Origin of the sequence: Pseudomonas sp. L13 (assembly GCF_009935965.1) — a bacterium.
In the GTDB taxonomy this organism is placed as follows: Bacteria; Pseudomonadota; Gammaproteobacteria; order Pseudomonadales; family Pseudomonadaceae; genus Aquipseudomonas; species Aquipseudomonas lactis.
Map to the genome: position 1 here is coordinate 1 of NZ_QODJ01000019.1, position 86,435 is coordinate 86,435.

At 59.4% G+C, this 86,435-nt stretch carries 72 protein-coding genes and 1 tRNA gene; 11 read left to right on the plus strand and 62 right to left on the minus strand.

The features are described from left to right. Positions 1-99: 99 nt before the first annotated feature. From DK871_RS11825 to dibA, 6 genes are all read right to left on the minus strand, one after another. Complete coding sequence (locus DK871_RS11825) at positions 100-1,080, minus strand: sulfate/molybdate ABC transporter ATP-binding protein (RefSeq protein ID WP_056782568.1); 981 nt, start codon at positions 1,078-1,080, stop codon at positions 100-102. A gap of 3 nt (positions 1,081-1,083) precedes the next feature. After that, positions 1,084-1,956, minus strand: coding sequence for a sulfate ABC transporter permease subunit CysW (gene cysW, locus DK871_RS11830; RefSeq protein ID WP_161905162.1), 873 nt, complete (start codon positions 1,954-1,956; stop codon positions 1,084-1,086). A 13-nt stretch (positions 1,957-1,969) separates the two neighbouring features. Next, positions 1,970-2,788 (minus strand): sulfate ABC transporter permease subunit CysT, encoded by an 819-nt coding sequence (cysT, locus tag DK871_RS11835; RefSeq protein ID WP_161905163.1) that lies wholly within the window; start codon positions 2,786-2,788, stop codon positions 1,970-1,972. A 199-nt stretch (positions 2,789-2,987) separates the two neighbouring features. After that, the gene (locus DK871_RS11840; RefSeq protein ID WP_003187562.1) at positions 2,988-3,998 is read right to left on the minus strand and encodes a sulfate ABC transporter substrate-binding protein; all 1,011 of its coding nucleotides are present in this window, start codon (positions 3,996-3,998) and stop codon (positions 2,988-2,990) included. A 64-nt stretch (positions 3,999-4,062) separates the two neighbouring features. Next, a complete protein-coding gene (oscA, locus tag DK871_RS11845; RefSeq protein ID WP_003170956.1) occupies positions 4,063-4,245 on the minus strand; it encodes a sulfur starvation response protein OscA in 183 nt (60 codons plus the stop codon). A gap of 296 nt (positions 4,246-4,541) precedes the next feature. Beyond that, a complete protein-coding gene (gene dibA / locus DK871_RS11850; RefSeq protein WP_161905164.1) occupies positions 4,542-6,458 on the minus strand; it encodes a phosphodiesterase DibA in 1,917 nt (638 codons plus the stop codon). Between the two features lie 166 nt (positions 6,459-6,624). Here dibA and desA point away from each other — a divergent pair, with 166 nt between their 5' ends. Further along, positions 6,625-7,809 (plus strand): delta-9 fatty acid desaturase DesA, encoded by a 1,185-nt coding sequence (desA, locus tag DK871_RS11855; protein WP_003187559.1) that lies wholly within the window; start codon positions 6,625-6,627, stop codon positions 7,807-7,809. 187 nt (positions 7,810-7,996) lie between these two features. Then, positions 7,997-8,998, plus strand: a complete 1,002-nt coding sequence (locus tag DK871_RS11860) for a sensor domain-containing diguanylate cyclase (RefSeq protein ID WP_161905165.1) — start codon at positions 7,997-7,999, stop codon at positions 8,996-8,998. Positions 8,999-9,125: 127 nt separating this feature from the next. Here the strand turns inward: DK871_RS11860 and DK871_RS11865 are convergent, their stop codons facing one another. The 11 genes from DK871_RS11865 to DK871_RS11915 all read right to left on the minus strand — a co-directional run bounded on the left by DK871_RS11865 (position 9,126) and on the right by DK871_RS11915 (position 17,755). After that, on the minus strand, positions 9,126-10,328 hold the full coding sequence (locus DK871_RS11865) for an HDOD domain-containing protein (protein WP_161905166.1): 1,203 nt from the start codon (positions 10,326-10,328) through the stop codon (positions 9,126-9,128). A 165-nt stretch (positions 10,329-10,493) separates the two neighbouring features. Further along, on the minus strand, positions 10,494-11,771 hold the full coding sequence (gene gabT, locus DK871_RS11870; protein WP_161905167.1) for a 4-aminobutyrate--2-oxoglutarate transaminase: 1,278 nt from the start codon (positions 11,769-11,771) through the stop codon (positions 10,494-10,496). Positions 11,772-11,948: 177 nt separating this feature from the next. Beyond that, complete coding sequence (gene gabD, locus DK871_RS11875; RefSeq protein ID WP_003187552.1) at positions 11,949-13,391, minus strand: NADP-dependent succinate-semialdehyde dehydrogenase; 1,443 nt, start codon at positions 13,389-13,391, stop codon at positions 11,949-11,951. A 296-nt stretch (positions 13,392-13,687) separates the two neighbouring features. Beyond that, positions 13,688-14,002, minus strand: a complete 315-nt coding sequence (locus DK871_RS11880) for a RebB family R body protein (protein WP_003187551.1) — start codon at positions 14,000-14,002, stop codon at positions 13,688-13,690. A gap of 50 nt (positions 14,003-14,052) precedes the next feature. Continuing rightward, a complete protein-coding gene (locus DK871_RS11885; protein WP_003187550.1) occupies positions 14,053-14,367 on the minus strand; it encodes a RebB family R body protein in 315 nt (104 codons plus the stop codon). 79 nt (positions 14,368-14,446) lie between these two features. Beyond that, entirely contained in the window at positions 14,447-14,758 is a 312-nt protein-coding gene (locus DK871_RS11890; protein ID WP_161905168.1) for a hypothetical protein, read from the minus strand. Positions 14,759-14,798: 40 nt separating this feature from the next. Next, positions 14,799-15,425 (minus strand): hypothetical protein, encoded by a 627-nt coding sequence (locus tag DK871_RS11895; RefSeq protein WP_003187547.1) that lies wholly within the window; start codon positions 15,423-15,425, stop codon positions 14,799-14,801. Positions 15,426-15,507: 82 nt separating this feature from the next. After that, positions 15,508-16,080, minus strand: a complete 573-nt coding sequence (locus tag DK871_RS11900) for a hypothetical protein (RefSeq protein WP_161905169.1) — start codon at positions 16,078-16,080, stop codon at positions 15,508-15,510. A gap of 18 nt (positions 16,081-16,098) precedes the next feature. Continuing rightward, positions 16,099-16,326 carry a RebB family R body protein gene (locus DK871_RS11905; RefSeq protein ID WP_003187543.1) on the minus strand — a complete coding sequence of 76 codons (228 nt, stop codon included), beginning with the start codon at positions 16,324-16,326 and terminating at the stop codon, positions 16,099-16,101. Between the two features lie 103 nt (positions 16,327-16,429). Then, positions 16,430-16,972 (minus strand): RNA polymerase sigma factor, encoded by a 543-nt coding sequence (locus DK871_RS11910; RefSeq protein ID WP_178116043.1) that lies wholly within the window; start codon positions 16,970-16,972, stop codon positions 16,430-16,432. An 87-nt stretch (positions 16,973-17,059) separates the two neighbouring features. Further along, positions 17,060-17,755 carry a Crp/Fnr family transcriptional regulator gene (locus DK871_RS11915; RefSeq protein WP_161905171.1) on the minus strand — a complete coding sequence of 232 codons (696 nt, stop codon included), beginning with the start codon at positions 17,753-17,755 and terminating at the stop codon, positions 17,060-17,062. A gap of 216 nt (positions 17,756-17,971) precedes the next feature. On the opposite strand from DK871_RS11915, the gene DK871_RS11920 reads away from it, so the two are divergent. Together DK871_RS11920 and DK871_RS11925 are read left to right on the plus strand one after the other, a co-directional pair. Next, positions 17,972-18,048: transfer RNA gene (locus DK871_RS11920), tRNA-Arg, on the plus strand. 246 nt (positions 18,049-18,294) lie between these two features. Then, complete coding sequence (locus DK871_RS11925) at positions 18,295-19,344, plus strand: DNA cytosine methyltransferase (protein ID WP_161905172.1); 1,050 nt, start codon at positions 18,295-18,297, stop codon at positions 19,342-19,344. Here DK871_RS11925 and DK871_RS11930 read toward each other — a convergent pair. From DK871_RS11930 to DK871_RS11945, 4 genes are all read right to left on the minus strand, one after another. Continuing rightward, positions 19,247-20,605: a hypothetical protein gene (locus DK871_RS11930; RefSeq protein ID WP_161905173.1), complete on the minus strand. Its 1,359-nt coding sequence runs from the start codon at positions 20,603-20,605 to the stop codon at positions 19,247-19,249. The genes DK871_RS11925 and DK871_RS11930 overlap by 98 nt on opposite strands. Then, positions 20,602-22,716 carry an ATP-binding protein gene (locus DK871_RS11935; RefSeq protein WP_161905174.1) on the minus strand — a complete coding sequence of 705 codons (2,115 nt, stop codon included), beginning with the start codon at positions 22,714-22,716 and terminating at the stop codon, positions 20,602-20,604. The genes DK871_RS11930 and DK871_RS11935 overlap by 4 nt, the downstream gene beginning before the upstream one ends. 411 nt (positions 22,717-23,127) lie before the next feature. Beyond that, entirely contained in the window at positions 23,128-23,424 is a 297-nt protein-coding gene (locus tag DK871_RS11940) for a hypothetical protein (RefSeq protein WP_161905175.1), read from the minus strand. 1,048 nt (positions 23,425-24,472) lie between these two features. Next, entirely contained in the window at positions 24,473-25,357 is an 885-nt protein-coding gene (locus DK871_RS11945; protein ID WP_161905176.1) for a LysR family transcriptional regulator, read from the minus strand. A 116-nt stretch (positions 25,358-25,473) separates the two neighbouring features. Between DK871_RS11945 and DK871_RS11950 the strand changes: the two genes are divergently transcribed. Continuing rightward, entirely contained in the window at positions 25,474-26,505 is a 1,032-nt protein-coding gene (locus DK871_RS11950; RefSeq protein WP_103452395.1) for an SDR family oxidoreductase, read from the plus strand. Positions 26,506-26,554: 49 nt separating this feature from the next. Here DK871_RS11950 and DK871_RS11955 read toward each other — a convergent pair whose 3' ends face one another. The 8 genes from DK871_RS11955 to DK871_RS11990 all read right to left on the minus strand — a co-directional run bounded on the left by DK871_RS11955 (position 26,555) and on the right by DK871_RS11990 (position 33,026). Beyond that, complete coding sequence (locus tag DK871_RS11955) at positions 26,555-27,142, minus strand: hypothetical protein (protein WP_161905177.1); 588 nt, start codon at positions 27,140-27,142, stop codon at positions 26,555-26,557. Next, on the minus strand, positions 27,139-27,711 hold the full coding sequence (locus tag DK871_RS11960) for an RNA polymerase sigma factor (RefSeq protein ID WP_054896831.1): 573 nt from the start codon (positions 27,709-27,711) through the stop codon (positions 27,139-27,141). Before DK871_RS11960 ends, DK871_RS11955 begins: the two co-directional genes overlap by 4 nt. Positions 27,712-27,859: 148 nt before the next feature. Then, positions 27,860-29,500, minus strand: a complete 1,641-nt coding sequence (locus tag DK871_RS11965; protein ID WP_161905178.1) for a VWA domain-containing protein — start codon at positions 29,498-29,500, stop codon at positions 27,860-27,862. A 195-nt stretch (positions 29,501-29,695) separates the two neighbouring features. After that, the gene (locus DK871_RS11970) at positions 29,696-30,346 is read right to left on the minus strand and encodes a DUF799 domain-containing protein (protein ID WP_005783625.1); all 651 of its coding nucleotides are present in this window, start codon (positions 30,344-30,346) and stop codon (positions 29,696-29,698) included. After that, complete coding sequence (locus DK871_RS11975; RefSeq protein WP_005783622.1) at positions 30,343-30,705, minus strand: DUF4810 domain-containing protein; 363 nt, start codon at positions 30,703-30,705, stop codon at positions 30,343-30,345. Before DK871_RS11975 ends, DK871_RS11970 begins: the two co-directional genes overlap by 4 nt. Positions 30,706-30,734: 29 nt before the next feature. Beyond that, positions 30,735-31,415 (minus strand): CsgG/HfaB family protein, encoded by a 681-nt coding sequence (locus DK871_RS11980; protein WP_005783620.1) that lies wholly within the window; start codon positions 31,413-31,415, stop codon positions 30,735-30,737. 451 nt (positions 31,416-31,866) lie between these two features. Next, positions 31,867-32,559, minus strand: coding sequence for a hypothetical protein (locus DK871_RS11985; protein WP_003187502.1), 693 nt, complete (start codon positions 32,557-32,559; stop codon positions 31,867-31,869). Between the two features lie 74 nt (positions 32,560-32,633). Then, the gene (locus DK871_RS11990; RefSeq protein WP_169913177.1) at positions 32,634-33,026 is read right to left on the minus strand and encodes a DUF2846 domain-containing protein; all 393 of its coding nucleotides are present in this window, start codon (positions 33,024-33,026) and stop codon (positions 32,634-32,636) included. A 343-nt stretch (positions 33,027-33,369) separates the two neighbouring features. On the opposite strand from DK871_RS11990, the gene DK871_RS11995 reads away from it, so the two are divergent. Continuing rightward, complete coding sequence (locus tag DK871_RS11995; RefSeq protein ID WP_005783616.1) at positions 33,370-33,627, plus strand: hypothetical protein; 258 nt, start codon at positions 33,370-33,372, stop codon at positions 33,625-33,627. A gap of 78 nt (positions 33,628-33,705) precedes the next feature. On the opposite strand, the gene DK871_RS12000 is transcribed toward DK871_RS11995, so the two are convergent. The 24 genes from DK871_RS12000 to DK871_RS12115 all read right to left on the minus strand — a co-directional run bounded on the left by DK871_RS12000 (position 33,706) and on the right by DK871_RS12115 (position 66,107). Further along, entirely contained in the window at positions 33,706-34,149 is a 444-nt protein-coding gene (locus tag DK871_RS12000) for a hypothetical protein (RefSeq protein ID WP_161905179.1), read from the minus strand. 123 nt (positions 34,150-34,272) lie between these two features. After that, positions 34,273-34,602, minus strand: coding sequence for a hypothetical protein (locus DK871_RS12005; RefSeq protein WP_161905180.1), 330 nt, complete (start codon positions 34,600-34,602; stop codon positions 34,273-34,275). Positions 34,603-34,606: 4 nt separating this feature from the next. Further along, on the minus strand, positions 34,607-34,753 hold the full coding sequence (locus tag DK871_RS12010) for a ParB N-terminal domain-containing protein (RefSeq protein ID WP_161905208.1): 147 nt from the start codon (positions 34,751-34,753) through the stop codon (positions 34,607-34,609). 60 nt (positions 34,754-34,813) lie between these two features. Continuing rightward, a complete protein-coding gene (locus tag DK871_RS12015) occupies positions 34,814-35,245 on the minus strand; it encodes a hypothetical protein (RefSeq protein WP_161905181.1) in 432 nt (143 codons plus the stop codon). 122 nt (positions 35,246-35,367) lie between these two features. Next, on the minus strand, positions 35,368-35,964 hold the full coding sequence (locus DK871_RS12020; protein WP_161905182.1) for an HNH endonuclease: 597 nt from the start codon (positions 35,962-35,964) through the stop codon (positions 35,368-35,370). A gap of 109 nt (positions 35,965-36,073) precedes the next feature. Further along, positions 36,074-36,670: an imm11 family protein gene (locus DK871_RS12025; RefSeq protein WP_161905183.1), complete on the minus strand. Its 597-nt coding sequence runs from the start codon at positions 36,668-36,670 to the stop codon at positions 36,074-36,076. A 220-nt stretch (positions 36,671-36,890) separates the two neighbouring features. Further along, on the minus strand, positions 36,891-37,247 hold the full coding sequence (locus DK871_RS12030) for a hypothetical protein (RefSeq protein ID WP_003187492.1): 357 nt from the start codon (positions 37,245-37,247) through the stop codon (positions 36,891-36,893). Next, on the minus strand, positions 37,244-45,529 hold the full coding sequence (locus DK871_RS12035; protein ID WP_161905184.1) for a DUF637 domain-containing protein: 8,286 nt from the start codon (positions 45,527-45,529) through the stop codon (positions 37,244-37,246). Before DK871_RS12035 ends, DK871_RS12030 begins: the two co-directional genes overlap by 4 nt. A gap of 30 nt (positions 45,530-45,559) precedes the next feature. Next, on the minus strand, positions 45,560-47,281 hold the full coding sequence (locus DK871_RS12040; protein WP_161905185.1) for a ShlB/FhaC/HecB family hemolysin secretion/activation protein: 1,722 nt from the start codon (positions 47,279-47,281) through the stop codon (positions 45,560-45,562). Positions 47,282-47,773: 492 nt separating this feature from the next. Next, positions 47,774-48,250, minus strand: coding sequence for a poly-beta-1,6-N-acetyl-D-glucosamine biosynthesis protein PgaD (gene pgaD / locus DK871_RS12045; protein WP_161905186.1), 477 nt, complete (start codon positions 48,248-48,250; stop codon positions 47,774-47,776). Positions 48,251-48,252: 2 nt separating this feature from the next. Next, positions 48,253-49,593: a poly-beta-1,6-N-acetyl-D-glucosamine synthase gene (gene pgaC, locus DK871_RS12050; RefSeq protein ID WP_014716391.1), complete on the minus strand. Its 1,341-nt coding sequence runs from the start codon at positions 49,591-49,593 to the stop codon at positions 48,253-48,255. Positions 49,594-49,595: 2 nt separating this feature from the next. After that, the gene (gene pgaB, locus DK871_RS12055) at positions 49,596-51,593 is read right to left on the minus strand and encodes a poly-beta-1,6-N-acetyl-D-glucosamine N-deacetylase PgaB (RefSeq protein ID WP_161905187.1); all 1,998 of its coding nucleotides are present in this window, start codon (positions 51,591-51,593) and stop codon (positions 49,596-49,598) included. Positions 51,594-51,605: 12 nt separating this feature from the next. After that, complete coding sequence (gene pgaA / locus DK871_RS12060) at positions 51,606-54,086, minus strand: poly-beta-1,6 N-acetyl-D-glucosamine export porin PgaA (RefSeq protein WP_161905188.1); 2,481 nt, start codon at positions 54,084-54,086, stop codon at positions 51,606-51,608. 338 nt (positions 54,087-54,424) lie between these two features. Beyond that, entirely contained in the window at positions 54,425-55,921 is a 1,497-nt protein-coding gene (locus DK871_RS12065; protein ID WP_161905189.1) for a YdgA family protein, read from the minus strand. A gap of 252 nt (positions 55,922-56,173) precedes the next feature. Continuing rightward, positions 56,174-56,806: an NADH:ubiquinone oxidoreductase subunit N gene (locus tag DK871_RS12070; protein WP_161905190.1), complete on the minus strand. Its 633-nt coding sequence runs from the start codon at positions 56,804-56,806 to the stop codon at positions 56,174-56,176. Between the two features lie 81 nt (positions 56,807-56,887). Further along, positions 56,888-58,330, minus strand: coding sequence for an efflux transporter outer membrane subunit (locus DK871_RS12075; protein ID WP_161905191.1), 1,443 nt, complete (start codon positions 58,328-58,330; stop codon positions 56,888-56,890). Next, positions 58,327-59,217 (minus strand): HlyD family secretion protein, encoded by an 891-nt coding sequence (locus tag DK871_RS12080; protein WP_032894228.1) that lies wholly within the window; start codon positions 59,215-59,217, stop codon positions 58,327-58,329. Before DK871_RS12080 ends, DK871_RS12075 begins: the two co-directional genes overlap by 4 nt. After that, positions 59,214-59,423 carry a DUF1656 domain-containing protein gene (locus DK871_RS12085; RefSeq protein ID WP_003187469.1) on the minus strand — a complete coding sequence of 70 codons (210 nt, stop codon included), beginning with the start codon at positions 59,421-59,423 and terminating at the stop codon, positions 59,214-59,216. The genes DK871_RS12080 and DK871_RS12085 overlap by 4 nt, the downstream gene beginning before the upstream one ends. Next, positions 59,420-61,498, minus strand: a complete 2,079-nt coding sequence (locus DK871_RS12090; RefSeq protein ID WP_161905192.1) for an FUSC family protein — start codon at positions 61,496-61,498, stop codon at positions 59,420-59,422. Before DK871_RS12090 ends, DK871_RS12085 begins: the two co-directional genes overlap by 4 nt. Next, a complete protein-coding gene (locus DK871_RS12095) occupies positions 61,495-61,914 on the minus strand; it encodes a MarR family winged helix-turn-helix transcriptional regulator (protein WP_161905193.1) in 420 nt (139 codons plus the stop codon). Before DK871_RS12095 ends, DK871_RS12090 begins: the two co-directional genes overlap by 4 nt. Before the next feature lie 295 nt (positions 61,915-62,209). Continuing rightward, complete coding sequence (locus DK871_RS12100; protein WP_161905194.1) at positions 62,210-62,626, minus strand: hypothetical protein; 417 nt, start codon at positions 62,624-62,626, stop codon at positions 62,210-62,212. Positions 62,627-62,678: 52 nt separating this feature from the next. Then, complete coding sequence (locus DK871_RS12105) at positions 62,679-64,151, minus strand: Fic family protein (RefSeq protein ID WP_161905195.1); 1,473 nt, start codon at positions 64,149-64,151, stop codon at positions 62,679-62,681. A gap of 97 nt (positions 64,152-64,248) precedes the next feature. After that, the gene (locus tag DK871_RS12110; protein WP_161905196.1) at positions 64,249-64,494 is read right to left on the minus strand and encodes a DUF2789 domain-containing protein; all 246 of its coding nucleotides are present in this window, start codon (positions 64,492-64,494) and stop codon (positions 64,249-64,251) included. 32 nt (positions 64,495-64,526) lie between these two features. Continuing rightward, a complete protein-coding gene (locus tag DK871_RS12115; RefSeq protein WP_161905197.1) occupies positions 64,527-66,107 on the minus strand; it encodes a glycosyltransferase family 39 protein in 1,581 nt (526 codons plus the stop codon). A 193-nt stretch (positions 66,108-66,300) separates the two neighbouring features. On the opposite strand from DK871_RS12115, the gene DK871_RS12120 reads away from it, so the two are divergent. From DK871_RS12120 to DK871_RS12135, 4 genes are all read left to right on the plus strand, one after another. After that, positions 66,301-68,463 (plus strand): outer membrane assembly lipoprotein YfiO, encoded by a 2,163-nt coding sequence (locus DK871_RS12120; protein ID WP_161905198.1) that lies wholly within the window; start codon positions 66,301-66,303, stop codon positions 68,461-68,463. Continuing rightward, positions 68,460-69,164 (plus strand): DUF3142 domain-containing protein, encoded by a 705-nt coding sequence (locus tag DK871_RS12125; RefSeq protein ID WP_161905199.1) that lies wholly within the window; start codon positions 68,460-68,462, stop codon positions 69,162-69,164. Before DK871_RS12120 ends, DK871_RS12125 begins: the two co-directional genes overlap by 4 nt. A gap of 207 nt (positions 69,165-69,371) precedes the next feature. Further along, the gene (locus DK871_RS12130) at positions 69,372-69,731 is read left to right on the plus strand and encodes a helix-turn-helix transcriptional regulator (protein WP_161905200.1); all 360 of its coding nucleotides are present in this window, start codon (positions 69,372-69,374) and stop codon (positions 69,729-69,731) included. Beyond that, positions 69,709-69,966, plus strand: coding sequence for a HipA N-terminal domain-containing protein (locus DK871_RS12135; protein WP_256677449.1), 258 nt, complete (start codon positions 69,709-69,711; stop codon positions 69,964-69,966). The genes DK871_RS12130 and DK871_RS12135 overlap by 23 nt, the downstream gene beginning before the upstream one ends. A gap of 28 nt (positions 69,967-69,994) precedes the next feature. Here DK871_RS12135 and DK871_RS12140 read toward each other — a convergent pair whose 3' ends face one another. From DK871_RS12140 to DK871_RS12180, 9 genes are all read right to left on the minus strand, one after another. After that, a complete protein-coding gene (locus tag DK871_RS12140) occupies positions 69,995-70,579 on the minus strand; it encodes a hypothetical protein (RefSeq protein WP_161905201.1) in 585 nt (194 codons plus the stop codon). A 102-nt stretch (positions 70,580-70,681) separates the two neighbouring features. After that, the gene (locus DK871_RS12145) at positions 70,682-72,127 is read right to left on the minus strand and encodes an efflux transporter outer membrane subunit (RefSeq protein ID WP_161905202.1); all 1,446 of its coding nucleotides are present in this window, start codon (positions 72,125-72,127) and stop codon (positions 70,682-70,684) included. Continuing rightward, the gene (locus DK871_RS12150; protein ID WP_161905203.1) at positions 72,124-73,182 is read right to left on the minus strand and encodes an HlyD family secretion protein; all 1,059 of its coding nucleotides are present in this window, start codon (positions 73,180-73,182) and stop codon (positions 72,124-72,126) included. The genes DK871_RS12145 and DK871_RS12150 overlap by 4 nt, the downstream gene beginning before the upstream one ends. A gap of 15 nt (positions 73,183-73,197) precedes the next feature. Further along, positions 73,198-74,733, minus strand: a complete 1,536-nt coding sequence (locus DK871_RS12155; RefSeq protein WP_161905204.1) for an MFS transporter — start codon at positions 74,731-74,733, stop codon at positions 73,198-73,200. Between the two features lie 249 nt (positions 74,734-74,982). Beyond that, positions 74,983-75,903, minus strand: a complete 921-nt coding sequence (locus DK871_RS12160) for a LysR family transcriptional regulator (protein WP_056782528.1) — start codon at positions 75,901-75,903, stop codon at positions 74,983-74,985. A gap of 60 nt (positions 75,904-75,963) precedes the next feature. Beyond that, complete coding sequence (locus DK871_RS12165) at positions 75,964-76,836, minus strand: TauD/TfdA family dioxygenase (protein WP_161905205.1); 873 nt, start codon at positions 76,834-76,836, stop codon at positions 75,964-75,966. A gap of 215 nt (positions 76,837-77,051) precedes the next feature. Then, on the minus strand, positions 77,052-78,416 hold the full coding sequence (locus tag DK871_RS12170) for an HlyD family type I secretion periplasmic adaptor subunit (RefSeq protein ID WP_161905206.1): 1,365 nt from the start codon (positions 78,414-78,416) through the stop codon (positions 77,052-77,054). Continuing rightward, positions 78,406-80,562, minus strand: coding sequence for a type I secretion system permease/ATPase (locus DK871_RS12175; protein ID WP_003187441.1), 2,157 nt, complete (start codon positions 80,560-80,562; stop codon positions 78,406-78,408). The genes DK871_RS12170 and DK871_RS12175 overlap by 11 nt, the downstream gene beginning before the upstream one ends. Positions 80,563-80,603: 41 nt before the next feature. Then, the gene (locus DK871_RS12180) at positions 80,604-81,959 is read right to left on the minus strand and encodes a TolC family outer membrane protein (RefSeq protein ID WP_032894249.1); all 1,356 of its coding nucleotides are present in this window, start codon (positions 81,957-81,959) and stop codon (positions 80,604-80,606) included. Positions 81,960-82,296: 337 nt separating this feature from the next. Here DK871_RS12180 and DK871_RS12185 point away from each other — a divergent pair. Continuing rightward, on the plus strand, positions 82,297-86,435 hold a 4,139-nt coding region (locus DK871_RS12185), incomplete at its 3' end, for a retention module-containing protein (protein ID WP_161905207.1).

An 86,435-nucleotide genomic window follows, 5' to 3' on the forward strand; every position in this document is an offset into this window, starting at 1 on the left:
GGGCTTGCCCGCGATGGCGGTGGATCAGTTGGCATAACTGTCGACTGACACACCGCCATCGCGGGCAAGCCCGGCTCCCACAAGGGTTTTGCAGTGTTATTAGGCTTTTTGCCAGACCTTGGGTTTGAAGAACAGGGTCTCGCCCCGCGCCAGGCCGGTGAGGCTGTCATGGTCTTTCACCACTTCGGCCTCGATCAGTTCGCTTTGGCCTTCAACCTTGAGCGTAACCCGCGTCGTGGCACCCAACGGCCGAATATCCCGCACTTGCGCCGCATGGTGATCTTCGAGTTCATGGCGTGACAACGACACTTCGTGGGGGCGGAACAGCAGGTGCTTGTCTTCGCCCAAATGCAGGCGGTTGGAGTCACCCAAAAAGTGGTACACAAAGTCGCTGGCCGGGTTTTCGTAGACGTCGCCCGGTGAGCCGATCTGCTCGATCACGCCCTTGTTCATCACCACAATACGGTCGGCGACTTCCATGGCCTCTTCCTGGTCGTGGGTCACGAAGACCGAGGTCAGGTTGATGTCTTCGTGCAGGCGCGCCAGCCAGCGGCGCAGTTCTTTACGCACCTTGGCGTCGAGGGCGCCGAAGGGCTCGTCGAGCAGCAACACCTTGGGCTCCACCGCCAGGGCGCGAGCCAGGGCGATACGCTGGCGCTGGCCACCAGAGAGTTGTTCCGGGTAACGGTCCGACAACCAATCCAGCTGCACCATGTTCAGCAGCTCATGCACCTTGCTCGCAATCTGGCTTTCGCTGGGGCGTTGGTTTTTCGGCTTCATGCGCAGGCCGAAGGCGACGTTGTCGAACACGGTCATGTGGCGAAACAGCGCGTAGTGCTGGAACACAAAGCCCACGTTGCGATCACGCACATCGTGGCCGGAAACGTCTTCGCCATGGAACACAATGCTGCCGGCATCCGGGGTTTCGAGGCCGGCAATGATGCGCAGCAAGGTGGTCTTGCCGCAGCCGGACGGGCCCAGCAACGCCACCAGCTCGCCACTCTGGATATCCAGGTTGATGCTGTCCAGGGCCTTGAAGGCGTTGAAGTTCTTGCTGACATTACGGACTTCGATCGACATGACTTATTCCTCACCCGCGCTGTTGCGCAGGCGGTTGATTCGGTTCTCGCTCCACTGCTTGAGCAGCAGGATGAAGAGCGCCAGTATCAGCAACAGGCTGGCCACCGCAAACGCGGCAACGTGGTTGTATTCGTTGTAAAGAATCTCGACATGCAGCGGCAGGGTGTTGGTGACGCCGCGAATGTGGCCGGACACCACCGACACCGCGCCGAACTCACCCATGGCCCGCGCCATACACAGCACCACGCCGTAGATCAGGCCCCATTTGATGTTCGGCACGGTGACATGCCAGAACATCTGCCAGCCATTGGCGCCCAGCAGGCGTGCGGCTTCTTCTTCCTGGGTGCCCTGCTCCTGCATCAGCGGGATCAGCTCACGGGCCACGAACGGCACGGTGACGAAGATGGTCGCCAGCACGATGCCCGGCAGGGCGAACACGATCTGGATGTCATGGTCTTGCAGCCACGGCCCGAAGAAGCCCTGGGCGCCGAACATCAACACGTACACCAGGCCTGCGATCACCGGCGAGACCGAGAACGGCAGGTCGATCAGCGTGACCAAAATGCTCTTGCCACGGAACGAGTACTTGCTCACGCACCAGGCGGCGCTGACGCCGAATACCAGGTTGAGCGGCACCGAAATCAGCACGGCGATCACCGTGAGTTTCAGCGCCGACAACGCGTCTGGTTCAAGGATTGCGGTGAAGAAAGTGCCGAGGCCGTTCTTCAAGCCCTGGGACACCACCACCAGCAACGGCAGCAGCAGGAACAGCACGAACACCAGCCAGCCAAGGCCGATCAGGATGCGTCGCGAGGTCGCGCTGCCACGCCGGGCGGCGTTGGCCGAGGACGCCGCGGAAATAGACGATTGGGACATGTTCCGCGCCTCCTTATGGACGTTCGATGCGCCGCTGCAACAAGTTGATCAGCAGCAGCAAGACAAAGGACACCACCAGCATCAGCACACCAATGGAGGTAGCGCCGCGGTAGTCGTATTGGTCGAGCTTGACCATGATCAGCAAGGGCAGGATCTCGGTTTTCATCGGCATGTTGCCAGCGATGAAGATCACCGAACCGTACTCACCCACGCCTCGGGCAAACGCCAGGGCGAAGCCGGTCAGCCAGGCGGGCAACAATGCCGGCACGAGGATGTAGCGAAACACTTGCAACGGCTTGGCGCCGAGGCAGGCGGCGGCCTCTTCGATTTCCCGGGGGATATCGGCCAGTACCGGCTGCACCGTGCGCACCACGAAGGGCAACGTGACGAAGGTCAGCGCCAGGGTGATACCCAGGGGGGTGTAGGCGATCTTGAAACCCAGGTAGGCGGCAAACTGGCCAACCAGGCCGTTGGGCGCGTACAGCGCCGTCAGCGCGATACCGGCAACGGCAGTGGGCAAGGCGAACGGCAGGTCTATCATCGCATCAATGACCTTGCGCCCGGGGAAGGTGTAGCGCACCAGCACCCAGGCCAGCAGCGTGCCGATCACACCGTTGATGAGTGCGGCGTACAGCGCGGTACTGAAGCTCAGTTTCAAGGCCGCCAGTACGCGAGGCGCGGAAATGATGTTCCAGAACTGATCCCAGGTGAGTTGAGCGGCGTGTACAAACATCGCCGCCAGGGGGATGAGTACGATCAGGCTGAGGTACACCACGGTGTAGCCCAGCGTCAGCCCGAAGCCGGGTATGACGGGGGAGATACGACGCGACATAAGAGTCCTTGGTTAAAGGGTAGAAACCACTGCAGGAGCGCGCTTTTTGTGGCAGCTGGCTTTTCTGTGGGAGCCGGGCTTGCCCGCGATGCAGGCACCTCGGTGTATCAGCCACACCCCGGTGATGCTATCGCAGGCAAGCCAGCTCCCACACCAGCCCAGTTCCTACAGAAAGTCAGGCCCCTACAGGTACTTTGGCTTATTGCGCCGTGTAGATCTGGTCGAACACGCCACCGTCATTGAAGAATTTCGGTTGGGCAGTTTTCCAGCCGCCGAAGTCTTTGTCGATAGTCACCAGGTCCAGTTTCGGGAACTGCTGGGCGTATTTGGCGGCGACTTTTTCATCCCGTGGACGGTAGAAATTCTTCGCCGCAATCTCCTGGCCCGCCGGGCTGTACAGGTGGTTGAGGTACGCGGTGGCGATCTCGGTGTTGCCCTTTTTCTCGGCGTTCTTGTCCACCACGGCCACAGGCGGTTCCGCCAGGATCGACAGGGACGGCACGACGATGTCGAACTTGTCGGCGCCGCCGTCTTCCTTCAAGGCCAGGAACGCCTCGTTTTCCCATGCCAGCAGCACGTCACCCTGGCCGTTGTTGACGAAGGTAATGGTAGAACCGCGCGCGCCGGTGTCCAGTATCGGCACGTGCTTGAACAGCTCTTTGACGTATTCCTGGGCCTTGGCTTCACTGCCGCCGGCCTTGAGGCCGTAGGCCCAGGCGGCGAGGAAGTTCCAGCGTGCACCGCCGGAGGTTTTCGGGTTGGGCGTGATCACCGACACGTCTTTCTTGATCAGGTCGCCCCAGTCCTTGATGCCCTTGGGGTTGCCCTTGCGCACCAGGAACACAATGGTGGAGGTGTAGGGCGTGCTGGCGTCCGGCAGGCGGGTCTGCCAGTTCTCCGGCAGGGTTTTGCCCAGCTTGGCGATCTCGTCGATGTCACCGGCCAGGGCCAGGGTGACGACGTCGGCGCGCAGGCCATCGATCACCGCCCGGCCTTGCTTGCCCGAGCCACCGTGGGACTGCTGGATCTTGACGTTGTCGCCGGGGTGGGACTGTTTCCAGAAGCTGGTGAATTCAGCGTTGTAATCCTGGTAGAGCTCACGGGTGGGGTCGTACGAGACGTTGAGCAACTCGTAGTCCTTGGCAACGGCGGAACCGGCAAACACGGCACTGGCCAATGCGGCCAAGGCATAACGGCGAATCGACGACATAGAAGCTCCTGAAATTCTTGAGTGTTGGCTTTTCTTGTAATTGCGGGTCTATCGCCGTTCTTGCTCAGCTCGGTTTGTTACCGGGGTTCTGCAGACGGAATTTTTCCTTGCGTTCGATCTGTACCACTTGGGCGTTGTGTACGGTGATTTCCACCGCGCCAAACCGCAGGTCGCGCAGGGCGCTCTGGATTTCACGCAAAATGGCTGCTTCGTCCTGGCCGTCAACGCTACGTAGAGATGCGCTCATGGTCTCGCTCCTGAAATGAGTAGTGCCTGGCAGTGGCGGCACTGCTTGCGGCGTGAGGGCGATAGTAGATAAGCGCGGATATTCTTAAAAATACTATTTAAGAATGTTTATATAACCAGAAAGAATTTTCTGATAGGGCATGGGGTTGCAAAGGTTTCGACAACAAAAACGCTCACACACAAGCGCCGCAGAACCCCTGTGGGAGCTGGCTTGCCTGCGAAAGCGGTGGTGCAGTTACAGATGCGCTGACTGACACACCGCCTTCGCGGGCAAGCCCGGCTCCCACATTGACCGAGTCAGTCCTCGCGGATCAGAGGGGCCCGCGTCCAATCAATCTCCTGAGCCGGCATGGGCCGTCCAAACCAATACCCCTGGCCCATGTCGCATTCCTGGTCCAGCAGGAACCGCGCCTGTTCCACCTGCTCGATCCCTTCGGCGTGCACCTGCATGCCCATGCTTTTGGCCAGGGCGATCACCACGCGCACAATCGCCGCGTCGTCTTCGTCCCACGGCAAGCCCGCCACAAAGCCCTGGTCGATCTTGAGCTTCTGCACCGGCAGGCGTTTGAGGCGCAGCAATGAAGAATAGCCGGTGCCAAAGTCGTCGATGGCCAGGCGCAGGCCCAGTTCGCGCAGGCGGTGCAGTTGCTCCAGCGCGACTTCCGGGTCGTCCATCACGGCGCTCTCGGTGACTTCCAGCTCCAGGAAGGCCGGATCCAGCCCAGTGGCGTGCAGCACTTGGGCCACTTGCTCATACAGCTCGCGCCGGGCAAACAGGCGGCTGGAGACATTGATTGCGATAAAGCTCAGCGGCGCGCCGTCGGCCAGCCACTGGCACATCTGGCGGCAGGCCTGGTCCATCACCCACGCATCGATGTCGGCAATCAGCCCGGTGCGCTCGGCGATAGGGATGAACTCACCCGGCGGGACCAGGCCGCGTTCCGGGTGCTGCCAGCGCACCAGTGCTTCAACGCCGACCAAACGGCTGTCGTGCAGGTCGTGCACCGGCTGGTAATACACGCGCAGTTCATGTTGATCGAGGGCGCGGCGCAGCTCGCCGGCGATTTCCACTCGGTGTTGGGCGTGGGCGGTCAGCTCTTCGGTATACAACGCGTAGCCTTCGCGCCCGGCGTTCTTGGCCTTGAACAACGCAGAATCGGCGTTGCGCAGCAGTTGCTCGGCGCTCAGGGCATCACTAGGGAACAGGCTGATACCGATACTGGCGCTGATAAACAGCTGGTTGCCGTCAAAAATGAACGGATCCTTCATGGCGTTGAGCATGCGCTGCGCCAAGGCCGCGGCTTGCACCACCTGCGGGCAGCTTTCTGCCAGCACGGCAAATTCGTCGCCCCCCAGGCGCGCCAGGGTAACCCCCGGCCCAAACAGGCCGCTCAGGCGTTCGGCCACCAATTTGAGTAATTGATCGCCGACGTTATGGCCCAGGCTGTCGTTGATGATCTTGAAGTGGTCCAGGTCCATCAACAGCAGGGCGCAGCCACGCTTATGCACCTGCGCAGAGGCCAGGGCCTGCTCGGCGCGATCGGTAAACAACAGGCGGTTGGGCAGGTCGGTGAGCGGGTCGTGATGGGCCAGGTGCGCCAATTCGTGCTCTGAGTTCTTCATGGCGCTGATGTCCGAAAACACCGCAACGTAGTGACTGACCTGGCCCTGGTCATCGTGAATCACGCGGATGGTTTGCCACTGGGGGTACACCTCGCCGCTTTTACGACGGTTCCAGATTTCGCCGCTCCATTCGCCGGTGCTTTCCAGGGCCTGGAACATTTGCTGGTAGAAATGCGCCGAGTGGCGCCCGGACTTGAACAGGCTTGGCCGTTGGCCCATGACGTCTTCGCATTGGTAGCCGGTGATCTCCATGAACGCGCGGTTGACGTGCACGATCAGCCCCTGGGTATCGGTGACAAGCACCCCTTCACGGGTGCAGTCGAACACCGCAGCGGCCTGGCGCAGGCGCTCGCGGTTCTCTTTCAGGGGTTGTTGCAACGCGTGGGCACGGGCAAAACGCCGGCCTATCCAGTAAATGAGCAAGGCGCTGAGGCTGACCCCCACGTATCCACGCGCCTGCAGCCAGTGCCCCAGCTCCATGGGTTCATCGATAAAGTTGATTAATAGGTAATTGCTGAGCTGGAGCCAAACGATAGAAACCAGCAGGTATACCAACCCCGCACGTAGGGCACCTCGGTATGAAAACAGCATATGCTTAGTAATCCTTACTAAATAACCAGAATCGCCCTACAAAGAATCCGGATTATAGAGTAGGAAACACTTTGTAAGTCTTATCTGAAACGGTGACTGGTTTTATCTGCAAAGGAAGTGATAATGCGGGTGCTGTTTTTTACTTTATCTGAGGGCCATACAGCCTATGTGGTACAACGGTTTTCTTGATCTGTCCGCCTGGCAACTGGTGGCAGTCACGCTGTTGATGACCCACGTGACCATTATTGGGGTCACTGTCTATCTGCACCGTTATTCGGCCCATCGCTCGCTCGAGCTCAATGCCGGCCTGAAACACTTCTTCCGCTTCTGGCTGTGGCTGACCACGGCGCAGAACACCCGCGAGTGGACCGCCATCCACCGCAAACACCACGCCAAATGCGAAACCGTCGATGACCCGCACAGCCCGGTGATCAAGGGCTTGTCCACCGTGCTGCGCAAAGGTGCCGAGCTGTACCGCGCCGAGGCGGAAAACCCCGAGACCCTGCGCATCTACGGCAAGAACTGCCCGGACGACTGGATCGAGCGCAATCTCTACACGCGCTACCCGCTGTTGGGCGTGGCGCTCATGGGCGTGATCGACCTGCTGCTGTTCGGCACCATCGGTATCACCATCTGGGCGATCCAGATGATGTGGATCCCGTTCTGGGCCGCCGGCGTGATCAATGGCCTGGGGCATGCCGTGGGCTATCGCAACTTCGAATGCCGTGACGCCGCCACCAACCTGGTGCCGTGGGGCATCATCGTCGGCGGCGAAGAGCTGCACAATAACCACCACACCTACCCCAATTCGGCCAAGCTGTCGGTGAAGAAGTGGGAATTCGACCTGGGTTGGGCCTGGATCAAAGTGTTCAGCTTCCTGCGCCTGGCCAAGGTGCAGCGTGTAGCGCCCATCGCCCACCGCGTGGAAGGCAAGGGCAGCCTGGACATGGACACCGCCATGGCGATCCTCAACAACCGCTTCCAGATCATGGCCCAATACCGCAAGTTGGTGATTGGCCCGCTGGTCAAGCAGGAGCTGGAGAAGGTCGATCATTCGGTGCGCCACCAGTTCCACCGCGCCAAGCGCCTGCTGTCGCGGGAAACCAGCTTGCTGGAAGACCGCCATCACCTGCGCATCCAGAGCATGCTGGAACACAGCCATGCCCTGACCGTGATCTACGAAAAGCGCCTGGCGCTGCAGCAGATCTGGCTCAAGACCAGTTCCAACGGCCACGACATGCTGGCCGCGATCAAGGAATGGGTGCATGAGGCCGAGGCCAGCGGCATCCAATCCCTGCGCGATTTTGCCCACCAGTTGAAGACTTACTCGCTGCGTCCTACAGCGGCGTAAGAGCGCCGTGGGAGGGTTCGCCCTCCCACGCACTGGCTTTTTGGCGTCATTTTCCGGGCACCGTCAATCCACGCCGTTCACGGAACTTCACCGCAATTCCCCTCTCTCAAAGAACACTTCGCCATCATGGTGACCCCTTGTAGTGACCGCTTTTGCACCTGCGGCGCGCCCAGAGAGAGTTGTACCGATGGTTCACGAAAAGCCCAGCCTGCCCGATGTGCCCACCGCAGAGCCGCCGCGCCCGGCCGCGGCGGCGACCCTGTTGGCGCTTATGCATGCTCAAGGTGAAGTCGAGCGGCTGAGTGAACGCGAGCAACTGCTCAGCTCCCTGCTGGTCAGCGTGAACGCCGTGCTCTGGGCCATCGACTGGGAAACACGCCGCGTGCTGTATGTGAGCCCGGCCTACGAGCGCCTGTTTGGCCGCTCCGCCGGCCTGCTGCTGGCCGACCACCGTGAATGGCGCAACAGCGTGCACCCCGAAGACCTCGACTACGCCGAACACAGCCTGGCCCGTGTGCTGGAACAAGGCGCCGTGGAGGACCGCGAGTACCGCATCATCACCGCTGACGGGCAGATCCGCTGGTTGAGCGACAAGTGCTACATCAATCAGCAGGTGGTGCCCGGTGAAGCGCTGATCGTGGTGGGCATCGCCGAAGACGTCACCGAAAAGAAGCAACTTGAGCTGGAACTGCATCGCCTCGCCACCACCGACGTACTGACCCAAAGCAGCAACCGCCGACACTTCTTCGAACTCGCCAACCAGGCGTTCGACAACGCCTGCGTGCAGGGCACGCCGCTGGCGTTCCTGTTGCTGGACATCGATGATTTCAAAGACATCAACGACACCTACGGCCACTTGGAGGGCGACCAGGTGCTGCGGCGCATCGCCGAGTGCGGTCGCGGGGTATTGCGCCGTGGCGACCTGTTCGGGCGCGTTGGCGGCGAAGAGTTTGCTGCGGTCTTGCCGGGTTGCCCACCGGAGATGGCCCTACAGGTGGCCGAACGGTTGGGCAAGGAAATCCAGGCGTTGGTGTTCAGCTACGAGGGGCACGAATTCAATGTGACCGTCAGCCAGGGCCTGGCCGGCCTGCGTGAAGATGACTCCACCCTCGACAGCCTGTTTGCCCGGGCGGATGCGGCGATGTACGAGGCCAAGCGCCAAGGCAAGAACCGCGTTATAGCCGGTTAACACATCCTTTTGTAGGCGCGAGCTTGCTCGCGAAAAACTCACAGGCGCCGCGTTTATTCAGGAAACCCGTGTCATCGTTGACGTTTTTCGCGAGCAAGCTCGCTCCTACAGGTGTTCGGTGTGTGTTTCAGGTTTTGCGTACTCGGGTGAGTTCCGGCAGGCCTACCTTGAGCAGCCGTGCGGTCTTGCTGCCTGCCAGTTCTTCGAGCCCTTCGTGCTCGGTCAGCCGCGCCATTTGCACCGCCAAGTTCACCACCAGGGCTTCGCGCGAATACACCCCGCCTTCAAGTGAATAGATCCCCGCGATCAACTGCCGCAACTCCAGCGGCAAGCGCCAACGTGTGCGCAATGCCGAACCGTAGGCGGCGCCAAAGGCGTCGAGGGATTCGCCGATGGTTTGGTCATCCAGTGCACCGCCGCCCTGGCGCCAGTCTTCCAGGCAGCGCAACAAGGCCAGGTCGCCCAAGCGATGCAGGATGCAGGCGCTGTAGCAGCGCTCGTGATCGAGCTCCAGCATGCGCGCCAGGCGCCGGGCGTAGTCGGCGCTGTCCTGGGACAATTGCCAGTGCCGTTCGGCGTAGGCCACCAGCCCAGGGTCGCCCAACACCACGTTGTGCTTGAGCGCCAGACCCAGGATGAGGTTCATGCTCTGGCCGGGCACCAACTTATGCAGGGCCTCTGACAGGGTCTGCACCGGCGTGCCGTGGTAGCCGGCGCTGTTGGCGGCGGCGATCAGTACGGCGGTAATTTGCGGGTCGCTGTGTACCTGATCTTCCAACTGCTTGAGGTCCAGGCCTTCGGGGCCGAGGCTGTGTTGCACGGCGGCTTTCACATCCACGCGCAGTGGCGCCCCATCGCAAACCTCGCGGCGCCGCTCCAGGAAGGCGGGCAAGGTCATGCCCGGCGCCAGCGGTGGGATTTCGCAGTACACGCTTTCGCCTTCGTTGAGCAGCAGGTCTTGCAGGCGCTGGGTCAGGCTCTCCATGTTCAGCGGGCGGGTGAGGTAGGCGGTGGGCGCCAGGGGCAAGGCTTCGCGCACGCTGGCGCTGTCGTTGCGACTGCTCAGCAAGATAAACGGCAGCGTACGGCGCTTCTGGCGCACGCTGCGCAGCAGGCTCAAGCCATCCACGCCCGGCAGCTCCCAATCTGCCAAGATCAGGTCATAGGTTTTTTCGCCCAACAGCGTGGCGGCGTGTTGCCCATCGGCGCACACATCCAGCCGTGCGTCACAGCGCACATTCAACAGCACTTGCTTGAGCAGGTCCCGCGACCAAGGGTCTGCTTCGGCGATTAACACTCGGGGTACAGCGGGTAAATCAACAGCAGTCATCCAGCACGCTCCATCGGCAATGCTTGCACCTTAGACAAAGAAGCCGCCCGTGAGCAAAAAAAAACCGCCTAAGCGGTTTTTTTGTTCACGGGCGGCTTCTTTGAGCAGCAAGTTTTAAGCTGCAAGCTGCAAGCGGTGCATCACTTGCAGCTTGTAGCTTGCCGCTTAAAGCTCTGCGAAGCAGTCTTCAATGATCGCCAGGCCTTTGTCCAACTGCTCGTCCGGCGAGGTCAGCGGCACCAGCACGCGCAATACGTTGCCGTAGGTACCGCAGGACAGCAGGATCAGGCCCTTGTCACGTGCCTTGGCTACCACGGAGGCAACGGCGGCAGCGTTTGGCTTGTGGGTGTCGCCGTCTTCGAACAGCTCGACCGCGATCATCGCGCCCAGGGCACGCACTTCGCCGATCACCGGGTACTTGGCCTGGATGGCCTTGAGACCAGTCACCAGGCGCTCGCCCACGGCCTTGCAGCGGTCCAGCAGGTGCTCTTCTTCGAACACTTCCATCACGGCCAGGGCCGCGGCGCAGGCGATCGGGCTACCGGCATAGGTGCCGCCGAGGCCACCTGGGGCGATGGCGTCCATGTACTCGGCCTTGCCGCACACACCGGCCAGCGGGAAGCCGCCCGCGATGGATTTGGCGAAGGTGGTCAGGTCGGCGGCAACGCCCATCTGTTCCATGGCGAAGAAGGTACCGGTACGGCCGGCACCGGTTTGCACTTCGTCGGCGATCAGCAGGATGCCGTGCTTGTCGCACAGTTCGCGCAGGCGCTTCATGAAGGCTTTTGGCGCGACGTAGAAGCCGCCCTCGCCCTGCACCGGCTCGATGATGATGGCGGCGATATCACGCGGCTCGGCATCGTTTTTGAAGATACGCTCGATGCTGGCGATGGAGTCGTCGACGCTCACACCGTGCAGTTCGTTGGGGTACAGCGCACGGAACACGCCGCCTGGCATCAGGCCCATGCCGGCCGAGTAAGGCACGACCTTACCGGTGAGGCCCAGGGTCATCATGGTGCGGCCGTGGTAAGCGCCGGTGAAGGCGATCACGCCGGCACGGCCTGTGGCGGCGCGGGCGATTTTCACGGCGTTTTCTACCGCTTCGGAACCGGTGGTGACCAGCAGGGTTTTCTTGGCGAAATCACCTGGCACTTTGGCAGCGACTTTTTCGCACACTTCTACGTAGGGCTCGTAGGCCAATACCTGGAAGCAGGTGTGGGTCAGCTTGTTGAGTTGCTCGGTCACGGCCGCGATGATTTTCGGGTGCACGTGGCCGGTGTTCAGCACGGCGATACCGCCGGCGAAGTCGATGAACTCGCGACCTTCAACGTCGGTCACGGTGGCGTTCTTCGCAGAGTCGGCGAAGATCGGGTGAATCTGGCCAACACCGCGCGGTACAGCGGCTTCGCGGCGTTTCATCAGGGATGCGTTGGTCTTGCTCATAAAGTCCTCATTCGCCGCTCATCGGGCGGCGTGGCTCAAGGATAGGTGGCGGGGAGGCAACTACGGCAGCATGCGATGATCGACTGCCACAGCTTTCCCGGCCACTGCGAATAACCATGTGAAACACGCAAAGGGGCAGCGCTCTCGTGCCCTCTGCGTTTACTGCAATCCCGTGCCTTAGATACCCAGGCAGAGGTATTTGATTTCCAGGTAATCCTCGATCCCGTACTTGGAGCCTTCACGACCCAGGCCGGAGGCCTTGATGCCGCCGAACGGCGCCACTTCGTTGGAGATCAACCCGGTGTTGACGCCGACCATACCGTATTCCAGGGCCTCGGCCACACGGAACACACGGCCCAGGTCGCGGGCATAGAAGTAGGAAGCCAGGCCGAACTCAGTGTCGTTGGACATGGCGATCACTTCGGCTTCGTCTTTGAAGCGGAACAGTGGCGCCAGCGGGCCGAAGGTTTCTTCCTTGGCGACGGCGGCGTTTTTCGGCACGTCGACCAGGATGGTCGGTTCGAAGAAGTTGCCTTCCATCACCTTGCCACCGGCCAACAGCTTGGCGCCTTTGCTCAGAGCATCAGCGATATGTTCCTGCACCTTGGCCACCGCTTTTTCGTCGATCAGCGGGCCGGTGGTGGTGCCGTCTTCCAGACCGTTACCGATCTTCAATTTGGTCACCGCCACCTTGAGCTTTTCAGCGAAGGCGTCGTACACCGAATCCTGGATGTACAGGCGGTTGGCGCAGACGCAGGTCTGGCCGTTGTTGCGGTACTTGGAGATGATCGCGCCTTCGACGGCCTTATCCAGGTCAGCGTCGTCGAACACGATGAACGGTGCGTTACCGCCCAGCTCCAGGGAGACTTTCTTGATGTCCTTGGCGCATTCGGCCATCAGTTGGCGACCAATTTCGGTCGAGCCGGTGAAGGACAATTTACGCACGATCGGGTTGCTGGTCAGCTCGCCGCCGATGTCGCCAGCGCTGCCGGTGACCACGCTGAGCACGCCTTTGGGGATACCGGCGCGGTGCGCCAGCTCAACCAGGGCCAGGGCCGAGAACGGGGTTTGCGAGGCTGGCTTGATCACCATGGTGCAACCAGCGGCCAAGGCCGGGCCGGCTTTGCGGGTGATCATCGCCGCGGGGAAGTTCCACGGGGTGATGGCTGCGGTCACGCCGATGGGCTGCTTGATCACGATCAGGCGCTTGTCGGGCTGGTGGCCGGGGATCACGTCGCCATAGATGCGCTTAGCTTCTTCGGCGAACCACTCGATAAAGGAGGCAGCGTAGACGATTTCGCCCTTGGCTTCGGCCAGCGGCTTGCCTTGTTCGAGGGTCATCAGGCGGCCGAGGTCGTCCTGGTTTTCGATCAGCAGTTCGAACCAGCGGCGCAGCTTGTTGGCGCGCTCCTTGGCGGTGAGTGCACGCCAGGCTGGCAGGGCCTTGTCGGCGGCTTCGATGGCGCGGCGGGTTTCCGCGGCGCCCATCTTCGGCACGGTGCCGAGAATCTCGCCCGTGGCCGGGTTGTTGACCTTGATGGTTTGACCATTGTCCGCATCGACCCAAGCGCCATCGATAAAGGCTTGCTGGCGGAACAACTGGGTGTCTTTAAGCTGCATGTCGGCTTTCCTTAACAGCACCGCGCGCACGCGGAGCGAATTAGAGTTGTTGAAAGGCGCCTTGTGGGCTGCCGTCAGGGAAATCAGCCCCAGCGCGCAGAAGAAATGAAAGAGCGCACGGGAGACAGAGCGTTTGAAATCTCAAACGAATCCTAGGATCAATGGGGGTACAGGGCAATAGTCTGTTCGAAAAAAAGAACGATTATGGCGCATCGGGCTCATCTTTCGGATCAAACGCACACACAGCAACAGCCCCGGGGCCTTGTGGGCGCCGGGGCTGTTGGGGACCTTGCAGCTTAAGGTTGGAACGACTTGAGCACGGCCAGCAGGCTGGTCAAGTTGTCGGCCACGCCGCCCTGGGCAACTTTTTCGGTGGCGGCGGCGCCAGCGGTGGTGTCGACGCTGTAGATCTGCATCACGCCCTGGTTGGTGGCCGCCTGAGCCAGGGTGTTTTGTTGCTGTTGGGCCGAGACCGAGTTCTGGAACAGGATCGCCGTGGCCTGGCCCATGGACTGGTAAATGGTGCTCATGGCCATCGCGGGTGATTCGGCAACCACCTTGACATTGGTCTGGGTGACGGCATCTGTGATTTGCGGGCTGACTGTACTCATGGTTGAAACTCCTGGGTTGAGAAAGAACAACATCCGTTATTGCTCAGTGCTTAAGGCTGGAACGACTTGAGCACGGTCAACAGGCTGGTGAGGTTATCCGACACGCCGCCCTGGGCGACTTTCTCGGTGGCCGCCGCACCTGCGGTGGTATCGACGCTGTAGATCTGCATCACGCCCTGGTTGGTGGCCGCCTGGGCCAGGGTGTTTTGCTGCTGCTGGGCCGACACCGCGTTCTGGAACAGAATCGCCGTGGCCTGCGCCATGGATTGATAGATAGTGCTCATCGCCATCGCAGGCGATTCGGCCACCACTTTGACGTTGGTCTGGGTGACCGCGTCGGTAATTTGCTCGTTGACTAATGGCATGATCAATTTCCTTATTTAGTACACGGTGCATTCCGTGTTCATCAATGAACGTTGCGAAACAGGCGCTGTGAAACCTGGTTCAACGTTTCGCCGCAGGGTCCAACGCCGCTTCAATCTGCGCGATCAACCCTTGGATCAGTGCCTGTACTTCCTTACGTTGTGCGTCCTGGTCGGGAGCTGCGCCGTCCAGCACCTGGCGCAGGGCCGCTTCACGCTGCTGGGCAGCGGTCTTGAGCGCCTGTTCGTTGGCCTTCGATTGCTCAAGCACCTGGGTGGCGCGCTTGAGGGTTTCGTCGACAATGGCCTGGGGCGTTCCGGCGAAAATCTGCGGGTTGCGCAGCATTGCTTCGAGCCGTTGGCGGTCGTCGGTGGACAGGACTGAGGGTTGCATATCGACCTCCCTAGGGGCTGCCTTGGCGGCGACACGCCCGCTAAAGCCGCACCTCAACGTTGTCCTGCCAGAAACCGGCAAAGTAAAAGTGCGGCGACGAATCACAGAAGGTCGCCAACTCCGCAGGCGTAATGGCGCTGGGCTGGTTGGGAAAAATGGCAGGTGGAGGCGGTAGCAGGTTGGCCTCGTTGTAGAGGTTGCCGACTTCATAGCAGTTGGCCGCGAATTGCGAACAAAAGGACCCGCTGCCGATGTCGATGGACTCGTTGATCCGCGTCACCAGGCTGGTATCGGAAGTCCAGCGCCGGAAGGCTGAGATCATCGCGTTCCACACGCTGTAGCGGCCCCGGATATCACCACCGATCTTGTCGAAATAGAACTGCTTGGCAGCCACCGTCGCCGCCTCGCCCAGCTCGGTGTCCACGCAGGAAAACACCATCGCCGAGCGCGGCGGCTTTTCCAGGCTCAGGTCGGTCAGGGCCAGGCCACTGCCGACACTTTCGATCACCATCGTGTCGCTCACCGCAATAGCCGGGTGAACCACATTCAGGTAGGTCGTGTCCTGCGAGAACACCTTGGCCTTGACCAGTTGACCGGCTTTGATGAAGGCCCGCGTTGCGCTGTCATCATCTTGTTTGACAGAAAAAATAATATCTCCAGGCTGCATGATGTCGCTCCTCACTCAAGAAAAGTTGCTTTCAAGTTGCTGTTGCACCGCCCCAGCAGAACGCTGGAGCGCTGTGCTCGGTTCAAGCCGCTGGCGCGGCCCGGTTGGCCAGGGTGCTCGCGTACTTGGCGATGCTCTGGTCGATCTTGTCGATGGCCACGCTGGCGGCTTCGGCTTCCATCGCACCGGCAGCGGCAGCCACGGCGGCAGCGGCGCCTACCAGCAGGTCGGTGGCCAAGGCGCCCAAGGCGTCTTCGGCAGCGGCCGGCAGGTTGTCCTTGACGATGTTCTCGGTCATTTGCTGGAGCAGCACGGCCTGGGCCGCCAGGGCGATCTTGCTGACCCCGTCGAAGTACCCCGCTGCCGCTTGCGCCACCAGCCCGGCCGCCTGGCTGATCATCATGTCGGCCGGCACCGCGATCTGCGCCGGCGCATAGGCAAAGTTCTGCGCGTTGGTGAACTGCACCGCCTGCACGATCTGGCTATTGAGCGCCGCCGTGCTGTCGGATGACGGCGCGCTCACCTGGTTGAGCAGGTGCTCGTTCATTCGCGCCATGATCGAGCGCGAGGCCGGTGCAGGGGGCGCTGGCGCCGGAGGGTCGGCGGCGGGCGTTGCTTGGGAGGCGGCGGGTTTCTTTCTGCTGAACCACGACATAATCGATCTCCCGAGGGCTCAGCCCTTCTCGCCAATCTGCATGATCAGCGCCACGGCCTTGGAGATCACCGCGTTGGAAATCTGATTCATCGCCTGCTGGCTGTTGACCGCGTTCTGCAACGACAGGCCCGCCGCGCTGCTGGCCACCTGGTACAGCGACGCGATGGCCTGGGCCGGCGCCTCTGCCACCACCTTGACGTTGGTTTGAGTGACCGCGTCGGTGATCTGGCTGTTGACCTCTGTCATACATCTCTCCTTGATGGCATTCACCCAGGTTTGGGTGTGGATAGCGGCGGCGTGCTGCGCTCATACCACTAGAACGCCCCACGCCAACATGTGTGAATCACCTTCAGCGCAACGCATCGCGCAGCAGTTGCACACGCTTGCGCACCAGCGGCAGCTTCACGTGCAGCTCGGCGGCGATTTGCGGGTAAGGCAGGTCATCGACAAAACGCATCTCAAACAATCGCTGCTGCAACAGCGGTAACCGTGCGACGTGCGCCTCGAGCTGCTCCAGGCGCTCATAACACTCCACCCGCTCCAGCACCGAGGCGCAGGGCGCGGCGAGCGCGGCCAGGTGATCGAGCTCAAGGTCTACCGAATCATCGAACAGCCGCCCCTCACGCTTGCTGCGTCGCAAGCTGTCGAGAAACACATGGTCGAGCACCAGAAACAGAAACCCCTCAGGGTCACGAATACGCTCCGGCGAGCGCCGAAAAAACAACAGAGCCTTGATCGCCGTGGCCGCCAACCACTCCTGGCCCTGATCCAGATTGCCCTTGGCCCGCCGCAACGCCCGGCGCCTGAGCTCGCCGTGCACAGCGCGCCAACTCGCTTCGAACAAACGGTCATCGGCGGCCCATTGATCCTTGAACTGAACAGTCATCCCCATCGCCAGCACTCCTGTGCATCCTTGATGAAGGGCCAGTCTGCGAGGGCTCGACGGGGGTACGCTGTTACCTGGGGAACACCACCACAACTAATTCAGCGCAAAAGCCTTGCGCCGCAACTGCTCAACATCGTTGATCACCATGCGCTCCAGATCGCCGCTGATCACCCCACTGCGCCGCCACACTTGCAGCTGTACATTCAGCTTGGGCCGACTGGTGTTCAGCATCGACGCCAACACCCCCTGGCTTGCGGGCAACGACACACTGGGCAAGGCCAACGCCAGGTCAATCTCACCCAGGTTGGCCAACAAAAACCGCGCCAACCGCGACTCCAGCCGATGCAGGCACACCAACTCCAGCAACTCGATGGCCTGCAGCAACCGCAGCATCATCAGCATCAACAAACGCCGCAGAAACACCGGCTCCTCAAACAACACAGCAAAATGCCGGCTACCCAACTGCAACAACCGCGTAGGCCCGCTGGCAAAGGTAGAAGACTCGCGCCCATGATCCTTGATCAACGCCGTCTCCCCCACCACCTGCCCAGCCCCGGTACTGCCGATAATCTGCTCGCGCCCATCCGGCCCATGCACCACCGAATAAATCCGCCCCTCCACTACCAGCGCAATAAATTCGAGGGTGTCGTCCTTGAAATACAACAGCTCACGATCATCCAGCGTGCGCTCCACCATATGGGTGGCCACGTAGCGCAAGAGATGCTCCGGCATACCTCGAAACAAGTCGGAGCGAGCCAGCAGGGTTTGTCTGAGCGGGAGATCGAGCATCACGGTTCCTTTGGAATGCATGCGTTCACCTGGGGAATTGCGGCGTGGAAGCGGTGTAAAGCCACAAGAGCAAAGCAAACAAAGGGACGTGCGGCGCGGGGAGTTGTGAATGAGGGTGGCGATTAGCCATTTTTTGTCGGAAATGGACGACAGGGGGCGGAGGAAATGCCGGAATGGACGCATTAGGTCGACATGGGTATGATGTCGCCCGCACAAGCATCCGTAGCTCAGCTGGATAGAGTACTGCCCTCCGAAGGCAGGGGTCGTGGGTTCGAATCCCGCCGGGTGCACCAGATTTGGAATGAAAAAGCCTCAGGTCGGGAGATCTGGGGCTTTTTTGTTTTTGGGGTTGGTGGGGGCGAGGTGAAGGTGTTGAATTGCGCTGGGATAGTAGAAGATGGTGTCAGGGTCACTCGCTCGGCCTTCGGTTTGAGCTGTGTTGTATTTCCCTCCTCTTTTCGCCGTGAAAATAAATCTGTCCCCTTTTCCTCTGGTGACTTGGTAACGTGGCAACTAATCAATAGAGAGCAGTTCAGCTAATGGAACGCATCAAGGTTTTCGACATGTTTTGCGGCGGTGGCGGCAGCAGTCTAGGCGCACGATTAGCAGGCGCTGAAGTGGTAGGCGGCGTAGATATGTGGCCTATAGCCACTGAGGCTTTTGGCCTCAATTTCCCTCGCGCAAAGGTGTTTACAGGAGACTTAAGGCTAATCGAACCGTCCGATGTCGTAAAACAGACAGGCTCAATCGATCTTCTATTGTCTTCCCCCGAGTGCACACATCACACCTGCGCTAGAGGCAGCAAGCCACGCTCTGAAGAAAGCAAAGAGACAGCTCTACAGGTTATACGCTATGCCAAAGTGATGAAGCCGCGCTGGGTTGTGCTTGAAAACGTCACCCAAATGAAACCCTGGGAGCGCTACCCCGAGCTAAAAGCGGAGCTCCAAGAGCTTGGATACCACTTGCATGAGCAAGTTTTGGACTCTGCTGACTTTGGAGTGCCGCAGCGCCGCAAGCGGTTATTCTTGATCGCAGACATGCATAAAGAACCCACTGGTACTGTGGGTAATGCAGATAGGGAGATGACGGCTAGGGAGATACTCGATCCTGATGGAACGTGGCCCATGACCCCGCTCCGTAAGCCCGGTCGAGCTCAAAAGACCTTAGCCCGGGCAGATCGCGGAATAGCTGCGTTCGGCGAGAACAAAGCTTTCCTATTGGTGTACTACGGAAATGATGGTGCTGGCGGCTATCAGTCGTTAGACGTACCCTTGAGAACTATCACTACCGTCGATCGGTTTGCACTGGTTGTACCGACCGAAAACGGTCACATGATGCGGATGTTGCAAGCGATTGAACTCCGTCGAGCTATGGGCTTTCCGGAGAACTACGTATTCCCAGAAACCAATAAGAGAAACCGCATTCGTTTACTCGGCAATGCGGTTTGCTCACCAGTGATGGCTGCTATTGTCAGAGGTTTGACTACTAATCCTATTCAGGAAAAAACCTCATCACACCCGGACGTCGCGCGTGAGTCGTGTAGTGATGACTCAGCTCCTCAAGAGTTGCACGCCGCAATCTTAGTTTAGGCTGAACGTGCAATAGGTCTTTAACAGGTTTTGCAAAAAACCTGTTGCATGAAACCAGCAGACAGTAATCCTTGACACCGTCTCCAAGATCTAACGAGAGCACACCCACATCAAAAATCGAAAGATTGGAGTACTTCCTTTGTTTTCTCGAAAAATAACGAGCCTTATCTACATCGGCGACAGGGATAAAAACACCTAACAAGTATCTATAGCTATAGACCTTACCCTGGACGTCGTCGCACTCGGGAGTAAGCGTTACAACACATGGAGTCAAAGAATTGAGAAAATCGTCATCTCTCACATATTCCCCAGGCATTAGAAACTCACGACCTAGCACTTCATTGCAACTAGCGCCCCAAAGTTCAGGACATGCCTGATCCCAGCCCGCCCTATCAACTATTGAGACCATCCCCCGACTGGAGGGCTGAAATCCAACAGGGTCAGTCAAAACGGAAACGAGATAATGAGTATTCAAACTAGACTGCGAAACTCCGTCTGGGGCGTTCCCAAATTGCTCCGCAAGCAATGCGTTTAATCCTGCAACATATTCAGCTGACACATCGAGCCGATCTTCTAAAACGGGTAATAAGGCAGCATCCATCGCAGCCACAGGTGCAATTTGTGCCTGAGCCGAACCAACCGCTTCTGTAGATAAAAATGCTAGAAGCTTGTGCCAGCGGGGCAAAGCGCCTTCTTCCCCGGCCGCCTTAGTCAAATCGAAAAGGCGATGTGTTGAGCGTACTGCAGCTTGGAACACACGCTCTTCCCAAGAGATAGATAGCAGCAAAGCACCACAATTCAAAATTGCTTCATTTACTTGGTCTATCAAATCAGCAAGCAGCTCCGGCTGCTGTTCAAGACCTAGTACTAACTTTTTATCTATACATCCAAAACCTACTGGCACAACCAAGTCAAAGTCTTTCGCCCTCTTAATTATCTCACCAAACACACGTTCAGCATCTTCCGGAAATTTGGTCCAAAAAATGACAACATAAGGGCCATCACAGACAATCTTTTTCAGGCTAGACATTATGGCTAACGTTTGCTGAGCCATATTATTCATACCTCCATCACCCAAATGTATGTCAGAAAAAATTATCCTGACACCATTGAAAGGCTGTGGGGGCGTAGGGTTTATCGTTCCTAGATCATACAAGAATGGCATAACCCAATACCCAGCCGAGACCAAGGCCGAATATATTTTATCCAGATGTTCCTGTTCGTTATCAATAGCAGCAACACGTACAAATTGAGGAATCATTTTTCTTCCTTGAACTGAAATATAATTGCAGCACCGTCGTATGCATCTGGGATTTGAAAGTCATCTCTGATTTCGTCAGCTGAGCACAAAACTAAACTACCATCAATTGACTCCATAACCATCCGGGAATAGTAAAGACCAAGCCCCATCCCCTCCGCCCTGTTAGATACAAAGGGGGTACCCAGCTGGTCTAACGGCAATTCAAAACCGGGGCCATTGTCAATAATCGCAAGAGAACCACTGCGTTTATCACTATCCCACTGCGTCATAATCAGGACGGCACCCTGCTTGTCTTCTTTCTGCGCCTGATAACGCGACCAATAAATAGCGTTATCGATGATATTGTTTATCGCACCCATTAACAGGTTGAGGGGGCCGCTCACCGGAAATGAAACACCTCCGTCAGACAAGTGATTAGACAGGACAAGATCATGGCGCTTGAACCGCCCAGAGTTCATATCCAGCGCTCGCGCAACAAGCTCCCTGATGGTTGTCTTGCGCGCGCGCTCTTTGTTTAGAAGAGGCTTAAATGTGTCTAACAGCTTTCGCAAATGTACAATTGTTTGCTGAAGCGTCGTTTTACTGGTATTCCCCTCAAGTTGCCTAGTCAGAGTATCCACGCCATGAACCATCTCATGGAAAGCCAAAGACAAATTGAGACCAGCCATGCCGGAGTTGAGCATAACAGTGCGGTAGCTATTCAGTTGAGATTGCAGGGACTCAACAACTGGTTTGATTTCTGACTCTAAATTATTTTTCTTTGCAATCTCATTAAGTGCGTCAAAAGCCTCCTCTACGGGGATAATTTTCGATTCCCCCTTGATCGCCTTATCAATTTGTTTTCTGTGAGGCCCATGCAAGCGTTCAAACTTATCGAAAACGCTGAGTACGACTCTCTGAAAATTTCGATAAACATCATTTTCGTCAAACCCTTCACGGTTTGTTTTCTCTTTTAAACCTGGGCTCTTCGCGAGGTTAAGGTCAATGTAACCTATCAAACTATCAGTACCCAATTTCCCTGCCGGTCGGTTAATTCTTCGGACGTTAAGTCCAAGCCAGTCATCACCTGGCTCACCGTAGTTGAAAACACGCACTTGGTCTCGATATACGCGCACACCTGACTGAGATCGAATCCAGTCAGTGATCAATTTGGCCGATCCACTTTCCTTGAGAATTTCAGTTCTGCGGTGGTAGGCGTAGATTTTTCCTTTGATAGGTCCAATGCCAGCCAACATAGCAGGATCAAGGAAGATAGCCGGTGGCTTACCATCATCGTCCTCATCGACCACCTTCACTAACTCTAACTTGTCGGCTGGATTAGCATCTCCGTCATGTTTCAGCCCCTTATAGGCTGGCGGCTTGAATTTATATTCCCATGAAAACCTCCCTGACTCAGAGACAGCAAAGTCAAAACTCCAGATAGCCGCATTAAGCATATCTTGGGCAGAAGGCAGATCCTCAATATCTTCCTCCCTCCCAGGCAAGTGTAATTCGACATCAAAGGATCCAATTTTATTAATTGGATTACTTAGGGAAGTAATAAGCCGATAAAGGTCGCGCACCTCTCTCTTGCTCCATTCAGGCCTAGAGAGATCAGTAATTTTCAGGAGTGTACCGCCACCTGTTTTGAAAACCTTCGGGACCATATTCCTTTTAACTGAAATAGATAGGCCTTGATCTAGGTATTTACCCCCACCAATTAAGTCATCCCAGACAATCTTAAACTCTAGCTCTGGTGCGTTAGCTATTCGTGTTACAAGCTGAACAGAATCTCCTAGCTTTTGTATCGCAAGACGCCCCACCCCTTTTTCGCCCAGAGGTAGGCGCTTGAATTTCTTAGAAGGAATTTTTCCTTTTAGACCTCGTTTAGAGTCCGTCCCGATCTCTAGCCATTTAGACTCTATATCGTCCATGCTCATGCCACAGCCATCATCTTTGATAGAGATATAAGGCTCATCGCACTCGAGGTCTAGAGTAACGTCAACTCGCTCCGCATCTGCGTCGTATGAGTTTTTAACCAACTCAAAAACGGCCAACCTATCGTGGCCAATCAGTTGGTCACCCAAGAGTTTGAGTACATGAGACTGCACCCGCATTTTGAGATCAGCCAATTTGCTTCTCCTTACATGCGCTAACGAGCACACATGAATAAAACTGTAGTAAGAATCCGAAAGACCCGAAATCCTTTTCGAATTTAGATCTGGTTTTTTGCCATCGCGGCCAGGGCGGTCACCACCTTGTACACATCTCACCAATTCGGCACTTCTACGTCCTCGGCCCCACGTTTAACGGCGGGGCTTTGAGTGTACAGGTCGATTTCCGTCAACTGTTTGAACGCTTAGCGCAAGCCTCACGGATCTGCCCTGCCAGCTCCGGCTCAAGTCCCGTTAGGTCGCTGAACGTAAAAAGCGTTTTCGCTCGTCCCTCGGCGATCAACCCTGCAAGTGAACGATCCAGCAGTCGTTCAACTGTTTCGGCGCGGACGAAATTTTCCTATGCGTTCAGAGTTGACCGACGACCACTCAAATCTGCACTTTGGCGGTACGAAGCACGTGAGCATGCAACTGGTTGTGCTCGATGATCGTGATTTCTTCGCGGGCCAATGCCGCTCCGCAGCTGGTAAGCGCCATGGCCAACAAAGCGCCGTCATGCAACCCGATTGAGTAATCGCCCTGACCACGAATGGCATGTAGGTTATAAATGTCACAAGCGATCAATTGCCCCCCTCTTCCCAACGACGCAACGATCGAGCGGAGATCCGTCGGCAGAGCGGCCAAGGCTAGGTGAGGATCAACTTCGGTAGGCAGTTTGATAGCCATGAATGAAACTCCTTGTGATAGAGCTGAAGTACGGCGTAATTGGAATGCTGTCCCTAGGCACTAAACCCGCACCCCGGCACCGCCAAAGCCCGCGACTAAGACCGGCTTGAGGGTACAGCGATTTTTCCATATCAATATTGACTAGTGGAAAGAGTTACCGACATCACTATGCCAGTGCAAGCTCGAAAGCGCGACGGATAACCTCGATGTCAAAAGTTAGATACGACTTGCCATGATCGAGGTCGCCATGACAGAGGATGGTCTATATCGTCTCCACGTCGCCGGTCGCAGCCAGCATCTTTGCCGCTAGAGATCGCCTGCCACAGTGTGACAACCCCTGCTTGATATCGGCCTGACGGCAGAGCCGACTGATCGTCTGCTGGAGCGAATCAAAGGCACGGTAAACCTCCAGACCGCTGTCCGATTGGCGATTGTTAAGCTCAAGTTCAAACGCTGACCCCTCGCTTGGGGTAACCAACTTTAAAACTGGGCGCAGTCCTCGATATTCATTAGCGCCGGAAAGGACCCACCGGCGTCGAGCTAACCGCGATTCAGCAGTCCAAGGCGGCAAGGCCTCGAGCATGTGTCAGGTACACGTTGCGGGATCGACAGCCCTTGGTGATGTCTGCTCATAGATACGCCTCGGACTTAATAGATCCGCTGGAGTACAGTACGTCTACGACCTCCAATAAGGCCACTTCTGTAACGCGAATCGCAGTGGTGTATGAGCCATAAAAGCATCAAGTCGCGCTCTGGCAGACCGCCAGTAACAGATGCAACGTGGATCAAGTGCTTGAATTAGCGTGGACGAAGGGATGTTGCACGGCGAATGGGGTTAGTCATGGGGTTCACTGTCAGAGTTGATGACGAGTCGCGGAAGATCCTGAGGGAGCATGCAGCGGGCATCCTGAATAGCTTAAAGACCCGCATGCCGTGGCGTTCACGGAAAACGAGAAAGGGCATATAGGGATATTGACGCGCGACTCGATATTGCTACAAGCGGCAGAGCCTCTACATCCCGATGGGTTGGGCCTTACGCAGGACTCGATTAATTCCTGAAATGCTGCTTATCCAGGCTAGAAATTTCATCCCGCAACACCCCCTCCAACACCCCAAAAAACCCCTGAATATGCCCCTGCTTCAACGCCTGCGGCCGCGTAACCAAATAAACCTCCATCCCCGGCAGTTCTATCTCTTGAAAAACCTCACTCAACCCCGTCGCCAAAATACGCGGCAACACCGCCACCCCCATCCCGCGCCTCACCGATTCAAGCTGCACCGCAAACGAACTCACCCTGATCGGCGCATGGTCCAGTCCGGCAGCTTTCGCCGCACGCATTTGCGGGAGCAGGTCCAGCGGTGGCAGCAAGGCAATACTGGCGGCAGTGGCTGGGGTTAGCGCAGGGAATCGTTGCAGATATTCGGCGGTGGCGAATACCCCGTAGTCCAGTTTGCCGAGCCCTCGGTAGATCAGGGAGGGCTCACCCAGGTGTGCGGTGCGTATGGCTATATCGGCCACGCCTCGTACGATTTTGTGGAAGTCGGTGGTGACCTGGAGTTCTACGGAGCAGCCTGGGTGCTGCGCTGTGAAGCGGCTGGCGGCTTCGAGCACGCTGGCAGAAAAGCCTTCGCCGGCGCTGACCAGTACGGTGCCGCTGAGAATTGCTGGCGCGCCGTCGACGGGGGCCTGGCGTCGCAGGCCGGATTCGGCTGCCAGGGCGACGTCTACGAGGGCTTGGCCTCGGGAGGTGAGCCGGCAGCCTTCCACGCCGCGTTCTACCAGTGGTTCGCCCAGGGCGGTTTCCAGTTGGGTGAGGCGGCGGGAGACGGTAGAGGCCGCGATACCGAGTAACTGGCCTGCCTGTAAAAAGCTGCCGCGCCGTGAGACTGCCAGCAGCAGTCGAAGATCGTCCCAATTTGCCTGCAATGCCATATCTCCGCGCTTCCCTGGTGTGCAGATGTGCAAAGCCATTATGCCGTAGGCGCTGTTTTTACGGCGCGGGCTCGCGGGTATATCTACTGGCCTTCTCAATAAATGGAATGGCCTGTATGAACACGAACCCCAATCGCTTGCGCAGCACCTTTGTGACCGGCGCCACCGGCTTGCTGGGCAACAACCTGGTGCGGGAGCTGGTCGCACGGGGTTATGCGGTGAAGGCGCTGGTGCGCTCGGCGGTCAAGGGTGCGCAGCAGTTCGGCGATGTGCCGGGCGTGGAGCAGGTGGTGGGGGACATGGCGGATGTGGATGCCTTCGCGGCGGCGTTGCAAGGCTGCGATACGGTGTTTCACTGCGCGGCGTTTTTTCGCGATAACTACAAGGGCGGCAGCCATTGGGAGGCACTGGAAAAGATCAATGTCGTCGGTACGCGGGCCCTGCTGCAACAGGCGTATGACGCCGGGGTGCGACGGTTTGTACATACTTCGTCGATTGCCGTGCTCGACGGTGCCCCCGGTACGCCGATCGACGAGACGTGCCTGCGGGACGAAGCCGATGCGGATGACTACTACCGCAGCAAGATCCTGGCTGAGCGGGAGGTGTTGAGGTTTCTTGAAAGCCATCCGCAGATGCACGCCTGCATGGTCTTGCCCGGTTGGATGTGGGGGCCGGGCGACCGTGGGCCGACGTCTTCGGGGCAGTTGGTGAGGGACGTGATCAACGGCAAGTTGCCGGGGCTGATTCCTGGCACCTTTTCGCTGGTCGATGCCCGCGATGTGGCCTGGGCGCACATTGCTGCCGCCCAGAGCGGGCGTCGGGGCGAGCGTTATCTCGCGGCCGGTCGCAACTTTACCATGCGCCAGCTGATGCCTGTGCTGGGGCGTATTGCCGAGGTCAAGGTGCCCTCCCGCCAGCTGCCGCTGCCCGCGCTGTACCTGTTGGCAGCGGTGCAAGAGGCCTACGCGTACCTGACCGGCAAGCCCATTTTGCTGAGCATGGCGACGTTGCGGCTGTTGATACGCGAGGAGCACCGTACCCGCTTTGACCACCGTAAAAGTGAAGAGGAACTGGGGCTGAGCTTTCGCGGGTTGGAGCAGACCCTAGCGGACACGGTGGGCTGGTACCGAGCCTACGGCGGGTTGTAATAAAAAGCCCCAGGTCGACAGGCCAGGGGCTTTTTTCGTGGCGGCAGATTTAACGCGTTTGCAGTGCTTCTAACCGTGCCGGCAAATCCTCCTGCGGGAAGCGTTGGTAAAGCGCCAGCAGTTTCTCGTCCGCCGCCTTGGTTTCCCCCGCTCGACGCAGGTTCACAATCTCCTGCAGGCCTTCTTCCAACGTAGGCAGTGTCCGTTTGCTGAGTTTTGCCGCTGGCTGATCCGCCAATGCGCTTTCGGCTTGAGCAGGAGCGCTTTCAACCCTAGGCGCTACGGCCATGCGGGCCATTGGCGCGGGTGCGGAAAACGCTTGCGGCGCCGGGTGAGCCGCTTCTTCGTGGCGCAGTGCGGAGAATGTCGCGGTGGAGATTTCAGGTTGCGGCACGGGGGAGCGCGTGACCACGCCGATCATCAGTGCCAACCCGGCGACGGTGGCAAATGCCATTTGCCAGCGCGGGCGTTGGCAGGCTTGTAGCCAGCGTTGCCACAGGCTGGGTTGCGGCTGCGGGGCTTCGCGGCGGGCGGCGTTGAGGATGAAGGCGTCGAGGGACGCGGGCGGTTCGCCCGTGCTGTGTTGACGGTAGTGCTGGAGCAGCGCGTCGTCTGGGGTGTGTCGGGAGTCAGTCATACGGGTACCTCCTCGGCCAGCAGGCGCCGCAATTTTTGCAGGGCGTAGCGCAGGCGGCTTTTTACGGTTTCCAGCGGGGCGCCGGTGAGGGTAGCGATTTGCGGTACTTCGAGCTCGCCGTGCAGGCGCAGCAGAAACACTTCGCGCTGGTCTTCGGGCAACGCTTGCAGGGCCGCGTCGAGGCGCGCCTGGTCGCGGCTGAGGGTCAGTTGCTGCTCGGGGCCGTCGCTGTCGTCGGCCTGGGCGTGCAGCTGTTCATCGTAGCTGTCATGCAGGGGGTTGTGGATGCCGTGCTTGCGCCAATGGTCGATCAGGCGGTTGCGGGCGATCTGGAACAACCAGGTGCGAAAACTCGCCCGGCCTTGTGGCTGGGTGGTGCTGCGGATGAGGCTGAGCCAGGTGTCCTGGTAGATTTCTTCGGCCAGTTCGGCTTTGTTGCACAGGGACACGAGGAAGCGGTACAGGCCCTGGCGATGGCGCGTGTACAAGGTTTCGAAGGCGCCCGCGTCACCGGTTCGGTAGCGGGCCAGCAGCGATTCGTCGCTGGGTGAGTCGTCTGGAACGGCCATGTAGTGGGCGAACTCCTTTTGGTCAGCCGAAGCAGGGTTAGTGTGGGAGCTGGCTTGTCGAATCGTCGCAACGCTGCGATGGCATCCACTCGGTGTGCCTGGTGAACCGAGTTGTCTGCATCGCAGGCAAGCCAGCTCCCACATTGGTTCATTGTTGTGTTCGGGATTCTGGTTTGAGGCTTTGGGCCAACTCCACCAGTTGCACGAATTCGTTGCGCAGCCCGAACGGGTCATCGCCGCGGGCCGAGCGCGCCAGTTTGGCGGTGTCTTGCAAGCTCATGGTGCCAGTGTAGCGGCCATCGCCCTTGAGCTGTTGGGCGAAGGCGGCCACGGCAGACGAGAAACGCAGGTCGTCGCTGGCCGGGGCAGCCTGGTTGGCGATGGGACGTTCGATCAACTGGCTGCTACCGCCCGCAGCGGGCTTGTAGCGCACCCGCAGCATCGCCAGCTCATCGGATTGGCCTTCGGTCGCAGGTGCGGCGGCGTAACGCAGAGGCTCCAACCAGCCCTTCTCGCCCTTGGGCACGATTTCATACAGCGCGGTCACCGTATGCCCTGCGCCAATCTCGCCGGCATCGACCTTGTCGTTGTTGAAATCCTCACGCTTCAGGGCGCGGTTTTCATAGCCCAGCAGGCGGTATTCGCTGACCTGGGCCGGGTTGAATTCCACCTGCAGCTTCACATCCCGCGCCACCACGGCCAGGGTGGAACTGAGTTGCTCCACCAGCACTTTGCGGGCTTCGCGCAGGTTGTCGATGTAGGCGTAGTTGCCGTCGCCCGCGTCGGCCAGTTGTTCCATCAGGTGTTCGTTGTAGTTGTCCACACCAAAGCCGAGGGTGGTCAGCGATACGCCGCTTTTGCGCTGGGCCACGGCCATTTGCTTGAGGCTGTCAAAATCGCTGATGCCCACGTTGAAGTCGCCGTCGGTGGCCAGCAGGATGCGGTTGATGCCGTTGTCGATAAAGCCTTCGCGGGCCATCTGGTAGGCCAGTTCGATGCCGGACGCGCCCGCCGTGGAACCGCCGGCGGTGAGTTGGTCGATGGCGTTGCGGATCTTGGCTTTTTCACTGCCCGAGGTGGGCTTGAGCACCACGCGGGATTCACCGGCGTAGACCACCAGTGACACGCGGTCCTGATCACGCAGTTGATCCACCAGTAATTTCAGCGTGCTTTTGAGCAGCGGCAAGCCTTCGCGACGGTCCATGGAGCCGGACACGTCCACCAGGAACACCAGGTTGGCGGGCGCCAGTTCGGCCACGGGTTTATCGGAGGCCTTGATGCCAATGCGCAGCAGTTTTGTGCTCGGGTTCCACGGCGTGGTGGCGACTTCGGTGGTGACGCCAAAGGGTGAGCCGTCGGTGGGCAGGGCGTAGTGGTAGGGAAAGTAGTTGACCATTTCCTCCAACCGCACCGCGCCTTCGGGCGGTAGACGGCCTTGGTTGAGGAAGCGCCGTACGTTGGCATAGCTGCCCGTGTCGACATCCACGCTGAAGGTGGAGACCGGGGCTTCGGCGACGCGGTGCACGGGGTTGTCGGGCAGGTTGGCGTATTGCTCGCGGGGTTCGCTGCGGTCATTCATCATCGCCATTTCACGCAACGCCATCGGTGCCGGCATGGCCATGCGTTTGACCATCGCGCCCTCAACCGGCGCGCTGTGCAACTCGGCGATGGGTGGTGCGGGTTTGGCCACCTCGGGTGAGGAAGACAGCCCACACCCGGCCAGCGCTACCAGCAGGGTAACGGTAAAGCCTTGGGCAGCGGGACGCAGGTAAAGCAGAGGGCGGGACATGGGGCTGAACCTCGTGAATGAATGAGCCGTTCACAAGGTCAGACGCGAGGTGCGCGAGGTTCGGGTTAACCCCTTGAAATTCACCTTGTAGGAGCGAGCTTGCTCGCGAAAAACTCACAGACGCCGCGTTCATTCAGGAGGCACGCGTTATCGTTGACGTTTTTCGCGAGCAAGCTCGCTCCTACAGTTGATCTTTTAGTCTGTGCCGTACTTGGGGTTACGCGGGCCGTACAAGATGCCGGTGCGTTGCCCTGCCGACAGCAAGCGCGCGCTGGTGATACCGGCAATCGGGTGCGCCGCATCAGTAGAGCTGTTGATCACCTGCTTGACCGCCGCCGTGATCAGCATGCCCACCAGGCCGCCACCGTTGTTGTTGCCCTCCTCGCTCGACGCCCGCGCCGAACCTGTCCACAAGGTGGTGCCAGTGCGCAGGTCCACCAGTTTGGCCGAGGCCGTCACCGAGGTGTCGCTGGAGATCAGCATGTACTGGGTGCCGTACTCGCTGATGGTGATGTACAGCGCCGCGTCCGCACCAAAGATGTCATGCAGCTTGGCCGGTTGTACGGCCTGGATATCGTTGGCGGTGGTCAGGCCGTTCTGACGGAAGGTTTCGTCCACCAGGGCAATCGGCAACACGTAGTAGCCGGCTTCGGCCAGCGGGTAGGTGACTTGCGACACCAGGCTGTAGGACGCCTGCACTTCCGGCGATTCATTGATCGGCGGCAGTACCAGGATCGACTTGGGCCGCGCCTGTTTGTACGCCGAATAATCAACCGTCTTGGGTGCGGCGCAACCGCCGAGCAACGCCAGGGCCAGCAAGGCGCCGGTGAGTTTTAACAGGCTCATTTGGTGGCGACTCCGGCTTTGGCGTTTTTCAACAGAAAGTCCATGTACGCAGCAGACTCAGGGAACAACGCCTTCTCGGTGCGAAACTCCTGCACCATCTGGTCATCCTTGCCCATGTTCATGTACAGCATGCCCAAGTGCGCGTGGTAACCCGGCGGTGCCTTGCGGCCACTGGCGTTGATCTTCTGCAGATCGCGCTCCAGTGCTTCCACCTGCGCTTCCTTGGGCTCGCCCTTGAAGTACTCGTAAACCTGCGGCTGGTAGCTTTCCCATTGATACAGGGGCTGGGGCGCCGTTTGGCACCCGGCTACCGTCGCGATTGCTGCCAGCGTCAGCGCTAACTTCACTGCCTTGCTCATCCGTGTACTGCTCCTTGTGGTGTGGCTGATCAGTTACGCGGGTTCCAGGCGCCGGCATTGATGCCGTCGACCAGGCGATTGATCGCTTCGCGCATGGCCAGGTCCAGCACCTTGCCATTGAGGGTGGAGTCATAGCTGGCGGTGCCGCCAAAGCCGATCACTTCACGGTTGGACAGCGCGTACTCACCAGCGCCCTGGGTGGAATACACCACTTCAGAGGTGTTGATGTTGACGATATTCAACGCGACTTTGGCGTAGGCCACTTGGGTCTTGCCACGGCCGAGAATGCCGAACAGCTGGCGGTCGCCGGTTTCTTTGCGGCCGAACTCGGTTACATCGCCAGTCACCACATAGTCAGCGCCCTTGAGCTTCTGCACGGTGCCTTTGATTTTGGCTTCCTGGGAGATTTCGCCCATGTTGTCGCGGTCCAGCACGCTGAAGCGGTTGGTCTGCTGCAAGTGGGTGATAAGGATGGTCTTGGCCTGGCCGCCGAGACGGTCAACGCCATCGGAGAAGATGCCGCGCATGTAGCTGGAGCGGTTATCGAACTTGCCCACGGCAATCGGCACACGCACGCCGGAATAGGCCACGTGGGCGCTGGCGACTTGCTCCACCGGCATCGCGCGGTTGCTCTCGGTGGCGCAACCGGCCACGGTCAACAGCGCCGCGGCGGTGAGGCCCGACAGCAGGATTTTGGACAGTGTCTTCACAGGGTGCTCCTTGGGTGAGGAAATCAGCGTTGCTGGGTTTTCCAAGGAGTTAGGCAGCCTGAAAACGCACTGGCCTGGATTCTTCCCTGAAAGACGGTGATGCAACGGCTGCGGCATTTTACGGGGTTGAGAGCGGTTCTCAAGTTGTTTCGGCCATAGGTGGTGGGGCTTAGCCTACTGCCGACCGCAATACTCAAAGCAACGAAGCTCAAATGTGGGAGCTGGCTTGCCTGCGAAAGCGCCAGTACAGCAACAGACACACGGCCTTCATAAGCACACGTCTACTGTAGGAGCGAGCTTGCTCGCGAAAAACGTCAACGATAACGCGTGCTTTCTGAATGAACGCAGCGCCTGTAGGTTTTTCGCGAGCAAGCTCGCTCCTACAAAAAAACTCAACTGACTGGCATTAGTCCAAGCCCGCCCACCGACAGCAGCCAGCCTTCGCACAAACCTACTTGAGCTCCTTCACTAGATACTGCGCAGAAATCTGCGTAATCCCAGTCAACGCCCGGCGCAAGGCTTCAGGGTCGGTGCGGTAAGTGAGCGGCGTGTAGCCATAAACGTTCTGACCATTAAACGGCGTGACCGCTTCAAAGGTGCGCCAGATCATCTCATCGCCGCGATCCATCTGCGCTAACACGTTAAGGGTCGGATAAATCACACTGCTGAAACCCTGGGTCAGGCGAAAGCCCCACTCGGACACGGTCAACTGAATCTGCGCATCAGCGGGCTCATCGTCGCCGACCACCTTGAGCGTCGAAGTCTTACCCAACTCATCGACAAAGCCCTGCTTGAGCAACACGCCTACATCGAGTTTTTCCGCCTCCATCACCGTCAGAATAGCCACCGGCGTCGGCATCTCGGCCAACTGCCCGAGCTTCATGCCACCGGCAAACCCGGCACCGCTCAACGCTGCAGTACCCAGCTTGGACGCCCCGCTGGCCATGCCAACACCGGCGCCAACCCCGGCACCCAGGGCCGCGCCCCAGGCCTGTTCGCGGCCGAAGTACACCATGTTCTTTTCCCACTTCACGGGCAGGACTTTGACGGTCTTGATCTGCGCGCGGTTTTCGGGGGTGAGGGGGTGGCTGACGCAGCCGCCGAGGATGAGGGTGGTGAGGAGAATGAGGAGGAGGTTTTTCACATCAGTCCTTTAATGTTTGCAGTGAATACGAGAAGTCGGCAGAGCCTGGGACCCTGCCGACATACTGGCTCAACTCATTTGCTTTCTTTGGCAATGGTGCCCAAGGACGCATCCTTGACCAGATAACGGCCTTCAACTTCGCTCAGCGCTTTGAGGCTGTTACGCGCCACGGCGAAGCCCATTTCGACTTCCTGCTTGAGGTAAACCACCTCACCCGCCTTTACATCAATCGGCATATCCGCCCAGTTTTCAGCCTTGGAGCTGATCACGTGTTTGCCCGGCGTCACGAAAAAATAGATGTACTGGTTACCACGGTTGTAACCCATCTCCGAGTCGGCTTCCTTGTCATCCAGGAACACGTTGAACCGCACCAACATCCCGACGTTGCTCGGGCGCACGACGTACACCAAACCTTTATCGGCCACGGCAGCCTTGGGCAGCGAATAGTTCGCCACGTCAGCCTGCATCTTCTCCACCGACGGCGTCGAGGAACAGCCAAACAGCGTGGCAAGGGACAGAACGACAGCGGCTTTGCAGAACAACTTGATCATGTATTTCTTCCTTGTGGGTAACGGTGGAGCGGTTTTGAGAGTGCCGATGATGGCGGAATCTCATTTTTTGATGCGTTGGTCATCGCCGTTGTGTCGGCAATGGATGGCGTGACATGAGCAATGTGTGCCATCAGTGTGACGCCTTGCGCGGTTTTAGCTGAGGCGCTTATAGTCCGGTCGTCGCTCAAAAGGTGACCGGGTTTGGCGACCCGAAGAACGAGCCCTCAATAATCCAGAGAGCTTAATGATGAATCGATACATTCCCCTAACCGGCCACGACTGCACCGTCCCAGCCCTGATCATCGACACCCAGGCACCTCTCGACGTCCTCCACGACGCCGCCGTGCACCGCATTCGGGCCGTCACCCAACTGCTGGAAAACCTGGCCTTTCGCGAACAACTCAGCAGCGATGCCGTCGTGCTTTCAGACTTCGCCCATTTGCTGGCCATTCCGCTGCGCGATGGGTGTGATTTGCTGGATGTCATCAGTCGCAGGCTTAATGCCGATCCGTCCTGAGTGAAAATCGGGCGGCCTTTGTGTCGCCCGCTTTGTGCGTGAGCAATCCAACTAAATAAACCAGTCCACTTTTTTTCGTCATTTCAAGCAGCAAACTTGATCATCCGAAAGATAATAAAGTCCCTCCAGCTTTCCGCAAATGGAAGGAAGACCGAAAACCGGTGCTGAGGCATAAGAAATAGGCAGCTCGGATCTAATCGAACCGGCAAACTCCGAACTATCCCACGCTGGAGTGACTATGCCGCTCCAAAAACTTACGGCGTCTCCCTTATCAGACAATACAACAGGCTTTAAGTATTCAATTGCGGCATTGGAGTCCCAATACAAATAACCGCGATACACAGCGCCACTTTCACCAAAAAAATCAGCTCTAACGACAATCTGAAAGTCTGAGCACGTTTCCTGTTCGGCGAGGGGGCGTACAGTTGATTCATCCTCCACGGTGTCGTCCATCGGAAAAAACCAAACGCTATAGCTAACAAGATCATCAATCGTTAGCTCATATACTTGTTTGTTCGACACAAATCGCCCCCTATGTAATTAAATACAACAAAAGGGGACAGAATTAATTAATAGGCTCTCAACTCTAATTTAAATAAATCTGTCCCTTTTCTGCCTTGATTTACATACATCTAATTCGAACATTCAACCCGGAATAAATAGCTCTGCCTTAGAGGAAACTTTTTTGTCTAGGCATGCCTCTAACAAGACGTTCAATCCTTCAGGAAAGACTTGAAAGAAAATATTTTCAATATCCTTTTCATCATCAGAAATTATTAACATTTTAAACCGCGCACCTACGTACTCTTTAATACCTGAGTACTCTTTTACAAAATCAAGCTCCAACGTTTTGGCAAAATACGCTTCGAGATCTTTAGAAATACGCTCAGAGCTCTCAAACTCCCAGCCATCTTCACCCAAGGTCTTATTTGCTCCAACAGGTATAACAAAAGCTGCTTGATATTTATTACTCATAACATCACTCCCCAATATTAACTGGAATCTTATCCAAGCTAGCTTTTTTGCCGGCTTCAGCTCTATGATGGCCATCCTGAAGCTCGAGTCGACCTGTATTGGGGTTTCGCCATGCATCGACTGGGTAATTTGAATGAAAAAGGGGACAGATTTATTTTAGTGCGCCTTTAAACTCTAATTTAAATAAATTTGTCCCCTTTTCGTTTCCAGCTCAACTTTTTCCTTTGATATGATTTCGCCACGGGACGAGCAGTCCTTCCAGCAAGATTCGATCAATAACACCATCATCAATGGCGCCAACATAAGTTGTATCCAGTTGAAATTCAAAAGAAATATTTTGTTTTTCAGATAACTTTTTTACAGTGCAGATTATTTCTTCTACTTCATCTAGATTTTTCGAATCCATATCAACGGAGAGTATGCTTGGTTGCAGCGCTGAATAAATCTCCAACATTCCACCCACTACTTCCGCGCCCCCTTCGTCTATCGCGTCAATAAAGGTTGGCGGGGCAACGCTCCATTTTCTTGACGCGGCGAACTCATTCACAAGCTGCTGCACATGAGATCTAATAGACTGATCTAAGTCCTGAGCCACATAGAAAATCAATTTTTGCTTCTCATGTTCTAGCGGTACGGAATGCACTATTCAGCTCCCTTTCTCCTAATTTAAATAAATTTTTTCCTTTTTTTTCAGTCTCCTTTTTTCATTTCCACATTATTGCTAACACACCCTCATCTCTACCCCAAAAAAATCTATCCTACCTTTTAAAATACAGCACTTGGAAATACTTTACGAAACATATGCTGTATCGCTGGCAACCGGGCTAGTTCGTCCAACATTTCGGCAGCCGAAAGCGGCATATCGTAGGGTACCGTGCCACGGAGCAGTGCTATTCCATATAAAGCATATTCCTCGTTTTTAGAGTGACTCCAATTTGGAACATAGCCAATTACTTTGTAGATCTTGAAAATAGGCTCATCAAATTCAATCAAATCATATAAAAAATCTGGAGCTCCCTCCGCCCCTAAAAATCCTGCGCACCACGATTGTAACTCTGATCTATCAATAGCCTCGCAGAACAGACAGGTAATTACAAACCCTAAAAGTTCATCACTGTAACGCTCAGTTTTTTCTATAATCACTTTCCGCCCCATAGCTTCACCACCTATGTGTCCAGTTTTGCAGTGAATCAGCTCCGGAACGAGCTGCATCCGTCCGCTATCTTGGTGATGATGCCACGTGTATCCATCAATTTTACTTTTCCCCGCTTCTATTTGTTGCATTTGTTTAGCTGTAAACCCAGAACTACTCACCTGCCCTTTATGTATAGCATTCGATAGATCTTGGGTTGCGAGACCCATTTGTTGTCTATAGCTAGCAGTGGAACAAAAGGGGGCAGATTTACTCAATAGCCTTTGTACTACCACCACGAAATTAAGTAAATTCGCCGCCCCACAACTACCTGACTAACTAGGCAACGGTTTCTTGATCACCACTAACAGAATCAAACAGTACGCCGACAACACCAGCTGCCATAAGTCGCCGTTTCACTTCTTCACTTACTATGACCGCACCCAAATATTTTTTAAGTCTAAATATATGACTTGATCCGACCCTACCCGGGTCAACCACCAAATTGTAGAAAGCACGATAGATGCCGGCCATATCTGGCCTAACGGGATCATCTACCTCAAACTTTTTATAGCGAGAGCGCTTTTCATCCACGCAATCGATTTGCGTTTCTATAATCATCAAAAAATAGCTCTGGCAAACCACTTTATTATTTATATTAACCGGCTCAAAAACGACATATTGATAAGGTTCGTCTATCTCTGGCAAACCGGCGAGCGAATTTTTTGCCTTCTCGCTTAAAACAGGAACACTGGCGTATCCAGCGAGGGAATAGTCAACTTCTTTACCGTCGAATCTTACATCGAGAGTATATGTGCCTGACTCCATAAAATTAACTGGAGGATCACTGAAATGCCAGTTATCTACATGATGTACATCTCCGAGCATCCACCTATCGCAGACAGTTACATCTTGTCGCATTAAGTAATATCTCATTTCAGTCCTTCGCAAGCCATTTATTAACTTCACTACCTACGATTACTGCTTCTGACTTAATCCCTTCAAATGTTTTTGTCACGAATCCACGAAAAAAGGGGACTATCTAGTCCTGAAATAGGTTTACACCTGTTTCAGGACTAGACAGCCTTTAAACTCTAACCTAGATAAATCTACCCTCTTTTCTTGTCCCTTTTCTTCAGCCCCCCTTTTCTTCAACTTATTCATCATCCCAAAACTGCCCCGGCGGCGCATAGTTGCCATCTTCCAAGATGCTGCACCATCCAAAAAGCCTATAAAACATTTCAAGATCCAATATTTGGTAGATATCAATATCAACTTTTTTTAACGACACCCGACCGTGTGCATAGTGAGAGTATTGCCCACCTACCCCACCTATCGCTCTTTTTTCAAGTTCTGCACGATCCCACTCCAGAACGGTTCCTGCAGCTTCTGGCAAAGGGTCCAAAAATTCAATTTCAAACTCCGTTGCAATTTTGCAAATGCAAGGAATCAGCCTTTGCTCGAGCAGGCTGTGGGTTAACAAATTCTCGGGAAACTTAATGCTTAATTTCATTTCAGAGCATCCTTTGGAACAACAACATAACCTGAAAAATTCTTTTCAAAAGTAGTCGCGGGGCTAAAATACTGCTTACCATGAGGATCACGAATTGCTACGACAGAAATGCCATTTCTGGTCGTAATGCCGTCGACCACAACAAAATGGGAAAATCCGGTACCCGCTGCTTTATCCACCACTTGGACAATAACAGGCGTTCCATTTGCTGTGTATCTTGCCAAATCAGCAACGTTACGGCTTGCATAAACTGCCGTGTTGACGCCCTCAGACTTCATCAAATTCGCAACGTCCTGAGGGAAAATCCCGTCTTTTCCGGGTGGAAGCTTTTCGATCAGATTTCCTATGTCTACTTTATGTCCCATGGTATCCAAAACCATGCCACATGAGTTGTGACCACATGTAGGTACGGGCCCTTGATTCACAACTAAACGATCACCGCTTCGGGGTAGCGAATCACCAAGAAGTGGATTTTTAGGACCTGCTCCTGAAGGTAAGCTCTTTGCTAGCTCTTCTACCAAATCCGCAGACTCAGCAACCTTTCCTTCCAAATACAGCTTTTTAGCCTTACCTAAAACTTTTTGTGCCGCATCCCCAGCGCCCGGGATGAGTCCAATACTCGCCATGGCATAGTCAAACGGATCCTCAGCCTCATAGAAGCCCTTTGCATCGCCGTAAACCGGAATGAAGTCTGAACCAAATTCAGCGAGCTGCTCAGCCAGGCGCTTTGTCTGAGCAAGCGCAATCGGGCTATCTACTTGCTTAATGCTTCGAAGCTCCGCCTCAATGGAATACGCCGCAAGCTCTTTATTCTGCTCAACTTGCTTAGCCTGCTCTCTAGCCTCAGGGCCAAATCTCGCAACCACAAGGCTTCGAGCAGCCTCCGAAGCTTCTCGCCGTAAAGAACGACAGGTAGCACCTGCACCATTCGCACTGCAGGCTGTGGTTAGCGCCAAATCTCGACTTTTATCTAGAGCATCCAGAGCGTCAGCACGCCCACACGCAGCACTATCTCCTCCCTGGCATTTCTTCTTGGCAGCCCAGCGCTCTTGGTTTTCTTCATGGTTGAGGTAGTTGTACTGTGTCGAACTGCCCGCCACCCATGCTCCGGTCTGCAAACTCTCACCGTCAGCATCACTGTCCACCGACGCCGCAAGCACACCAATCAACTGCGAGCTCATCACCAGCAAGCTCTTTCTCTTATCCTCCGGCATGCTGGCGTACTGTTTGGCGAGGCTGTCTACCAGGGCTTCGTTCACACCTGCTGCCAACGCACCAGTACGGAAATCGCCGCCAGCGGCTTCAGCTGCCAGCCCGCCCATCAACGCATGCAGCCCAATCTTGGTGATACCGCCGTCGGCAAACCGATTCTTGGAGACATCACCAATCATGTTGAAGCCATAGGCAGCAAATGCATTGGCAAGGCTGCTTTGCAATGCATCCCCGAAGCTGGCTTCTCCTCCCAGCGCTTTAGTCAGGATGGCCGATGTGCCGTTTTGCAGAACCTGATTCGCAGTAAATTGACCAACACCTTGCCAGGTACTCAATGGGCTCGCAGATGTCACTGCGCCCGAGTTAGGCAGCGCAGTAGTAGTGCCTGTCTGCGTGCTGGTCCAATCGTCATAGAACCCTGCGGTCAGCCCCGCGGTAACACCCGAGACAACATAGCCCCGCATCGCATCGCTGGAGGTTACGTCCTTGACCACTGCGCCTAAATTGCCACGGTTATTGATCGTGCTGATAGCACCATTGCTGGCCATGCCGGCAAGCACAACGCTGCCCGCAGCATTGGCCCAGCCTGCGGCAGATGTGGCTGTGGCAGCAGCCGTCGCCCCAGCCATCGAGGTACCCGTCCCAGCGGCGGCGATTGCGCCGCTTGCTGCCCCCATCGTGAAGTAGGTAACAATGATCGCTATGACAATTTGCGCGCCGGCGCCCAGGCCGGAATTACTGTATTTGAAGCTGTCGTGCAGCTCTTTGACCTCGCGCCAGTCAACATCGCCACGCTGCTCCATTTGCTTGATCCAGGCGAGGCTTGGGTCCGCCTGGACCATCGCGTCGATGGTCTGGCTTACCGTATTCTGGTTAACCTGCCTTACATCAATCTTCAAGCCGTCCACGGCCTTGATTGCCAGCTCGCCCTGCGCCACCAACTCACTCTGACGCAACGTCTCGTCGGTATTCCCCTTGCCCTTGGCGCTGGTCCAAGCCAGGTCACCCTTGCTTTTCTCGTGGCTCTCCTGGTGCAGGTCCTTGACCGCCTCGAACGTCACCGCACCGCCACTGGTGATGGCTAGGTCGTTACCACTCTCAAGCTTGGCCCGCTGATACAACTGATCACCGCCACTGACCAGTGACAGATCACCACCAGTCTTGATCTCAGTCCCCACATTTGTAACGTGGGTCACCTCATCACGCTTGGTCTTCTTCGCGCCCCAGCCCCCCTTCTCCTTCATGTCGTAAAGGCTGTAAGTGCTGTTCTGCGCCGCCAGCAGGTTCAACTTATCCCCGCTATACAGATAAGCCTCATTCCCCGCACTGATCCTGCTCGCCACGATCGTGGTATCACGCCCGGCCTGGCTGACAAAATCCCCACCCGCCGTCAGTACGCTCGCCACTTGAGTGGTCTGGTCGTCCGAGGTCTTGATGCGTTTTTTGCCGTCCTTTTCCTTGCCCTCGACGTTGTGCATGTCGCTGACCGAGGCGACGTTGAGGTCGCGGCCGGCGGCGATGTTGAGGTCTTTGCCGGCGGTGGCATTGCTGCCGATGATGTTGACGTCTTGCCCGGCCTGCATGTTGAGGTTGCCGCCCGCCGTGACGCTGGCGGCGAGGTTTTTGACGTCGGTGGTGATGCTGGATTTCTCGCCGCCGTCGCGGGTCTCGTGTTTGACGCTGGTGTCGCTGGCGGCGATGAGGTTGAGGTCGCGGCCGGCGGTTAAGTTAGCGTCGTTGCCCGCTACCAGTGCGCCTCGGTTGGTGAGGTCGCGGCCGGCGTCGATGGCGAGGTTTTCGCGGGCGACGATGGTGCCGGCGCTGGTGTCGGTGAGGGTGCGCATGCCGGCGCCGTCACGTACCTGGATGGCGGTGGTTTCGTTGGTGATGTCGCCTTTGAGCGCCGTGAGGCTGACTTGTTTGCCGCGGATTTCGCCGGCCATGGCGTTGCGGATGCTGTCTTGGGCCAGCAGGTTAAGGTTGTTGCCGGCTTCGACCAGGCCGCCGGTGTAGATACTGCCGCTGCTGATGGCGGAGAGGTTGTTGCTGGCGCGCAGGGTGCCGACGTTGATCAGGTCGCCGCCGGTGACCAGGTTGAGGTCGCGGCCTTGGATGAGGCTGTTGCCGCGCACGTTGCGCGAGTCGGCCTGGGCCAGGTACAGCACCGGTACGAGCACGGTCTGGCCGTCGATGACGCGGTTTTCCATCCACACGATGTCGTGGGTCAGGGCGCCGACTTGCTGGTCGGTGAGGGCCACGCCCAGGCTCAGGCGCAGGGCGTCTTTGCTGGCGAGGCCGTTGTCCATCAGGTAGCGGAACTGGTCGGCGTCGCTGTACAGGCCGCCGGCGAGGAAGCGTTGGCCGGTTTGCGCGAGGACGGCGTCGCGGATCAGGCGGGTTTCGTACTGGCCGTCACCGAGGCGGCGCCAGGCGTTGTCGGCAGTGAAACCGAGTTTGCCGAGCATGTAGTCGGAGCTGAAGAAGCCCGACACCGAGGTGAACTCGGGGTTGGTCTCGATCAGGTAGTGGCTGGTAGGGTCGGCGTTCTTGACGAACAGGCCGTACTCGCCCTTGGGCAGTTGGAAGGTGGGCGAGGTGGTGGGGTCGACCGGGGCAAACGCGGTGCCGGTGTAGTCCACGGGCACGAAGCCGCCACCTGGGGCCACGCCTACCACGGGCAATACGCTGCCGGGCGCCTGGGCGCTTGGGTCGTTGGCGTGTTTGCTCAGGTTGATGTTGATGCCGCCGACGGGGATGCCGGTCTGGTCGTCGCCGAGGGTGCCGGTCAACTGGGCCAGGGTGTTGTTGTGCAGTGTGCCGTTTTGCAGGGTGCGGGCAACGTTGAGGTTGACCGTGCCGCCCGCTTGCAGGGTGGCGTCGTAGCCGGGGCCGCTGTTGTTGGTCCAGGTGGTGACGTCACTTGCGTAGGCGAACGGCAGGCTATTGGGTGAGCGGCTTTTGAGTTCTTCGAAGCGTGCCTTATCAAAATTCCCAGCCGCCGTGGCCGCATTGAACGCGGGCACGTCGACGTATTGCATGCGTTCAAACAAATCGTCGGAGACGTGACCTGGCGTGCCGATGACAAGCTTGCGCTGGCCCGTGCGCGTGGCAGCGCCCTGGTTGAGCAGGTCACCGGCGGTGATGCTCAAGTCGCCATTGGCGGCCATCAGGCTGTAGCGGTTCTGCACATTGTCGCCTTGCAGCAACATGTTTTTGCCAGCCACCAGGCGCGCCGCTACCGAGTCCTTGGTCGCCGCCTCAAGGTACGTCTCGTAGATGGTGATCTCGCCACGCTCCCAGTTGTCGCTCTCGCCGCAGTGCTGGCCACAGATCCAACTCAAGCTACCGGTGGTCAGCGTTTGCCCGAGTTCGAATGCGTCTTTGGCGTTTTCGATAAAGCCCGCATTGATGCCGATGGAGCCTTCGCTTTCCACGGTGCCGGAGCGGTTGCTGAACAGCACGGCACGCCCGCCATCGCGGGCGGCGAAGCTCAGGTTGCCTTTGCTGTAGACATCGCCATAGCTGTTGCTGAAGCCATTACTGCGCAAGGTCATGTCGCCGCCGCTGAACAGCAGCGTGTCGGCGGCATTGGTGATGCCGTTGACTGCGGTGAGGTTCACTGCACCCTGGGCACCGAGGGTGCCGCGGTTGTTGATTTGCGCGGCGGCGATATCCAGTTGCTGGCGGGCGGTGAGGAAACCAAGGTTGTCCAGGGTGCCGCCCAGGGTCAGGCGCGCATTGGTTGCGGCCAGGCGGCCGCCGTTCTGGTTGAGGTTGTTGGCGGCGACGGTGAGTGTTTGCAGGGCCGAGACGCGGCCGCTGTTGGTGATATCGCCGGTGGTGATGCTGATGTCGCCGTCGCTGAGCAGTTCGCCGCCGTTGTCCAGGCTGGCCACGTTGAGGATCAAGCCCTTGGCGCTGGCCATGCGGTCGCCGGCCTTGAGGGCCAGCCCTTGGTCGCTCTTGTAGGTGAGCACATCGTTGAGTTGCACGCGGCCCAGGCCGTCGACCTTGCCGAATGCCCAGTCGGCGCTGCCCATGCCCTGGATATTGCCCTGGCTGCCGGCGAGGCTTGCGGTGTTGAGGTGGAACAGGCCGGTGCCGGCGTGTTGCAGCATGCCGTTCTGGTTGTTGAGGCTGGCGGCGTCAAGGCTGAAGGCCTGGCTGGCGAATTCGAGAGTGCCGTTCTGGTTGTTCAGCGCGCCGCTGAGGTTGAGCTTGCTGCTGGCGCCGCCCAGGGCACGCAGTTGGCCGTTGGCGCTGTTGTCCAGGTTGCCGCCGGTGAGGGTCAGGCCCTGGTTGGCTTCGATCAGGCCGCCCTGGTTGGTGAGCGTGTCGCGTGAGGTCAGGTTGAGCTGGTTGCCGCTGATCTGGCCGCCCGCGCTGTTGTCGAGGCTGGCGCCGCTGACGGTCACTTGTTCTTTGCCGAACAGTTTGCCGCCACGGTTGGCCAGGGCTTCTACGGTCAGTTGCAGGTTGCCGACCAGGCTGGCCATCAGGCCGCCGCTGGCGTTGTCGACGCTGTTGGCGGTGACGCTCAGGCTGTCGCCCTGCACGGTGCCGCCCTGGTTATCCAGGCGGGTGGTGTTCAGTTCAGTGAGGGCGCCGCCGCTGAGGATCAGGCCCTTGCGGTTGCTCACATCCTGGCCGCTGTAGCTCAGGCCTTCGGCGCCGGCCAGCAGTTGGCCGTTGTCGTTGTTCAGGTGCTGGGCGGCGATGTCCAGGCGCTTGCCGCGCAGGGTGCCGCCGCCGTTGTTGAGGGTGGTGAGCTGCTTGACCAACACGCTGCGTTCGCCCGCGTCGATCTGGCCGCCGACGTTGGTGAGCAGGTCGCTGACCTTGAGCACCACGTCGCCGCCATCGCTGACCAGCGCGCCTTTGTTGCTGTTGGTGAAGGTTTGCGCGGTGACGTCGACGGTCTGGCCCAGCAGGATGCCGGCGCTGTTGTCCAAGCGCTCGCCTTGCAGTTGCAGCAGGCCCTCGCTCTGGATGCGGCCCTGGGCGTTGAGCAACTGGCCCGGGCCTTTGAGCAACAGGCTTACGCCCTGGGCGCCACCGACCAGCAGGCCGGCGTTGCGGTTGTCGAGGCCCGAGGCACGCACGTCGAGGTGGTCGCCCAACACGCGCCCGGCGCGGTTGTCGATGTCGCCGCCGGCCACGTCGAGCAGCAGTTGCTTGCCGACGATCGTGCCGCCCTGGTTATCCAGGTTGGCGGCGTGCAGTTCGATATCGCCCTGCCCGGCCTGCAAACGGCCCTGGGCGTTGTTGAGCTGTTGCGCAGCGGTGAGGGTGAGCTTGCCGGTGTCGGCGCTCAGTACGCCGCCTGCGTTGCTGCTGAGGGTGCCGGCCGTGACGTTCAGATCGGTGTTGGCCTGGGCGAAACCCTGATTGTTATTGAAGGTGTTGGACACGGCGAGGTTGAGCGCGCCACCGTCAGCCTGGATCAAGCCCTTGAGGCTGTTGTCGAGGTTGCTGGCAGTGACGGTGGCGGTCTTGGCCACCAGCACGCCGTTCTGGTTGTTCAGGTTGCCGGCGTTGACGGTCAGCTCGTTAGCGATGACTTGCCCGCCGCTGTTGTTCAGGTCGGCGCTGGTGAGCACCAGGCTACCACCGGCCATTTCGATACGGCCCTGGCGGTTGTCCAGCGAGGCGCTGTTGAGCGTGGCGGCCTGGCCTTCGCCGAAGCGGATCAGCCCGCCAAGGTTAACGATGGCCGGCGAGTTGATCGCCAGGCTCTGCTCACCGAACAGGCGCGCAGTGGCGCCCTGGTTAGTGAGTTTGGCGCTGCTGACCTCGACGGTCTTGGCCTGGATGATCGCGCCCTGGTTGGTCAGCGCTTGCGCGGCGGTAATCGCCAGTGCGCGGCTGGCCAACAGGTTGCCGCTGGTGGTGACGGTTTGCGCGTTCACCACCAGATCGCCGGTGGTGTTGCGGCTATTGTCGGCGGCGACACCGGCTTCGATGATGCCGGGGTTGTTCACGCTGGCCGCGTTGATCTCGATGCGCTGGCCGGCGGCGATGCTCTTGCGGTTGACCAAGGCCTGGGCGCTGGTGACTTGCACGTTGCCGTTGGCGTAGACCTTGTCGGTGAGGTCGACGTTTTGCGCGGTGACCTTGACGTTACCGGTGGCCGCCGCCTGCGCCATGCTCAGGCGCCCGTTGGCGTCGAGCTGAATATCGCCACCACTGGCCGCCAGGGTGCCGTCGAGCTTCACGCCCACACCGGCCTCGGTGCCCACCAGTTTGATTGCGCCGGCATACATGCCACCCAGGGCCGAGGAGTCGATTGCCAGCTCGGGCTTGGCGCTGCCGTCGTCGGCACGGGCGGTGGTTTTCAGGCTTTGCGCGTCGACGTCGTTACGGCCGGCGATCACGTTGAGTTCGCGGGCGTTGATCTGTGCGTTGATCTTGGCCGAGCGGGTGATGATGTCGAAGCGTTCGACGTTACTGGCGTTCAAACCTTCGCCGTCGATGGTCACGGCGCCGCCATCCACTTCATAACGCTGCAACTGGCCGCTGGCGTCGAGTACCGGTTTGCCGGTGGTGAGGGTGACGTTGGGGGTGTTGATAAAGCCGCAACCGCTGCACGTCACGCCGTACGGGTTGGCGACGATGACCTTGGCCGACTGCCCCGCCACTTCGGTATAGCCGCGCAACTGGCTGGGGCTGCCGCCGTTGACTTCGTTGAGGATGACGTTCGCCGCGCCGCCCTTGAGGTTGGGGTTGCCGACAATGATCCCGCCCAGTTGGGTGTTGACCATGGCGCCGTTGCCATTGTTGAGGATCACGCCGTTAGGGCCGACGTTGTAGTCCTTGAACTGGTTATGGGACAAGCCCGCGCCATTGGGGGTGGCGATGTTTACCACCGGCACGCCATTGCCCGCCGCGCCCACGGTGGTGCCCGGCGCACTGACCACGATGCCCTCGGCCTGGGCCAGCAGCGGCTGCCAGAACAGTGCGTTGGCAAGGATCAACGCCAGCCCGCGCTTGGGCAGGCCGAAGAACGCGTCCCGGCGCTTCAGGGCGGCAGAGGGTTGGCGGGCCAGGAAGGCGAATTGGCGAACATCCATTGTCAGGCTCTCATGCAGCGGGGCGTTGAATTACAGGAAGAAATCCATGCGGAAATAAATCGGCGCTTCGCGCTCGGTCACCACACCGGGTCTTTCTAAAGAATGGGCAAAGGTCACGCTGGTGCTGACGTGTTTGCCACGGGCGAACAGCTCCAGGGAGTTGCTGGACACCCGGCCATGAACGTTATCGTTGTAGCGGTCGTTGCGGATCACGCCCTGGTCGTAGCCGACGCTGGCGCCGTATTCGAAGAAGGCTGGGCGCATCCAGTCGAGGGTCACCGGGCGCGCCCAGCGCACTTCGTTGCGCCAGTAGCCGCCGCTGTCGCCGGTCAGCAACTGGTCCTTGAAGCCACGCACCGAGGCCGAGCCGCCGAGGCTCATGCGCTGCGGCGAAAACAGCGGGTCTTCGCTGCGTTGGCCGGTGGCCAAACTGCTGAAACTGAACGACTCGCCCCACAGGCTGAACGGTTGCAGGTAGCTGACGGTGGCGGTGTATTTGCGGTAGCGCGAGTTCGGCTGGCGACGGCCTGCTGGGTCACGCTCGTCTTGGGCCTGGGCGTCGAGCAGGCCGATGCCGCTTTGCATGCCCAGGTCCAGGTTGACGAAGGCACTGCCGATGCGCCGACCGTGGTTGACGCCCAGTTGCAGTTCGCTGAGGCGGTTGCTGCTGGGCGCGGTGCGCACGTCGAGGATGTAGTTGTTGGTGCGCAGGTGCGCCAGGCCGACGTTGACCGAGGTCTTGCTGACGTCGTCACGGTGGACCACCCGCTCGGCGCGCAGTTGGTGGTTCTGGTTGTCGCCGTCCTGCTTGTATTTGAAGCCGTCGGTGACGCCGTAGGTGCGGTAGTCACTTTCGCTGTAGGTGTAGCTGAAGTTCCACCAGCCCCAGGGCACGTTGTAGTAGAGCATGGTGTTTTTCGAGGTTTTCTGGTGGTCGCTGATGGCGTCGTGGCCGCCGCGCAGCATCAGTTGGTCGCCCAGGCCGAGTGGGCTGTCCCACTCCAGGCCCGCGCCCCATTGCTGTTCGCCGGTGCTTTTCTGCCCGTCGTTGTTGCGCGAGAGGCTGGCGCGCCAGGGCTTTTGCGCGGTGTTCTTGACCACCACGTCGCTGCCGCCCACTTGCTGGCCGGGGGTGAGCTCCATCTGCGCCTGTTTGGACGGCAGGCGGTTGAGCTGGTCCACCAGTTGCTCGATTTCGCGCAGGTTCAGCGCTTCACCGACCTTGCCAGGAAAGGCCATGGCCAGTTCGCGCTCGGTCACCGTGCTGCCTTCGGCGCTGCGCAGGGCTTCGAGCTTGCCTTCCACCACCAACACCTGCAGATGGCCGGTGGAGAGGTCTTGCTGCGGCAGGTAGGCACGGCTGGTGACGCGGCCTTTGCCAAGGTAGTAGTCGGTGATGGTTTTGAGCAGGTCGTTTAGCTGGGACACGCCTAGGCATTGGCCAATGTAGGGCTTGAGCAAACGCTCGCGGTCGGGCGCCGGCAGGCTGTCGGCGCCTTTGAGTTCGATGGTTTTGATCGGGAAGCAACGGGTGCCAGCCGGGGTGGCCGGGGCTTGGGGCTTGTCCGCTTTGCCGGGCAGGTCCTGGAGTTCCTGCAGGCGCCGCTGTTGCTCTTCAAGCAAACGGTTCTGCCGGTCGCGGATCAAGTCCTGATCGCCAGGCGTGGGGGCGGCGGATGCACTGTTCAGGCCCATGCAGCTGAGCAGGAAGGTGCAGAGCAGTAACCGGGTCCATGGCAATAACGAAGACATGTTCGATCCATCGAAAATCAAGGGCCGCGAAACTAACATCGAACTTCCAGCTCGCCTAGAAACGAGCGAAGTGGGGCCGTTCGACTGATTAGATTTCTAACCTGTTGATTACTAATAATAATTTTTCATCAAAAGAGTTTAAGTCGGGCACTTACGGTGATTATTCCGACAAGCGGCAACTGTTTTGATGGCGATTCGACGAATGACTTTCTGACTGCCATTACTTAGCCATCAGGTGTTCGTCGAGTTAGGTTAGTACCGGAGAAGGGGGAAAAGTTCGCGGGGGTTTTGTGAATTGGATCCCATTTATCGGAATTCCAACAAGAGGAGTGAACCACTGCAAGCGATGGGTGGAAATACTACCTGTGGGAGCGGGCTTGCCCGCGAAGGCGGTGTGTCAGTCACTGCAACTCTTACTGCACTACCGCTTTCGCAGGCAAGCCAGCTCCCACATTGGATCTTCATTGCTTTGGGCATTGCGTTCGCTTAGGTCTAGCCAATGCCCTTGTCTTTGTCGGGCACCAGGGTCAGGCCAGGGCGTTCGACGTCGCGGGAGACGTGGGATTTCACTTCTTCGACGCCGCCTTCTTCGTCGTTGTGGATGACCAGCACGCCGGGGCGGCGCAGTTGTTCGAGGTCGCCATCGCCCAAGTTGAAACTTTCACTCAGGTGCTGGTCGCTCAGTGCATTGGCCTCGGCGCGGCGCTGGGCGAATTTGCGCCCGCGATGCTGCTGATAGCGCGCCCAACTGATCAGGATCACCGCGTTGAACAGCGCGATCCACAGGTAAACCTGCAAGGTGTTGAGCGCGGCAAAGATCGGCGCCTCGATGCGGGGGCCGCCATGGGTTTCAAGCATGGCGCTGATGCCTCGCGCCAGCAGCCAAACCAGCCCACCCCAGGCCAGCAGGGTCAGCAGCACATCGACGATCCACATCAGTGTGTTTTGGCGAGTTCTGACCAGTTTCATAGTCACGCCTCCTCTTGTGCAGGTTTGATACCGCGGTCCGGGCTGACCCAGCGGGCGCGTTTCTGATGCTGGTTGAACAACACCTTGGGAAAGCTGACCAGGGTGGTGAGCAGGCTGACCAGCCAGAACACCATCGGGTACCACACGGTCCAGAACAGGGTTTTCCACAGGTCTTTTTCGTAGCGCCGGTCGATCAGGATGCTCACCGCAAACTGCAGCAGGCACACCATCGCCAGCACCAGGCCGGTGAACGCGGGCGGCACCAACGAGCTCACGGTGATCGCCGCCGGCAGCGTGACGAATTTACCCACGGCCCAGAAGATCACCGACAGCAGGAAGGTGAAGGCCCAACCGGTGGACAGGCAGTATTCGAACAGCAGCGGCCACAGGTAGCGGTGGCGCCATTGCCAGATGCCACGGATGTTCTTGAACAGCACTTCGGCGCCGCCCTGGGCCCAACGCAGGCGTTGCTTCCACAGGCCGCCGACGGTTTCGGGCATGAGGATCCAGCACAGCGCGCGCGGCTCGTAGAAGATCGCCCAGTGATCGAGTTGCAGCTTCCAACTGACATCGATGTCCTCGGTGATCATGTCGGTGCTCCAGTAGTCGATGCGGTCCAGGGCTTTCTTGCGAAACGCCACCACCACACCGGAGACCGTGAAGATCCGGCCAAACACCCGCTGGGTACGCTTGATCAAACCGATGATCGAGGAGAACTCGCCCACCTGCACCCGGCCGATCAGGGTCGAGCGGGTACGAATGCGCGGGTTGCCGGTGACGGCACCCAGGCGCGGGTTGTCGAGCATCGGCGCAACCATATAGGCCGCCGCGTTTTTATCCAGCAAGGCATCGCCGTCGATGCACACCAGGTATTCGCTGCGGGCGGCCACGGCGCCCATGCGCAGGGCCACGGCCTTGCCCTGGTTCTGCGCCAGGTGCAGCACGCGCAGGCGCGGGTGTTGCAACGCCAGGGCGTCGAGTACCGCGGCAGTGTTGTCGCTGGAGCCATCGTTGACCGCGATCACTTCGATGTTCGGGTACACCTGGCCGAGGGCCGCATCAATGGTGTCGGCGACGTTATCGCCCTCGTTGTAGCAAGGGATGATGATCGAGATCAGCGGCTCGCCGGCCAGGGTCGGCGCCGGCGTGTCTTCTTCCCAGGGCCAGTGGCGTTCCCAGTGCAGCCAGAAGTACAGGCCACCGGCGATCCACAGCGCCGACATGAACAACGGATAGAAGAACACGAAGTCCATCAGGAACTGCCCGGTCACCAGGAAGATCAGGCCCAGGGGCAAGCCCAGTACCAGTGCCAACACGAATAGAGCCAGGATTCTGTCAACCATGATCAAGGGTTCCATTGGTTGGAGAGGGCCGGACGGATGGTCTTCAAGTCCGGGGAGTTTTCCAGGAAGTTGTCCGGGTAGTAGCCGAAACTGGTGACGCCCTGGCGTTTGAGTACACCCATCCACTCTGCCAATTGCTCAGCGCTGATATCCGGTGCGGCCTGGGTGCGCCAGTCTTTGGCTTGCAATTCGAAGATGGTTTTTTCCATTGCGCCAGGGCGCGTCTTGACCGTGGCGATGAGTTTTTCCAGCCAGGCGTTGGAGGTTTTCGCTTCCTGGCCTTCCATCAACGGCATGGCCATCGGCGCGGTCCAGTCGTAGGCCTGGAGGAAGTCATCGAGGTTCTGCGCGAACCAGGTTTCGCTGCCAGGGTTGAGCATGGGCTCGGCGAAGATATTGCGCGCCGTCAGCACCTGCGGGCCACGGATGGCGCGGACCTTGGCCGTGAGCTCATGGGTGAAGTCGATCAAGTAGCGGCTTTTGAAGCGGGTCCAGCGCTGCATCACGGCCGGGTCGGCCCGCAGGGCGGCGATGTTGTTCGGCAAACCTTGGGCCGCATAGGCCTTGAGCGCGGCGGGGCTGGCGTCTTCGAAGTCATTGAACACCGCATCGTCGTGGTAAAGGATGCCGTCAATCGGCCCTACCCGCGCCAGGTCTTGGTAGATTTCACCGATGATCTGCCGCACCTTGGGATCAAATGGCGACAGGCGTTTGTATTGATCCGGGTCGGGGCCGACCTGGCCGGTTTTCGGGTCCCAGCGGGTGACACGCGGCAGCTTGGGGTCCAGGGCAAAACTCAGCACCGGCATCCAGGCATACACACTGGCATGGGCACGGGTGTGCAATTGCCAGGCGACCCGGTTGAACAGGTCGGCACGCATCGGCAGGTGGCGGTTGGGGAAGTACAGCGAATGCACCAGGCCGTCACCCTTGGGGTCGGCAAAGGCTTGCAGGAAGACGGTGCCGGCGCCCATGTCCACCACGCGCTGAACCAGCACGTCGAGGTTGCGCGCCTGTTGGGCCGGGTCGGGGTCGTACACGTTGTCCAGGTCTACATGCAACACGCGCATCGGCGCCTTGGCCTGCACAGCCACCATGCTGTTGGCAAAATGCTCGCCGTCCGGGTCGGAGGCCACTAGAAAGCGCGGGCTGTTCATCAGGTTGCCGAGGTCGTCGAGCCCGTCCTCCAGGGTCAACGCCATTTCATAGCCGTGCTCGCCGACCACCGCCAACGAGGTGCCATCGGCTGCCCCGTACGGCCATACCCATACACGCGGCGCCTTGCCGGTGACGGTCCGGATTTTGTTCGAAATCGCGGCGACGTCAGCCCGCATACGCGCCTGGAACTGCGCTTCGCTTTCGTAACCGTTGGTCTTGGGGTCAAAGCTTCGCGTGGTGGCGGCCGGTTCCAGGTTGCCCTGGGGGTTGGCCAGGATGCCCTTGTGATTGGCGTCGGTGTGGGCGGCGATTTCCACCAGGCCGGACTGGGACACTTCGCGAATCTGCTGCCACGTCAGGAATTCTCCGCGTGGCCGTGGTGTACCAGCAAAGTCCACCGGTTGGTTCAACGGCGTGTCGATCCAGGAGCCCACCGGGGCCAACAGAGCTGGCCAGTGATAAGCACGCAGAATCGGCATCACGCGGGTATAGAAGCTGGAATAACCGTCATCGAAGCTGAGCATCACCGCCTTGGGCGGCAATGCCGGGCCGCCGCGCCGGGCCGCAAGAATCTGATCGACGCTGACCGCCTGGTAGCCATTCTCCCGCAGCCACGCCAGTTGCTCGATCAAACGCTCTGTGCGCACCGCCACCACGGCTTGATCGGGGTCGCGGTCTTCCACGTCGTGATAGGCAATGCCCAAAAAGTGATTCTTCGGCCACGGCGCTTCGTTGGGCGCTATCGGCCGTTCGGCGGGTGGGGTGTAGGGCGCGGGTTGTTGGGCGCAGGCGGCGGCCAGCATTACACCCAGGACCAACAAGCAACGGCTGAGGACGGTCATGGTCAGGCTCTTTTAGAAACGGTAAGTGAGGTCGACGAGCAGGCGCAGATCGCGTTCGCGATCACCGTCATAAGGTCGGCTGATCAGGCTGAGGTTGGCGCCCATTTCCAGTACGTCATTCCAGCGATAGCGTTGGCCGTAGCCAATCAGGCCAATACCGCCGGTGGAGTAGTCACGCTGGCTGTAGGTACCCGCGCCGATTTGGAACTGCTGACTCCACTGGGTTTCGTAGCGGTGATAGAGCACGTGATTGACGTTGATCATGGGCAACACCGTGAAATCCGACTTCGGGTTGAAGTACACGGTGTCTTCCTTGCTGTTGCGGCTGGCGCCCACTTCCAGGCCCAGGTCCACTTGCACATGGGGCGAGCTGTAGAGGCCCTCGCGGCCGGTGAGCAAGGCTTCGAAGCGGTCGTTGCCGTCGCTGAAATGGGACGGGCTGAGGGTCAGTTTCCACTCGCGGCTTTCGTTGGCGCGCCAGCGGATAAAACCGCTGCCGCCGTTGGCTGTGACACCGTCATTCAGGGCCCGCAACGGCGTGGTGCTGAGCAAATAGCCAAGGCTGCCGCCGTATTGCCAGTGGTCGTTGATGTCGCGGGCAATCGACACGCTGGCGCCTTGCTTGGAGCCGTCGCCATAGGAATGGTTGGACACTTCGGCTTCGATGGTCATGTCACGGGTGCGACGCTCCACGCCCACGCGCTGCCAGCGATGTTGGCCAGTGCCTTCCTCGAAGTCGGCGGTGGCATAGCCGGCGCCGGCGAACAGGCGCCAGTCTTCGTCGATGGGCGGCGTGTAGATCACGCTTTCGATGCCCCAGTCTCGGCTGCCGGAGACGACGCCGGCGTCGTTGTTATTGCCGCCACCGTAGCTTTTGCCGGTGTAGGCCTCGACACGCAGCTCGGCCATGTCGTGCACATCGCGCAGGCGGCTCAGGCGCTGCACCTGACGGTTGTCCGGGTTGCGGGCGAGCACGTCGTCGGTGAGCGTGTCCATCTGCCGCCACTCTTGCAAGTCCATGGCGGTATAGGCTTGGGAGACTTCCAGGCCGATGTCGCGGGGGGCCTGGGTTTCGGTTTCCTTGAGCGTGCCTTCGGCGCGGCGCGGCCAGTCGCGGGCACGGTACATGTCGGCCTGAGCCAGGCGCAGACCCACGTTGCCGGGTGCTTTGGCCACCAGGGCTTCCAGGCTGGCTTCGCTGCCGGGCAGGTCACCACCATAGGTGCCGGCCTGGGCGGATAATTGTTGGGCGTCCATCCAGTTGTCATTGGGGTTGCCAATGGGCAAGCCCTTGAGTTCGACGCGGGGGTTTTGCTCCTTGGCCAGGTTGTTGGCGACCTGGCGAGCCTCGTCGACCTTGTCGCTTTCCAACAAGGCGTAGAACAGCGCCGTGCTGTCATCGACCCGATAGCTGGCGTCGGTGTCGGGGGCGGTGAGTACCTGGCGATACAACGGCTCGGCCTTTTCCGGCTGGCGTTGTTCCAGGTAAGAGCCGGCGACCCAACGCAACGCGTAGGTGGGCAGTTGCACGCCTTCGCTGGTGAGGGTTTGGTAATCGCGGATCACCTCGGCATGCCGTGCTCGCGCCTTGAGCGCGCCCAGGCGGTCGATGCGCCAGCGGATGACGTCGTCCTTGGCTGTGGCGTCGGGGGCCCAGCGGCTGATCAGTTTGTCGTAGTCCTGCAGGGCACGGTCAGCGATGACGTAGCGTTCCTTTTCGCTGCGCGTGGCGAACTCGGCCATACGCACACGCTCGGCGGCAAGGTCGCCTTCGAGGCGGCGCTGGGTGACGGCGTCCACCAACCCCGGGCGCTGGGCTGAGAGGCGCAGTGCCGGCTCCGGCAGGCGGGCCTTTTGCAGGGCGACGATGTATTCGCGGGCCACTTCGGGCTTGTCACCGGCGCGGATAAAGGCTTGGTCGAATTCGAACAGTGCGTCGTAGTTCAAACCGGCGCGTGTCAGCGCATACCCCAGGGCCATGCGGCGGTTGGGGTCATTGGGTTGGGCGGCCACCAGCGTGCGCAGGCGTTGCACCGCTTCGTTGGCTTTGCCGCCATCGGCTTGGGTGAGGGCCTGGCCCAGTTGCAGGTCGACGTTATTGGGTTCACGCAGCAGCGCCTGGCGATAGACCGCTTCGGCCTGAGCCCACTGCTTTTGATTGCGATAAGTGCGCGCCACCGTGGCGAGTGCCTGGGTGGTGAGGTTGCGATGTTTGCCTTGCGCCTCGTACACCTTGAGCACTTCGGCGTCTTGCCCGGCCCAGCCGGCGATCACCAGGTGGTCGCTGACCTGGCCTGGGGTCTGGCGTTCGGCGGAGAGTTGGCGCAGTTGGGTCAGCGCCGGCGTGAAGTGGCCGTTGCGGGCCTGGATGATCAGGGCGTCGTAGGCTGGGTCGGCAAACGCAAGGCCTGGGACCAGCAATTGGCTGCACAGGGCGGCCCCGATAAGCAGACGCAACCGGCCGGAGGCACTGTAGGGGTGGTTTCGCAGCATATCGTGAGCTTCCTTACACACGGAAAGCCTTAACGATAGGTGATCCTGAGCGAAACGCATCAGGGTGTCGGCGTCTCGTGACCCGACCTAGCTTTCCTGGATGCACTATCACCGAGCGCGGTTCAGAAAAGCTCAAATCAAAACATTTATTCAGAATTGTGCGAGCGCGGTGTTTTGCCCCTCACACAAAACAAATGTGGGAGCAAGATTTGGGTGGGAGCCGGGCTTGCCCGCGATGCAGGCACCTCGGTTATTCAGCCAGACCGAGGTGATGCTATCGCAGGCAAGCCAGCTCCCACACAAGCCCGCTCCCACATTTTTTTTACTGCATTTCAGGTTTATTGGGCGCTGCTGACCGCACCGGCTTTGGACATCACAAAGCTGAGGAACTGCTCAACGGTCATCTTCTGGCCGTTGAAGGTCACTTCGTTGTTGGCGTAGTGCAGTTTGGAAACCACATCGGTGCCCACCAGGGTCGCCATTTGGGTGCCAACCGCCATGCTGCTGACCATCTCGGCCGCCATCTGCGATTGCTGTTCGATGGCTTTCGGGTCGGTCACGCCGCCCACCTGGGCTTGCAGGGCCGCCACGTCGCTGATCATCGGCTTGGACAGGGTGAGGTTGGCATCCAGCAGCGAGACCATTTGCTTGCCCAGTTCAACCGGTGGCAGTTCCATGGACGTTGGCTTGGTCAGGTCCACCACCAGGTTGAACTTGCTTTCGCCACGGGTGGTTTTGAGCGACAGGTTTTCGACGGCCAGTTGCGGCTTGGCGGCCAGCACCTGGTTGACGTTGGCTTCGGCCATGGCCTGCTCGGCTTCGGTCATTTGCAGCTCCGGCACCGGTTGACCGGCAGCGGCGGCGGCTTGCACCGGTTGCATCTTGTCTTGGTAGAGCTTGGTCAGCACCAGCATCGCCGGAATGTCGACGTTCTTCATGCTCACGGCCATGGCGGCCGAACCTACCGCTTTACCCTGGTAGCCGATCTCGTCGATCTTGTAGTCGACGCGGCCAGCCAGGTTGTTGTCTTTGGTTTCGCTGGAGTCTTTCTGCTCGAAACCCTTGAGGGTCAGCACGGCTTTCTGCGGGCCGAAGGTGACCTTGGTGTCGGTCAGCTCCACGGTGTTCTGGCCGGTGTAGAAACCGAAGGTGGTTTTTTCCAGGTTGCTGGCCACGGTCAGGCCGGCCAGTTCTGCTTCGAACGGTGCGCCTTCGGCGTCCACTGCGGCAACCTTGAGGCTGTTCATGAAGCCTTCGGCCTTGACCTTCTGGCCTTCGGCACTGCTGTCGAAGTTGAGGTTGGCGCCGGAGAAGCTCACCGAGGAGGTGGCCTCTTTGAATTCCAGGGGCAGCAGTTCGATGTTGCCGCTGACCGAACGGCTATAGCCGATATTCGCCACGCCTTTGAGCGGCGACACGTCTTTGCTGGCGGCAAACCATTTTTCGGTGGTGGGGTTCTTTTCCAGTTCGTAGTGACTGGTGGCCATGACCGGCAACCACTTGAGGGTCACCAGGCGCGAGAACGGCAGCGGGCCGTGTTCGATATGGTCGACGAACAGCAATTCAGGGTTCGGGTTGTCTTCGCCGAACACGCTGCCTTGGCCCTTGAGGCGATAGTGCGCGGTGCTGCTGAACACGCCACGGTCCAGGGACACCAGCTCCAGGGTCACGCTGCCATCGACGCCGGCCATGGAGGTCTGCAGTTCTTTATTGGCGCTCTGGATAGCGGTTTGCAGGACCGGCTCCAGTTGTTTACCGGTGTACCAGGCACCGCCCGCACTGACGGCGCCGACGGCGACAACAAAACCCAAGAAAACAACGGCTGGCTTATTCATGAAGTGACCTGATCAAATCCTGTGAGAAGTGGGCTGTCTTCCTTGAACCCTATAGGGGTCCCTGTAGGAGCGAGCTTGCTCGCGAAGACCGCATAGGCACCGCGCTCATTCAGAATGCACGCGTTATCAATGGCGTCTTTCGCGAGCAAGCTCGCTCCTACAGTCGTGGCCCGAGAGGCCAAAGGCTGGGGAAGATTAGCACTGGCGGGCGTAAACGGCCCAGCCTTTCAGAGGGATCAGTTCAGCAGGAGTTCAGGAGTACTCTTGTTCGACTTCATCCAGTTGGTGATCAAAACTCTTCAAGCGCGCGGTCCAGGTGTACACCAACACCTCGAATTCGCGGTGTATCACGGCATTGCCGGGGGTGTCGGCCTTGGGGTCGCAAAAATCCAGCTGGTAGCGCTCGCGGGCCATTTGCGTGGCCACGTCGGACAATTCCCGCGCGTTATCCAGCCAATGCCTACCGTCGGCAACCTGTCGGTCCAGCAGCACGCATTGTTTTTTCAGGACTTCGAGGCTTTTTTCCAGCGGCGTGCCGGTGAGGTCGCCCATGACTTCCTGGAACGTGCGCCCCGGCTGCCAGTAGCTGCCCCAGAAATAGCGGTCGAATACGGTTTCGACGCGGCGCAGGGCAACCTTGGTGTCCCAGATCGCCACGCGGGTCTTGCCCTGTTCGAGGAGTTTTTTCTTCACCCGCAGGTTTTGATACGACGCCCAGGCCACCACGCCGATGGACAAGGTGCCGATCACCAGGCAGGCGCTGTCGAGGAACACCATGGCCTTGTCGAGTTGATGGGCGAGCATGACGCCATAAAAATACGCGGCCGATAACAACACCAGTGCAAAGAGCACGCACCAGAAAGCGGGAGCATAAGGGTTTTTCATTCTTGGAATCCCCATGAGCAAACGCGAGCTTTGTCGGGCGAGGCGTCAGCGGGCCTCACCCAAGAAAGCATAGCAATCACCTCACGGTTTGCCGGGTTTTTGCCCTTGCGTTCGTCCGCTTTCCCAACCGCCGCCCAGGGCCAGGAACAGGTCGATCTGGCTCATCGCAACCTGGGTGTTGGCGGCCGCCAATTGCGCACGCATATCGGTGTAGGTGCGCGTGGCTTGCAGATCGGCCAGGAAGGATTCGCGGCCGGCCTGGAAGAAGCGGTGGGTCTGGCCTGCCGCTTCTCGCGCCGACTGTTCGGCGTCGGCTAGGGCGTCGCGGCGTTGCAACACGGCGGTGTATTGGGCCAGGCCGGTCTGGGTTTCGCGGATGGCATTGAGCACCACGCCGTCGAAGTGGGCCAGGGCGCCCTGGGTCGCAGCTTCGGCTTCATGCACACGGGCGCGGGCGCCGTTGGTCGGCACGGTCCAGCTGATCATCGGGCCAAAGCCCCAGCGGTTGGTGGCCGGTGTACCGAGGTTTTCCAGCAGGCCCACGGTGCCTACCGTGGCGCCGATGCTGATATCCGGATACAGCGCGCCGGTGGCCACGCCGATACGTGCGGTCGCGGCAGCCAGTTGCCGTTCGGCCTGGCGCACGTCCGGGCGGCGCTTGAGCAGCGTGGCGCCGTCGCCCACCGGCAGCAATTGGGCGATATGTGGCAGCTCGGCGCAGGTGCCGGTGCCCGCGGGCAGTTGGTCGACCGGTTTGGCCAGCAACATCGACAGCCGGAACAACGCCGCCTGACGCGAGGCTTCATAGCGCGGTATGTCGGCGCGCAAGGATTTGTATTGGGTTTGCGAGCGAGTCACCTGGGTCTCATCGCCACGCCCGGCATCGCGCAGGCGCTGGGTCAGTTTGGTGCTCTGGGCTTGCAGGTCGAGGGACTCGTTGGCAATCGCCAGTTCTTCGTTGGCCGCGCACACCTGGGTATAGGAGCGCACCACATCGGCCACCAGGGTAATACGGGCGATATCCGCCGCGGCTTGGGTGGCATCGGCGCTGGCCTTGGCGCTTTCGATGCCGCGCTGCAAGGTGCCGAACAGGTCGAATTGATAGGACGTGGTAATCCCGACGCTACCGATATTGCCTACCGGGACTTTGTCCGGCAGCAAGAAGGCCTCGCCAGACTCCTGCAAGCGCTGGGCCTCGGCCTTGACGCCGGCACTCCAGCCGCCAGCGGATTCAGCCTGCTGCACCTGGTAACGCGAGCGCTGCAGGTTGGCGGCGGCCACGCGCAGGTCGGTGTTGGAGGCCATGGCCTGGCGCACCAGCTCGTCCAGGCGCGGGTCTTTGTACAGCCTCCACCAATCGGCCGGCACCGGTGCCGAGACGACGTGGCTGCCCTCGCCCATGATCGGCCCTTGCAGGTCGCCACGGTTGACCGCAGCCTGTTCCGGCAATTTGTAATCGGGCCCCACCACTTGGCAGGCCGACAGTAACAACCCCAGGGAAGCGGTTGCCAGAAGCCGCTTCATGGTTTGTCCCCGTCTTTGACCTTGTCGTCGATGATCGACACCGTCGCGGTGCGCCCGGCGATCATGCGAAAGTCCGCCGGCACGTCATCAAAGGCAATCCGCACCGGGATCCGCTGGGCCAGACGCACCCAACTGAACGCCGGGTTGACGTTGGGCAACAGGTTGGAGCCGCTGCTGCGGTCGCGGTCTTCGATACCGGCGACGATGCTCTGCACGTGGCCATGCAGGCGCGCATTGTCGCCGATCACACGGATGTCCACGCCCATGCCGACGTGGATACCGTCGAGCTTGGTCTCTTCGAAGTAACCGTCGATATGGAACGAGTTGCTGTCCACCACCGACAGCACCGGGCGCCCGGCGGTGACGAATTCCTGGGTACGCGGTGCGCGGTCGTTGACGTAGCCGTCCACGGGGCTGCGGATCACCGAGCGGTCGAGGTTGAGTTGGGCGGAGTCCACCGTTACTTGCGCTTCGGCCAGGGCCGATTGGGCGCGGGCGACGCGGGACTGGCTTTCTTCCAGTTGTTCGCTGGGCACCAGGTTGCCCAGGCCACGGTTACGCTTGTACTCGCGCTGGGCCTGGGCCAGGGTTTCCTGGCGGTCGGCCACGGCGGCCTGGGCTTGGCGCAGGGCCAGCTTGAAGCGGTCCTGGTCAACGGCGAAGAGCACCTGGCCCTTGGTCACCAACTGGTTGTCGCGCACGTCCACGCGCTGGATCAGCCCGGACACGTCCGGGGCGATCTGCACGATGTCGGCACGGATGTGGCCGTCACGGGTCCAGGGCGCAAACATGTAGTACATGACCATGCGCCACACCACGACGACCGCGAAACTCACGACCAACAACGTCAGGACGACACGGCCGATAGTCAAAAAAGGTTTTTTCATGTCATCAAATATCGACTGAGTGAGTCCACCGCGCCCAGCAACAGCGCGTAGAGCCCCACATTGAACAATGCCCGGTGCCAGACCAGGCGATAGAAGTGCATGCGCGTCAACAGCCCGTGCACCACCAGAAACAACACATAAGTAATGCCCATCAGCACCAGCAGCGTAGGCAGGAACACCCCGCTGATATCCAGGTCACCGATCATAAAGGCGCTCCATCAGGTAACGGCGCTTGCATCTCTGTACCGCCAATGAACTCCACGCCGGGCAACAGCGCCAGGCGCAGGCCGGCCAAGGCGTGCAGCAGATGCAGGCGCGTGTCGTCTTCGTCTTGCAGGCCCTGGCCGTTGAGGGCGCGGCGCGTGCGGTCCAGGGTCATCAGCAGACCGCTGGGCGCAGGCAAGCGTTCACCCGCCTTGAGGCACGCCTTGAAGTAACCGCCCACACCCTCCACCACCTGGTTGAGCAACACCCGTGGCACACCGAGGATGCGTGGCGAGTAGGCCAGCAGGTCGAGCAGGTTTAGTGCAACACGCAGGTCGCGCAGGGCGATGCCGGTGTCCTGGCCGGTGAGAGCCAGGCGCGGCAGGTGCTGCATCAGGCGGTCGAGCATTTGTGCGGCCATGTGCCGATGCTCGGCCAGGGTGGCGGGCTCGGTGAGGCTGACGATATCGCGCCAACTGAAACGGGTGAGGCGCTTGGCCGCCAGTTCAGCGCCGAATGGCCGGGCGATCAGCGTCCACACGAACGCGAACAGCAGACCCACGGGCCCGGCCAGGTTGACGTTGGCGAAGTTAAGAAAGTCCGCGTCATAGGCGCCCTGGATGCTGATGAAGGACGAGGTGTTCACCAGCGTCAGCAACATGCCCAAGTAGAAGCGTGGCTGCACGGTGAGGGTGCCGATGCAGATAAACGGCACGGCGAAGGCCAGCACCAGCATGGGGAAGTCATGCAGGTTGGGCAGCACTAGAAACAGATACAGGCTGGCGAACAGCACCGACATGGCGGTCCAGAAAAAGAACCGGTAGATCTGCGGCGCCGGGTCGTCCATCGAGGCGAAGAAGCTGCACGCCACGGCGGCGAGGATGACGGCGCTGCCGCCGTCGGTCCAGCCCAGCAGAATCCACAGCACCGAGGCGACGATGATTGCGGTGACGGTGGAGAACGCCGAGTAGAACATCAGCCCACGGTCGAGGAACGGCGTGAGCCGGCCCAGGCGCCAGTGGCGGTAGACGGCGCGCCAGGTGTCCTGGCTTTCACACTGGATGGCGGCTTGCAGGCTGCGGCAGTCTTGCCACAGGTCGACCCATTCGCCCAAGCGGTACAGGGCGTTGGAGAACAGCAAGGTGTGACGGTCATCCAGCGCTTCGCCTCGGGGTTGGGCGGCGTCGATCTTGTCGCGCAGCACGCGCCAGCGTTCCAGTGGCGCAGCTTCGGTGGTGCTTTGCAGCCAGGCGTTGGCCTCTTCCAGCAGCGGCGTGAGCTGATCAAGAAACTCCGGCGCACGGTGCTCAATGGCATACACCGCATCATCCAATGCGTCGATCACCGGCAGCAGGTGAATCATGCGCCCGCGCAGTTCCTTGGTGTTGCGCACGGTCTGCGGGCGCGCGCCTTCGTGGGGCAGTTGGCCGATCATCAATTCGAGGGTGTTGAAGGTAGCGACCATGCCCCCGCGCAGGTTGCTGACTTCTTCGGGGTCGACCTTGCGGCTGAGAAAGCGCTGGCTGTAGACCTGAGCGTCGCTGAACCACTTGGCCACCGAGCCATCGAACACCGGCATCAGGCGCCGTGGCCAGAACATCGCGCCCACCACTGCCGCGACCGCAATGCCGAGGAAGATTTCTTCGGTACGCGCCTCGGCCACATCCCAGACGGCCAAGGGGTTATCCACTACTGGCAGGGCGATCAGCGGCAAGGTATAGCCGGCCAGCATCAATGCGTAATTATTGGCCGTACGCAGGTGCATCGAGAGGAACAGCAAGGTGCCCGTCCATAACGCGATCACCACCACCAACAGGTAAGGCGACTGCACGAACATCGGCACAAACAGCACCGCCGCAGCTGCGCCCATAAAGGTGCCAATGGCGCGGTACAAAGCCTTGGAGCTGGTGGGCCCGACAAACGGGCTGGAGACGATATACACCGTGGCCATCGCCCAGTACGGACGTGGCATTTGCATCAACATGGCGATGTACAACGCAATCATCGACGCGGCGAAGGTACGCACCCCGTAGAACCAGTCGCGGGCAGGCGGGAAGCCGGTAAAAAATCCGTTCAAGGCGACACAGCCTCAGCCGCTTCGAAGGCGCGCAATACACGCAGTGCGGCTTGCAGATCGTCGGCGGCGATATCCGCCAACACGTCCTTGCGCAGACGCACCAGTTGCGCCTCCACCGCCTGCACCAACTCACGGCCACGCTCGGTAAGGCTCAGGGCCTTGGCGCGTCGGTCGTGGATGTCTTCGGTGCGGCAGACGTAACCGTCACCGCACAGCCGGTCGAGCAGGCGCACCAGTGATGGGCTTTCCATACCGGAAGCCTGGGCGACTTTGACTTGATGCACTCCGTCGCCCAAGCGACCGATCATCAACAACGGCACGGCGCAGGCTTCGGAGATGCCATAGCTGACCAGCGTGGTCTGGCAGATTTTGCGCCAATTACGGGCGCCCACCACCATGCTGCTGCTGAGGCTCATCTGGAGTTGTTCGAGGGATTGAGGCACTGGATAGTTCGCATACAGTTAGTTTGCTAACTATCAATATGGTGGAGGAAGGGTTTGCCGTCAAGTTTTGAAACAATTTCGCAGATGAGTGGTGGGATGTGGCTTGAGTAAAGGGGATTTGAGGGTGGGCACCAGCAAATCGCGATATTCGCCATACGACAAACAAAATGTGGGAGCTGGCTTGCCTGCGAAAGCGGTGGTTCAGTTGAATATTCAGTGACTGACACGCCGCCTTCGCGGGCAAGCCCGCTCCCACATTAGGTCAGCGTCAGCATTTTTTGCTCCATCGCCAAACGCTCCAGACTTTTAAAATCTCCGACGCACCGATCAATCCAGCCATTGCCAGTACGTTGTACTGCGGCAAAACTCGAGCGCCAATCAACAGGAGCGAAACGGAGGGGATAACGAGCACCAGTCGTAAGGGGGTTTGAAAAAAGACAAGCCACACGACTGATTTTTTCTGAAGAAAAAACATGGCGCAGGATGCAAAAATTGAGGCCTGTAAAACCAACGCCCCCACAAACATAACTATTTGCACCTCACCGTGCGTTCGCAAAACATTTGAAGCGCTTATCACATCACTTAGATACGGAATTCTATTGTTTAAAAAACTATTGGACGCATACCAAATGAGATAAATCGCATCCATCGCTCCCCAAAACAGCCAAATTCTGCGATGGCTCATTTTGCACCCTCCTTTTTTTCATACGCCTCATCTGGCGTGACTGGATGACCTCTTACTCGCCCATCAATCTCAGGCTCTCGTTCTCAATAAACCCAAACACCTCCTCCGCCACGCTGTACTGAAACTGCTTACGCCGATGCTTGGAAAGCTTCCCACCGTTATCCAGGCACATCATCACCAGCTTCGACAGATCACTGCCGCGCACGTCGTAGCGTTGGTTCACCGCTTTGATCACACGGTCGTAACGGTCGAGGAATTCGGTTTCTTCGCGCAGTTCCACTTCCAGTGCGCGGCGGGCCATTTGCAGGGTGAATTCGACGCAGCGGGTCGCATCCCAGTAGCGATAGATCGAAGGGTGGCCGATGAAGTCGAACGCCATATGGTCCGCATCCAGCCAAGTGACGTTCCAGAATTCCCGAGTCGGCTGGGAGAAGGTCTTGAGTGCCTCCAGATAGGCTTGTTCCTCGTGCTTCATGGCGACGGAGACCGGTAGCAGCAAGCCATTTTCCAGTGCGCCGTAGTGGCAGAGCGTCTGGTGAATCAGGAAGCGAGACAGGCGCCCATTACCGTCCATGAACGGGTGCAGGAACACGAAACCGAAAGCGGTGACCGCGGCCGCAACCAAAGGATCGACGTCTCGCACGGGCTGGTTGGCGAAGGCCATCAGCTCTTCCATCAGTTCCTGGCAAAGCGCAGGGGCTGGCGGTACGTAGCTCACACCGGCTGCGCCGCGCAGCCCGTTGTGCAGATGGTTCTGTTCGTGGCGAAACGCGACGGCTTTGTCGAAGGGGTTGGAGACGGTGCTGTTTTGCAGCTCGACCAAGTAGTCCTCGGTGAGCAAACGGCCTTCGTGGGCCTGGCGCAGGAGTTGGACGAAACGACGGGATTTTTCTTCGCTGGGTTGTTCTTTTTCGATGGCAAATGAATCGCGGGTTTCGTGCAGGTACGCCCACTGGATGGCGCGGTCCATCATTTCGGGTGGGAGGGTGGCCATGAAGGATTTGGCACGGCCCAGTATGTCTAGACTCAGTAAGGCGTCGATTTCAGACGTACGCTCGACTGTCGCGCAATAGGCCAATGAGCCCAAACCGTTGAAGTCGATACGCCAGCGAGAATTGCGTGTAGACGGCCCCGTTACGTAGCGTTGCGGATCAAACAGGGGAGAAACTCGGCTGTTGATAGGTTTGCTGTAATCGAGCCGTTGCAACGTCAGGCCCTCCCATAAATAGCAGGCCTTGCGGATGAATACGCCGTTAGGTGCCTTATTCAGCTCTTGCAGCAATTGATCTGCGCTGACCGCGTCAAGTGCCTGAGCGAGAATTGCGAGATTTATGCCTTCGTGCTTGAGGGCAAAAAGAATATGGTCGAGCACCGAATCGGCTGCAGGCGCAACCGCTTGGGGAACAGCAAGGCAATCGCCAATCAACGAGATGCGGGTGACGGGCTTGACCATCGCGGAACGAGCAGGCGCAATGGCTTTCAACCCGAGGAGTTGGTGAAGATGGGCATAGCCGACCAAAGACATCGCGCGACCTCAGAAAAAGTTCACTTGCGCGATTAAAGCCTAGATTTTTTCAAGCCTCATCAATTTTTTTCAAGTTTTGGCCTTTCTGCTCAGTTTTTTACACCCCTCGCCCACCCCGCAACATCAAGTTCAACTCATCCACCACTACTGCCCAATCCGCATCGTCCAGAATTTCCTCACGCAAAAACGCCCTCTGGCTATCCGTCCAAAAAAACGCGTCCGCCAGTTTCAACTCCGGCTTGAGCGGCGAATGAGAGGCGACAAATTGCTCGATACTGGCCGGGTCGTGCGGCAAGCCAAGCTGTTTGAACAAAGCCGGCAAGCTGTGTACTGGCGATTCCATGAAAGGCTCCTCATAAACAGGTTGAAGTGAGTCTAGCGGCAGCCTTCAGGTTGCGGCGCCGGTGCGTTGCATAGCACGAACAGCCGCGCCCTGGCGCCACCGCCGTCCTGGCGACTGAGTTCGCGCCAGCCGTTGGGCAGTGGCGCAAATTCATCCGGGGCTTCGTTGCTGCTGATTAACCATACCCGTCGCGTTTGAGCAGGCAGTGCGGACAGGCGGTCCAGATAGATGCGGCCACCGTCCTGGTCCACCAGCGTGCCGAAGCCATAGGCATTCGGACGAGTCGCGGTGCCGTCGGGTTTGGGCGGTGTGAAGAGCTGCAGTTGGGCGTCTGTCTGGTCGTAATACACGTAGCTGAGGTACCACATCATGTCACTGAGAACGATGCGGTCGCCTTCCTGGTAGTTGCGATTGACGAACTCCACGGGCACGTTGAACTGGTCGTGTTCATCCACCTCAAAATTGTTCTTCAACCCCAGCAGTTCTACGCCCACAAACAGCGCGAACAGCGCCACGCCCAGCCAGGACAAACGGTACGGCAGACGGTCGATGGCAAGCGCCAGGACTATCGGCAGGCCCAACGCATACACCGTTAGGTAACGCTCGATAAACACCGGCGAGATAAAAGACACGCCATAGACCAGCAGCAGCGGCAGCAGGCAAAACAGTGCCGGCAGGCGCGCCGCGGGGTTGCGCCAGGCCGCCAGTACGACCACCACGGCCAGCAACAGGGGGAACAGCCAGAACAGCGGCGACCACAGGCCGAGACCTTCATCCTGCAACAAAAACTGCCAGACCATCGACGGCAGAGACAGCAGGTTGACCGGCTCTTCCCAACCAATGTCGCCGCCGACTTTGAGCTGTTCGACGTGCTGCACCAAATCCAGCAGGCTGGGCAGCCAGGGCAGATACAACAACACTATCGCCACGTTGGCCGCCCACCAGGCAGGCCGCGTGATCAAGCGCTGACCTGGCGCCTGCAACCCCAGGTACGCCCAATGCACCAGCACGCACAGCGCGGTGAAGTAGTGGGTATAAAAGCCGGCGCTCATCAACAGCACATACACAGCCCCATAGCGCGTGCGTTCGGGCTGCTTCACCCAGTACACCAGCGCCAGCGTGGCGCCCAGTAGCCACACGCCCAGCAGCGAATACATGCGCACTTCCTGGCTGTAGCGCACTGCGGTCGGCAGCAGCGCCAACAGGATCCCCGCCAGCACGGCCGCGCGTCGGGTGGACAATTGCCGTGTCAGCCAGATGCCCAGGCCCACGACGGCCACACCGGGGATCGCACTCAGGCTGCGAATCGAGCCGATGCTGTCGCCGAACACCTCGATCCAACCGCGCAGCAGGAAGAAATACAGCGGCGGGTGCACATCATGGGCTGCGTGAAACCACAGGTCGGCCAGGGCGTATTCGCTGAGCAACAGGCTTGAGCCTTCGTCGCCCCAGATCGCCGCCGAGGTGAGGTGGTAAAACCGCAGCGCCATGGCCAGCGCCAGGATCGGCACCCACCACAGGCGGCTGAGCCAGCCGGCACCCTCCCAGCTCAAGCGATGGAAGGCGGGCAATGCCTCGACTTTTCCGTTTTGCTCTACCACAGACCGACGCATATCGACTCCGCTACTACTGCCCTCTTACAGGGCAAACACTGCGCATGCGCAAACACCGCCACTCTAGGCCAAAAGCCCTGGCCTCGCCGCTGGAATCGGACAAATCAGCAATTTGTGTAGGCCTTCACCGAAGCACTCGTCGGATCAGGCTATTATTGCCCCCTCTCCAAGGACTCAGGATCAAGGAAACGTTATGCGTATCGGTTTGCTGTCACCTCTGGCCCTGGCCCTGCTGGCCGGTTTTTCCCTACCGGCCCAGGCCAGTTCTGACGACTCGTGCTACCCCGACTGGCGGGTGTCGCGTGACGGCTACGAGCCGTGCAGCAACCAGCCGTTTCTCAGCCCTGGTAACGACAGCCGAGTGAACCTGCGCCTGTTGCTGGCCGACAAAAAAGCCGCGCCCCTGGCCCCCAATGCCTTGGGCGAAGACGATTTGGCCCAAGGCTTCGGCCCGGTGCCGTTTCCGGTGTATCGCCTGGTGCCGGTTCCGGCTACGGCTGAGGAGCCGGATAACAAGGCTGACGATTCACGCACAGCCGAACTCGACACGCTGCTCCAGCCCCTGGGTATCAAGCGCGAGGAGTACAAGACCGCAGGCCAGGCCTTCCTGAATGGCGAAGGCAGCCGTTGCCGCAGCAATGACGATGACAGCGCCACGGCGTTTATCAGCCAGGTGATCAAAGCCCAGATGCCGCCCGCCGAGCGCGATGTGTTGGTCAAAGCACGCCTGCAGTTGCTGACCACCTGTGACTGGAGCCGCCAGGTGGTGGACGCGCAGCTGACCCCGTCGGCCAATGCTCAGTTGTTTCGCACCTATTTGCAGGCCGCCGGCGATTTCTACAGCGGGCGTTTCGATTACGCCGAGCGCGGGTTCGCCGCTGCCTCCACCAGCGATGTGCCGTGGCTGAAGGAAACGGCGCTGTACATGACTGCGCGTACGTCGCTGAATCATGCCCAGGCCGAAGCCTTCGATGAATACGGCATGCCGCAGCGCGAGCATGTGGATAAGTCGGCCTTGAGCGATGCCGAAGAAGGTTTTCTCAGTTACCTGAAAACTTACCCACAGGGCGATTACGTTGCGTCCGCCCGTGGCCTGTTGCGCCGCGTGCATTGGCTGGCGAACGACGACGCCAGGCTTGCCGAAGACTTCACCTGGCAATTTACCGAGGCCACCGACGCCCAGCGTAATGTGAGCGTGGACGAACTGGTGGAAGAGGCCGACCTCAAGTTGCTGATGGTCGGCAACAAAGCCGCGAACAGCCCGATGCTGCAAGTGGTCAGCGACCTGATGGCGATGCGCGCCCACACCCCGCCGCTGTTGAGCCGCGAAGACCTGGATAAGCAAAAGAGCACCTTCGCCAGTGAGCCGGCGCGGTTTGACTTCCTGCAAGCCAGCTATGCCCTGTACGTCGAACACCAACCCGACGCGGCCTTGAAGCACCTGCCGGCGGACGTGCCGTCAACCCTGGATTACTTCGCCTTCAGCCAACAGACTCTGCGCGCCCTGGCACTGGAAGCCAAGCAGGACTGGAAGGGCGCCGAAGCCCTGTGGCTGCAACTGCTGCCGCTGGCCAAGCAACCGCTGCAACGCGACCAACTGGAACTGGCGCTGGCCATGAACTACGAGCGCAGCGGCCAATTGGCCAAGGTGTTCGCCGCCGACTCGCCGATCAGCGCCAAGCAAGTGCGCTACATCCTACTGCGCAACGTCGCCGGCCCCGACCTGCTGCGCCAGCAGATCGCCAACGCCAGCGACCCGATCGAGCGCCAGAGTGCGCAATTCGTGCTGCTCTACAAAGACCTGCTGCGCGGCCAGTACGCCACCTTCGCCGATGATCTCAAGCAGGCCTCGCTCTCTGACGACAAGCTCGGCACCAGCCTGGGCTACACCTATACCAGCGGCCAGACCTTGAAGCTGTTCCAGTGGAACGGCGACAAGGCCGAATCCGGCTACGCCTGCCCAAGCATCGCGCAAACCGCCGCGACTTTGCAGGACGAGGCCAAAAAACCGCACGCCTTGAACTGCTTCGGTGAGTTCATCCTGCGCAACGGCCTGGACGGCATGCCCCTGGAACAACCCCGCGCTGCCGGCAGCCTGGGCAGCACCGCCTCGGACTTCAAAGGTGAAACCTTCTCGCGCCTGGACGGCTACAAACAGGTGATCGCCAACGCCAAGGCGCCGAAAACCGACAAGGCCTACGCGTTGTTCCGCGCCATCAACTGCTACGCGCCGGCCGGCTACAACAGCTGCGGCGGCGAAGACGTAGCGCCGGCGGTGCGCAAGGCCTGGTTCCGCCAACTAAAGAGCGGTTTTGCCGATACCCAGTGGGGCAAATCGCTGCAGTACTACTGGTGAAGCCGCTGTGGCTGGGCTTGCTGTTGCTGGCAAGCCCGGCCTTTGGCGCCGTTAACGCAGGCGACTACGACGCCTTCTGGCTGTGGAGCGGGGTCACGCCTCAGCCGGTGATCAAGCAGGCAAAAACCCTGTACATCCTGCAAGGCCAGATCAACGCCACCCGCCGCGCGCCCCAGCGCGGCGTACAACTGATCGCCCAGGGCATGAGCGTGCCGCGCCTTACCCAAGGCCAGGTCTGGGTGGTGTACCGCGCCCACACCCTGCGCTGGCCGGAACGGGTCTACACCCAGGTGCTTGGCCAGGTGCAACGCTGGCGAGACGCCGGCAACCCGGTGATCGGTATCCAGATCGACTTCGACGCCCGCACCCAATACCTGCACGAATACGCCGACTTCCTGCGCGACCTGCGCCAACGCCTGCCCGCCGACCTGCGCCTGAGCATCACCGGCCTGATGGACTGGAGCAGCAACGCCGACCCGGCCGCCATCGCCCAGCTCAAGGGCGTGGTGGATGAAGTGGTGGTGCAGACCTATCAAGGGCGTCACAGCATCCCGGATTACGCGGCGTATTTGCCGCGGATGAATCGGCTGGGGGTGCCGTTCAAGATTGGCTTGATTCAGGGCGGGGAGTGGCAAGAGCCGGGGTATCTGCAGGGCAATGAGTGGTTTCGGGGGTATGTGGTGTTTTTGCAGAATCTTTGAAGTTTGCTAACACCTGTAGGAGCGAGCTTGCTCGCGAAAAACGTCAACGATAACGCGTGTTTCCTGATTGAACGCGGCGCCTGTGAGTTTTTTGCGAGCAAGCTCGCTCCTACAAAAAGCCATTAGGGATCGAGCCGATTTTTTGAAGGTGGTCTTAGAAGCCTGGATGATATAAGTTACCTTTACCGCTTTAAAGAGTGATATATCATGCAAGAGATAGCCAAACCCTACCCGCACAAAGGGTACATCTCAGAGAGAAGCGCTGAACTGATGAGAGGTATCGGCAACGGTATCGAAATAGCCCGCATTCGTCGTCGGTTGAAAATATCCACCATATGCAGCCGTGCGGGCATTACACGGCAGACCTATCAGCGGCTGAGACAGGGCGAGGCCGGCGTCTCCCTCGGCGTGTTGATGAATGTGCTGAGCGCGATGGACCTGGAAGAAGGCATGGCGAGCATCGCGTCACCAGAGCTTGACCAGGTTGGGATTACCATGAGCCTCGCCCGTGAGCCTGAGCGAATTCGCACTGAAGGAGAACCCGATGTCCTGGAAGCCGATTGGTAATGCTTTTGTTTTTTCAGCTCACTGTGTCGGTGACCCGGTCCCTGTTGGCGAGGTGGCCATGCATGGGAATGGATTCGTTTTTCGCTACGCCAACAGTTGGCTCGCACGGCCCGACGCCTTTGCGATTGACCCGCTGAGTTTGCCACTGACCCCAAACCAGTATTCCTCGACGCGCATGTTTGGTGTGCTCGACGATGCAACGCCCGACAAACTGAAAAAACTCTTTGTGCTTTAGCGCCCAGCATGACGCCAGGACTCTCTCATCATTGGTCCAAAACGAACGTTCCCAGGCCTAGCGCAGAGCTGATCCCAACCACCCAGAAAGACATGCCGATGCAGATCCAAATACCATTGGCCCACGTTATGCGGGTGTTGGCTTGCCCTCTCGAGTCATTTTCCAAGTGGTTTACCGCATGCTGAATCTGCACAGTCATCGCGACCTGCACGATGGCGAAGCACAGGCCCACCTTCAATGCGGTAAGAGACGAGACGAACCACACGTAGGTAAAGGGTAGGAAGGCACAGGTTATCCAGCCAAGCGCAAAGCAACGAGGCCACCACCGGTAAGACGGGTCTTTCAGATCAAGCGCCTGTTTGATTTTCATCACCAGCGCATACACAAAAAAAATCGAAAAAAATGCCCGCACGATCGGTAATACACGGGTGCCCGTTGCGGCGCGATAATTACTCCAATGCTTGTATAACCAATAAAACGTATAGAAACCTTGAGACAGCAGCACCATCAATACCAACTTACGCGGCGCCACGATAAAAAAGGTCGAGGCGCCGGCCGATGTCAGTTGGAGATCAGCTTGCGGTGAGGCATAGGGGTTTTCAGGTATGAACATAAGAACGACTCTTGAGGGTTGATCCACAAGATTAATGCTCGTGTTCTCGGCTATTGAACTCATGTTGAAATCAGGAACATTCCTACACTCGACTTCACCAAATCATTCTTGTACCACTTGCAACGGGTACACCGACTCCCACCCTCCTCCCAACGCTTTGTACAGCCCGACCATAGCCAATGACACGCCGGTGGAGCTTTCCACCCACTGCTCCTGCGTTGCCAGCAACGCGCTCTGCACGGTGAGTACGTTGACGAAATCCGCCACGCCTTCGACGTACTGGTGTTGGGCGGTGGTCAGCGCAATTTGGTTCTGGCGCACGGCTTCAGCCAGGCTGTCGCGGCGCAGTTGGCTGGCGTTGTAGCGGGTCAGTTGGTCGTCGATTTCATGCCAGGCACGCAGCACGGTTTGCTGGTAGGCCAGGGCCGCTTCCTGTTGCTGGGCCTCCCGTAAATCCACCATGCCTTGAAGGCGTCCGCCGTTGAACAGCGGCAGGCTCAGCTGTGGGCCGAAGGCAAAGGCACGGGAACCCCAGGAACCGAAATCCGAGAGTTGCATGGCTTGGGAGCCGAGGCTGCCGGACAGGGTGATGCGTGGATAAAAGTCGCCCTTGGCCACGCCGATGCTGGCCGTGGCAGCGTGCAGGCGCGCTTCGGCCTGGCGGATGTCGGGGCGGCGCTCGGCGAGTTCCGATGGCAGGCCGATCGCGACCTGGCGTTGGGTTTGCGGCACAGGGGCGTCTTTGGACAACTGCGCGTGCAAGGCCTGAGGCGGCTCGCCCATCAGCAGACTGAGGGCGTTGATCAGCTGGTCCTGGCGCTGCTGTAGATCCGGCAGGCGCGCTTCGATAGCCGCGACCTGGGCGGCGGCTTCGGCCACGTCCAGGTCGGTGGCCACGCCGTCGGCCAACCGCAATTGCGAGAGCTTGAGGCTGTGGCGCGCAACGTCGAGGTTTTGCTCGGTGACAGCGCGAGTATTTTGCACGCCGCGCAGTTGGATGTAGTCCTGGGCGGTCTCGGCCAACACCGATAGCAACACGGCGCGACGGTCGTTTTCGGCAACTTCCAGCGTGGCGTCAGCGGCCTCGGTTTCACGCTTGACCCGGCCCCAGAAGTCCAACTCCCAGGCGGCCGAAAAGCCCATGTCCCATTGGTTGAAGGCCGAACGGCCATTCTCGCCGGAGGGATCGCTCAAGCCTTTGCCGCTGTTGCGCTTGCGTTGGTAGGCGCCGCCGGCATCGACGTTGGGGTAGCGCTCGGCCGTAGTCACCTGGCGGATGGCGCGGCTTTGTTGCAGGCGGCTGCTGGCCAGTTTCAGGTCGAGGTTATCGCTGAGGGCGCGACGCGTAAGGGCCGAGAGCTGCTGATCGTGGAAGACGTCCCACCAGCGCTCCTGCAAGGGGTCGCTGACGGCGCGGCTGGCGGCCTGGCGGCCCTGGGGTTCGCTCCACTGGCCGACGCGCGGGGCATCGGGCTGTTGGAAATCCGGGCCGACCGTGCAGGCGCTCAGGCTGATAAGGCTCAGGGTGAGCCAGGCGAGGTGTCTCATTGCTGGGCCACCTCACGCTGCTGCTCGACGGGCCGGGTATCGACGCTGGCTTCTACCGACATGCCGACGCGCAAGCGCTCGGTCAGTGGCTGGTTCGGCTCGAGGATGATCTTCACCGGAATACGCTGCACCACCTTGGTGAAGTTGCCGGTGGCGTTGTCGGGTTTGACCGAGGCGAAGGTCACCCCGGTGGCCGGCGCCAGGCTTTCCAGGTGGCCATTGAGCACTTCGCCGTCGAGGCTGTCGACCCGCACCTGGACGGCTTGGCCAGCGTGCATATGGGACAGTTGGGTCTCCTGGAAATTGGCCACCACATAGGCTTCGGCCAGGGGCACCACCGCAAGGATCTTGCTGCCCGGTGTCACGTAGGCGCCGACCCGCACCGCACGCTCACCGACCATGCCATCCACCGGCGCGACAATGCGCGTGTAAGACAGCTGATAACTGGCCATTTCCAGCGCGGCCTGGGCGCGTTTGAGCCCACCTTCGGCGGCGTCACGTTGGGCGGTGAGGATCTCCACCTGCTTGCGTTCGGCGGCCAGCACGGCGGTGGATTTGGCCAGGCGCGCAGTGGCCTGGTCGATGCGCGTCTTGGCTTGCTGGGCGTTCTGCACGGTGCCCGCACCGACGCCAGCGAGGTGGTTGTAGCGGTTCAGTTCATGCTCGGCAAACGCCACTTCGGCGCGATCCGCTGCCACCGTAGCCTGGGCCTGGGCGATCACCGAGCTTTGGCGCTCCAGGGTCGCGCTGGCGTTTTTCAGCTGGGCCTGGGCGACCAGGGTGTCGGCATCGGCGGCCTGGGCGGCGGCGCGAAAATCGCGGTCGTCGATCAACGCCAGCAGTTGCCCGGCCTTGACACGCTGGTTGTCTTCTACCAGCACCTCCTTGATGAAGCCGGCAACGCGGGGAGCGACCAGGGTGAAATCAGCCGCGACGAAGGCGTCGTTGGTGGTCTGGTGCTTGCGGCCCAGTACGCCCGGCGCAACCAGGTAAACCAGCACGCCGACGGCAAATACAGCAATAACGGAGACGGCAATTTTGTCTTTGCGTTTCATGGAAAGTCCTTGTGGTCAGGCCGGAGCGCGAGGCGGATAGATCCGCGTGGGCATCCAGAAAATCAGCAGGATCAACGCCACCGCGACAGCGGCCATGACGACGTAAAGATCCGAAGAGGTCAGCACCACGGTCTGCTCGTGCACGCGGTGGGCGAGGCCCGGCGCGTCAGCGTCGGCAAGGGGCGAATTGCCCAGGCGGTCCACCAACATGGTTGAATGGAAATGCCCGCGCTGGGTGGTCAATGTATCCAGCACCGCAGTGGCGATCACAGCAGCCAGGCCCTTGACGGTGTTGAACCAGGCCGAGGCGAACGGCCCTTCGATGGGTTGAATACTGCCGGTGGACAGCATCAGCAGCGGCAACACAGCCATCGGCTGGCCGAAAATCTGCAGCAGGTACCAGCCATAAAAGTCGTCGCGAATCCACGCCGAAGTCAGGTGTGAACTGCCGAGGCAGCACAGCACCAACATACTCAGGCCAATGCCCAGCACCCAGCGGCAATCGACCCAGCGCAGGTTGCACAGCGCCGCCACCAGCGGCAGCGCGATCAACTGCGGCAACGCCATCAGCAGCATCACCGGTGCGGTTTGCAGCGGCCGGTAGCCCTGGACTTGGGCGAGGAAACTGGACGGGATGATGATCACCGAGGTCAGCACCATCAGCACGCCGGCCAGCACGATCAGGGCAAACGCCAGGTTGCGCAGGCCAAGCATCTGCAAGTTGAAGAAGGGCAGCGGCTGTGACCATTCGTTGAGCATGAACAGCACCAGCAACACTGTGCCGCCACACAGCAGGAAGGTAATCAGGCCTGACTCGAACCAGTCCAGGCGATTGCCTTGCAACAGGCCGATCACCAGCATGCAGATCGCCGGGAAGCCCAACAGCAAACCACGCCAGTTGAACTGCTTGAAGCGTTCCAGGCGCAGCGGGTCTTGTGGCAAGCCGTAGGCCACGGCCGCCATGGCCAGCAGGCACGGCGCGACGATCTGCCAGAACGCCCACTGCCAGCCGACGTATTCGGTCCACAACGCCGCCAGCGGCGTGCCCAGGCTGGGGCCGAAGGTGGCGGTCAGTGCGTAACCGGCCAACCCGTACAACTTGACGTTGGCCGGCAAGAAACGCAGCGCCACGGTCATCAGCATCGGCGGCAGCGCGCCACCGGCCAAGCCTTGCACGGTGCGCAGCAGCAACAGGCTTTCGTAGTTGGGTGCGAACGGGCAGAGAATGCCCAGCACGGTGAACAAACCGATGGCGCACAAGGTGAAGCGACGCAGGGAAAACGTCACCGAACACCACGGCGCGAAGGCCATGGCCGCGACCGAAGTGGCGGTGTAGGCCGCGACCAGCCAGGTGCCTTCGTCAAAACCGATGTACAGCGCACCGCGGATATCGGCGAGGGCGACCTTGGTAACCATCTCGTTGAGCCCGGAGACCAGCACCGCCAGCAATACGCCAAGCAGGCCGATGATGATGCGCAGGCCGAACACGGGTGGGCTCAGGGCCGTAGGTTTGGCTGCGGCCTGGATAGCGGGGGCAGCGAGGGACGTCATGAACAGGTAACTCGGAATGAGAAATACCTGAGCAGTTTAATCAGGCACTCTCATGACAAAAAGTTACTTGTTGGCAGGTTATAAGTGCGTCAGACGCAACTCATCACAGCCTCAAGGCTCAACATTTTGGAAGGGACTTGCCCTCTGTAGGAGCGAGCTTGCTCGCGAAAAACCCATAGGCGCCGCGTTCACCCAGGAAGCACGCGTTATCGTTGACGTTTTTCGCGAGCAAGCTCGCTCCTACAGATTTCAGGTGGGCTGCGCTTCCAGCCAGGTGGCGTGGCAACTCGCGCGCATGGTTTCACGCAGCCATTTGTGCGCCGGGTCTTTGTCGAAGCGTGGGTGCCAGGATTGGGCCAGGACCAGGGTTGGCAGTGAAATCGGCAAGGCGAACGCGCGCAGTGGCAGGTTCAGACGCTTGGCGCTCAGGAGGGCTTCCTTGGGTACCGGCAGCAGCAGGTCGGAATCGGGCAGCATGAACATCGCACCGTGAAAGCCTGGGGCGATCATGGCCACTCGGCGCTCCAGGCCTTGGGCATTCAACGCGGTGTCGATGGGCCCACGGGCGATGCCGCGCCGGGAGATACTGATGTGGGAATAGCTGGCAAAACGTGCCGCCGTGATTTCTTCGTCGAACAACGGGTGGTCTTGCCGCGCCAGGCCGACAAAGGTGGTGGAGAACAGGTTCTGCACCTTCACTTCCGGGCTGGCCGGCATAGTGTTGCTCACCCGCAAGTCCAATCGCCCTTCGCGCAGGGCTTCATCGTCGGTATCGCCTTCGGGCACGAAGCGCAGTTCGCACAGCGGCGCCATACGCTCCATGGTGTCGAACAGTCGCCCGCCATATACGCCGATGAAAAAATCATTGGCGCGCACGCTGAAGCGGCGGCGCAAGGTGCTCAAATCAACCTGGTCTGCCGAACGGAACAACAACGCAGCCTGCTCCACCACGTTGCGCACCTGGCCTTGCAGCTCAAGCGCCTTGGGCGTCGGCACCAGGCCACGGCCGGCACGTACCAGGATCGGGTCACCGACCGCTTCGCGAATACGCGTGAGGGTGCGGCTCATGGCGGCCGGGCTCAGATTCATCCGCCGTGCGGCGCCCACCACACTGCCCTCGTCGAGTAACGCGTCGAGGGCGACCAGCAGGTTCATGTCCGGTAGTTGCATGCCAAGCACTCGTGGTTCGTTGAGAGTGAACTGGGCGCAATCCTAGCAGGCTTTATCGGGTTAGAAAGGCGCATCCCCTTGAATGGTGGTACGGAACAATTTGCGCCGCAGATGGCTTGGGCAACCGGCGGCCAGGTGGATCAGCGAGCGGTTGTCCCAGAACACCAGGTCGTGGGGCTGCCACTGATGACGGTAGATGTTTTCCGGCAGCACGCTGTGGGCATAGAGTTGGCCCAGCAGGTCACGGCTTTCGTCATCGGGCAGGCCGACAATACGGGTGGTGAAACCCTCGCTGACGAACAGCGCCTTACGGCCGTTTTCCGGGTGGGTGCGCACAACGGGGTGCACCACTTCGGCAACCTGGGCGAGCTGTTCCGGGGTGAGGGTTGGGCGCCAGTTGCCTTCGAATTTGGTCTCGCTGTAGCGCGCCGTGTACGAGTGCGCGGCACTGCGGCCTTCGACGGCTTTGCGCAGGTGGCCTGGCAGTTGCTCCCAGGCTTTATGCATATCGGCGAACAGGGTGTCGCCGCCTTCAGAGGGCAGTTCCTGGGCATGCAGCATTGAGCCCAGGCTGGGCAGTTCTTTGTATGACAGGTCCGAATGCCAGAACTTGCCCGCATCCCCCAGGCCGATGGATTGGCCGTTCTCGATGATGTTGGAGACGATCAGGATTTCAGGGTGGTTGGCCAGCAGGAACTGTTTGAGCACATGGATCTGCAACACGCCGAAACGGCGGCTGAATGCGATCTGTTGTTCGGGGGTGATGCGTTGGTCGCGGAACACGATGACGTGGTGGTCCAGGTGTGCGCGGTGGATGCGGGCGAAGTGGTGGTCGTTGACTGGGCGGGATAAGTCCAGGCCGATGATCTCGGCGCCGACACTGCCGGGGAAGGGGCGAATGTCGAAGGTTTGGGCGGCGGTGGTGGTGGACATTGGATTCATTCCCGGCGGACAGGGGAGTGAATTTATAGGCATAAGGATGGAAGCTTAAATACCGTTAGCGCATATGGATATGGCGTTTGGTTTGAGCTGTAGCGTGATGTTGACGGCCTCATCGGGGGCAAGCCCCCTCCCACATTTTGATGGGTGAACACATTCAAATGTGGGAGCTGGCTTGCCTGCGATGAGGTCGGTACAGGCGCTGAAGATCAGCGCTCGTGCAACGCCTCGGCCCGCGCCTTGATGATCGGCTTGAGCAGGTAGCTGAGGATGCTTTTCTTGCCGGTGATGATATCCACCGAAGCAACCATGCCGGGGATGATCAGCAACGGCTTCTCGTCCGTGCCCAGGTGGCTGCGGTCGGTTCGCAGGGTGATCATGTAGTAGGTGGTCTTCTTGTCTTCATCGGTGATGGTGTCGGCACCGATGCGTTCGAGCTTGGCCTTCAGCCCGCCGTAGATGGTGTAGTCATACGCGGTGAACTTGACCACCGCTTCCTGCCCAGGGTGCAGGAAGGCGATGTCCTGCGGGCGGATCTTGGCTTCTACCAGCAAGGTGTCGTTCAGCGGCACGATTTCGACCATGTCGCTGCCCGGCTGGATCACACCGCCAACGGTGTTGACCAGCAATTGCTTGACGATCCCGCGCACGGGTGAGGTGACCAGGGTGCGGCTGACCCGGTCTTCCAACGCGCGGCCGGTGGACTCGGCCTTGTTCAGTTCAGTACGGGCTTCGTTGAGTTGGGTCAGGGCTTCGCTGCGGAATTTGCCGCGGGTTTCATCGATCTTGCGTTGCACTTCCTTGATCGCCGATTCCGCACGCGGGATCGCCAGGGTAGTGGCGTCCAATTGCCCCCGGGTTTCCATTTCGGCGCGCTTGAGGCGCAGCACTTCTACCGGCGACACCGCACCCTGGGCCACCAACGGCTCGGACATGTTGATTTCCTGGCGTTGCAGGGACAACTGGCTGCGGTATTGGCCCTGCTTGGAGGTGAACTCGCGCAGTTCCTGTTGGCGCTGGACGAGTTGCTCCTGCAAGCCGCCGACTTCGTCTTTCAACTGCTGGCGGCGGCTTTCATACAAGGAGCGCTCGTTGGCGGCCTGGCTCGGCGCGGCCTTGAGCACCTCGTCGGGGATGTTCAGCGGGCGGTCATCCACCTGCGCGCTCAAACGCTCGACGCGCAGCTGCATGGCCAGGCGCAGGGCTTCGGTTTCCCCGGCGTTGGAGACAAACCGCGTGTCGTCGAGGCGAATCAACGGCGCGCCGGCTTCTACGATCTGGCCTTCCTTGACGTACAGTTCGGCGACGATACCGCCTTCCAGGTTCTGGATTTTCTGCAATTTGGATGACGGAATCGCCTTGCCGTCGCCACGGGTCACTTCGTCGATCTGGGAGAAACCGGCCCACACCACCAGGAATATAAAGAACGCGATAATCGCCCAGATGGTCAGGCGGATGACCCGCGGGGCATCTTCGATCAGCGCCTTGTTGACCTCGGGCAGCGGCTGGCCCTGCAGCGAATCGGAGCCTTTGAAGTAGCGGCCGACCGCACTCTTGATGGAGTTAAGCAACACTGATCTGCCCCTTCTTCAACGCTTCCATGACCACGGCTTTGGGGCCGTCCGCGAGAATCTGCCCACGGTCGACCACCAGTAGGCGGTCGACCAGGGAGAGCAGTGAGGCTCTGTGCGTGACCAGCACCACGGTCTTGTTTTGCACCACGGCTTGCAGGCGTTGCTTCAAGCGTTCTTCACCGGTGTTGTCCATGGCGCTGGTGGGTTCGTCCAACAGCAGCATGGGCGGGTTGAGCAGCAGCGCTCGGGCCAGGGCGACGTTCTGGCGCTGGCCGCCGGACAGGTTCTGCCCACGCTCGCCGACTTGCAGTTCGTAGCCTTGGGGATGCAGGCGGGCAAATTCGTGCACGCCGGCAAGTTCGGCGGCTTGCAGGACCATTTCATCCTCGACGTAGCGCGCACCGGATACCAGGTTGTCGCGCAGGGTGCCGGCCAGCAATTGAATATCCTGGGCCACGTAGCCGATGTTGTGGCGCAGCTCGCTCACGTCGATCTGGCGCACGTCCACGCCGTCCACCAGCAAGGAGCCGGAGTCGGGCTGGTAAAGGCCGACGATCAGCTTGGCCAGGGAGCTTTTGCCCGAGCCGCTGCGGCCGATGATGCCGATTTTTTCCCCTGGCTTGATCACCAGGTTGATGTTTTTCAGCGCCGGGTTCTGCTGGTTCGGGTAAGTGAAGTTCAGGCCCCGGCACTCGATGGCGCCTTGCAGGGTGCGCCGGCTCATGGGGCGCTCTTCGAAGTTGCGCTCCTGGGGCAGCTCCATCATCTGGTCCACCGAGGTCATGGTGACCTTGGCTTGCTGGTAGCGCGTCAGCAGGCCCGACAGCGAGGCCAGCGGGCTCAAGGCGCGGCCACTGAGCATGTAGCAGGCAATCAGGCCGCCCATGCTGAGGTTGCCGTCGATGATCTGGTACACGCCGAACACGATCATGATCACGCCGGCCAGTTGCTGGATCAGCAGGGTCATGTTCATCGACAGGCCCGACAGCAACTTCACCCGCAGCTCAAGCCGGCTCAGGGTGCCGATGGTCTGTTCCCAGCCGTACTGACGCTCGCTCTCGGCATTGTTGACCTTGACCGCATCGAGCCCGGCGAGGGTTTCGATCAGGCTCGACTGGCGCTCGGCGGCCAGCGCCATGGTGCGCTCCATGGTCGCGACCAGGGGCTTTTGCAAGGCGTAGCCGATGCCCAGGGCCAGTGGGAATGCCAGCACCGGGATCCACACCAGATGCCCGCCGAGAATGGCGATGACCAGGAAGATCAGCAGCGTAAACGGCAGGTCGATCAGGCTGGTGAGGGTCAAAGACGCGAGGAAGTCGCGCAGGCTTTGAAACTCGTGGATGTTCTGCGCGAAGCTGCCGACCCGCGCCGGGCGGTACTTCATGGACATGCCGACGATGCGCTCGAACAGCGTGGCCGAGATGATCAGGTCGGTTTTTTTACCGGCCAGGTCCAGGCACAGGCTGCGCAGGCTTTTGAGGATCAGGTCGAACAGGTAGGCACCGCAGATGCCCACGGCCAGCACCCACAGGGTGGCGGTGGCCTGGTTCGGCACAACGCGGTCGTACACGTTCATCACGAACAGCGGCGCGGCCATGGCGATGATGTTGATCAGGAAGCTGGCGGCGATGGCGTCGGTGTAGAGCCAGCGCGAACGCATGAGGGTGTCACGGAACCATGAGCGTGCCCGCGGAATCAGGCTGCCGTGATTGACATCGAATTTGTGTTGCGGCTGTGCAAAGAAGACTTTGCCGATGTAGTCGTCGGCCAATGCTTCGCGCTTGATCAGTACTTCACCGCCGTCGCTTTCACTGAGCAGGATCCGCGCTTGATCTTCGCCCTGCCAGCCGACCAGCACGGTACTGCGACCGTCCTTGAGCAACAGCAGCGCCGGCAGTGCAATGGTCGGGATCTGATCCAGCTTGCGTTGCAGCAGCCGGCCTTGCAGCCCGGCCCGCGCAGCGGCACGCGATAGCAACTCGGCACTCAACCGTTGCGAAGGCAGCGGCAGGCCGGTGGTGAGCATGGCCGCGCTGGCCGGTTTCTGATGCAGGGCGCAGAGCGCCAACAACCCGTCGAGTAACGGGTCATCGTGCAGTGCGCGTGGATCATGACTGAGATGGACTCGACTGACTTCAGGTTCCACGCGGCGCACTCTCGACTAACAGATGGGGCTATTGGGGTGGCTCAATTCATCCCAGGCAGTTGGACTTTAGGTTTCACGTCGTTCTGCACGACGGAGGCCATTGGTGCAACCACTCCCTGGCTCTTGAGCAATTCGCCCATGGTCGCCTTGATTCGGTACTGAGTAAATAACTGAATGTTCTTGATTTCTTCCAGGCGGCGGGAAGCAGTGAACAATTCATTCTCGCTGTCGAGCAAATCCAACAGAGTACGTTGACCAAGGCTGAACTGTTGCTGGTAGGACGTGCGTACGCGGGTGCTGTGATCCACGTACTGCTGGGCGACCGGCAATTGCGCGTTGGCGTTGTTCAGGGCGTTCCAAGCCAAGCCTAGCTCTTCATTGAGTTGGCGCAAGGCGTTGTTGCGGATGTCCAGCGCCTGGTTGGCCTGGTAGGACTTCGATTGCAGGTCGGCCTTGTTGCTGCCACCGGCGAACAGGTTGAAGCGCATGCGCACCATCGCTTCCCAGCCATTGCTGTGGTTGGGGTCACCGGAGACATTGTTGTCGGCGTTGGTGCCCAGTTCAGCGTCAAAGCGTGGGTAGAACGTGGATTTGGCGGCGTCGTACTGCTTCTCGGCGGCAGAGATATCCGACTCGGCCGAACGCAGCACCGGGCTGTTGTCGAGCATCTGGCGGCGCGCTTCGTTCAGGTCGGCTGGCAGCATGGCCATGAACGGGGCCGGACGCTCGAGTTCGTCGGGCATCTGGCCGACGGCGCTGAGGTAGTTGACCTGCGCGTCGGCCAGGTTGGTCTGCTCGGTGATCAAATTGTTGCGGGCCTGGGCCAGGCGCGCTTCGGCCTGGTCCTGGTCGGCACCGTTGCCAACGCCACGCTGGGTGCGCAACTTGATCTGGTCGTAGATGCGCTCGTGGTTGCGCAGGTTGTCTTCGGCCAGGCGCACGAATTCACGGCGGGTCAATACTTCCAGGTACACCTGGGCAACGGTCAGCGCGGTGCGCTCGGAAGTACCAAGCAAGGAGTAAGCGCGGGAATTAACGTTGGCTTGTTGACGCCCGACTTCGCTGGAGGTGGCGAAACCGTCAAAAATCATTTGCTGCAGGCGCAGGCTGGATTCGCCGCGGTTGAGCGTGTCCCAGTGATTGCCGCCTGGGTTGTTGGCGCGGGTGGTGGCGTTGTCGGTTCCTTGGCGGCCGTAACCGGCGTTCAAGTCGACACGCGGCAGGTAGCCACCTTGTGCGGCGCGCAGTTGGTAATCGGCGGCAATGCGGCTGTTAACACCCGCCTGAATTTCCGGGTGTACGTCCAATGCCTGTTGCATGGCTTGGGGCAGTGTCTGGGCTTGTACGAAACTGGCGGCGAGAGCGAACGGTATTGCCTTGAACAGGTGCAGACGCATTTAAAATTTCCCCAAGACTTCTTGTCTTAAATCACAGCGATTGGCACCGCTGCGTCGGATAATGGCTACCGTAATGACCGTACGTCGGAAAGTTCAAAAAGCGGAACTGCTTCACACATGTAGGACGGTTCGCCGCATAAATATCAATGTGACATTACTAGGCCGATTGTTTAGGATGGCGACCATAAGGTCAATAGTTTGGCACAAACTAGATAGCTAAAAAATCCAGCCAAATATTTGACGTCAATGTATTTATAGACTACGCCCCCCAGATTGGCAGCGCTAATAGCGTGCTGCGAAATGGATTTGTCGAAACGGATCACCGGAGAAAATTTTAATGAGCAGTGTTGTTGCCATCGTCAAAAGCATTGTTGGTCAAGTTTTCGTAATTTCTCCGGAAGGTGCTCGCCGCGTCCTCGTTGAGGGTGATCGCTTGTTCGCGGGTGACCAGATCGACACCGGTATGTCGGGCGCCGTGAGCCTGGAGCTGGCCGACGGCCGCATCCTGGACCTGGGCCGTGACACCCAGTGGAGCGCCGATATGCCGGACTCCACCGCCGACCTGGCAGCGGCCAGCGAGCAAGCCGCGCCATCGGTGGCCGAGTTGCAACAAGCCATCGCCGCCGGCGCTGACCCGACCACCGACCTGGAAGCCACCGCGGCTGGCGCAAACGCTGCCGGTAACGGTGCCGCCGGGGGTGGCCATAGCTTCGTGGTGCTGGATGCGACCGCCGGCCGTGTAGACCCGACCATCGGCTTCCCCACCGCACCTATCGGCCAAGGCACGTCGGCACTCAACGCCCTGAGCGGAGCACCAGGCTCGGCGGACTCGGGCAACCAAGTGCTGCAGCCTTCGACCTTGACCCTGAGCGCGACGCCAACCATCACCGAAGCGGGCGGCGTGCTGACCTACACCGCCACCGTGACCCGGCCTTCTACCAGCGATCTGACCGTCACTTTGACCAATGGCGCGGTGATTACCATCCCGTCCGGCCAACTGACCGGTACGGTCAACGTTCCCCTGGCCCCTAACGACACCCCCTACAACGACCCGAGCCAGATCAGCGTGGGCGTTACCGGCACCAGCGGCGGCGGCAATCTGGTATTGACCATCGACCCTAACCCGGCCGTGACGCAGATCACCGACACCATTGACACCACCACGGTCACCCTGACCGCTGGCTCGACCGTGACCGAAGGCGGCCAGATCACTTACACCGCCACCCTGACCAACCCGGCGCAAACGCCGGTGAACGTCACTTTGAGCAATGGCTCGGTGATCACCATCAAGGCCGGCGAATCGACAGGCAGTGTTGTCGTTGATACGCCGGCTAACGACGTCTACAACAATGGCTCTACCGTCAGCACCACCATCACTGGTGCAACGGGCGGCAACTTCGAGAACCTGGTACCGAATACCACCCCTGCAGTCACCACCATTACCGATTCGATCGACACCACCACGGTCACCCTGACCGCTGGTTCGACCGTGACTGAAGGCGGCCAGATCACCTACACCGCCACCTTGACCAACCCGGCGCAGACGCCAGTCAATGTCACCTTGAGCAATGGCTCGGTGATTATCATCAAGGCCGGTGAGTCGACAGGCAGCGTTGTCGTTGATACGCCGGCTAACGACGTCTACAACAACGGTTCGACGGTCAGCACCACGATCACGGGCGCAACGGGCGGCAACTTCGAGAACCTGGTACCGAATACCACCCCTGCGGTCACCACCATTACCGATTCGATCGACACCACCACGGTCACCCTGACCGCTGGTTCGACCGTGACCGAAGGCGGCCAGATCACCTACACCGCCACCTTGACCAACCCGGCGCAGACGCCAGTCAATGTCACCTTGAGCAATGGCTCGGTGATCACCATCAAGGCCGGTGAGTCGACAGGCAGCGTTGTCGTTGATACGCCCGCTAACGACGTCTACGTCAACGGCAGCACCGTCAGTACGACGATTACGAGCGCGACTGGCGGCAATTTCGAGAGCCTGGTGCCGAGCACCACGCCAGCGATTACCACCATTACCGATTCGATCGACACCACCACTGTGACGCTGACAGCGCCAACCGAGGCGAACGAAGGTGGGCAGGTTACGTATACCGCCACGCTTTCCAACAAAGCTGGCACAGATGTCACGCTGAAGTTGGATAACGGTTCGTCGATCACCATCAAGGCTGGCGAGACCGTTGGCACCGTAACTGTCCCTGCGCCTAGCGATGATGTGTTCATCGACAAAAGCACGCAGACCGTCCAGATCACTGAGACCTCTGGCGGCAACTTCGAGAAATTGGAAGTTGCAGGCAATGGCGCAACCACCACGATCAACGACACCCTCGACAAAGTTGATGTGGTGCTGACGGCAACTCCTACCGTTGGCGAAGGCGGCAACATCGTCTACACCGCCAGCCTTGTGGATAAGAACGGCACGCCGGTGACTAACATCACCAACCCGTTGACCGTCACTTTGGATAACGGTCAGACCATTACTATCGGTGTTAACCAATCCAGCGGCACCGTTACTACCGTGGCGCCAGACGATATTTATAAAGGCGATCAGACCGTCACTGCTGCTATCAAGGGTGTGACCGGCGGCGAGCACTTTGAAAATCTGGTTCCAAGTACCGATAACGTCACCACAACCGTGACTGATACACCGGGTACCGATAACACCACTACCGTAACGCTGACGGCTCCGACCGAGGCGAGCGAAGGTGGTCAGATCACTTACACCGCGACCTTGAGCAACAAGGCCGGTACTGACGTCACCTTGAAGCTGGATAACGGCTCGTCGATCACTATCAAGGCTGGCGACACCGTTGGCACTGTGACCGTGCCTGCGCCTACCGATGACGTGTTCATCGACAAGAGCACCCAGACGGTCAAGATCACTGAGACTACTGGCGGCAACTTCGAAAAACTCGAAGTGGCAGGCAACGGCGCAACCACCACGATCAACGACACCATCGACAAGGTTGATGTAGTCCTGACTGCTACCACCACCGTTGGTGAAGGCGGCAACATCGTCTACACCGCCAGCCTTGTGGATAAAAACGGCGCGCCGGTGACTAACGTCACCAATCCGCTGACCGTCACCCTCGATAACGGCAAGACCATCACCATCGGCGTAAACCAATCGAGCGGTAGCGTTTCGGTTGTTGCTCCTGATGACGTGTACAAAGGCGACCAGACCGTCACCACTGCTATCAAAGGCGTGACCGGCGGCGAGCACTTTGAAAATCTGGTCCCAGGTACCGATAACGTCACCACAACTGTGACTGACACACCGGGTACCGACAACACCACCACCGTGACGCTGACGGCTCCGTCCGAAGCAAACGAAGGTGGGCAGATCACTTACACCGCCACGCTTTCCAACAAAGCGGGCACCGATGTAACGCTGAAATTGGATAACGGCTCGTCGATCACCATCAAAGCGGGCGACACTGTTGGCACCGTGACCGTGCCAGCGCCTACCGATGACGTGTTCATCGACAAGAGCACGCAGACCGTCCAGATCACCGAAACCACTGGCGGCAACTTCGAAAAACTGGAAGTCGCAGGTAATGGCGCAACCACCACGATCAACGACACCATCGACAAAGTCGATGTGGTTCTGACGGCCACCACCACCGTTGGCGAAGGCGGTAATATCGTCTACACCGCTAGCCTTGTGGATAAAAACGGCGCGCCGGTGACTAACATCACCAATCCGTTGACCGTGACTTTGGACAACGGCAAGACCATCACCATTGGCGTGAATCAGTCGAGCGGAAGCGTTTCGGTTGTTGCTCCTGATGATGTGTACAAAGGTGATCAAACCGTCACCACGGCTATCAAAGGTGTCACTGGCGGCGAGCACTTCGAAAATCTGGTCCCAGGTACCGATAACGTCTCCACAACGGTGACTGACACACCGGGTACCGACAACACCACCACCGTTACGCTGACAGCTCCGTCGGAGGCGAGCGAAGGTGGTCAGATCACTTACACCGCGACCTTGAGCAACAAGGCCGGTACTGACGTCACCTTGAAGCTGGATAACGGCTCGTCGATCACCATCAAAGCTGGCGAGACCGTCGGCACCGTGACCGTGCCTGCCCCTACCGATGATGTGTTTATCGATAAGAGCACTCAGACCGTCAAGATCACTGAGACTACTGGCGGCAACTTCGAAAAACTCGAAGTCGCAGGCAGCGGCGCGACCACCACGATCAACGACACCATCGACAAGGTCGATGTAGTCCTGACCGCCACCACTACCGTTGGTGAAGGCGGCAACATCGTCTACACCGCTAGCCTTGTGGATAAGAACGGCGCGCCGGTGACTAACATCACCAACCCGTTGACCGTCACCTTGGATAACGGCCAGACCATCACTATTGGTGTGAATCAGTCGAGTGGCTCTATCACCACTATCGCGCCGGATGATGTGTACAAAGGCGACCAGACCGTCACCAC

Coding starts and splice junctions, on each gene's coding strand:
- DK871_RS11825 (WP_056782568.1), bottom strand. CDS start 1,080: ATGTCGATCGAAGTCCGTAATGTCAGCAAGAACTTCAACGCCTTCAAG.
- cysW (WP_161905162.1), bottom strand. CDS start 1,956: ATGTCCCAATCGTCTATTTCCGCGGCGTCCTCGGCCAACGCCGCCCGG.
- cysT (WP_161905163.1), bottom strand. CDS start 2,788: ATGTCGCGTCGTATCTCCCCCGTCATACCCGGCTTCGGGCTGACGCTG.
- DK871_RS11840 (WP_003187562.1), bottom strand. CDS start 3,998: ATGTCGTCGATTCGCCGTTATGCCTTGGCCGCATTGGCCAGTGCCGTG.
- oscA (WP_003170956.1), bottom strand. CDS start 4,245: ATGAGCGCATCTCTACGTAGCGTTGACGGCCAGGACGAAGCAGCCATT.
- dibA (WP_161905164.1), bottom strand. CDS start 6,458: ATGCTGTTTTCATACCGAGGTGCCCTACGTGCGGGGTTGGTATACCTG.
- desA (WP_003187559.1), top strand. CDS start 6,625: ATGTGGTACAACGGTTTTCTTGATCTGTCCGCCTGGCAACTGGTGGCA.
- DK871_RS11860 (WP_161905165.1), top strand. CDS start 7,997: ATGGTTCACGAAAAGCCCAGCCTGCCCGATGTGCCCACCGCAGAGCCG.
- DK871_RS11865 (WP_161905166.1), bottom strand. CDS start 10,328: ATGACTGCTGTTGATTTACCCGCTGTACCCCGAGTGTTAATCGCCGAA.
- gabT (WP_161905167.1), bottom strand. CDS start 11,771: ATGAGCAAGACCAACGCATCCCTGATGAAACGCCGCGAAGCCGCTGTA.
- gabD (WP_003187552.1), bottom strand. CDS start 13,391: ATGCAGCTTAAAGACACCCAGTTGTTCCGCCAGCAAGCCTTTATCGAT.
- DK871_RS11880 (WP_003187551.1), bottom strand. CDS start 14,002: ATGAGTACAGTCAGCCCGCAAATCACAGATGCCGTCACCCAGACCAAT.
- DK871_RS11885 (WP_003187550.1), bottom strand. CDS start 14,367: ATGCCATTAGTCAACGAGCAAATTACCGACGCGGTCACCCAGACCAAC.
- DK871_RS11890 (WP_161905168.1), bottom strand. CDS start 14,758: ATGCAACCCTCAGTCCTGTCCACCGACGACCGCCAACGGCTCGAAGCA.
- DK871_RS11895 (WP_003187547.1), bottom strand. CDS start 15,425: ATGCAGCCTGGAGATATTATTTTTTCTGTCAAACAAGATGATGACAGC.
- DK871_RS11900 (WP_161905169.1), bottom strand. CDS start 16,080: ATGTCGTGGTTCAGCAGAAAGAAACCCGCCGCCTCCCAAGCAACGCCC.
- DK871_RS11905 (WP_003187543.1), bottom strand. CDS start 16,326: ATGACAGAGGTCAACAGCCAGATCACCGACGCGGTCACTCAAACCAAC.
- DK871_RS11910 (WP_178116043.1), bottom strand. CDS start 16,972: ATGGGGATGACTGTTCAGTTCAAGGATCAATGGGCCGCCGATGACCGT.
- DK871_RS11915 (WP_161905171.1), bottom strand. CDS start 17,755: ATGCTCGATCTCCCGCTCAGACAAACCCTGCTGGCTCGCTCCGACTTG.
- DK871_RS11925 (WP_161905172.1), top strand. CDS start 18,295: ATGGAACGCATCAAGGTTTTCGACATGTTTTGCGGCGGTGGCGGCAGC.
- DK871_RS11930 (WP_161905173.1), bottom strand. CDS start 20,605: ATGATTCCTCAATTTGTACGTGTTGCTGCTATTGATAACGAACAGGAA.
- DK871_RS11940 (WP_161905175.1), bottom strand. CDS start 23,424: ATGGCTATCAAACTGCCTACCGAAGTTGATCCTCACCTAGCCTTGGCC.
- DK871_RS11945 (WP_161905176.1), bottom strand. CDS start 25,357: ATGGCATTGCAGGCAAATTGGGACGATCTTCGACTGCTGCTGGCAGTC.
- DK871_RS11950 (WP_103452395.1), top strand. CDS start 25,474: ATGAACACGAACCCCAATCGCTTGCGCAGCACCTTTGTGACCGGCGCC.
- DK871_RS11955 (WP_161905177.1), bottom strand. CDS start 27,142: ATGACTGACTCCCGACACACCCCAGACGACGCGCTGCTCCAGCACTAC.
- DK871_RS11960 (WP_054896831.1), bottom strand. CDS start 27,711: ATGGCCGTTCCAGACGACTCACCCAGCGACGAATCGCTGCTGGCCCGC.
- DK871_RS11965 (WP_161905178.1), bottom strand. CDS start 29,500: ATGTCCCGCCCTCTGCTTTACCTGCGTCCCGCTGCCCAAGGCTTTACC.
- DK871_RS11970 (WP_005783625.1), bottom strand. CDS start 30,346: ATGAGCCTGTTAAAACTCACCGGCGCCTTGCTGGCCCTGGCGTTGCTC.
- DK871_RS11975 (WP_005783622.1), bottom strand. CDS start 30,705: ATGAGCAAGGCAGTGAAGTTAGCGCTGACGCTGGCAGCAATCGCGACG.
- DK871_RS11990 (WP_169913177.1), bottom strand. CDS start 33,026: ATGCAGGCTGACGTGGCGAACTATTCGCTGCCCAAGGCTGCCGTGGCC.
- DK871_RS12005 (WP_161905180.1), bottom strand. CDS start 34,602: ATGAGTAATAAATATCAAGCAGCTTTTGTTATACCTGTTGGAGCAAAT.
- DK871_RS12020 (WP_161905182.1), bottom strand. CDS start 35,964: ATGGGTCTCGCAACCCAAGATCTATCGAATGCTATACATAAAGGGCAG.
- DK871_RS12025 (WP_161905183.1), bottom strand. CDS start 36,670: ATGAGATATTACTTAATGCGACAAGATGTAACTGTCTGCGATAGGTGG.
- DK871_RS12030 (WP_003187492.1), bottom strand. CDS start 37,247: ATGAAATTAAGCATTAAGTTTCCCGAGAATTTGTTAACCCACAGCCTG.
- DK871_RS12035 (WP_161905184.1), bottom strand. CDS start 45,529: ATGGATGTTCGCCAATTCGCCTTCCTGGCCCGCCAACCCTCTGCCGCC.
- DK871_RS12040 (WP_161905185.1), bottom strand. CDS start 47,281: ATGTCTTCGTTATTGCCATGGACCCGGTTACTGCTCTGCACCTTCCTG.
- pgaD (WP_161905186.1), bottom strand. CDS start 48,250: ATGAAACTGGTCAGAACTCGCCAAAACACACTGATGTGGATCGTCGAT.
- pgaC (WP_014716391.1), bottom strand. CDS start 49,593: ATGGTTGACAGAATCCTGGCTCTATTCGTGTTGGCACTGGTACTGGGC.
- pgaB (WP_161905187.1), bottom strand. CDS start 51,593: ATGACCGTCCTCAGCCGTTGCTTGTTGGTCCTGGGTGTAATGCTGGCC.
- pgaA (WP_161905188.1), bottom strand. CDS start 54,086: ATGCTGCGAAACCACCCCTACAGTGCCTCCGGCCGGTTGCGTCTGCTT.
- DK871_RS12065 (WP_161905189.1), bottom strand. CDS start 55,921: ATGAATAAGCCAGCCGTTGTTTTCTTGGGTTTTGTTGTCGCCGTCGGC.
- DK871_RS12070 (WP_161905190.1), bottom strand. CDS start 56,806: ATGAAAAACCCTTATGCTCCCGCTTTCTGGTGCGTGCTCTTTGCACTG.
- DK871_RS12075 (WP_161905191.1), bottom strand. CDS start 58,330: ATGAAGCGGCTTCTGGCAACCGCTTCCCTGGGGTTGTTACTGTCGGCC.
- DK871_RS12080 (WP_032894228.1), bottom strand. CDS start 59,217: ATGAAAAAACCTTTTTTGACTATCGGCCGTGTCGTCCTGACGTTGTTG.
- DK871_RS12085 (WP_003187469.1), bottom strand. CDS start 59,423: ATGATCGGTGACCTGGATATCAGCGGGGTGTTCCTGCCTACGCTGCTG.
- DK871_RS12095 (WP_161905193.1), bottom strand. CDS start 61,914: ATGAGCCTCAGCAGCAGCATGGTGGTGGGCGCCCGTAATTGGCGCAAA.
- DK871_RS12100 (WP_161905194.1), bottom strand. CDS start 62,626: ATGAGCCATCGCAGAATTTGGCTGTTTTGGGGAGCGATGGATGCGATT.
- DK871_RS12105 (WP_161905195.1), bottom strand. CDS start 64,151: ATGTCTTTGGTCGGCTATGCCCATCTTCACCAACTCCTCGGGTTGAAA.
- DK871_RS12110 (WP_161905196.1), bottom strand. CDS start 64,494: ATGGAATCGCCAGTACACAGCTTGCCGGCTTTGTTCAAACAGCTTGGC.
- DK871_RS12115 (WP_161905197.1), bottom strand. CDS start 66,107: ATGCGTCGGTCTGTGGTAGAGCAAAACGGAAAAGTCGAGGCATTGCCC.
- DK871_RS12120 (WP_161905198.1), top strand. CDS start 66,301: ATGCGTATCGGTTTGCTGTCACCTCTGGCCCTGGCCCTGCTGGCCGGT.
- DK871_RS12130 (WP_161905200.1), top strand. CDS start 69,372: ATGCAAGAGATAGCCAAACCCTACCCGCACAAAGGGTACATCTCAGAG.
- DK871_RS12135 (WP_256677449.1), top strand. CDS start 69,709: ATGTCCTGGAAGCCGATTGGTAATGCTTTTGTTTTTTCAGCTCACTGT.
- DK871_RS12140 (WP_161905201.1), bottom strand. CDS start 70,579: ATGTTCATACCTGAAAACCCCTATGCCTCACCGCAAGCTGATCTCCAA.
- DK871_RS12145 (WP_161905202.1), bottom strand. CDS start 72,127: ATGAGACACCTCGCCTGGCTCACCCTGAGCCTTATCAGCCTGAGCGCC.
- DK871_RS12150 (WP_161905203.1), bottom strand. CDS start 73,182: ATGAAACGCAAAGACAAAATTGCCGTCTCCGTTATTGCTGTATTTGCC.
- DK871_RS12155 (WP_161905204.1), bottom strand. CDS start 74,733: ATGACGTCCCTCGCTGCCCCCGCTATCCAGGCCGCAGCCAAACCTACG.
- DK871_RS12160 (WP_056782528.1), bottom strand. CDS start 75,903: ATGCAACTACCGGACATGAACCTGCTGGTCGCCCTCGACGCGTTACTC.
- DK871_RS12165 (WP_161905205.1), bottom strand. CDS start 76,836: ATGTCCACCACCACCGCCGCCCAAACCTTCGACATTCGCCCCTTCCCC.
- DK871_RS12180 (WP_032894249.1), bottom strand. CDS start 81,959: ATGCGTCTGCACCTGTTCAAGGCAATACCGTTCGCTCTCGCCGCCAGT.